A 115,343-nucleotide genomic window follows, 5' to 3' on the forward strand; every position below is an offset into this window, starting at 1 on the left:
AGGACATATAGACCCCGGAGCGATGTCTTCATATTTAATAATAAAAACAATCTGTAAAAATTTAAAAGTAGGTGAGTGATGTTAGGATTTGTTATTGTGTCACATAGTAAGAGATTAGCTCATGAAGTGATAGAGCTGTGCAACGAGATGAAAAAATATGATTTCCCAGTAGTCAATGGGAGTGGGACATCAGGAGATTATTTGGGATCTGATCCAGTAATAATAGTTGAAGCAATAAAAAAAACATATGTAAAAGATGGAGTTGCGATTTTTGCTGATTTAGGGAGCTCAATTTTGAATTCAGAGTTAGCTATAGAATTTTTAGATGAAAGCTATGATAGGACGAAAATAAAAATAATGGATGCTCCATTGGTTGAGGGAGTAATAATGGCTATGGCAATAAATGATGAAAAATTAACATTGGAAGATTTGATAGAGGAGTTAAAAGGTTTTAAAACTCTAAATAAGGTATAAAATTAAAGAGGCTGATTGTTTTCAGCCTCTTTAATTTTTATGGTTATATATTTTTAATTGGTTTTGTCAATCCAATTAATACACAAGTTAGTAAAGATCCAGCAGCAACTGCGAATAGATACATTAAAGGGTTCGTAATGATAGGAAGAACAAACAAACCACCATGTGGAGCAGGTAGTTGGCATTTAAAAGCCATAGCTAGACCTCCTGCTAGAGCTGATCCAGCAATACAGCTAGGAATAACTCTAATAGGGTCTGCTGCTGCAAATGGAATAGCTCCCTCTGTAATAAATGATGCACCCATTATATAATTTGTTAAACCAGCTTCTCTTTCTTCTTGGTTAAATTTATGTTTAAAGAATGTTGTAGCAAGAGCGATACCTAATGGTGGTGTCATTCCACCAGCCATAACTGCGGCATGAGGATAGTAGTTACCTGCAGCAATAGCAGCAATACCAAATGTGAATGCAGCCTTATTTATAGGTCCACCCATGTCAATAGCCATCATACCACCAACAATAACACCTAAAAGAATTAAATTTCCAGTTCCCAAACCATTTAAAAAATTAGTTATACCAGAGTTTAAAGCAGCAACAGGAGATATAACCACTAAATACATTAAAACACCAGTTATTAAAATACCGAAAAGAGGATAAAGTAGAACAGGTTTAATCCCTTCTAATTTTTCAGGTAATTTAGAAAATAGTTTTTTTAATAAAACTACAACGTAACCCCCGATAAAGCCTCCTACGAGCCCACCAAGAAATCCGCCACCATTGTTAGCTGAGATAAGTCCACCAACCATTGCAGGAGCAAATCCAGGTCTATCAGCGATACTCATACCTATAAATCCAGCTAAAACAGGAACCATTAAGAAAAATGCATTTCCGCCACCTATATCCATAAGAAGTTTAGCTATCGGACTAAAAGTAGAATCAGTAGGATCAGATGCTTTTATACCGAAGATGAATGATATAGCGATTAAAATTCCACCACCAACAACAAAAGGAAGCATGTTAGATACACCACTCATAAGGTGTTTGTAGAACCCTTTTCTTTCACTTCCAGAAGATGATTTTGCCGTTTCTTTAGAAGAGTATATTTGTGCTTTTTGATCTAAAGCGTTTTGAATTAGTTCTTGAGGTTTTTTAATACCATCTTTAACACCTACAATTTCAACATGCTTACCACTAAATCTAGCCATTTCAACATTTTTATCAGCAGCTATAATAATACCTTTAGCATTTCTTATATCCTCATCTGTAAGTTGATTTTTAACACCAGTAGATCCATTAGTTTCAACTTTTATATGGACTCCCATCTCTTTAGCTTTTTTGTTTAAAGCTTCAGCAGCCATATATGTATGTGCAATACCTGTAGGGCAAGCTGTTACAGCTAGGACATCAAAAGTTTTATTCTCTGAGGATACAAGTGTTTCACCAATTTTTTCCTCTTTTAAAAGAATGTCTAAAACTTCTTGTTCAGATTTAACTTGAAGCAGTTGCTCTCTTATATCGTCATCTAAAAGTAATGAAGAAAGTTGTGAAAGAGTCTCGATATGAGAATCAGTAGCGTTAGCAGGTGCCGCAATCATGAAAAATAGAGTAGAGGGCTCTCCATCTAAAGAATCGTAATCAATTCCACTCTTAGATAGTCCAAACGCAACTGTAGGTATTTTTACAGAATCAGATTTCCCATGTGGAATAGCAATTCCCTCTTCAAGACCTGTAGAACTTTGTTCTTCTCTTTTTAAAATTGTTTTTTTAAACTCTTCTTTATTGTTTAATCGCCCATTAACATATAGAATTTCTACAAGTTCATCAATAACATCGATCTTATTTTTAGCTTTTAAATTTAACTTGATACAGTTTTTAACTAACATTTTTTCTAGCATTACATTCCTCCAATTTCATATTTTCGTATTTCTATTTCCTTCAATAAATTTTTTGTTGTTTCAAATTTTGCAAGCCCTCTAGAGAAAGCGGTAGCACTACCGGAAGCAATACCATATTTATAGCATTTTTCTAACTCGAAATTATTATTCAGACCATATATAAATCCACCAATCATAGAGTCGCCAGAACCGTTAGAACTAATTAACTCCCCTTTGGGAACACCAGCTATATATACAGAATCCTCTGTGATAAAGATAGAGCCTTTTGCTCCAAGTGAAATAAGTACATTTTGAGCACCTAGAGTTTGCAATTTTTTTCCGGCGTGAATAAGTTCTTCGGTTGTTGAAAAGTTAGTTTTAAAGAATTCATTTATTTCGTCTTGATTTGGTTTAATTAGAAAAACTCCTTTTTTTAAAGCTTTTTCAAAAGGTTCACCACGAGTGTCAAGAATAACTTGAACCCCTTCAGCAAGAGAATCAATGATATCGCTATAAATTGAAGTGGGTAAAGATGTTGGAACACTCCCGGATAAAGAAAGAATATCTCCTTTTTTTAGATTTTTTTTTAAATACTCAAGAAGTTCAGAAACACTTTTAGCTTCAATAGTAGGAGAAGTCCCAGCAATTTCACTTTCTAGTCCGTGGTTGTTGATTTTGATATTTATTCTAGTGTCCTCTTTAACTTTGAAGAGTTTTGTTTTTATGTCATCAGCTTTTAAACTTTCCTCGATAAAAGTACCTGTGAATCCACCAATAAACCCTAAGCAAATTGATTCAGTATTATAGTTTTTTAAAATTTTGGAAACATTTATTCCTTTTCCGCCAGGAAGTTTATATGTTTCTTTGGGGATATTTAAATCTCCTTCAACAAAGGACTCGAAAGATAAAAAGTAGTCCAATGCAGGATTTAAAGTCAATGTATAGATCATTTGGTTACCTCCACTTTTGTTAATTGATAGTATTCTTTTGGAAGAACTGAATCAGTAATCAGAGTTCCCACTCTCAATGAGGAGAAATTGATAAAGCTATTTTTTTCAAATTTTGAATTATCACAAAGAAAAAAAATGTTATTTCCTCTGGAAATAGCTTGACTTTTAACCATGGCCTCCTCAGAATCAGGAGTACTATAACCATCTAAATTAAAAGCGTTAGCTCCAATAAAAACACAGTCAAAATTAAATGTTTTCAAATATTCAACGGCAGAAAATCCAGTTGTACAACTTGTTTTACTTTTGATTTTCCCGCCAATAAGATAACTTTCAATTTCGTAGTTTTCAAGCTCTTCAATTAAATTTAATCCATTAGTGACTACTTTTAAATTAAGTGCTTTTAAGTACTTTATCATTTCTAAAGTAGTAGTACCAGCATCTAAAAATATACATGAGTCATTTTGAATAAAAGATACAGCTAGTTTAGCAATTTTTTCTTTTTCAGTTCTATTGATATTTTTTCTATATTGGATATTGAAATCCTTTGAAATATTTGAAGAAATATTTAAAATAGCTCCGCCATGTACCCTCTTTAATAATTCTTTTTTTTCAAGAGAGGATAGATCTCTTCTAGCGGTCGCCTCAGATATATTGAGAAGCGTAACTATTTCTTTTATTTTTATGCTTTCTTTTTGTTTTAAAAGTTCTAAAATAGAATTTTCTCGTTCTATATTTAACAAATTAATCACCACTTTCTTTATGAAATTATATTATCATAGTGTAGAATAAAAATCAATCATTTTCTTTCAAAAACAATCAAAACAAGTCACGGATAATTATTTAGAGGAATTTAAAGGAATTTTTAGGATAAAATATAATATAAAATGAGGAGGTATTTTATGATGGAAAAATTAGATTTTACAGATAAAATAATAGGAAAAGAAAAATATTTTAATTCAGCTGTGCTTGTTTTAGTTGTGGAGTTAAAGAATAAATTTTATATTTTATTTCAAAAAAGAGCCAAAGGAGTCAGACAGGGTGGAGACATCTCTTTTCCTGGTGGGAAAGTAGAGCAGGGTGAAACAAGTTTAGAAGCGGCCTTAAGAGAATGTTATGAAGAGGTCGGATTATCAGGGGAGAGAATTGAAGTTAAAGGGAAACTAGGAACTTTAATAATTCCTTCTGGGATTTTGGTTGAAGCTTTTTTGGGCTTTATTAAAATGGATGATTTAAATGATTTGAATATAAATGAAAAAGAGGTTGAGGAGTGTTTTTTAATACCTTTAGATTTTTTTAAAACAACTGTTCCAAGAATAGAGAAATTAGAAGTAGAAACAAAACCATACTATGAAGATAATGGAATAAGATATTACTTTCCGGCAAAGGAGTTAAACTTGCCAGAGATGTATCATATTCCATGGAAAAGTCCACCTAGAGAGGTGTATATGTATATATATCAAGATAGAGTTATCTGGGGAATAACTGCTGAAATAGTTAAAGAGGTCTTAAAGTATGTATAAAAAAAGAGACTGATTTTTTTCAGGCTCTTTTTTATTTTTTTTAGATATTTAAAAAATAGATTTTATACTTTGTAGAAAAATAGTAACTGCTAAAAGATCGGCTGCTCCACCGGGACTAATTCTTTTTTCAGAGTATCTCTTTTCAATCTCCTTTAAAAGGGAGATATCTAAAGATGTATTTTGAAAATTAGAGTGAAGTTCCATAGCTTCGGATTTAACACTATTTAAAATATCAATATCGTGTCTGTGTAAAATAGTGGTATCTTCTAAAGAACTCATAAGAAAAATTAGAGTCCTTATCATAGCAGAGTTTACATTTTTTTCCTTTAAAATTGAACTCTCAAATATGTCGATAGCTTCATTAAAGATAATATTTAGACCTTTTTTTACAATTCCTCTCACACCGACAATTCCATGATTTAAAAAAAGTTTTTCTCCATGAGTTAGAGTGGTTTTGGATTTTATATTCTCAAAATCTTTTAAGATATCTTTGCACATCTCTGAGATTAAATTCGAAATATTTTCAAATTTAAGATTTTCAAATTTAGCTTTAGAAGACATAGCAACAGATATTCCCATTAGAAAAATCATTCCCTTATGCGTATTAACATTTTTAGTAGCTTGAAACATCTCTTCTTCAGATATTTTACCCATATATCTAATTTTTTTGAAAATTAAATCTAGAGGAAGAGGAGAGTAACCTGCTTTTGAAACATCTTTTAAGTAGGGACTCATAGCAAAACTACTGTCTAAAAAGGTAAAGAAATCCATATCTTTGTGTGCACCTTGAGTTAGAGGTGAAACAAGACCAAAAGATGGAGAGGCTGACACCTCCAAAACAATAGATTTCAATGCTTTATTGGATAAAAAATTAGATAGAGTCTCTTGAGCCTCTAAAATTTTTAAATTTTGTTCGTATTTTTGTTGGATGATATCTTGTAGTTCTTTATGTGAATGTGCTCCAGTTCGACCACAAATAAAAGCCATATTATTACAGATAAGACATTTTCTTTTTTCTCCACCTAAATCTGTTCTTGAAAAAGCATAACCATTTTCATCAAATATATCAATATCAACACATCTACCAAGAGTATGATTTTCCTCTAGCGACATGGCAATTCTTTTAAGCTCAAGACCTAAACAATCGATTGAAAATATATATGTAGGGCCCTCTATTGAAGAAATATGCTCAGTCGTAAGAATATCGGTATTGAAAATTTCCAAAATCTCTTTTTTAATAGTTTCAACAATAGCCTTAGGAATAAAGTTATTCTTATCTTCCCCGGGGTAATTAGCTCTTAAAACTAGAATTGGTTTTTTAAATTTATTTATAATAGAGTTTTGAATTTCAACTCTTTTTTCTCTCATTAATAAGAACTCTTCTAAATTAAACATAAATTTTAGTGAACAGAACTAGAATTTTTTATTCTGTCTGTAATCTCCTTTCCTTTTTCGGATTGCAAGAACTCTAAAGTTGTAGCAGGAACAATTTTTGAAATTTCATCCCAGTTCCCATCCTTTAATAATTCACGAACATTTGAGGCACTTATAGCAACTTTATCATTTTCTTTTCTAGGTATAATATATACATTCAATCCGAACTCTTTAAAAGTTTCTATCATAGTTTGGTTATATCTATTTGTAATTTCACAAAATGGTTCTTCACCAACAAATCTAGTAGAAATATTGAGTTTTTTACAAAAATGTTCAGCGGTAATTCTTGTGTCAAGTTTCATAAACTCAGTTAGAGAATCATCCTCTTTTCGAAGAAAATAATTGGGAAAAGTTGCTGATGAAATAACATATTTAGAACTTGGAAGAACAGTGACATTTTGTAAATGAGAAGTTCCTTTTTTTACGAGATCAATTCTATCTACAAATGGAAAAGATGATTTATCCTCTTCGACAACTAAAACTAAAATATTATCCATCTCTTGGGAAGCTTTTTCTATAAGGTATAGATGTCCCAACGTAAACGGATTACAATTCATAATTAACAAACCGTTACTTGAATTATCAGACCAATTTAAACTAGTTTTTATATTTGCAATAGTTTTATCAATAGAGTTTAAACCAATCTCTAAAAGGGCAACTTTATCAGTTTTGCTGATAGGTTTAAATCCAACCCCTTTGAAAATATTTTCATTGGATGGTTTTGTAAAAACAAATGAATGAAAAATACCTTGGTCAAAAGATTTATTTAAAAGCGTTGTAACCAGAGTGTTAGTAACACCTTCTCCCCTCATCGAGTCGTCTATTGCAAAACATTTAATGATATCTTTTCCTTTTGATGCGGTAGCAACGATTTCTTCATCCTTTCTTATAACTAAGGAGCAATCAATTGTTTCGTCAAAACTTAGATCAAACTTTTTTAAAAAAGATTTCAGTTCGTTTTTTTGATAATTACTATTTAAATTTATCGTTTCTATATTCATTACTGTTGAACAACTCCCTCTTTAATAATCTGTAATTTGTTGGTTATATCTTCGATATATTGTGTAAAGATACTTTGAGATTCAGTGAGAATCTCACTCTTAGAAAGAGTATACACAGTATAAGATTTATTATTTTCTATCCAAGAATCTTTTTCAATAGATTTTTGGATTAACTGCGTTGCAGTGTAGTCCATTAAATCAGAAAGAGCAGGAGATAGAACTTTTTTAATATGTGGATCTGCAGGTACTAAAAAGGATTTGAAAATAATCGCTTCCTCCGTTAGAATTTTATTCTTTAATTTGTCTTTTGCTTCTTTAGAAGCTTTTCCTTTGGCAATTAGGGCACCACTGCTACCTATTTTAGATGAACCAATAGCCAAAATTTCATTTTCAGAATCAAAAGATGAGGTTATTCTATCGGCATTTTCAGATGTAGACATAGGGTTTTGTAGCTCGGGTAGGTTAGTACATCCGAATAATAAAAATAAAAAAATAGTTGAAATAATTTTTTTTAACATAAAATCCCCCCTGTAAATTTTGTAGACTAAAGACTTGGAACAAAACCAAGTATTTTAATCTCTTCATCATCCAATTTTTCCAAATCTAAAGAGTCTATAGAACTAAAAAAAAGATTCTCTTTTATTTGGTAGGACGAGGTGTTAATTTTACTTTTAGTTAAAATGTAGGTGATATCTCCAGGACTATTTATTTCATTGGGATATTTAGAAAGAAGGTACAATCTGTTATGATTGACTTCTGTAGTATTTATAATAAACCAATCACAATTTTGTAAAGCTAGAATTATCTCTTCAGATAAAGGAGATAAAATATAGCTTATATTTTGAGTATCTGTAAAAAAAGTGTTTAAATTTTGAAAAATTATAGGTTTAACATACTCACCGAAAATTTTTTTTAAACCTAATAAAGAGATAGAATCTTGAATAATAGCAACAGAAAGAGTGTCTTCTAACTTTCTACAAAAGGAGATTATCTCAGTATAAAAACTTTGAACTTCGTTGGCAGATAAATTGGAGAAAGTAGCTAATTTTTTGAAGATAAAAGCTTCTCTTTCAGGTACGTAAACTCTAGCATTTGTTCGCAATTTATTCAAGCCAACTTTATGAACTAAATCCATTCGTTTTAAAATTAACTCTATGATATTTTTATCAACTTCGTCAATTTTTTCTCTTAAATTAGTAAGATTAGTTGTAATTTTAATCACCCATCCTATGAACATTATTAATACATATTTTATAATATAAAGGTATCAAAATCAAATAAATATTGAAATATAGTGAAAAATCTTATAAAATTAGGTATTGAAATATTTTATTAAATAAAGTTTCGGGAGGAAAATTATGAAGTTTTTTTCTTTGAATAAAAAAAAGTATGCGACTTTGACTGTTAAAGAAAATAAATCTAAAGATGAGCAAGGTACAGAAAGAGAAGAAAAAGTTATAAAAAAAACAAAAATCACAGGGCTTTGGGAAAAATGTCCAGAGTGTCATGAGATTATTTACAAAAATGATATTGAACAAAATTTACAAAGATGTCCACATTGTGATTATTACTTTGCTATGAGTGCGAAAGAGAGAATCTCTCTTTTAATAGACAAAGAAACTTTTCAAGAGATGGATGAGAATTTAACTTCGGAAAATCCTTTAGATTTTCCAGGATATACAGAAAAATATAAAAATGCTATGGATAAGACCGGATTACTTGATGGAGTAGTAACTGGAATAGGAAATGTTTTTGGGATTAAAGTGAGCATAGCGGCTATGGATTTTGATTTTCTAGGTGGAAGTATGGGATCTGTTGTAGGAGAAAAAATAACAAGAGCTATCGAAAGAGGTATTGAACTTAAAATTCCTGTAATTATTGTAGCTTCCTCAGGAGGAGCAAGAATGCACGAGGGAATATTATCTCTTATGCAGATGGCTAAAACATCAGCAGCTTTAGAAAAATTAAGGGAAGCAGGACAAATATTTATATCTATACCAGTAAATCCAACAACAGGTGGAGTTACAGCCTCTTTTGCAATGTTAGGGGATATCATTATGACAGAACCAGATGCTTTGATTGGATTTGCAGGTCAAAGAGTAATAGAGCAAACTATAAAACAAAAACTTCCTCACGGATTTCAAAGAAGTGAATTTTTACAAGAGTGTGGGATGATAGACATTATTACTAAAAGAGAATATATGAAGGAAAAACTTCATCTAGTTTTAGGAAATATAGTATAGAACTTGAGGAAAGGAGAGTGAAATGAAGTTTAGTAATGAAATTTTAGATTTAGAGAACAAGATATCGGAATTAATAAATTTTTCTAAAGAAAAGAAAATTGATTTGAGCTCAGAAGTAGAAAAACTTAGTAGAGAAAGAGATGAACTGTTAAAGATATCATATGCTGAAATGACTGACTGGGATAGAGTTTCTATAGCTCGACACCCTGAAAGACCATATACATTGGACTATATAGAGAATATGACAACCGATTTTATAGAGTTACATGGAGATAGATTATGTAAAGATGACGCAGCTATTGTAGGTGGTCTTTGTAAAATTGAGGGGCAAAAAGTCATGATTATTGGGCACCAAAAAGGAAGAACAATAGAGGAAAATATATTTAGAAATTTTGGAATGGCTAGTCCAGAAGGATATAGAAAAGCTTTAAGACTTTTTAAAATGGCAGAAAGATTCTCTTTACCTATTGTAAATCTAATTGATACAGCTGGAGCATATCCTGGTATAGAAGCTGAAAAGCATGGTCAAGGAGAAGCAATAGCAAGAAACTTAATGGAGATGTCTGGATTAAAAGTTCCTGTGATATCAGTTGTTATAGGAGAGGGCGGATCTGGTGGAGCGCTAGCTCTAGGAGTGGCAGACAAAGTATATATGCTAGAAAATGCAGTATATTCTGTAATTTCTCCAGAGGGATGTGCGGCTATTTTATACAAAGATTCATCGATGGCACCTGAAGCTGCGAATAACTTAAAAATATCAGCTAAAAGTTTACAGAGTTTAGGAATAATTGATGGAATAGTAAAAGAACCTTTAGGAGGAGCACACAGAGATTATAAGTGTGTAGCAAATGACCTGAAAAGTGTTATTTTATCATCACTTTTAGAGTTATTAAAATTAGATGTAGATACTTTGTTAAAAAATAGATATAATAAATTTAGGAAAATGGGAAGTTTTTTAGAAAAAACAATTTAACTATATTTTTATAGAAAGTGTCGGAGGTGTTTATTGTAGTTATGAAAAGAATAGCAATTTTAACGAGTGGTGGAGATGCCCCAGGAATGAATGCCGCTGTAAGAGCCGTAACTAAGGTAGCGTTGTCAAAAGGAATGGAAGTATTTGGAGTAAAAAGAGGATACTTAGGAATGCTTCATGATGAAATATTCCAAATGAATGGAAGTCATGTATCTGGAATTATTGATAGAGGTGGAACGGTTCTTTTAACAGCAAGATGTTTAGAGTTCAAAGATTCTAAGTTCAGAGCTATAGCAGCAGAAAACTTAAAAAAAAGAGGAATTGAAGGGATAGTTGTGGTAGGTGGAGATGGTTCATATAGAGGAGCGGACTTACTATCAAAAGAACACGGTATTAAGGTTGTAGGATTACCTGGAACTATAGATAATGATATCATAGGAACAGACTACACAATAGGATTTGACACTTGTTTAAATACAATTTTAGATGCTATGTCTAAACTAAGAGATACAGCAACATCACATGAAAGAACGATTTTAATGGAAGTTATGGGAAGACATGCTGGAGATCTAGCTCTCCATGCAACATTGGCAGGTGGAGGAGATGGAATACTTATTCCAGAAATAACAGAGCCAATTGAGATGCTTGCATACCAAATAAAAGAGAGAAGAAGACAAGGGAAACTACACGATATAGTTCTGGTTGCAGAAGGTGCTGGAAGTGTATTTGAGATAGAAAAACAGCTTAAAGAGATAGTGACAACAGAGGTTAGAAGTGTAGTTTTAGCCCATGTTCAAAGAGGTGGAACTCCTTCTGGATTTGACAGAGTTTTGGCAACAAAAATGGGTGCTAGAGCTGTAGAGATTCTTGAGTCTGGAGAAGGTGGAGTAATGGTTGGTATTGAGAGCAATGAACTTGTAACTCATCCAATATCTTTTGCTTGGGAAGGAACTAGAAAATACGATATTAAAAAAGATTATGAATTAGCTTTAACACTTTGTAAATAGGAGTTGATAACCGATGATTACAGTTTTAGATGTTGTTAGAAAAGAAAGAAGAAAAAATAAGATTAAAAGAGATATTGAAGATAACGATAGAAAAGTTAGAGACAATAGAAAAAGAGTGGATCTTTTGACGAACTTAAAAGAGTACTTAAAGCCAGGAATGAGTTATGAAGAGATCATTGATATCATAGAAAATATGAAAGGTGATTATGAGGATAGAGTGGATGATTATATTATAAAGAACGCTGAGCTAGGAAAAGAAAGAAGAGAAATTTCTAAAAGTATAAAGGAAATTACTAGAAATTTAGCTCCTAAAATGCTTCCAGTTGAGAAAAAGTAAAAGGAGAAACAATGGCAACTAAATCACTAGAAATATTGATAGATGAATTTAATAGACTTCCTGGAATTGGAAGGAAAAGTGCAACAAGACTAGCTTTTCATGTTTTAGAAATGTCAGAACAAGAGGTTGAAAGGTTTTCAAGTGCTTTGAAATCAGTGAAGGAAACTGTTAAAAGATGCTCTATTTGTGGAAATTTCAGTGAGGAAGATATCTGTGAAATATGTAGAGATGAGTTTAGAGAAAAAGATATAATCTGTGTTGTAGAGGATAGTAGAGATATTATTCCTCTGGAAAAAACGAACAGATACAAAGGGAAGTACCATGTTTTAAATGGAAAGATTGATCCTTTAAATGGTATGACTCCTGATAAATTAAACTTGAAGCCTTTGCTTGAAAGAGTGGCAAAAGAGGAGATAAAAGAGATTATACTTGCTTTAAATCCGGATTTAGAAGGAGAAACAACAGGGTTGTATTTAACAAAACTTTTAAAACCATTTCAGGTAAAAATAACAAAGATAGCCAGTGGAATTCCCATGGGAGGAAATATTGAGTTTGCGGATGTAGCTACAATATCAAGAGCCTTAGATGGAAGACAAGAGATGTAAAAAAAGTCGGATTTTGATCCGACTTTTTTTTATCTATTTTTTAATTCAAAAATACTTTTTTCTAAGCAGTCCAATGTGAATCTGACTCTATCTTCACGGGCATTTTCACCCATATGTCCGATTCTTACAACAGAACTACTCAAAGGACCATAAGACCCAGAGAGTAATATGTTATATTTTTCTCTCATATGAGTTATAAGCTCTGCAGGTGTTATTCCAACAGGAGGAAGGAAAGCTGTGACTGTAGGAGAAAAATTCTCTTCAAGATATAAAGAGCACCCAATATTATTTAACTTCTCAATACAGAGATCCCTCATCTCCAAATGTCTATCAAAAACTCTATAGACAGTTTCTGATAGAAGGTTATCAACCGCTGTTCCAAAACTTATGATATCACTTGCAGGCATAGTATAAGGAAAAACTTTTTTCTCTTCAATATTTTTCCAAAGTAAAAGATTGCAGTAGAAAGATGGAATAGGTGAAGATCTATTTTCCATAGCCTTCCAAGCGTCGTCACTCACTGCTAAGACAGTTAAACCTGGGGCAGCTGAAAACACTTTTTGTGAAGCCGATAAAGCGATATCAACGCCCCATTCGTCAGTTCTAAAATCCACTCCTCCAAGAGCTGCAACAGTGTCTACAACAGTTAAAATGCCCTTAGACTTCAATAGCTTACATATAGGAGCAATGTCGTTTAAAAGCCCACTAGGGGTATCGCAGTGAACTAAAGTTGCATATTTATAGTTTGAATCTTTATTTAAAAAATTTTTAAGAGATTCTAAATCAACACTTTTTTTCCAACTGGATTCAAACACCGTAACTTTTCCACCATAAGGTTCAATAAGTTCTTTGAAACCTTCTCCAAAGACTCCGTTGGAAATGACTAAGACACGATCTCCATTTTCAGTCAATGAAGCACATGCAGAATCCAGCCCAAGCATACCTTCTCCATTCATAATGATAATCTTAGATTTTTCCGTTCCTAAAAAGTTTGAAAGTCTATGGCAAACAAATCTGTAGTAAGATAAAAAATCAGAATCTAAATCGGGATTTCCAAAAACTTTACTTCTAGCATGAAGAACATTACCTGAAACGGTAGTAGGTCCAGCAGTCATCATTAAATAGTTTGGTCTGTAGAATAACATTTTTAACTCCTCCTTGATAATTTATTTTTTACAAGAAAAATAACTAACTCTATATGTCAATATAGTTGATTTAAAACTTTTTGTCAAAGAATATGAGGAGTTTTTAAAACCGGTAACTCCAGTTTTTTTAAGATGTTTTAATGCATCTATAGGGGAATTAAACTTCAATACAAACTCTTCGGTTTCATATTTTATATCTGAATAATATCTGTTCAAAACAGTCAAGATTTCACTACAACTTAAATAGTTGAGCGAAATTCCAAAATGCTGAAAAATTTCAATTAAATTACCTTTAGAATAGATAGAGAAAATTAATTCGGGCGAATTTTCAGAAATTCGTTTGATTAAATTTTCAAAATTATCAACCCATTGAAAAGCTGAGCTTGAAAGTACGAGGGAATACTTCTCTAACTTTAAATTTTCCATATCTTCAATAAAAAACTTATTGTAGGAAAATTCAGAAAAATATTTGGCTGTGTCAAAGATATCATTTAAATCCAGAATATTGAAATTTAAATTATTATAAAATGTTTTGGTGAAAACTCCAGTTCCACAACCTAGTTCAAGAATAGATTGATATTTTTTACTACAATCTATAAAACTAAATAATTTTTCAGCAACTTTTTTTTGAGTGATAGCATTTTGGTCATAATTTATAAATTGTTTATTAAAATTCATTTGTTTCACTAATAATATTCCTCCAGCTAATAAAAGATTTAAATGGATAATGTTCACACTCCAAACGAATCACGTGTGAATTCTCATTTTGATAAAATTTCGATTGTTTAGAATAAGGGATAATTCGATCCATTTTTCCTAAAAAAACTTTGTCGAAAGATATATGTCTAGTTGGTTGATTTTCAAGGATATAAAGCAGCTCATCTTCAAGTTTTTTCAAATCTATTTTTTCTTTGAAGAGGTCTCTAGGAGCACCCATATTATCATAAAATTTCAGTATATTTTCATTGGAGATAGTTTTTAGTGTGAGAGTGAACATCTTTGGAGATATACCAAATCTTCCAATAATATATGGTGTTCCATTAATGGCAATGGAAGAACATTTTAAATTAGGATTTTCTAAAATAAATTTAGAAGCGTAAAAAACTCCAAAAGACCAACCGACAACAAATATTTTTTTAAAATCTGAAAAATTAATATGACTTGTAGAATAAGGGAAACTTAAACATTCTAATTTATACCCCTTTTCTAAATAGAGGTGGTCAATAGTATTTTTATCCATTCCCCATCCATTAAAAAATATTATTAATTGCATAGTTTAACTCCTCAAAAAAATTAATTATATCATTTTCAGAAATGTTGGGAGAAAGTCCAAGTCTTATTCTTGATGTTCCTTTGGGAACTGTGGGTTCTTTAACTCCATATACAAAATATTTTTTAGAATTTAAGTGGTCTATAATTTTGTCAAGTTTAGAATTATTTCCAATTATTATTGAAATAATATGAGTTGTTGATAAAGTTTTCATATTATATTTTTCTATAAGACTATGTGAAAGCTCTGTGAGTTTCTTTAGTTTTAATTTTCTATTGTAAAAAGTATTCATATGTTCAAGTATGAATAGATTCCAAGCTGTGTTAATAGGTGGTAAAGCTGTTGTATATATGAATTTTCTGCCTCTATTGACGATGTAATCTTTATACAATTGATCACAAATTAGATATGAACCAGTTGAGGCACCACCTTTTCCGAGAGGGATGGTGAGGAAATCTACGTGTTCAACAGAATCCATTTCATGGCATATTCCAAAGGAATGAACAGCAAAAGAGTGAGCTTCATCTATCATAAGTAAAAAATTAAACTCTTTTTTTAAATCAATAAGTGCTTTTAAATCGACACAGTCACCATCCATGCTATATATAGTTTCAGAAATAACTAGAATGGTATCATATTTTTCTAAATTTTTAACTAAGATTGAACGCAGATGATCTAAATCAAGATGTCTATATCTTAAAAGAGTAGCGCCGCTATGAATAATGCCATCGTGTATGCTGGCATGATTTAGTTTATCGCTTATAACCAATGTGTCACTATTACAAAACGTTTCAATGACACAGCAGTTACAATCAAAACCACTATTGAATAAAAGTCCTGATTTTTTATAAATGAGCTCAAGTTTATTTTCTAACTTTTCTATAAGAGGGTAAGTACCACTTATAAGTCTAGAAGAACTAGAGGTAAGAGGTAAATTCTTAGCGCTATTATAAAAATTTTGAATAAGACAGGAGTCAGTTCCTAATCCCATATAGTCATTGGATGACAGGTTTACAGAAGTATTATCAATAGTTTTTAAAACTCTAAAACAATTTTTATTTTTGAAGTCATTTAATTCTTTTATAATTTTTTCTTTTAACATAATTAATCACCTAAGAAATATTATACATAAAAAGTAAAAAAAAAGCCATCGAAAGGTACTAAGTGTATTTTTTGTAAAGCTAGATTTAAAAATATAATGTGCATTTTTTATAATTGTTGCATTTTAATTTGCTAAATGCTATTATTTGTTTAATAAAATTAGATACAACATATAATTAAAGTGTACATCAATTTGAAAGGAGTTAATATGAAATTAACAGAGAGGCAAAAAGAAATAGTTGAAATAATAAAAAAACATGGACCTATAAAGGGTGACGATATAGCAAAGATGATATATATAACAAGATCAGCATTGAGAACTGATTTTTCTATTTTAAAAAAAATGTCAATTATAAAATCTAAACAAAAGGTTGGATATACATATAATGAAGCATTTGTAGAATCTAGTAATAAAACACTAGTAAAACATATAATGGGTGTACCGATAACAATAGATGAGAGCTACTCCGTTTATAAAACAGTTCTATTGATGTTTGAAAAAGATATAGGGACAATTTTTATAACAAAAGATGGGAATCTATCAGGAATAGTTTCTAGAAAAGATTTACTTAGAATAGCTATTGGTAAAAGGGATATTGAACAAATTCCAATAAATTTAATAATGACAAGAATGCCTAATATAGTATTTTCAACAGAGGATGAAACAATAGAGGATTGTGTAAAAAAAATTATAGAGCATGAAATTGATTCTGTACCTGTTGTCAGAATTATGGAGAGAAATGGGAAAGAGACCAATAAAGTGGTTGGAAGATTTACTAAAACTAATGTAAGTAAATTATTACTTGATATTTTAGAAAATAAAAATAAAAAAGATTAAGAAAGCAGGGGATAAAGATGAAAAATATATATATATTCAATGAGAGCTATGGATTAAATAAAATGATTTTAGGAGGTAAAGGGGCCAATTTAGTTGAGATGCAAAGAATAGGGCTGCCAATTCCTAATGGTTTAATAGCAACGACAACAGCTTGTAAAAATTATTTTAAAAATGAAAATACTTTGACTGACGAGATGTTAAAAGAGATATCTGGAGGAATAGAAAAACTTGAAATTGAAACAGGGAAAACATTTGGTGGTGAAAACCCTTTATTAGTTTCAGTGAGATCAGGAGCTCCTGTATCTATGCCAGGAATGATGGATACAATACTAAATTTAGGATTAAATGACTCCACTGTGGAGAGATTAATAAAAAAAATAGGGAACGAAAGATTTGCTTATGATATATATATTAGATTTATAGAGATGTTTTCTGAAATTGTAAAGGAAGTAGAAAAGGAAAAGTTTCACTCTTTAAAAAATAGCATGAAAGGTAAATCTTATAAAGAAATTATAGAAAGCTATAAACAATTGTATAAGGTTGAAACTGGAGAAGATTTTCCAGATGAACCTGAAAAGCAAGTTGTTATGGCAATTGAGTCGATTTTTAGATCTTGGAATAATGAAAGAGCAAAAATATATAGACAGATACACGGTATAAATGAGGATATGGGAACTGGAGTTGTTGTTCAAGAGATGGTTTTTGGAAACTTCAATGAACTTTCAGGAACTGGAGTTGCCTTTACAAGAAATCCATCTACAGGTGAAAATTTAATATTTGGAGAATATTTATTAGAAGCTCAAGGAGAGGATATTGTCGCTGGGATAAGAACGCCAGAGCCACTTGTAACAATGAAGGATCAGTTACCTGAAATATATGATGAGTTTGTTAAAATAGCTAATATTTTAGAGAAGCATTATGGAGATATGCAGGATATAGAGTTTACTATAGAGGATGGAAAATTATTTATACTTCAAACTAGAAATGGAAAGAGAAGTCCACATGCATCTGTAAAAATAGCGATAGATATGGTAAAAGAAGGACTTGTAGAGAAAGAGGATGCAATATTGATGGTAGATACAGAGCTTCTACCTCAGATTTTCAATGGAACATTTGAGGAGAGTGATATTGTAGGAAAAAAGTTACTAGGGAAAGGATTACCAGGTTCAGCGGGAGTAGCTGTAGGAAAAGTGGTTCTTTCCACAGAAAAAATAAAAGAGGGAGAATCTGTAATTTTAGTAAGAGTGGAGACTTCGCCGGAAGATATCAAAGGTATGAGTTTAGCTAAGGGGATTGTGACTGTTAAAGGTGGAGCGACATCTCATGGAGCAGTTGTAGCTAGAGGTATGGGAAAATGCTGTATAACTGGTTGTGAAGAGATAAAAATAGATAAAAGTGAAAGTTTCTTTACAATAAATGGTGTTGTTGTAAAGGAAGGGGATATTATATCTATAAATGGATATAATGGCGAAATTTATAAAGATGCAATCAAGTTAAAAGTTGGAGAAATAAATGGTGATTTAAAAGAGTTTTTAGAGTGGTGTAAAGAGTATAAAACACTTGAGGTTAGAATGAATGCAGACACTCCAAAAGATGTTGAGGTAGGAAGAAACTTCGGAGCAGAAGGGGTTGGACTTTGTAGAACAGAGCACATGTTTTTTGAGGATGAAAAGATATGGAATGTGAGAGAGATGATTATAGCCACAACAAAAGAAGAAAGAGAGCTGGCTTTAAAAAAATTATTGGAACTTCAAAAGATAGATTTTAAAAGTATGCTATCAAAAATGGATGGATTACCAATGAACATAAGACTTTTAGATCCACCGTTTCATGAGTTTTTACCTAAAACAGAAAAGGACATAGAAAAACTAGCACTACTTTTAAAGAGATGTCCTAAAGAAATTACAGATAGAATAAAAGAATTGAAAGAGGAAAATCCAATGTTGGGTCATAGAGGGTGTAGATTAGCAGTGACATTCCCTGAGATATATGAGATGCAAGCCAGAGCAATAATTGAATCTACAATCGAATCTAAGAGAAACGGTGTAGAGTGTGAAATTGAAATTATGATACCTTTTATAGGTGGGATCAGTGAGTTTAAATATATAAAAGAAAGAATATTGGAAACAATACAAAAAGTTTTTGACCAATATAATGAGAGCATAGATTATAAATTGGGAACAATGATGGAGCTGCCAAGAGCCTGTTTAATTGCCAATGAAATTGCTGAAGAGAGTGCATTTTTCTCTTTTGGAACAAACGACTTAACTCAGACAACATATGGAATATCTAGAGATGACTCTATAAAATTTATTGATCATTACAAAGCAAAAAATATAATGAAAAGAGACCCGTTCCAATCAATAGATACCCGAGGAGTTGGAAAATTGATAGTTTTGGCAAAAGAACTTGGGAAATCAGTAAAACCTGATATAAAAATAGGTGTATGTGGAGAACATGGAGGAGATCCTAAAAGTATAGAATATTTTAATGAATTAGGATTTAACTACATAAGCTGTTCACCATTTAGAGTCCCTACAGCAATCGTGGCATCAGCACAAAGTGCAATATTAAAGAATAGAGGCATCTAGATGAATATGAAAGAGGAAGATTTAAAATATTTAAAACTTCTTTCCAAAAATTTTCCAAGTATAGATGAAACAGCAACAGAGATAATAAATTTAGAGGCAATCCTATCTTTGCCTAAAGGAACAGAACATTTTATTAGTGATATTCATGGAGAATATGAAGCTTTTAATCATGTTTTGAAAAATTGCTCGGGAGTAATAAAAGAAAAAATAGAGTTTATCTTTGGGGGAAGTATACTTGAAAAAGAGAGGAATCAGTTAGCAACAGTAATATATTATCCTAAAGAAAAGATAGAAATGATTGAAGCTTTAGGGGAAAATATGGAGCTATGGTATAAAAAAACAATAGATAGAATTTTAAAAGTTTTACAAGTGGTTTCTTCTAAATATACCCGATCAAAAGTTCTAAAAGCTATGACTAAGGACTTTTCATACATAATTCAAGAGCTTTTGTATGAAAGAGGAGAGGAGAAGAATAAAAAAGATTATGTGAAAGGCATTGTTAATACAATAATAGATATTAATAGAGGAAAAGAGTTTATAATAAACGTTTCTAATTTAATTCAAAGATTGGTTATAGATAATTTGCATATAGTTGGGGATATCTATGATAGAGGACCGTACCCACATAAAATAATGGATAGATTGATGGGGTATCACAATGTTGATATTCAGTGGGGGAATCACGATATCTTATGGGTTGGAGCGGCATGTGGGCAAAGGGCGTGTATAGCAAACGCTATTCGTATATGTTTGAGATACTCTAACAAGGAGATTTTAGAGGATGGATATGGAATAAATCTATTACCATTAGCAACATTAGCTATGGAAATATACGATCAAGACAGCTGTAGAATATTTAAACCTAAAATTAAAAGTAAAATAGATGAAAAAGATTTAGAGTTGATATCTAAAATGCATAAAGCTATTTCAATAATCCAATTTAAATTAGAGGGGGAAGTTATAATGAGAAACCCGACATTTAAAATGGAAGATAGATTGATTTTAGATAAAATAGACTCAGAAACTTATCAAGTAGATTTAAATGGAGAAAGGCATCAGTTGTTGGATGATTATTTTCCAACAGTGGAAAAAAGTATGCCATATGAGCTTTCACTTAAAGAAAAAGAAGTTATGGATGGACTTTTGAGAAGTTTTAGGAATAGTGAAAAACTCCAAGAACATATAAAGTTTATTTTGGAAAAAGGAAGTGTTTATTTAAAGCGAAACTCAAATTTATTGTTTCATGGATGTATTCCATTGGATGAAAAGGGTGGTTTTAGAGAGGTAGATATTTTTGGTAAAAAATATTCAGGAAAAAGGTTACTTGAAAAGTGTGATCAGCTATGTAGAGAGGGATATTATGATGACAAAAACACTCAGGCCAGAGATTTTATATGGTATTTGTGGTGTGGAAAAGATTCCTCTTTATTTGGAAAAGATAAAATGAAAACATTTGAAAGATATTTTTTAGAGGATAAAAGAACTCATAAAGAGATGTATGATTCTTACTATCAGTTTTCAAATACAAAAGAAACCGCCAATAGAATATTGAATGAGTTTGATATAAAGGATGGGTGTGCACATATAATAAACGGGCATGTACCTGTAAGGGTAAAAAAAGGAGAAAGACCAATAAAAGGAGAGGGAAAGCTTCTTTTAATAGATGGTGGATTTTCTAAAGCGTATCAGGATACAACAGGGATAGCAGGTTATACTTTGATTTTTAATTCGCGTGGAAAAAGACTTGTCTGTCATGAACCTTTTGAAAATTTAAAAAACACTATAGAAAAATGTTTGGATATAAAATCAACAAATGAAGTGGTGGATTATCGAGAGATTAAGTTAAAAGTAAGAGATACGGATATAGGAAAAGAATTAGAGAGTCAAGTAAAAGAGTTGAAAAAACTTTTGGATTGTTATAAAAAAGGAATTATAAAAAATAGCTGAAATTTAAAAAATTCAGCTATTTTTTGTTTTCTTAAAATGAAAGCTTAAAAAACTTGTAATTAATATAGTTTTAGTATATAATCTTTATGTAATTAGTAAAGAATATAAAGAGGTTGATATAATGATTTTTCAAAGAACAGAGCTATTGATAGGAGAAGACAATTTAATAAAATTAAAAAAATCTCACGTGATAGTGTTTGGAGTAGGTGGAGTGGGTGGATTTACCGTGGAAGCCCTGGTGAGAGCAGGTGTTGGGGAGATCACAGTTGTTGATTTTGATACAGTAGATTTAACAAACCTGAATAGGCAGATAATTGCAACTCAAGAAACTATTGGAAAAGATAAAGTTGAAGTTATTAAAGAAAGAGCGCTCTCAATAAATCCCGATATAAAAATAAACACATACAAAGAAAAGTTTTTTTATGATAAAAAAGAGGGGATTTTTTCTTTAGATAAAAGGTATGATTATATAGTGGATGCTATAGATATTGTAACTGCCAAATTAGATTTAATTATAATAGCTAAAGAATTGAATATTCCGATAATTTCATCAATGGGAACTGGAAATAAAATAAATCCAATGATGTTGGAGATAGCAGATATAAATAAAACATCTGTATGTCCGTTAGCTAAAGTGATGAGACAGGAATTAAAAAAAAGAAGAATAAATAAATTAAAAGTTATTTATTCAAGAGAATTACCTATGAAACCAAAGAGAACAGAAAATAATAGAGAGAAGCAAACTAATGTGGGAAGTATATCTTTTGTTCCTTCAGTTGCAGGATTAATAATAGCAAGTGAAGTTATCAAAGATATATGTGGTTTAAAAAATGGAGGAGGAAACTGATTATGAAAAAAATAGGAATATTTTATGGAACAACATCAGGAATAACAGCAGGAATTGTTGATGAGATAGAGTTTTATTTGAAAGGAAAAGAGTATCAAGTTTATGATGTGGCTGAAGGTGTAGAGGAGATGAAAAATCTAGAGAATTTAATTTTAGTTTCTCCTACTTATGGAGTGGGAGAGTTACAAAGAGATTGGGAAAAAACTTTTGAAGAGTTTAAAGGGATAGATTTTACTGGAAAAGTGGTTGGAATAGTAGGTGTAGGGAATCAACTAGCTTTTGGAGAGTCATACGTAGGCGCTATGAGAAAATTGTACGATGTAGTATCAAGAAAGGGAGCAACTATTGTAGGATTTACTTCAACAGAAGGGTATAGATATGAGGAAACAGAGTCTGTAATTGATGATAAATTTATAGGATTGGCATTGGATGAGAGCAACCAAGATAATGAAACTCCAGATAGAATAAAGGCTTGGGTAGAGGAGATTATGCCTAAGTTTAACTAGGAGGAGATATGTTGTTTAAAAATTATAAAACTTTAAGTAAAATTGAAGTTAAAGAAAAACTTAAAGATAAAAATACGATACTTTTAGATGTTAGAACTGAAGATGAGTATTACGAAAAAAAATTATCAGAAACTATTAACATACCATTGGATGAGCTAGAGGAAAGAATAGCGGAACTCAATAAAGAAAAAACTTATATAACATTTTGTAGAAGTGGGATCAGATCGAAAACAGCAGCACTGATACTTTTAGAAGAGGGATTTAGAGCAGTGTATAATTCACAGGAAGGAATATCTACTTGGGAATAGATTTGACATTCAATACCAGATATGTTATTATAATAAAAAATAAAAAAAGGAGAGTTTTATGAAAAAAGATCAAGTTATATCGAAAAATGTAAATAGACAACCCATACCCCCTAGATAGGGATTTGTGTTTTAAACATTGATAGATGTTTAGGTACAGATCCATTTTGTGTTACAAATTTGGATCTGTATCTAAGGGAGATAACTTGAAGAGTATTTTATAAAATTCTTTAAAATAGAGCCACCTAGATACAACTGTATTTAGGTGGCTTTTTTTATTTAATAAAAATCGGAGGAGTGAAAAATGGTAGGAGTAGAAACGTTTATAACTTTTGGAGTATATCTATTATTTCTAATAGGTGTTGGAGTTTATTTTTATGGAAAAACAACAAATTCGCAAGACTATTTAATTGGTGGAAGAGGGGTAGGAAGTTGGGTGACGGCACTTTCAGCACAGGCTAGTGATATGAGTGGATGGTTGTTGATGGGATTACCAGGGGCTGTATATATGTCGGGGTTTGGGCAAATTTGGGTAGTAATTGGATTGACTATTGGAACATATCTTAACTGGAAGTATATAGCGCCAAAACTAAGAGTAGAAACCGAAATCGAAGATACATTGACATTACCTACATTTTTAGAAAAAAAATTAAAAGATGAAAGTGGTACAATAAGAAAGGTATTGTCTTTAGGAACACTTTTCTTTTTTACAATATACTCATCTTCAGGACTTGTAGCTGCAGGAAAGTTATTTGAGTCGATCTTGGGAATAGATTATAAGGTTGCGGTGGTAATAGGGACGTTAACAATAGTTATATATACATTTATGGGAGGGTATTTAGCATCTTGTTGGACAGATTTTTTTCAAGGGGGGCTGATGTTTATAGCAATTATAGCTGTTCCAATAATGGCTTATTTAGAGATAGGAAGTGTAGAAAATATAAAGAGTGCTATTGAGTTGAAAGGACTTTCATTAAATATATTTAAGTCTTCTGGACAAAATATTGGGGTATTGAGCGTTCTGTCGTCTTTAGCTTGGGGTCTTGGTTATTTTGGTCAACCTCATATACTGGTGAGATTTATGAGTATAAAAGATGTCAATGAATTAAAAAAATCAAGAAAAATAGCAATGGTTTGGGTGATTATTTCTTTGATTGGATCAATCTTGATTGGGATTTTAGGTGTTGGAATTTTTAAAGATGTGTCTCATTTGGGTGGAGATTCTGAAAAAATATTTATATATATGATAAAGAGATTGTTTAATCCATGGATAGCAGGAATTATGCTTGCCGCTGTATTATCTGCTATAATGTCTACAATTGATTCGCAACTTCTTGTATCATCGACGACTTTAACAGAAGATTTTTATAAATATATGAAAAAAGATGTTTCAGATCAAGAGATTATGTGGATTGGAAGAATATGTGTAATAGTTATAGCTTTTTTAGCACTTTTATTTGCACTTAATCCAAATGCTAAAGTTCTTTCTTTAGTATCGTATGCATGGGGTGGATTTGGAATAATTTTTGGACCAGCAATAATATCGGTTTTATATATGAAAGATGTTCAAGCTAAAAGTGTTTTACATGGAATAATTGCAGGTATAGTTGTTTTTCTAGGATGGAAAATCCTTAAATTAGATAATTATATGTATGAGTTGTTGCCTGGATTTATAGCAAATTTTTTGACTGTCTATATAAGTGAAAAAATATATATAAAAAAAATAGTAGAACTTTAATAGAAGGCACAAATTATTTTGTGCCTTCTTCTAATTTTAGAAGAGCTTCTTTCAGACTTAAACCATAGGCATAGCCGGTTAAAGATCCTTTAGAACCGATAACTCTATGGCAAGGAACAACAATTGGAAGAGGATTTTTATTATTAGCCATTCCAACTGCCCTACAGGCTTTTGGATTTCCAATTCTAATAGCGATCTCTTTGTAGCTAACTGTTTGTCCATAAGGAATTTTTAAAAGCTCATTCCAGACTTTGTTCTGAAAATTCGTTCCATTAAATTTTATTGGAAATGTGAATATTTTACGCTGACCATTAAAAAATTCAAGAATTTCTAAAAAAGCATTTTCTATCACAGGATCTAATTTTAATTTTTTTTCTGAGATAGGATTGTTAAGTTCAATTTTAACAATATAACTATCAATACTTTCTATTTTTAGCAGTCCAAACTCAGTTTCAAAGAGATAAAAATATTGGTTCATAAAAACCTCCTAGAGTGAAAAAATAATCTACGACAAGTATACTTTAAAAATAAAAAATTAACAATTTAAATATATAAAATGTATACAATAACAATCTAAAATACTTTAAAAAAAGAATTTAATGTAGTATAATTAATCGTTATGGTTTAATTATTACGATTAATTAAAAGGGAATTAAGTGGAAATCTTAAGCGGTCACGCCACTGTAAAACGGACGAAAATAACAAAGCCACTGAGGAAACTTGGGAAGGGTTATTGGAGAATGAAGTTGAGTCAGGATACCTGCCATAAAAACAAAACTGCGAGAGACAGAAATAGGAGGATTAAATGAACAAAAATTTTATGGTGGTGGGACTACTTTTAACGGCTGGGATTGCTTCAGCACAAGACAGTATAATAAAATTAGATGAAAGTGTTATAACAAGTGAGAATTCAGATGCTACAATTGCGGATATTCCTAAAAATATAACAGTTTTAACAGGGGAAGAAATAGTTCAAAGAGGGGCTCAAACGGTAGCTGAAGCGTTGAAGCTAGTTTCTAGTGTTACGGTGAGAGATATGGGTGGAGCAGATGCTCAGTTTGATGTGAGAGGTCAAGGAGCTACATCTAAATCAAATGTAATTGTTTTGTTGGATGGAGCACCGTTGAACTCAATAGATATGTCAGGATATAAGACGAGTCAAATACCTGTCGATACAATAGAGAGAATAGAAGTAATTCCCTCGGGAGGAGCAGTTTTATACGGTGATGGAGCAATAGGTGGAACTATAAATATCGTAACAAAAGCGCCGTTAAATAAAACTAACTATGGACATATAGGGCTAGAAGTAGGGTCTTATGGAATGTTAAAAAAAGAGGTAGGTTATGGAACTAAAATAGGTGAAAAACTTTTAGTTGAAATTGATTATTTAGATAGAAAAAAAGATGCTTATAGAGATTATCAAAAGGATAATTTAGAAAGTTTTGGGCTTAGAACGAAATATAATTTAGAAAATGGGTATTTAGGTTTGAAATATAATTATTCAAAAACAGATTTTAGATCTGCAGGAGCTTTAACTAAAGAGGAAGTGGATCAAGATAGAGAGCAATCAAGTCCAATGGCGTGGAAAGTTGATGGGAAAACAGAAAAAAATAATTTTTCAGGGGATTATGTTTATGAGATAAATTCAGAGTTGGAATTTAAACTACTTGGTACATATACAGATGAAAACTACTATTCAAAAACAAGAGACTATAAAACAAAGGTTGGCTATGTAAAACCTCAAATGAAATATAAATACACAGATGAAAGCTACTTAGTTTTTGGAACGGATTATTATGATGGTGAAACAGAAATAAAAAAAGGAAGTAATTTAGAAAAAAGTTCATTCGGTGGATATTTAATAAATAGTTATAAAAAAGATAATTTCAAATTAACTCAAGGGTATAGAAGACAAAATATAGAGTATAAAGATAGTCTGGTTGATGAAAAGAAAAAATTCAAAGAGGATGCATTAGAGTTGACAGCGAGCTATCTATATTCTGAAAGTGGCTCAACATATCTGAGTTACACTAAAGGTTTTAGAACCCCAAATACAGATGAGTTAGCTTATTGGGATTCAAACAATGATTTTAAATCACAAACTTCAGAAACTTATGAATTAGGTGCAAAAGATTTTATAGGAAATACATATGCCTCAGGATCAATTTTTTATATAGAGACAGAGAATGAAATTTTCTTTGGATTGACAGATTCAGGGGATAAAAAAAATAGAAATTATGATGGGACAACTAAGAGAAAAGGTGCTGAAATATCTTTAGAACATTATTTTGATAAGTTGACAATTTCAGAATCATTGACATATATGGAGACAGAGTTTAAAGATGGGAAAGAGATTCCGGGAGTTCCTAAAGTTAAAGCAGTATTAAATTTTAACTATAAAATGACAGATAAGTTGACACTTAATAACTCTTGGGAATATTATGGAAAAATGTATGCCAATAGTGATGAGGAAAATAAAGGTGAAAAAGTTGATGATTATATTTTAAGTGGAGTATCTTTAAATTATAATTTTGGAAATGGATTGATAATAAATGGTGGAGTTAATAATCTATTTAATGAAAAATATTATGAATATGTAGGATATGGATCAAAAGGAAATAGTTATTACCCAGCAGCAGAAAGAAACTATTATGCAGGCTTTAAATATAGCTTTTAATTTAAAAAGAGGGACACCTCTTTTTTTATTTTCGAAAAAAATATAAAACAATAAAATATTTTGAGAGTGTATCAGAAAGGTATTCTCTTCTTTGTTTTTTGTACAGATAAATTTTTTCTATATTATGATATAATAGTATAAAAAGTTTTTTAGAGCTGGGGGTTAAGGTGTATAAAATATTAGGTTTATTTTTTTATTTATTCAGTTTAAGTTTTTCAGAAACTGTGGTTGATGGTTTAGGAAGAGAGATAGAAATTCCATTGAAAGTAGAGAGAATAGTATCCACAGTTCCGTCAAATACAGAGCTGATAATAGATATGGGTTTGATTGATAAAATAGTAGGAGTAGATATCTACTCGGAGAAGATATCACAAGAATTAAAAGGTTTAGGAGTTTTAAATACAAATGCTTTAAACGAAGAGAAAATAATTGAGCTAGCACCAGACTTAGTTATTGCATCTTCTCACAATCTATCTAAAGGAGTAGATAGTTTAAAAATATTTGAAGAGTTAGAAATACCTGTTTTTGTTGTACATACGTCTGTAAACTTAGAAGATGTGTGTAATTCAATAGATCAGATGGGAAAGCTGTTAAGTGAACCAGGAAAAGCTAAAGTTTTAAAAAAAAGATATACTGAAAAATTAGATTCAATAAAAAATATGACTTCAAAAATTAAGAAGAGAAGAAGAGTATATTTTGAAATAATGCCAGAACCAATATATACAACTGGGGGTAAGACATTTATAAACAGCATGATAGAGGTCGCAGGTGGAAGAAATATTTTTTCTGAAGAGGGGGGGTGGATAACACCATCTTTAGAAAAGCTAATTGAAAAGAATCCAGAGATAATATTTATTGGAGAAGACAAAAAAGAGTTAGTTGAAGATATAAAAACAAGAGTGGAATGGCAAGATATAGATGCAGTAAAAAACAATAGAATATATGTGGTGGATGAGGGAATTAATAGACCATCAACTAGAGTATTAATAGCATTAGAGCAAATGCAAAAATTATTGGAGGAAAGATGATAAGTTTTAGTTTTGTTCCTAAAGAGGGAGAGAAAAGCATTTTTTTAGAGTGTTTTGAGAGATTAAAAAAAGTAGGGATTTCAGGAATAGAAACTATTGTTGGGGATCATCTTCCGATAGAAGAGTATGAAGCTTATCCTATAGAAGGAGTTCATCTTTTATATTATCCGACTTGGTTAGAGTTTTGGAGAGGTGAAAAAGAAAAAGTGAGAGAAGATTTTTATAATGATGAGGGGATACTAACATATTATAGATCTTTTGATAAAAATATCTTAGTTAAAACTTTTAAAAATCAATTTGAACAAGCAAAAAAATTAAATGTAAAATATATGGTTTTTCATGTTTCGCATGTTCGCCCGAAAGATATATTTACTATGGAATTTGATTATAATTCAGAAGAGGTTTTAAGGGAGTGTTTAGTTATATTAAATGAAGTGTTTAAAGGTGATGGACCGCTTCTTTTATTTGAAAATTTACCTTGGCCAGGGTTAACTTTAAAAAATTATGAGGAAACTAAAATGTTTTTAGATGGAGTTAACTATCGAAATAAAGGGTTACTTCTAGATTTATCTCATATGATTTGTACTGAAAAAACAATTGATAGTTTTGAGGGTGCAGATAATTTTATATTGGAGAATTTGGATGGATTGAGAGAGTTGAGAAATGAAATATATGGAATCCATGTGAATGGAGTTAAATTTGAAAAATATTTAGAGGGAAATTTTTCAAAAAATATTTCAGAGTGGGAAAAGGGTGATAGGAAAGATAAATTCATGATTGAGTGGGAGCATATGAAAAATATAGATCCACACCTTATTTATAGAGGGGATTTAAAAAAAATAGTAGGAGCATTGCCAAACTTGAAACATATAACATTTGAACTTAATTTTAAATCTTTAAATCATTTAGAAGAAGTGGTGACCGAACAGATGAGTTGTTTGAAATAAACTTGATAAAACTAAAGGGTTTTTAGTTCTTAAAATTTTAAAAATATGATATACTTTAAAATATAGAAGTTAAGATTTTCGTGGGAGGAACGATGACACAAGGAAATTTAGAGATAGATAAAAATATAGATGAAACAATTAAAATACAGGATGAGGTAGTTTCAGATCCAAATAAACTTTATAATATTTTAGGTGTTATGTTTGAGACAACAAAAAAAAGATATAGTTTTGAAATTGTTGATGATACACAATACAAAAAGGGAGATAAAGTAATAGTTGATACGATAAGAGGAAAAGAGATAGGTATTGTCTATGGTGGGCCGATGAAATTAGAAGAAAGAGTTTTAGTTTTACCGCTTAAACCTGTTATTAAAAAAGCGACTGAAGAAGAGATTAAAAAGTATGAAGCCTTGAGAGATGAGGCAAAAATAGCCTACAGAACATGCAAGGAAAGAATTCAGCACCATAAATTACCAATGAAGTTAATCGAAACAGAATACACATTTGATAAAACAAAACTTATATTTTATTTTACAGCTGAGGGAAGAATTGACTTTAGAGATTTAGTTAAGGATTTAGCTAATATATTTAAATTAAGGATAGAATTAAGACAAATAGGTGTTAGAGATGAAGCAAGAATATTAGGGAATATAGGTATTTGTGGGAAAGAACTTTGTTGTAGAACATTTATAAATAAGTTTGACTCAGTATCTATAAAAATGGCAAGAGATCAAGGTCTTGTAATAAATCCTACAAAGATCTCAGGTGTTTGTGGAAGATTACTTTGTTGTATAAATTATGAATATAAACAGTACGAAGAGGCGTTAAGAGGATTCCCGGCTGTCAATCAAATGGTAAAAACTCAAAAAGGTGATGGAAAAGTAATGAGTATAAGTCCATTAAACGGATTTTTATACATTGATATTGACTCTAAAGGTATTATGAAAGTTACGATAGATGAGATTAAGTTCAATAAAAAAGAAGCTAAAAAACTTCAGAATGTACTTTCAACAGAAGAGTTACAGCATAAAGTTTTAGAAAAGGAGTAATAAAATTATAATGGTTTTAGAAAATGAGGATATAGCAAATATCTGTGAAGGATATACATTGATTCAAAAAAAAGATGGTTTTAGATTTGGAACGGATGCAGTTCTTTTATCGAATTTCTTTAATGGAAAGAAAAATGCTAAAGTTTTAGAAATAGGAACAGGCAATGGTATAATACCGGTTCTACTTGCAGCTAAAGATAAAATAACTAAAATAAAAGCTGTGGAAATACAACCAGAAATAGCTGAATTAGCTAGAAGAAATGTTATCAGAAATGGATTAGAAGATAAGATTGAAGTAGTTAATGAGGATATAAAAAATATACAAGAGGGAAACAGTTATGATTATATTATTTCTAATCCACCATATATGGTTTTAGATGGGAAAGAAATAAATGATAAAGACATAAAAAGTATCGCTCGACATGAAATAAAGTTAAATTTAAAAGAGTTTATTTCAAATGCAAAAAGGCTTTTAAAACCAAGAGGGGAACTTTTTATGGTTCATAAAAGTTATAGGTTTTTAGAGATTTCTGAGGAGCTTGGCAAAAGTGGATTTTCAGTAAAAAGAGTAAGGTTTGTACATTACTCTAGAGAGAAGGATTCAAGTTTAGTTCTTATAGAAGCTAGTAAAGGGAGAAAAAATATATTAAAAATAGAAACTCCAATTTTTTTGAACGATAATTAGAGATACTTAAGGGAGAGGGGTAGCCTCTCCCTATTTTTAATGGAGGTTGTTATGTTTAAATTAAATTCTAAATATAGTCCAACAGGAGATCAACCAGAAGCTATAAAATCGCTTTTAAAAGCTTTGAGTGAGAATGTCAAAGATCAAACTTTGTTGGGAGTAACAGGATCGGGGAAAACATTTACAATAGCAAACATAATAAAGGAAACAGGTAGAGCGGCATTGATTTTAGCACCAAATAAAACATTGGCAGCCCAACTTTATTCAGAATATAAAAGTTTTTTTCCAGAAAATGCGGTGGAGTATTTTGTATCATATTATGATTACTATCAACCGGAAGCATATATTGCATCAACGGATACGTATATAGAAAAAGATTCTTCGATAAATGATGAGATTGATAAACTTAGAAATGCGGCAACTGCAGCATTGATAAATAGAAAAGATGTTATAATAGTGGCTTCAGTTTCAGCAATCTATGGCTTGGGATCACCAGAAATATACAAAAAGTTAACAATAGCAATAGATAGAAAAACTGGTTATAATAGGAAAAAATTGATTTCTAAATTGATAGAGTTGAGATATGAAAGAAATGATACGTCTTTTGAAAGAGGAAAGTTTAGAGTGAAGGGGGATGTAATAGATATTTATCCATCTTATATGGAAAGTGGATATCGAATTGAGTTCTGGGGAGATGACATAGAAGAGATTTCCGAAATAAACACTTTGACAGGTCAGAAAATAAAAAAAAATATAGAAAGAATAGCGATTTCACCAGCGACCCACTATGTTACAGAAGAGGGAGAACAAGAAAGGATTATAGAGGATATAAAAAAAGATTTACAAATAGAAGTTCAAAATTTTGAAAACTCAGGAAAGCTTTTAGAAGCACAAAGATTAAAACAAAGAACCGAATATGATTTAGAGATGATAAGAGAGGTTGGGTACTGCAAAGGTATAGAGAATTACTCGAGGTATCTAACAAGAAAAACTCCAGGTGAAAAACCAGATACACTGATGGATTATTTTCCAAAAGATTTTATAGTGTATATAGATGAATCTCATATAGGAGTACCACAGATAAGAGGGATGTACAACGGAGATAGAGCTAGAAAAACAGCTCTGGTAGAAAATGGATTTAGGCTAAAATCAGCACTTGACAATAGACCTTTGACGTTTGATGAATTTAGAGGGAATTGCGGTCAAACTATTTTTGTTACAGCTACTCCAGGAGATTTTGAAATAGAGAAGTCATCAGGTCATATATCTGAACAACTAGTTAGACCTACAGGGATATTAGATCCAAAAATAGAGGTCAGAGAGACAAAAAATCAAGTGGACAATCTTTTAGAAGAGATAAGAAAAAATGTAGAAAAAAAAGAAAGAGTATTGATTACAACACTAACAAAAAAGATGGCGGAGGAGTTAACAGAATTTTATTTAACTCTTGGTGTTAGAGTGAAATATATGCACTCAGATATTGATACACTAGAAAGAATAGAGATAATAAAAGGACTGAGAAAAGGGGAGTTTGATGTTCTTGTAGGGATAAATCTATTGAGAGAAGGACTTGATATACCAGAGGTTTCACTTGTAGCAATTTTAGAAGCCGATAAAGAAGGGTTTTTAAGAAGCAAAAGATCACTTGTTCAAACAATAGGAAGAGCCGCAAGAAATGTTGATGGAAGAGTTATTTTATATGGAGATGTGATGACACAATCTATGTGTTATGCTATAGATGAAACAAATAGAAGAAGAGTGAAACAACATGAGTATAATTTATCTCATGGAATAGAGCCAAAAACTATTTATAGAGAAGTTTCAGAATCGGTTTTTACTTGGGCAAATGAAGAGGAAAAAATAATAGAGTCAAACCACTTTACAAGTAAACAAGACATTGAAAAAGAAATTTCTAAGCTTTTAAAAGAGATAAAGAAATTATCGGAAGAGTTAGACTTTGAAAAAGCAATCTCAAAGAGAGATGAAATGAATAAATTAAAAATGATCTTATTGGAGTTGTAGGAGAGTTATGGAAGAAAAATTTTATACAGTGACAGAGTTTAATAGATTGGTAAAATCATATTTAGATGGAAATCCAAATTTTCAAGAGTTTTTTTTAAGTGGAGAACTTTCAGGAGTAACTTATTATAAAAGTGGGCATCTATATTTCACATTAAAAGATAAGCAAAGCCAAATAAAATGTGCTGCTTTTAATTATAAATATAAAAAAATCCCTGATAATTTAAAAGAAGGAGATTCAGTAAAAATATTTGGAGATGTTGGGTTTTATGAAACAAGAGGAGATTTTCAAATTTTAATTAGACATATACAAAAGGAAGACAAACTGGGAGAGATGTTTGCTAAATTAGAAAAATTAAAAAGCGATTTGGAAAAAGAAGGCGTGTTTTCAGCACTATTTAAAAAACAATTACCTAAGTATCCAAATGCTATTGGGGTTGTTACAGCGTATACAGGAGCTGCATTTCATGATATAGTAAATACTACAAGAAAGAGATTTGGAAATATAGATATCTACATATACTCGGCAAAGGTTCAAGGTGTTGGTGCCAAAGAAGAGATTGTGAAGGGAATTGAAACTTTGAATAAAATTCCAGAAATAGATTTGATTATAGCTGGGCGTGGTGGTGGAAGTGTTGAAGATCTATGGGCTTTCAATGAGGAAGAGGTTGCAAGAGCTTTTTATAAAAGTGAAAAACCAATAATTTCTGCAGTAGGACATGAGATAGATAATTTGTTGAGTGATTTGGTAGCTGATGTGAGAGCAGCAACCCCAACCCAAGCAATAGAGATAGCAATTCCTGTAAAAGAGGAGATAGAAGAAAGATTACAAAGCAAAGAGAACCTTTTGAAAAAAACTGTCCAAAGTTTAGTTAAGACCAAAAAGGAAAAACTTCAGACTTTAAGAAGTAATTATATACTAAAAAATTTCCAAAAAACTGTAACAGAAAAAAATCAAAGCTTAATTTTAAAAGAGGAAAAAATTGAGAAAATTTTAGAAAAAATTTTAATAGATAAAAAGCATGATATGGAAATGAGAGTTGAAAAAATATTGACATTGAATCCAATATCAACTTTAAAAAGAGGATACAGTATAACAAAATTAGATGGAAAGATAATAAAAAATAGTTCAGAGTTAAAAGTTGGAGAAAGAGTGGAAACTATTTTTAATAGAGGAAAAGTAACGAGTTTAATAGAGGAGATTGTAGAATGAAAAGAATAATAGGAATGTTGTTTATAATTTTTAATATATGTGCTCTAGCGGATCAAAGACCTCCGTATATCCAGACATTGGAGAGTCAAATATCAAGAGAGGATGACAGAGATAAGGCTGCTGTCATTATAAAAGAGTATGAAAAATATTTTAAAAGTTATTTAAATTCAATGAGTGGAAATGAAAGTGGTATATTTTATCTGGGAGACCAATATTTTAGAAATAGAAAGTATGAGAGAGCAGCTCAAATATTTAGTAGTAATATTGATAGCTCAAGAAATATATTTGGAGCAGCAACATCATATAGATTTATAGGTGATTATAATAAAGCTGTGGATTTTTATAGTGTTGCAATAAGTTTAGAGCCCACAATGAAAGAAGCTTATCTAGGAAGAGGATTGGCATATAGGAATTTAGGAAGATATAATAAAGCCATAGATGATATTCAAGTATATATGAACTATGCACCATCAGTAGATGGGTTTTTAGCTTTAGGAGACATATATTTAGCTGAAAAAAAAATTGATATGGCCAGAGAAATTCTTCAAGAAGGAAGAAGACTTTTTCCCCAGTCAAAAGAGATTAGTGCTATGCTAACATCAACATATTCGAGATAAAGGAGTGTGGTTATGGGGTGGTATCGTCTAAAATTGAATGGACTTAAAAGCAGTAAGATAAGAGTTTTGATGTTAAACTATCGAAGATATAAAGAGTTGCTTATTGAAGATACAGAAGTCTTAAAAGAGAAGTTTAATTTTGATGATGAGGATATTAAAATAATTCAAAGGTCGATAGAGTGCCAAAAATATATAGATTTTCTGGAATATTTGGAAAGAAATAGGATAGGAATAATCGATATGAACGATTATCGATATCCAGAACTTTTGAAAAATATATCTAAACCTCCTATATTTATTTTTTTTAAAGGGGACATCAATCTTTTAGAAAAAGAGCGAATGATATCTATTGTGGGAACAAGAAGAGCGACTAAATATGGCGAGGGCTGTGTGAGCCAAATATTGAAAGATTTGGTTGAAGCGGATGTGGTAGTAGTCAGTGGGTTAGCTTTAGGGATAGATACAATAGCACATCAAGAAACTCTAGAGCTAAAAGGAAAAACGATAGCTGTGTTAGGATGTGGAATAGATATAATTTATCCGAAAGGAAATATAGGCTTAAGAAGAAATATTGAGAAGTATGGACTTGTAATTTCAGAGTTCCCTTTAGGAACTAAACCTTCACCTCAAAATTTTCCTATAAGAAATAGAATAATATCAGGTTTGTCAAAGGGTGTGCTTTTGATTGAGAGCGCCTTAAAAGGAGGAAGTTTGATAACAGCCGGATTGGCACTTGAAGAGGGACGAGATGTTTTTGCAGTACCAGGAGACATAAGTGCTCCTTTTTCAAAAGGATGCAATTCATTGATAAGAGATTCATTAGCTAAACTGATTATTTCAGGTGAAGATATTTTAAAAGAGTATCTTTGGTTGAAAAAAACAGAGCTTGGAGAAAATTTAAATAAGCTTATTGGAAAAAAATTAAAAATATATAACATTTTAAAAACAAAAATGCATTTAGAAGAGATAAAGGAATTAAGTGGCATTGAAACTGGTGAATTGCTGGGTTATTTAATGGAAATGGAGATGGAAAGATATGTTCAAAGTTTACCTGCTGGATACTATAGAAGGCGTGTTTAAAATGGAAACTTTAGTACGTTAGTTGATTTTTTTACCATTTTCTAATATAATTAAGAGCGAATAATGTATATAGAGAAAAATTTAGGGGTGAAATATAGTGGCGAAAAAAAATTTAGTTATAGTGGAATCTCCTGCAAAAGCAAAAACAATAGAAAAGATTTTGGGTAAAAACTTTCATGTTACAGCATCTTTTGGTCATGTGAGGGACCTACCTAAAAGTAAAATAGGAGTGGACGTAGAGGATGGATTTAAACCTAGCTACTCTACAATTAGGGGAAAAGGGGATGTAATAAAAACATTAAAGGATTTGGCAAAAAAATCAGATAAAGTTTATTTAGCATCCGATCCGGATAGAGAAGGGGAAGCCATAGCTTGGCATATAGCTCAAACATTAAAATTAGATGCAAATGAATCTAATCGAATAGAGTTTAATGAAATAACAAATGGAGCTATACGTGAAGCTATAAAAAATCCAAGAAAAGTGGATGTAAACAGAGTAAATGCCCAACAAGCAAGAAGAATATTGGATAGACTTGTAGGATATGAAATAAGTCCGCTTTTATGGAAAACAATATCCTCAAATACAAGTGCTGGAAGGGTTCAATCGGTTGCTTTGAAATTGATATGTGATTTAGAAGATAAGATTAAAAAATTTATTCCAGAAAAATTTTGGGATATAAAGGGTGAGTTTGAGAATAAAATGAATCTAGCTCTTTATAAAATAAAAGGAAAAAGATTTGAAAGAGTTGTAGATGAAGATATTGTAAATGATGTTAAATTAACTTTAAAATCAGAGTACAGTGTGATTGGTTCAAAAGTTACAAAAAAAGTAAAAAATCCACCGTTACCATTAAAAACAAGTACGTTACAGCAACTATCGTCATCATATCTAGGGTTTTCAGCTTCAAAGACAATGTCTGTAGCTCAAGGACTTTATGAGGGAATGAGTATAGATGGGAATCAAAAAGGACTGATTACTTATATGAGAACCGATTCTACAAGAATATCAGACGAAGCAAAAGGTATGGCTCAAAGCTATATAATAGAAACTTTTGGGAATGATTATTTAGGAAAAGAAGCTGTCAAAAAGAAAAAAGAAGAAAAAATTCAGGATGCTCACGAAGCAGTTAGACCTACGGATATATACTTGACACCAGATAAAATAAAAAAAGAATTGACACCAGATCAGTATAAATTGTATAAACTTATTTGGGAGAGATTTATGATTTCTCAATTGGCACCAATGCAATATGAGCAATTTGAAATAGTTGTTGAAAATGGTGAATATCAATTTAGAGGAACTTTAAATAAAATAATTTTTGACGGATATTACAAAGTGTTTAAAGATGAAGAGGAATTACCTTTAGGAGAGTTTCCAAATATAGATGAAGGAGATTTGCTAAAATTAAAAAAATTAAATATAAAAGAAGATTGGACAAAAGCTCCATCGCGATTGACAGAGTCCTCTTTAGTAAAAAAATTAGAGGCAGATGGGATTGGGAGACCTTCAACATATGCAGCAATTATTGAAACTTTAAAGAAGAGAGAGTATGTTATTTTAGAGGGCAAAAGTTTTGTACCAACAGAGTTAGGGTATGAGGTAAAAACTATTCTTGAGAAAAACTTTAAAGATATTATGGATGTTAAATTTACAGCATCTCTAGAGGATGGATTAGATTTAGTTGAAGAAGGTGAAAGAAACTGGGTAGAGATTCTAGAGAATTTTTATTCAAAATTGTCAAAAGATTTAGAACTATATAAAGCTAAGGTGGAAGAAGAATCAAATAGAATAATCATGTCAGATATGCCTTGTCCATGTGGAACTGGCTTTATGATAATGAAAAATGGTAGATTCGGAAGATATCTATGCTGTAGAAATGAAGAGTGCAAAGAGAAGTATTCTCTAAAAGGTGTTTTAATATCGTTGGAGGATATAAAAAAAGGAGAAATAAAGGTTAAAGAACTTCTAGAAGAACAAATTAGAGTTAAACAGGGGAAAATGACTGATGTAAGCTTGAGTAATGGAACTAAACTCCTTTTAAAATTGGGTAGATTTGGTAGCTATTTAGAGAGTGAAAACTTTAAAGAGGACAATGAGAGAGTTTCTTTACCAGGTGAGGTAAAAAAATTATTAGTGAACGGATCAATTGAAGAGAAAGATGGAGTAGTTCAATTGAAATGGATAATGGATAAAATTGAAAAAGAAGAAGAGGAAATTTTGAAAAATGCCGGTAACTGTGAAAAATGTGGTAAACCATTTAAAATAGGAAGAGGAAGATGGGGTAAATTTTTAGCATGTACAGGATATCCAGAATGTAAAAACATAAAAAAATTAGATAAAAAAGACTAAAAGGACTCGCCTTTTTGGGCGAGACTTTTGTGTGTAATTTAAAAGGAGTTATTGATGATAAAGAAAGAAGTAGTGGTAATCGGTGCTGGTTTAGCGGGAGCTGAAGCAGCTTATCAATTAGCAAAGAATGGTATAAAGGTAAAGTTATATGAGATGAGACCTAAAGTTAGTACAGAAGCTCACAAAAGTGAGAAATTTGCAGAATTAGTTTGCAGTAATTCTTTGGGTGGAGATCATTTGGGGAATGCCTCAGGACTTATGAAAGAGGAACTAAGAAGAATGGGTTCACTTCTTATAGAGGTGGCAGATGCAACGAAAGTTCCAGCAGGGCAAGCTCTGGCAGTGGATAGAGAAGGGTTTTCTCAAATAATAACAGAGAGATTATATTCTATGGAAAATATAGAAATAATTAATGAGGAACTAAAAGAGATACCAAAAGATAAGGTAGTTTTAATAGCTAGTGGACCCTTAACATCAGAAGCTTTATCCAAAAATATAGCACAGATATTGGATCAAGAGTATTTATACTTTTATGATGCAGCAGCTCCAATAGTAACTCTTGAATCAATAGATAGAGATAAAGTATACTTCCAGTCTAGATATGGAAAAGGAGAAGGAGAGTACATAAATTGTCCTATGACAAAAGATGAATATGAAATTTTTTACAACGCATTAATAACAGCGGAAAGAGCCCCTATGAAAAAATTTGAAGAGGAAAAACTATTTGAGGGATGTATGCCAGTTGAAAGAATAGCTCAAAGAGGAATAAAAACTCTTTTATTTGGTCCATTAAAACCAAAGGGATTAACAAATCCTAAAACGGATAGATGGGACCATGCAGTTGTACAATTGAGACAAGATGATAAAGATGGAAGATTATATAATCTTGTAGGATTTCAAACAAATCTTAAATGGGGAGAACAAAAAAGAGTATTTTCTATGATTCCAGGACTTGAGAATGCAGAATTTATAAGATATGGAGTTATGCACAGAAATACATTCATAGATTCGACTAAGCTTTTAACACCGGCTTTAAATCTAAAAAGTGATGACAATATATATTTTGCAGGTCAAATAACTGGTGGAGAAGGTTATGTTTGTGCAATTGCAACAGGACTTATGGCTGCAACAAATATAATTAGAAAATTTGATGGGAAAGATCCTATAATTTTAGATGATAGAAGTTCAATAGGAGCAATTATAAAATACATAACAGAAGAAAAGAAAAACTTTCAGCCTATGGGACCAAATTTTGGAATAATTAAATCACTGGATGAAAGAATTAGAGATAAAAAAGAAAAGTACAATAAAATATCAAAAATAGCTTTAGATTATCTTGAGGAAAAATTAACTCAAGAGAAATAAAAAGGAGCATATAATGAACGGTCTTAATTTGATGATTCATATAAAAGAGTTTCTTTATCATTGTGAATTTGCTGAGGGGAAAAGCCTAAACACAATTAAATCTTTAAAAATAGATCTATTTAGATTTAATGAATATATATTGAAGACTAAAAATTTAGAGAAAATCTCCGAAATTGATACTTTCAATTTTAGAGAATTTTTAGTAGAGTTACAAAAAGAAAATATAGGTAAAAGATCTCTTAATAGAAAAATATCTTCTATGAGATCATTTTTTAAATATTTAAAAGAAACTCAAAAAATTAAAAGAGATCCAACTCAGTTGATTGTGGCACCAAGTTACGATAAAGGGGTGCCAGATGTTCTAAGTACTGAGGATATAAATGGATTGAGAGAGTCAATAGAAATAAAAAATTACCACAACCTAAGAGATAGGCTAATAGTGGAGTTACTTTACTCAAGTGGAATTACCTCACAGGAGCTTTTAGGATTAGGGGAGGAAGTTTTTAATATAGATGAAAGAGAAGTTATAGTGAGCAGTTTTAAAAAATCAAGAGTAGTCTATTTCAGTGAAAGAACAAGAGAGTATTTTAAAAGATATATAGAGGCTAAAAAAGATAAATTAAAGGAAAAATACAAGAGTGATATACTTTTTGTAAATGGTTCAGGAACAAGGTTAACAGATAGATCTCTGAGAAGACTTATAGATAGATATGCTATAAGAGCAGGGATTGAAAAAGAGATAAGTCCACATAGTTTTAGACATACTTTTGCAGTTCATATGTTGGAACATGGGATGAAAGTGAACCAATTGCAGAAACTATTGGGACATAGTAGTTTAGATTCAACAAAAGTTTATATAGAGGCTTTAGATAAAAAAAGAAAAAAAGAGATTTTTATAAATTAATAAGGTTATAAATTATTGATATATATTTATATTAAAAGGAGTGTTTATGAGTAAGAAATGTATAGGTTGTGGAATAGAACTTCAAGGAGAAAATCCAAACTTTAATGGATATTTACCAACATCGGTTTTAGAAGGACCAAGCAAAGAGTTATTGTGTCAAAGATGTTTTAAAATAAAAAATTATGGTCAGTATATCCCTACAAAGATGTCAAAGGAAGACTATAAAAATGAAGTTAGAAAGAGTCTTAAAGAAGCAGATGTAGCGATACCTGTTTTTGATATTATAGACTTTGAAGGTTCTTTTAATGATGAAATTTTAGATATTTTAAGAGAGATGGACTCGATAGTAGTTATAAATAAATTGGACTTAATACCGGATCAAAAGCATCCATCAGAAGTTGCGGATTGGGTAAAAAAGAGATTGGCTGAAGAGGGAGTTGCTCCTTTAGATATCGCCATAGTTAGTTCAAAAAATGGATACGGAATTAATGGTATTTTCAAGAAAGTGAAGCATTTTTATCCTGATGGAGCAACTGCTCTAGTTTTAGGGGTAACAAATGTTGGAAAATCAAGTATTATAAATAAGTTAATAGGAGCCAAAAGAGTAACAGTTTCTAAGTTTCCAGGAACAACACTTAAAAGTGTAAAGACAGAGATCCCTTTTTCTAAGATAACACTAATTGATACACCTGGATTAATTCCCGAGGGAAGATTTTCTGATTTTGTGTGCCAAGAGTGTAATCAAACTCTAATTCCTGCAAATGAGATATCTAGAAAAACATATAAGGTTCAAAAAGATAGAGTTATTCTAATTGGTGGAATGATTCAAGTCAAAGTTTTAAATGACGATGATTTAAAACCTATATTTGCATTATACGCCTCAAAAGATGTTACATTCCATGAAACTAATATAGAAAAAGCAAAAGAGTTATTAGAAAAAGCGGATTTTATAACACCACCGTGTAGCAAATGTAAAGCAGATTTTGATAAAATTGAAAAATCTACAGTTGAGTATACTGTTGAAACAGGAGAAGAGTTAGTTTTTAAAGGACTTGGATGGATATCTGTAAAAAGAGGGCCGTTGAAGGTTGAAATATTAGCTCCAAAAGATGGAGATATTATAGTTAGAGACGCCTTCATAAAACCTAAGAGATAAGAGGTAAATATGACAAAAGAGAGCAAAATAGCTATTATAAATGGAGTTATAAATGTAGCTGTAACAGTTCTTTTTATTTATCTAGCAATGAGAGGAATTGATGATTTAACAGGGACATATAAAATTGATGAAACAGTTAGAAATACGAAAGAGTTGAGAATTGCTTTAGAAAAATATTATCAATTGACAGGAAACTATCCAGAGTTGACTAAATCGGGAGCAAATATAGACTTACACGTCTTAGATTACGTAGATAAAGATGATAGGAAAATATCATTTGCAGAGATATACGGACGAAAAAGTATAGCAAAAACTTACGGAAATAACTCATTGATAGCTTCAAATGAGATTTATGATGTTCAAAATTTTAAAAATACAAGTAAAAATGGTGGATGGAATTATAATTATTCACAAAAGACAGGGGAGATCCATCCAAACCTTCCCGAAGATATATATGTAGAAAAAGTTAATTGGAATAAACAATAGATGGAGGAATAAAATATGATATACGATATAATTTTCTTAGGTGGAGGGCAAGCTGGGGTATTTGGCGCTTATGAGGCTATTCAAAAAGATAAGAACTTAAAAATTTTGGTTTTAGATAAGGGTAGAATGCTAACACAAAGAGTTTGTCCTAAAGAAAAATTAGGAGTATGTGTGAAATGTCCAACTTGTGCGATTATTTATGGAGTTTCTGGAGCAGGAGCATTTTCTGATTCAAAATTTAATATGGATTATAGAGTTGGTGGAGATGTTCACGTTTTAACAGGAAAAGCAATAGTAAATGAGACAATTCAGTATGTTGCTAATATCTATAAAGAGTTTGGATTTGATGAGAAGCCATCTGGTTTAGAATATAATCAAGTTATGCTGGATATAAAAAAAAGATGTATAGAGAATAACGTTCAATTGGTTGACACTCCAACAATGCACTTAGGAACTGATGGATCAAGAGAACTTTACACTAAATTGGTAAATTATCTTTTGGAGGTAGGAGTAGAGTTTATAACAGAGAGATCAGCAGAAGGATTGATTATCGAAAACTCAGAAATTAAAGGAGTGACAGCAACTAATAAAAAAGGAGAGTTAGAGACATACCTTGGGAAAAGTGTTGTACTTGGTTTAGGAAGAAGTGGAGCTAAGAAATTGATGGAGATGTGTGAAATTTCAGGAGTTGCTTACGAAACTGGAGCGGTAGATTTGGGAGTGAGAGTTGAAATTCCTGATTTAGTAATGAAAGATATAAATGAAAACTTCTATGAGGCTAAAATGATTTATCATACAACAAAATATAGAGATAAAATGAGAACATTCTGCTCAAATCCAAGTGGATTTATTGCTGCTGAAAAGCATAGTGATGATGTGGTTTTAGCAAATGGTCACGCATATAAAGATAAAAAATCTCAAAATACAAATTTAGCATTACTGTGTACAAAAACGTTCACACAACCGTTTAAACAACCATTTGAATATGCAACTGCAATAGCTAAAATGTCTTCAATGTTAACTGGAGGGAAAATTTTAGTTCAATCTTATGGTGATTTGAAAGTTGGAAGAAGATCCACTGATGAGACAATAGCTAGATTAAATATAGTGCCAACAACAGAGGATTATGTTGCAGGAGATATTTCATTAGCTTGTCCAAAAAGAATATTAGATAATATTATTGAATTTATAGAGGTTCATGATAGGATAACACCAGGATTTGCATCGAGTGATTTACTTCTATATTTCCCTGAAATAAAGTTTAGAAGTACAAGAATAACAATAGATGGAAATATGGAAACAAATATTAAGGGATTATATGCTGCAGGAGATGGTTCAGGATATGGAAGTGGACTTAATATAGCTGCTGTAATGGGGATTTTAGCTGTAAGACATATAATTTCTAAATAAATTGGAGGAAACAATGGGATTTTTTAATAGATTTTTTGGTAAAAAAAAGGATGAGAAAATAGAACATGAGTTGAACGAAATAGAACAAGAGTCTATTGAAGAGGAACTAGAGGTTATTCATTCTCAAAAAGAACAAGAACTTGAAGAAGAAATCAAAATTGATGAAATAGCAAAAAAAGTTATTGAAGAAGAAAAAAAAGTAGAAGATGAGATTCAAAATGAGGTTATAACTATTGAAAAACCAAAAGTTGAAAAAAGAAGTATCTTTGATTCTTTAAAAAAGAAGCTTTTTAAATCTAGAGAGGGTTTATTTGGAACTTTAAAAAATATTTTTACAGGAAAGTCAATAGTGGATGGAGAGATGTATGAAGAGTTAGAAGATACATTAGTTCAATCAGATATAGGTATTGAAATGACTTTGAAAATTGTAAAAGATTTAAAAGCTGAAGTTAAATCTAGAGGAGTTAAAAATCCTGAAGATGTATATCCTGTTTTAAAAGATGTTTTAGAGGGATATCTAATAAATGAAAATGTACCTTTGGATATTCAAGCTGGAAGAATGAATGTAATTTTAGTGGTAGGTGTGAATGGAGTTGGAAAAACAACTACTATTGGGAAAATTGCGTCTAAGTATGTTAAAGAAGGTAAAAAAGTTATAGTTGGTGCGGCCGATACATTTAGAGCAGCTGCGGTTGAACAGTTAGAGGAGTGGACAAAAAGAGCAGGCGCTGAGATAGTGAAACTTCCCCAAGGAGCGGATCCAGGTGCAGTTGTTTTTGATACACTTCAAGCAGGAGAAGATAAAAAAGCAGATGTTGTTATAATAGATACTGCTGGAAGATTACATAATAAAAATAATCTGATGAAAGAATTAGAAAAAATAAATAATATTATAAAAAAGAAAATTGGAGATCAGCCATATGAATCAATACTAGTTATTGATGGAACAACAGGTCAAAATGGACTTGTTCAAGCTAGAGTATTCAATGAAGTTACAAATTTGACAGGGTTCATTGTAACAAAACTTGATGGAACAGCTAAAGGTGGAATTTTATTTAGTATTTCAGAAGAGTTAAAAAAACCTATCAAGTATATTGGGGTTGGAGAAGGTATAGAGGATTTAAGAGAATTTGATAGCAAAGAGTATATTCAAGCAATTTTTGATTAATCAAACTTAAAAAAAAAAGATTTTATGTTGTAAATATATATAAAATTTGTTAATATATATTTGAAAATTAGAAGTACTATTACAGTATGGGTTAAAATATAGCGTAAAAATTTTAATGAAAATCAAGGAGGATATAGAGTGAGTATCATAGTTCAAATTAAAGAAAAAGCAAAAACTTTAGGTAACAAAATAGTTCTTCCTGAGGCAACTGATGAGAGAGTAATCAAAGCAGCCGCAGGGGTAGTAGCAGAAAAATTAGCAGTTCCAGTATTGATTGGAAATGTAGAGATGATAAATAAATTTGCGGAAGAGTTAGGGGTATCTTTAGAAGGTGTTGAGGTTATTGATCCAAAAACATCTGAAAAATTAGCTTCTTATGTTGCAAAACTATGTGAGTTAAGAGCTAAAAAAGGTATGACACCTGAAGAGGCAGAAAAGGTATTGACAACAGATGTTAATTTCTTTGGTGCAATGATGGTAAAAATGGGAGATGTAGCAGGAATGGTTTCAGGATCAGACTCACCTACAGCAAACGTTTTAAGAGCAGGATTACAAGTTGTTGGAACTAAACCAGGATTAAAAACAGTATCTTCTGTATTCTTAATGGAGTTAAAGCATAATGTAGAAACTTATGGAGAAATCTTAGTATTTGGAGACTGTGCAGTAATTCCTGAGCCAACATCTGAGCAATTAGCAGATATCGCTTCTGAAGCTGCTGTTACAGCTGCCACAGTTGCAGGATTAGAGCCAAAAGTTGCATTGATGTCATTCTCAACAAAAGGATCAGCTAGACATGAATCAGTTGATGTTGTAAAAAGAGCTGGAGAAATCTTAAGAGAAAGAAATGCAGAATTTGCATTTGAAGAAGAGTTACAAGCAGATGCTGCACTAGTAGCTGCAGTAGGAGCTAAAAAAGCACCGAACTCAACAGTTGCAGGAAAAGCAAACGTATTGATATTCCCTAATCTAGCAGCAGGAAACATCGGATATAAATTAGTTCAAAGATTGGCAGATGCTGAAGCTTATGGTCCGTTAATTCAAGGATTGGCAGCTCCAATTAACGATTTATCAAGAGGATGTTCAGTTAAAGATATAGTTGATTTAACAGCTATAACATCAGCACAAGCTGGAAAATAATTAAGTTATAAAGCGGTGAGAAGCCAAAATCTTCTCACTGATAAAAAATAAAAAAATAAAAAATTAAGGTGGTAAATTAATGAAAGTTTTAGTTATTAACTGTGGTAGTTCATCTCTAAAGTACCAATTACTAAATCCTGAATCAGGAGACGTTTTTGCAATAGGGCTTTGTGAAAGAATAGGAATTGAAGGATCAAAAATGGAATATGAAACTCCAGCAAATGATTTTGAAATCAAAATAAATGAAGATATGCCAACTCATAAAGAGGCATTAAATTTAGTAATAAAAGCAATCACTAGTCCAGAGTACGGAGTGATAAAATCTGTAGAAGAAATAGATGCTATTGGACATAGAGTTGTTCATGGTGGAGAGAAATTCGCTTCATCAGTTTTAGTAACTTCAGAAGTTATGGCAGCTATGGAAGAGTGTTCAGAGTTAGCACCACTACATAACCCTGCAAACATTTTAGGAATTAAAACAATGCAAGAGTTAATGCCAGGAAAGCCAAACGTAGGTGTGTTTGATACATCATTCCACCAAACTATGCCAAAAGAAGCTTACATGTATGCATTACCATATGAAGATTATACAGAGTTAAAAGTTAGAAAATATGGATTCCACGGAACATCTCATAAATTTGTTTCAGGAATAGCAAAAGAATTATTAGGAAACCCTGAGTCTTCTAAAATAATCGTTTGTCATTTAGGAAACGGTGGATCAATCGCTGCTATTAAAGATGGAAAATGTATTGATACAACAATGGGATTAACTCCATTACAAGGAATTATGATGGGAACTAGATGTGGAGATATCGATCCAGCAGCAGTTTTATTCATAAAAAACAAAAGAGGTTTATCAGATAAAGAAATGGATGACAGAATGAATAAACAATCTGGAATCTTAGGAGTATTTGGAGAATCTTCAGATTGCAGAGATATGGAATTAGCAGCTGCAGCTGGAAATGAAAGAGCAATATTAGCAGAAGAGATGTTTGCTTATAAAATTAGAGGATACGTAGGAAACTATGCAGCTCAAATGGGTGGAGTAGACGCTATTTGTTTCACTGGTGGAATTGGAGAAAACTCTGGAAAAGCTAGAGGAGATGTATTGAAAGGTTTAGAGTTCTTAGGTGTTGAATTAGATAAAGAAGCAAACTCTAAAAGACAAAAAGGAAATGTTTTATTAACAAAAGAAACTTCAAAAGTAAAAGTATTCAAAATACCTACAAATGAAGAGTTAGTAATAGCTAGAGATACTTTCGAAATTGTAAATGAAACAAAGTAATATCGTAAAGTGTTTTAAAAATTAACATATTAGTCAGTAGTAAATTATATTTGGTTGAATTAGTTTAAAATTTTTTTTAAAAAATCAGAAGTTTAATTGACAAAATTTATCTTTATCCGTACAATAGAGGTAACGACAAAGTTAATTAAAAATTAGGGAGGACAATTCAAATGGCTAAAAAAATGCAAACAATGGACGGAAACCAAGCTGCAGCATATGCATCATATGCGTTTACAGAAGTGGCAGGAATCTATCCTATTACACCATCATCGCCAATGGCTGAATATACAGACGAGTGGGCAGCAAGAGGAATGAAAAACATGTTTGGAGTTCCAGTAAAAGTTGTTGAGATGCAATCAGAAGCGGGAGCTGCAGGAACAGTTCACGGATCTTTACAAGCAGGAGCTTTAACTACAACATATACAGCTTCACAAGGATTATTATTAAAAGTTCCAAATATGTATAAAATAGCTGGAGAACTGTTACCATCAGTTATTCATGTATCAGCAAGAGCTCTTGCTGCACAAGCTTTATCAATCTTTGGAGATCATCAAGATGTTTATGCAGCAAAGCAAACAGGATTTGCAATGTTGTTTGAAAGTTCAGTTCAAGAAATAATGGATCTATCTGGAGTAGCTCATTTAGCAGCTATCAAATCTAGAGTTCCATTCATGAATATATTTGATGGATTTAGAACTTCACATGAGATTCAAAAAGTTGAAGTGATAGATTTTGAAGTGTTCAAAAACTTAGTTGATATGGACGCTATAAAAGCTTTTAGAGAAAGAGCACTTAATCCTGAGCACCCAGTAACAAAAGGAACAGCTCAAAACGATGATATATATTTCCAAACTAGAGAAGTTCAAAATAAATACTACGATGCAGTACCTGCTATTGTAGCTAATTATATGGAAGAAATTTCTAAAGTAACTGGAAGAGACTACAAGCCATTTAATTATTATGGAGCACCAGATGCTGAGAATATTATAATTGCTATGGGATCAGTTTGTGAAACATTGATTGAAACAGTTGATTATTTAGTAGCAAAAGGGGAAAAAGTTGGAATTATCAACGTTCACCTATATAGACCATTCGCACCTGAGTACTTCTTTAATGTATACCCTAAAACAGTTAAGAAAATTGCTGTATTAGATAGAACAAAAGAACCAGGATCATTAGGAGAGCCATTATATATGGATATCAGAGGACTATTCTATGGAATGGAAAACGCTCCAATAATCGTTGGTGGAAGATATGGATTATCTTCTAAAGATACAACACCAGCACAAATGAAAGCTGTGTTTGATAATTTAAACCAAGCAGAACCTAAAAACGGATTTGTTGTAGGAATCGTTGACGATGTTACATTCAAATCGTTAGAAGTAGGACCACATATAGATACAGCTGCTGAAGGAGTAAGAGAATGTTTATTCTTCGGTCTGGGATCAGATGGAACAGTTGGAGCTAACAAAAACTCTATCAAAATTATTGGAGATAAAACTGATTTATATGCTCAAGGATACTTTGCATATGATTCTAAAAAATCAGGAGGATCAACAAGATCACACCTAAGATTTGGTAAAAATCCAATAAAATCAACTTACTTAGTTTCAGCACCTAACTTTGTAGCATGTTCTGTACCTGCATACGTAACTCAATACGATATGATAGGTGGATTAAAGCAAGGTGGAACATTCTTATTAAACTGTGTTTGGACTAAAGAAGAGGTTTTAGCTCACTTACCAAACTCATATAAGAAAGCATTAGCAGAGAAAAATGCAAACTTCTACATCATTGACGCTAACAAACTAGCTACAGAAATTGGATTAGGAGGAAGAACTAATACAATAATGCAATCAGCATTCTTTAAACTAGCTGACGTAATTCCATTTGAAGAAGCTCAAACTTATATGAAGCAGTATGCTGAAAAATCATACTCTAAAAAAGGTGACGCTATCGTAAAAATGAACTACGAAGCTATTGATAAAGGAGCGGGAGAATTAGTTAAAATAGATGTAGATCCAGCTTGGGCTAATCTAGAAACTAAAGAGGCAGAAGAGGCTAAAGGAGCATGTTCTTGTACAGGATGCGACTGTGGATCTTCAAAGTCAAAGTTAGAGAAATTTGTTGAGAAAATTGCTAAACCAATAAACGCTTTAAAAGGTGAGGATTTACCAGTATCAACATTCTTAGGATATGAAGATGGAACATTTGAAAACGGAACAACTGCTTTTGAAAAAAGAGGAGTTGCAGTAAACGTTCCAGAGTGGAAAGTTGAAAACTGTATTCAATGTAATCAGTGTTCATACGTTTGTCCACATGCAGTTATAAGACCATTCTTAATGACAGCTGAGGAAAAAGCGGCAGCACCAAATGAATTATTAACTAAAACTCCAATTGGAAAAGGATTGGAAGGTTTAGAGTATAAAATTCAAATTTCTCCTTTAGATTGTACAGGATGTGGACTATGTGCAAATGTATGTCCAGCTAAAGAGAAAGCATTAGTAATGGTACCAATCGGGCAAGAGGTTGAAAAAGGAGAGCAAGAAAATGCTGACTACTTATTCAACAAAGTTACATATAAAGATGATCTTATGCCAAAAACATCAGTAAAAGGATCTCAATTTGCACAACCATTATTTGAATTCCATGGAGCTTGTGGTGGATGTGGAGAAACTCCTTACATCAAAGCAATAACTCAATTATTTGGAGATAGAATGATGATAGCTAACGCTACAGGATGTTCATCAATATACGGAGGATCAGCTCCTTCAACTCCATACACAACAAATGCATGTGGAGAAGGACCATCTTGGGCTAACTCATTATTTGAGGACAATGCAGAGTTTGGATACGGAATGGCAATAGCGGTTGAAGCTATGAGAGATAGAATTCAAACAATAATGGAAGTAAATATGGATAAAGCAACTCCAGAAGTAGCTGGAATGTTTGCTGAATGGATTGAGAATAGAGCAAATGGAACTAAAACAAAAGAGATCAGAGATAGATTAGTTGCAGCTTTATCGGCTTGTGACTGTGAAATTGCAACTGAAATTCTTGAGTTAAAGCAATATTTAGTTAAGAAATCTCAATGGATATTCGGAGGAGACGGATGGGCTTATGACATCGGTTATGGAGGATTAGACCACGTTCTAGCTTCATCAGATGACGTAAACGTATTAGTTATGGATACTGAAATCTACTCTAACACTGGAGGACAAGCATCTAAATCAACTCAAACTGGAGCTGTAGCTAAGTTTGCTGCTGCTGGAAAACCTAATAAGAAGAAAGATCTTGCTGCAATAGCTATGTCTTATGGGCACATCTATGTTGCACAAGTTTCAATGGGAGCAAACCAAGCTCAATACTTAAAGGCAATAGCAGAAGCTGAGGCGTATCCAGGTCCATCATTAATAATCGCTTATGCACCATGTATCAGTCATGGTCTTAAGAGAGGAATGGGGAACAGTCAACTTGAAATGAAGTTAGCTACTGAGTGTGGATACTGGCCAATATTTAGATATAATCCTTTATTAGAGAATGAAGGAAAAAATCCTCTTCAAATAGATTGTAAAGAACCTAACTGGGATAAATATAATGATTACTTAATGGGAGAAGTTAGATATGCAACACTTGCTAAATCTCACCCAGAGCAATCAAAAGTATTATTCGAGAAGAATGAAAATGAATCTCAAAGAAGATGGAGACAATACCAAAGACTTGCATCACTAGACTTCACATCAGAAGCTAAGTAATTCTTTGAAATAGGGAGATAAGGTAGAAATACCTTATCTCTTTTTATATTAAAAACTTTTTTGTAAAAATGTATATAATTTGGTATAATTAAAAGTAGAAAAAACAAAAAGAAAGGGTGGGAAAATGAAGATATCCGTTGCTATGATAACCTTTAATGAGGAAAAAATATTGAGAAAAACTTTAGAATCTGTTAAAGGGCTAGTAGATGAAATAGTTATTGTAGACAGTGGATCTACAGATAAAACAGAAGAGATAGCAAAAGAGTTTGGAGCAAAATTTTTTGTAGAATCTTGGAAAGGGTATGGGCCTCAAAGAAATTCAGCTATTGATAGATGTCAAGGAGAATGGATTTTAAATATAGATGCAGATGAAGAAATTTCAAAAGATTTAGGTGAAAAAATAAGAGAAATAGTTATAAATTCAGAAGAGAAAAGAGAAGTTTTTAAAATAAATAGACTCTCTGTGTGTTTTGGAAAAGAGTTGAAACATGGGGGTTGGGGAACTTCTTATGCGATAAGACTTTTTAAAAAAGAAGCTGGAAGATTTAATGATAATACTGTACATGAAGCTTTTGAAACACAAAAAGAAATTTTTAAGATAAAAGAAGATATTTTTCATCATAGTTATTTAACTATGGAAGATTATTTTACAAGATTTAATAGATATACAACTGAGGGAGCAAAGGATTATTATAAAAAAGGAAAAAAAATCTCTATTTTTGATATAACGTTGAATCCTTTTTATAAATTTTTAAAAATGTATGTAGTTAGATTGGGATTTTTAGATGGAATAGAGGGATTTGTAATAGCTTCGACAAGTTCAATGTACTCTATGATAAAATATTTTAAATTGAGGGAGATGTATAAGAATGGATCATACATTCAAAAGAATAATAATTTCAAGAACCGATAAAATAGGAGATTTAATTCTTTCAATCCCCAGTTTTTTTATGGTAAAAAAAATGTTTCCAGAATCAGAGATAATTTTGCTTGTGAGAAGTTATAATTACAATATTGTAAAAAATCTACCATACATAAGTAGGGTAGTTCAAATAGATGACTATAGACAAAAAGAACTTTTAGAGAAGATTAGTTATTTTAAAGCAGATGTTTTTATAGCTTTATATGTGGATAAGTTTGTGATGCAGTTAGCTAAAGCAAGTAAAGCAAAAATAAAAATAGGACCACTATCAAAATTAAAATCTTTTTTTACATTCAATAAGGGTGTTTTTCAAAAAAGATCAAAATCTATAAAACATGAAGCGGAATATAATTTAGACTTGATAAAAAAATTAGATAAAAAAAGATTTGAAGAAGTTTTTGAAGTTAATACAGAGATATTTTTAGATAAATCAAACATAGATGCTGCAGATAAATACTTTAAAGATAACAATATTGGAAGTAAAGTATTAGTAGTGAATCCTTTTATGGGTGGATCAGCAAAAAATATAACAGATTTACAGTATGCAGAAATATTAAAAAAGGTAAAAAAAATAGTGAAAGACGTAGATATAATAATTACAGCTCATATTTCTGATGAGGAAAGGGGACTAAATCTATTGAAAGAAGCAGAAGAAGAAAGAGTTCATCTATATGCTAATGGAGGAGAACTCTTAAATATAGGAGCAATTATAGATAAGGCGAAAGTTTATTTTGGTGGATCAACAGGTCCTACACATATAGCTGCATCTCTTCAAAAGAGTATAGTTGCATTATATCCAAATAAGCCAACACAAAGCCCTATAAGATGGGGAGTTTTTAATGATGAAGATGTAACCTATATAATTCCAGATAAAGATAGCAAGAAAAAAGAGAATTATAAACATAAGAATTTTGATAATTACGATGAAAAAATAGAGGAAGAAATAGTGGATGAAATAGTTAAGAGATTGGAGAGATAAATGAAGGTTTTGATAATACACACAGCTTTTATAGGGGATATAGCCCTATCAACACCTCTTCTTAAAAGAGTAAAAGAGGTATATCCAAAAGCGAAAATAACGTATGTGACAACTCCTGTAGGGGCAAGTTTATTGAGGAATAATCCAAATATTACAGAGATTATTGAATATGATAAAAGAGGCGAACATTCGGGAATAAAAGGAATATTAGCTTTAGGAAGAAGACTTAGATACGAAAATTTTAATTTAGTTTTAACTCCACATAGATATTTGAGAAGTTCTTTTCTATCTTGGTTAACAAGATCTCCCAAAAGGATTGGATATGACATAGCAAGTGGGGCAAATTTTTTTACTAAAAAAATTAAGTATGATAAATTAAAACATGAGGTGGAACGATTACTTTCGTTTATGGGAGAGGTTCCGGAAGATTCAAAAGAAAGATATCCGATAGAGTTATATCCAAGCCAAAAAGATAAAGATAAAATAGATAAAATTTGGAATGACAATAATTTAGTGGGAGAAGATGTAATAGTGATAGCTCCAGGAAGCAAATGGTTTACTAAAAAATGGCCCTTGGAGTACTTTAATAAAACTATTAATTTGTTGTTGAGAGATAAAAAGAAGATAGTTGTTGTTGGTGGGAGAGAAGAGATGCTTTTAAACATAGAAAAAGCTTCTGAAATTATAGATTTAAGGGGTAAAACAACTCTTTTAGAATTGGCAGAAGTATTGAAAAAGTCAAAGGTTGTAGTGACTAATGATTCGTCTCCTATTCATATAGCATCCGCTTTCAAAGAGATACATATAATTGCAATATTTGGTCCAACTGTAGAGTCTTTCGGATTTTATCCATGGGGGTTAAATAGTGAAGTTTTAGAAAACAAAGAGTTGGAATGCAGACCTTGTGCAATTCACGGTGGGGATAAATGTCCGAAAGGTCACTTCAAATGTATGTTGAGTATAACTCCGGAAGAGGTTTATAAACAAATTATAAACTGCGTAAAGGGGGAGTAGTGGAAAAACTATATTGCCAAGAACAAAAAAATAAAGTGATATATGAGAGGATAAAAAGTAATTCTTTTAAATTATTAAAGACATTAAAAGATGATGAAAGAAGCAAAGTGCTTTTAATAGAGATAGATTCAAAAAAGCTAGTATATAAAATTCCAATTGAAAAAAATGAAAGAGTTTGGCAACGAATACTATCTATTTTTAGAGGAAGTGAAAGTGCACGAGAATACAAGAATTATATAAAAATATCTAAATTGGGATTTAAAGGACCCAGCCCACTTATTTATTGGGAACATAAAAAATGTGGAGTGATTGTGGATTCGTTTTTAGTAATGGAATATTTGGAAGGTGAAACAGCGAATTTATTGGATTTAGAATTAGTTGTAGAAGAGTTAAATAAAATTCATAAAAAAGGTTATCTTCATGGAGATTCACAGCTTTCAAATTTTATGGTGAAAAATTTGGAAGTCTATTTGATAGATGTTAAATTATCGAAAAATATCTATCTAAAACTAGGAGAAAAATATGAGTTTATATATTTAGAAGAGAGTTGTCATAAAATGATAGATGTGTACGATAAAACTGATTGGAGCTACAAATTGGCAAAAAGTTTAAATTCGTACCTTCATTGGTTAGGTAAAATTAAGAAAAAATTACGAAGAAAGGACAAATAAATTGAGAATTTTAGTTATAAGACTTAGCTCAATAGGAGACGTTATACTGACAACTCCCATACTTAAAGAGTTAAAAAATAAATACCCAGATATAATAATAGATTTTTTAGTTATGGATAGTTTTAAAGATTCTATTTTAGGGTGTCCATATATAGATAACTTGATTATTTTTAATAAAAAGAAAAATGATGGTCTGAAAAATATGCTGGCATTTGGAAAAGAGTTGAAAAAAAATAATTATGATTATATTTTTGATTTGCATTCAAAGGTGAGATCAAAAATAATAAGTAGTTCAATTGGTGGAAAAATATATACCTATAAAAAAAGAGGTCTATTAAAAACAATTTTAGTAAAAACTAAAGCGATTAAGTATCAAGTTGATAATACAATAGTAAAAAATTATTTCGGAGCATTTAAAGTTTTAGGAATAGAATATAAAGGGGAAGATTTAACTTTTTCTTTTACAGAGCAAAATTTAAACAAAGTAAAAAAATTAGGAATAAACTTTAAAGATGTACCTATGATTGCTCCGGGAGCTTCTAAAGAGACAAAAAAATGGACACAGGAAGGATTTGCACAATTGGCAAAACTCCTTTATAATAAATATGGGGAAAAGCCAATTATAATTGGTTCAGCTTCTGAAAATGAAATGTGTGAAAAGATAAGAGAGTTGAGTGGAGATTTAGCAATAAATTTGGCAGGAAAGCTCAGTCTAAAAGAAAGTGGTGCTCTGCTATCAGAGGCAAAATTTTTAGTGACGAATGACTCGGGACCATTTCATATAGCTAGAGGTGTAAAATGCCCAACATTTGTAATTTTTGGACCTACAAGTCCAGGAATGTTTGAATATGATAAGGACAATATATTGATCTATACTGAAGAAAAATGTTCTCCTTGTAGCTTGCATGGAGATAAAGAGTGCCCACAGAAACATTTCAATTGTATGAAAAATCTTACTGCTGAAAGAGTGATGGGGATTATAGAAAAAAACGGGAGGTAATAAAATGGCTAAAAAAGTATCTGAAACAACGGATAAATCAAAAGCGTTAGAAACAGCATTAAAACAGATAAGAAAAGATTTTGGAGATGGCTCAATTATGAAGCTTGGAGAAAATCAAGGAATGAATATTGAAATTATTCCAACTGGAAGTATAAACTTAGACATAGCACTAGGAATAGGTGGAGTTCCAAGAGGAAGAATTTTAGAAGTATATGGTGCTGAAAGTTCTGGAAAAACAACAATAGCCTTACATATTGTTGCAGAAGCACAAAAACTAGGTGGAGTAGCAGCTTTCATAGATGCGGAGCATGCATTGGATCCTGTTTATGCAAAAGCTTTAGGTGTTGACGTGGATGAATTGTTAATATCACAACCAGATTTTGGAGAGCAAGCATTAGAAATAGCGGATATGTTAGTTAGATCTGGAGCTATAGATGTAATTGTTGTGGATTCGGTAGCTGCTCTTGTACCAAAAGCAGAGATAGATGGAGAGATGTCTGACCAACAAATGGGACTTCAGGCTAGACTTATGTCAAAAGCTTTAAGAAAATTAACAGCATCAATTAATAAATCAAAAACAACAATGATATTTATAAATCAAGTTAGAGATAAAATAGGTGGATTTAGTTTTGGTCCTCAAACAACAACAACAGGGGGAAAAGCCTTGAAATTCTATTCATCTGTTAGATTAGAAGTGAAAAGAATTGGAAGTGTAAAGCAAGGTGAAGATATGATAGGAAACGAAACTGTTGTAAAAGTAACTAAAAATAAAGTTGCACCCCCATTTAAAGAAGCAAAATTCCAAATAATGTATGGTAAGGGAATTTCAAGAGTTGGAGAGATTATGGATATGGCTTTAGACAATGATATTGTTGCTAAATCAGGAGCTTGGTTTAGTTTTGGAGACATAAGACTTGGTCAAGGAAAAGAAAATGTTAAATTAAGACTTGAAAATGAGCCAGAGTTACTAGAAGCAATCGAACAAAAAGTTAACCAACTTTTAGAGAAAAAATCAATTGTTTTAAATGTTAATGAAGGAGATGAGGCTGAAATTGAGACTGAAGAGGGTATTGAAGAATAAATATCTCTTTGAAAACGGTCTGAATATAGGACTTAGCAACGAAATAATAAATGAATATGACTTAAAAAGGAGAGAGGAGCTATCTCAAGATGAATACTTAAAAGTATTAGAGTTAGCTGCTCTCTCTACTTCATATTTTTATTTAGCTAAAAGGGATTATACAAAAAAAGAGATATATACTAAACTGTTACAAAAATATTGGGAAAAAATTCCAGTACAAAAAGTTATTTTAATTTTAGAAGTAAAGGGATATTTAAATGACTTGGAGTTCGCTAAAAATTACGTGAAAAATAAAAAAGGTGGACGAAAAAAAATAGAATATGATTTGAAAGTAAAAGGGGTAAGTAGTGCAGATATAGAGGAAGCTTTAGGTAGTTATGAAAGTGAAGATGAACTTTTAGAACTCAAAAAAGCTTGGGAGAAATTAGGAAGTAGGGATGATCAGAAAAAAATAGCATCACTTATGAGGAAAGGATTTTCCTACAGTGACATAAAAAAAATACTTGCAGAAAAACAGGAGGAAGAATGTTAACACTAATCAAAGTTTCTTTAACAGCACTATTTAGTTTTATTTACATAACTCTTTTTAAAGCTAGAGGTGTGAAGAAGATGTCAGATGAAAAAGCGGCTTTAGAAGCGAGAAGGTTATTAAGAGGACTCTCTGAAAAAATAGTAAAATCAGCAAGTATCAACTTAGAAGTGAGATATTTAGATGAAAAAGCATATAGAAAAATAAAATTAGAAGATGGCGTTGTCATAGTTTCTAATCACGAGAGCAACTTAGATATACCTATCATAGTGTCAGCATTGGATATTCCTGTGGGGTTTGTGGCTAAAAAAGAGATGGAAAATTGGATGTTTTATTCAATGTGGATGAAAATGAGCAAATGTATATTTTTGGATAGATCAAATCCTAGAGAAGGAATAAAAAGTATTAGAAAAGCCGTGGATATAGTTAAACAAGGATATCCAACAGTTATTTTTCCTGAAGGAGAAAGAAGTGGAACTGGAGAAGTGGGGAGTTTCAAAAAAGGAAGCTTTAAGTTAGCAACTGAAACTAAGGGAATAATTCTTCCACTAACAATTGAAGGAACATTTTTTGTCCAAAATAGAAATAGTATAAAAATAAATCCAAATAAAAAAGTTACCTTAACTGTAGGAAAACCGATAGATATGAAAAAAATGAACATAGATAGAGATAAAAGTTTAAATGAATATGTTCGAGAAGTGATAGTTGCAGAGAAAGGTTGTAAAAACAATTAAATAATAACCACAAAATTAGTATAAAATTAATCGTCAAAAACTCGGGAAAAGTTTGACACTAGTTATTATTTGTGTTATAATCTCCTTGAAAATTAAGGTGAGCTTAACAGAGCTTATACTAAAAATATAATTGGAATATATGTGATGTATAATCCAAGCAGGAGGAGAAAAGATGGAAAACTTACAATCTTACTGGTCAGAATTCAAAGGAAGCTTATGGCAGAAAGAGATCAACGTTAGAGATTTCATTCAAAACAACTACACACCATACACAGGTAACGAAGAGTTCTTAGTGGGAGCTACTGAAAATACACAAGCTGTTTGGTCAAAATTAACAGAAATGTTTAAAGTTGAAATAGAAAAAGGTGTATATGATGCAGAGACAAGATACCCACAGTCAATCGATACTTATGGACCTGGATACATTTCGAAAGAGAATGAGTCAATAGTAGGACTTCAAACTGATGCTCCATTAAAAAGAGGAATCTACCCAAAAGGTGGATTAAGAATGGTACAAAACTCTCTAACTGCTTACGGATACGAAATTGATCCAATAACAACAGAGATTTTTAGTAGATATAGAAAAACTCACAACGAAGGAGTATTCTCAGCTTATACTGATGATATGAAAGCTGTAAGAAGATCAGGAATTGTAACAGGATTACCAGATGCTTACGGAAGAGGAAGAATAATAGGAGATTATAGAAGAGTAGCTCTATACGGAGTAGACAGATTAATCGAAGAAAGAAAATTCGAATTAAAAAAAGCTGAATGTCCAGAGTTAACAGAAGAAATAATCAGAAAAAGAGAAGAGATCACTGAGCATATAAGTGCTTTAAAATCATTTGTAAAAATGTGTGCTTCTTATGGATTCGATATTACTAAACCAGCAAAAAATGCTAAAGAAGCTGTACAATGGGTATACTTCGCTTACTTAGCAGCTACAAAAGATCAAGATGGAGCAGCAATGTCAGTTGGAAGAACTGCTACATTCTTAGATATCTTTATTGAAAGAGACTTAGCAAAAGGGTTAATCACTGAGACTGAAGCTCAAGATTTAATCGACCAATTTATCATAAAATTAAGAATAATCAGATTCTTAAGAACTCCAGAGTATAATGAGTTATTCTCAGGAGATCCTACATGGGTTACTGAAGCTTTAGGAGGAGAAGGAGTAGATGGAAGAACTCTTGTAACAAGAACAGCGTTCAGATACTTAAATACTCTTTATAACCTAGGACCAGCTCCAGAGCCAAATTTAACTGTACTATGGTCACAAAAATCACCAGCAGATTGGAAAAACTTCTGTGCAAAAGTATCGATTGATACATCAGCAATCCAATATGAAAATGATGATTTAATGAGACCTGATTTAGGTGACGATTATGGAATCGCTTGTTGCGTATCTCCAATGAAAATAGGAAAGCAAATGCAATTCTTTGGTGCTAGAGTAAACTTACCAAAAGCTTTACTTTATACAATCAACGGAGGAAGAGATGAAAAATCTGGAGTACAAGTTGCTCCTAAATTTGAAGGAATCACTTCTGAGTATTTAGATTTTGATGAAGTAATGGAGAAATATGACTTAATGCTAAAATGGTTAGCAGGAGTATATATTAACGCTCTTAAAGTTATCCACTATATGCATGATAAATATTCTTACGAGGCATTTGAAATGTCACTTCATGATGTAGATGTTCTAAGAACTCAAGCATCAGGAATCGCAGGATTATCTATAGTTGCAGATTCATTAGCAGCTATCAGAGATGCTAGAGTAAAAGTTATAAGAGATGAAAGAGGAATTGCTGTTGACTTCATAAGAGAAGGTCAATATGTTGCATTCGGAAACAATGATGATAACACAGATAAATTAGCTATAGAGATTATGGAAAAATTCATGAACTACATTAGAACTCATGAGACTTACAGAAACTCAAAAGCAACTCAATCTATATTAACAATAACTTCAAACGTTGTTTATGGAAAGAAAACTGGAACAACTCCTTGTGGAAGACCAGCAGGAACTCCATTCTCACCAGGGGCTAACCCAATGAACGGAAGAGATACAAGAGGAGCTGTAGCAGCACTTGCATCAGTAGCTAAATTACCGTTCCACCATGCAGAAGATGGAATATCTTATACATTTGCTATAACTCCAGGAGCTTTAGGAAAAACTAGAGAAGACAGAGTAGAGAACTTAGTAGGATTAATGGATGGATACTTCACAATGGATGGAGGACAACATTTAAACGTAAACGTATTTGATAAGGCTTTATTAGAGGACGCTATGGCTAACCCAGAGAAATATCCTCAATTAACAATAAGAGTATCTGGATACGCAGTTAACTTCGTAAGATTAACTAAAGAGCAACAGTTAGATGTTATCTCTAGAACAATAAACGGAAATATGTAATTAAAAAAGGATGTGCTAAGAAATGATAAAAGGATTTATACACTCACATGAAAGTTTTGGAACTGTTGATGGACCAGGTATAAGATATGTGGTATTCACTCAAGGATGTCCTCTAAGATGTAAATATTGTCATAATTGTGATACTTGGAAAAAAGAGGATGCAAAATTTGTTGAGACTCCTGAAAAAACATTCTTAGAAATCTGTAAATATAAAAACTTTATAAAAAAAGGTGGAGTGACGGTAACCGGTGGTGATCCGTTAACTCAACCTGAATATGTGAAGGAACTATTGAAGCTTTGTAAAAATGAGGGAATACATACAGCAATAGATACGTCGGGGTATTTATTTAATGATAAAGTCAAAGAAACTTTAGCGTATACAGATCTTGTTTTGTTAGATATAAAATCAATAGATCCTGATCAATATAAAGAATTAACTGGTGTTGAATTAGCTCCAACTCTTAAATTTGCAGAATATTTAAAAGAGATAGGGAAACCAATGTGGGTAAGACATGTTGTTGTTCCAGGAATCACTGATAATGATGAGTTGTTAGAAAAATTAGCAGATTATTTAAAACAATTTGATAATTTAGAAAAGGTTGAAATTTTACCATATCATTCTCTTGGAGAGTATAAATGGCAAAAAATGGAGATGGAATACCCATTGAAAGGTGTACCTCAACTTTCAGCAGATAGACTTGAAAATGCAAGAAATATTTTTAAGAGTAGAGGACTGTCGGTTAAGTAAATAGAGTTATAACTACCTTGGAATCGTAATGGTTTTAAGGTAGTTTTTTTATATTTTTTATGTAAAAAATATGATATAATCTAAATAAAAAAGGAGAGTGTCTATGATTATATTGGGGATAGAAACATCTTGTGATGAAACGTCAATCGCTGTTTTAAAGGATGGAAAAGAGGTCTTGTCAAATAATATCTCTTCACAAATAGATATTCATAAAGAGTATGGAGGAGTAGTTCCTGAAATAGCATCAAGACATCATATAAAAAATATAGCCACAATTTTAGAAGAGAGTCTAGAAGAGGCTAAAATAACAATGGAAGATGTTGATTATATAGCAGTTACTTATGCTCCTGGTCTTATAGGTGCTTTATTAGTTGGGATATCTTTTGCAAAAGGATTAGCATATGGTCATGATATTCCACTTATTCCAGTCCATCATATAAAGGCACATATCTATGGAAATTTTATAGAGCAAGATGTAGAGCTACCTTGTATAGCATTAGTTGTGTCTGGAGGACATACAAATATTGTATACATAGATGAAGAACATAATTTTATAAATTTGGGAGCCACTTTAGATGATGCAGTTGGCGAAAGTTATGATAAAGTAGCTAGAGTTATGGGAATTGGATATCCAGGTGGGCCAGTTGTAGATAAGTTGTATTATAAAGGGAATAAAGATGCACTGAAAATACCAGAACCAAAGGTTGACGGATATGACTTTAGTTTTTCAGGTATAAAAACATCAATAATAAATGCTGTGAATAAAGCCAGAATGAAGGGCGAGGAATTTAAGCCAGAAGATTTATCAGCATCATTTCAAAGTAAGGTTGTAGATATTCTTTGTAAAAAAACTTTGAAAGCTGTTCAAGATAAGGGTGTAAAACAGATAGTTATTGCTGGTGGAGTTGCGGCTAATTCGTTACTGAGAAGCGAACTTACAGAAAGAGCAAAGCAGATAAATGTTAAAGTAGCGTTTCCTTCAATGTCTTATTGTACGGATAATGCGGCTATGATTGCAGAAGCTGCATACTATAAATTGAAATATGGTAAAGGGCAAATATTTGCTGATTTAACACTGAATGGAAAGGCAACACTGGATATAACAAAAGATTAAAAAATACCCCAAAATTTTGGGGTATTTTAAATTTTATGGTATAATTTAAGCAATAACGAGTGATGAGGTGTATTTATGATAGTCCAAATATTTGGGAAGAAGAGTTGTAATGATACAAAAAAAGCTCAAAGATTTTTTAAAGAGCGTGGAATAAAAACTCAATTTATAAATATTTTAGAAAAGGAAATTTCAGAGGGCGAATTAAAAATTATAACAAATAAATTCGATTTGGAAGATTTATTAGATAAAGATGGAAATGAATATAAAAAAAGAAATCTAAACTATATGGTTTATGATGTAAAAGAGATATTGGTTGAATACCCTGCACTTTATAGGACACCTATTGTAAGATTTAAAAATAAAGTAACTTTAGGAAATCAGCCTATAATTTGGAAAGAGTGGGAAGTAAAGTAGCTGGTTATGCCAGCTATTTTACATTGAAAAACTATTGAAAATATGGTAAAATTTTTAGATAGTAATATATATAGTGGAGGTAAAATGAAGATATATATCGCTCCTTTAGCAGGAGTTACAGACTATACATTTAGAGGACTTCTAGATGAATATAAACCAGATTTAATGTTTACAGAAATGGTTAGTATAAATGCTTTAGAGATGGAAAATGAAAAAACTTTAAATCAGATATTGAGAATTAGAGATGGTGAAGCTGTTCAAATATTTGGTAAAGATATAGATAAAATGGTTCACAGTGCAAAGTACATAACAGAAAAATTAGGAGTTAAACATATAGATGTAAATGCAGGGTGTCCTGTAAATAAAATAATAAGAAACGGCTACGGAGCTGCTCTTTTAGAAGAGCCAGATCATATAAAAAGAATTTTATGTGAAATACGAGAAAATATAGCTGATGATGTAGACCTTTCTTTAAAAACAAGAGTGGGTTATAAAGGTCTGAAGCAGCATAAGTTGGTGGGGAAAATAGCTCAGGAATCAGGCTGTAAGCATATAACAATACACGGAAGAACAAGAGAACAGATGTATAGTGGGAAAGCGGACTGGGAGCTAATCAAAGAAGTAAAAGAGAGTATTGATATAGAGGTTATAGGAAACGGAGATATATTTACCGCTGAAGATGCCTATGAAAAAGTGAAGTATTCAGGTGTAGATGGAATAATGCTGGCTAGAGGGATTTGTGGTAATCCATGGCTAGTTCAACAAATAAGAGAGAAGTTTGAGTTAGGTGAAGTTAAAACAGAGGTGACGTCTGAAGATAGACTTAATATGGCTATAAAACATACACTTCAAGCAAAGTTAGATAATCCTAATAAAGTTTTTCTTTTTGAACTTCGTAAACATTTATGTTGGTATTTAAAAGGTATGAGAAATGGAGCAGCTTTAAAAAGTGCAATCAATTTGATTGATAGTTATGATGAATTAGTAAAATTACTAGAGAGAGCAAAAGAGAATTTATAGTTGAGGAGAAGTGATTTTTTGGCAGGAGATACGCCGTTAATGGCACAATATAAAGAAATAAAAAAACAAAATAAAGAGAGTATATTATTTTTTAGACTTGGCGATTTTTATGAGATGTTTTTTGAGGATGCAGTAATTGCATCTAAAGAATTAGGATTAACATTGACAAGTAGAAATAAGGAAAAAGATATAGAAGTTCCTTTAGCGGGAATACCTTATCATTCGTCTTCTGCATATATAGGTAAACTTGTTGCTAAGGGATATAAAGTTGCTATTTGTGAGCAGGTAGAAGATCCTAAAGTGGCAAAAGGAATTGTAAAAAGAGAAGTAGTGAGAGTTGTAACTCCTGGAACTATAATAGATACAGAATATTTAGATGAAAAAAGTAATAATTACTTGATGGGAATTGTTTTAAAAAAGGATATAATTGGTATTTCGTATATAGATATAACAACTGGAGAGTTTGTGGCGACTGAAAGTAAAAGAACAGAGGATTATGTTTATAAAATTTTGGGAGAGATAAATAAAATTTCACCGAGAGAGATAATAGTTGATGAAAACTCATATATTTTATTGGAAGGGGAGCTAAAACAATTTGCTCAATCGAATAGAATAAATATAAATTCAGCATTGAAAGTAAAAAAAAGTGATGAATATTTAAAAAAATATTTTAAAGTGATATCTTTAGAGAGTTTTAATTTAAATGGTAAAGATGCGGCAATTGATTCTTCTGCAATGGTTTTGGATTATGTATTGGAGTTACAAAAAGGAAACGAAATACCGGTAGATAAACTTATATATTCAGGTAGTGAAAATGTGATGGAACTGAATCTTACCACTCAAAGAAATCTCGATATAGTTTCGACAAGTAGAGAAAGTGGTGTTTTAGGGACATTGCAGTGGGTTTTAGATGGATGTAAAAGTTCTATGGGAAGTAGATTGTTAAAGCACTTCTTAAAAAATCCAATAACATCGAAGGAATTGATTCTAGAAAGACAAGAAAATATAGATTTTTTTTATGAGAATGTTCTTTTGAGAGAGGAATTGAGAGAAAAATTAAAAGATATTTATGATATTGAAAGAATTATTGGTAAATTAATTTTAGGTAATGAAAATGGAAGAGATTTAGTGGCGTTAAAAACATCTATTTTAAATGGATTAGAAATATATAAAATACTAAAAGGAAATCCAATTTTTGAGATATCAACAGATAGGCTTATTGAAGCATACAATTTGATAGAAGTGGCTATAAAAGATGATGCTCCATTTTCTGTACGAGAGGGTGGAATCATTAGAAGTGGTTATAGTTCAGATTTAGATGAACTTCAAAATATCTCTAAAAATGGAAAGGATACTATTTTAGAGATTGAAAATCGCGAGAGAGAGCGAACTGGAATAAAGGGATTAAAAATCAAATACAATAAAGTTTTTGGTTATTTCATAGAAATTACAAAAGCTAATATCCATTTAGTTCCAGAAGATTATATAAGAAAACAAACTTTAGCAAACGCAGAAAGATATATAGTGGATGATTTAAAAGTGTACGAAGAAAAGGTTTTAAATGCTAAAGATAAAATAGAGAGCTTAGAGTATTATCTATTTAAAGAGTTGTCACTGAAGATAAAAGAATATAAAAATGAGCTACACGATTTAGCATATAAGCTTGCATATTTAGATGTGATATCAAATTTTGCACATATTTCTACAAAAAATGGTTATATAAAACCTGAAATTGTTGAAACAGGAGAATTGGAAATTATAGGTGGAAGACATCCAATTGTAGAACAACTAGTGGGAAGAGAGAAATTTATAAAAAATAGCGTAGTTTTAAGTGATGAAAAAAATCTGATAATTTTAACAGGACCAAACATGTCTGGAAAGTCAACTTATATGAAACAGATAGCGTTGATTTTAATTATGGCTCATATGGGCTGTTATGTTCCAGCAGAATATGCTAGAATAGGGATAGTTGACAAAATATTTACTAGAATTGGGGCTAGTGATGACTTGGTGACAGGGCAATCAACATTTATGTTAGAGATGAGTGAAGTGGCTAATATTGTGAACAGTTCGACTAAGAACTCATTTATAATTCTAGATGAGATAGGAAGAGGAACATCAACATTTGATGGAATTTCAATAGCAACTGCAATAACAGAATATATTCATGATAATATTCAGGCTAAAACAATTTTTGCGACGCATTACCATGAGTTAACTCAATTAGAATCAAAGTTAAAAAAATCTGCTAATTTTAGAATAGAAGTTAAAGAGGATGAGAAGGAAATAACTTTTTTAAGGGAGATTGTAAAAGGTGGAGCAGATAAATCCTATGGAATTGAGGTGGCAAGATTGGCAGGTCTTCCAAAGGAAATATTGGATAGAGCAAGAGAGATGCTAAAAGTTTTAGAAGATAGAAAAATGATAATTGAAAAAAAAGTAAAAAAAGAGCAGTTGATACTTTTTGGTAATTTTGAAGAACAAGTTCAAGAAAAAAATATACCAGAACCTAGAGAAGAAGTAAAAGAGTTAGAAAATGAGGAAAAAATAGCGATTAGATTATTAAAAGAGGTGGAACTTGATAAAATGACACCTTTAGATGCTTTTTTAAAGCTTAATGAATTAAAACGTATCTTAAACTAGGAGGGCAATATGGATAAAAAAAAGTTGGTCTATAGAGTTGTGATAGTGGTAGTGTTAATTTTAGGTTATTTCAATTACTTTGCAGATGAAAAAAAGATAGAAAAAAAAGAGGAGATAGTTGAGACAACCGGAGCAATATATGAAACAGATGGATATCACATAGAAGCAGAAAAACAAAAAGATTTTCTACAAAAGGATGAAACAACTTTTGAAAAAGCCAAAGCTCTTTTAGAAGGGATGGTTTTAACTGGAGATAATGCTATCTTGGATGCTGGGAAAAACTTACTGTTAAAAAGTAATATTTTAGGGAAATCTTTAAATGGATGGGAGTTTGAAACGGAAGAAGCTCAATACAATAAATCTAAAGGAGAGGTTCAATCAACTGTTGGTGTAATAGCAAAGAATAAAGCTGAAGGAATAGAGATTTCAGGAAAGAATTTTAAAAGTGACACAAAAATGGAGAATGTTATTTTATCAGGAGATGTGAAACTTAAAACTAAAAATATGAGTTTATCAGCTACGAATGCTGTGTATAACGATAAAGATAAGATTGTAAATATAGAGGGAGAATCTTTTTTATCAGGAACTACAGTAGGAACTGAAGTTGGAATATTGAGTGGAACTTTTAAAGGGTTAAAATATGATACAAGCAGTAATTATTTGACAACAACAAATTCGTTTATGATAGATTATAATGGGATAAAATTGCATGGTGATAATCTAGTTTTAAATGATAAAACGGAATCTTTTAAAATAAGTAAGAATGTATATATTCTAGCAGATGGATATAAAATAGATATGGAGAGTATAACTTCGGATGGCGGAGATAATATTCTGTTTAATGGTAAAATAAAGGGAAGTAATGGGATATATACTTTTTCAGGAAATGATGGAGTTTACAATAAAATTACTAAAAAATTTGTTTTAAAAGGTGATGTTCTTGGCAGTGATAAAGATGGAGCAAAATTGAAAGCAGATTTAGCAATATATTCTACCGACAAGAAAGAATTGGAGCTGTTAAGTGAAAAAAATGTTGTATACACAAATCCGACAAATCAAATTTTAACAAAGAATTTGATATACTTAACTCAAACAGGGGAGCTTTATCTAAAAGATGGTTATACCTATAAAGGAGATAAATATGACAGTAAAGGACAACAATTTTTCTTTAATAAACAGACCGGAAAAGGCTACGTTATTGATGGGAATGTAAAAAACATTACAGAAAATCAGTTTGCTTCGGGGAAAAGAGTTGACTTTGATAGAACTGATGATAGTTACTTAGTTGATGGAGATGCCTATTTTGAGGATGAAAATTATATTTTTGAAAGTCAAAAAATAGATTATTTAGGGAAGAAAGGATATGTTTACCTAAATGAAAAATATATTTTGAAAAGAAAAAATCAAAAGGATAAATTTGAAGGGCTGAAAGCGGAATACAATTTAACTAGTGAAATATTTAAATCTTTTGGAGAGTTCACATATACCAGTGAAAAAAATATAATTGAGGGAACAAATTTAAATTTTAATCAAAAGACTGGAATTGGAACTATTGAAAAAGATATAGTTGCAATAGATAAAGAAGGAAAAACTAAGGTTGTTTCAACAAGTGGAATTTTTAAAGAAAATGAGTTTGTAAAACTTAAGGATAAGTTAATTTTAACCAGTGGAGATGTAGTTGCCAATGCAAATTCAGGGGAATATAAGATTCAGGAACAAAAAATATACATTCCAGGAGAGATTATATTTGAAGATAAAGTAAAAAATTCTTCTGGGAAAATGTATGACGGGGTTTATGAAACGGATAAAAAAGTATTTATAGGTAAAAATTTTACTGGAAAAGATATGAAGAATAATCTAAAAAGTGATATAATAAAGTACTTTGTTTCTGAAGGTAACTTTGTTTTGGAAAAAAATGCAGAGATAGTGGATGAGCAAATGAGTTTAAAAGGAAATCAATTAGAATATAATCAAAATACAGAAATAGCAAAATCTCCAAAATCATTTATTATAAAATATGGTGAATACGATATTTTTGGAAAGAGTGGAAATGTCAATTTGAAAACAAGCTATTTAAAGGCTAAGGATGTAACCATAAAATCTAAACAAAATGAGGAGTTTAGAGGGGATGTAGTTGAAGGTACAATGAACAATATGAATTTAGATTTTATTGGAAATGTATCTGGAAAGATATATCAGGATGGAGTTCCTGTGACTTTTAGTGGCGACTTTGTAAGAGCATACTTCAAAAAAAATACTCAAGGAAAAAATGAAATTCAAAGAGTAGAAATTAGGAAAAATGCAGTTATTACAAAAGAGGGAACAACTTTATATTCTGATTATTTAGAAATACAACCACAAAAAAAATTGGTTTATGGAAAAGATAATACTAAAGCTATCTTAAAAGATAGAGATGGCGTTGTAACAACAGTAACTTCAGATATTATGAATGGAAATTTAAATACAGAGGTTATAGATCTGGTTGGAAAAGTTAACATTGTTAGAAAAGAGAAAGATAAGACGCTGGTTGCAACTTCTCAAAAAGGAAGAGTAAAAAATAAAGAGAACCTTATCGAATTGAGAGGGAATGTTTTTGTAGATGACAAAGAATCAACTATTTCAGCAGATGAAGTAGATTATAACACGAAGACAAACAAAGTGAAAGCAAGAGGAAATGTATTTGTGGATTATAAAAATAACGAGAAAAAAAGTACCGGAAGTACCGATCAAATGAAATCAGGATATAATAAAATTTTGAAAAAATAAGGAGAAACTATGAGAAGTATAGTCGCTCAAGGCTTATGTAAAAGTTATAAAAAAAGACAGGTTGTAAAAGAGGTTAGTTTAGAGGTAAAAAAAGGTGAGATTGTTGGGCTTTTAGGACCAAATGGGGCTGGAAAAACGACTACATTTTACATGATAACAGGAATAGTAAAACCTGAAAAAGGTCAAGTATTTATAAATGAAGTGGATATAACAGACTATCCTATGTATAAAAGAGCAGATATGGGAATAGGATATTTGGCACAAGAGCCATCAATATTTAGAAATTTATCGGTAGAGGACAATATATTGGCTATACTTGAGATGAAAGGGTTTTCAAAAGAGGAGCAACAAAAGAAAATGACGGACCTTTTAGAAGAGTTTAAACTTACTCATGTTGCTAAATCTATGGGGTTTTCACTTTCTGGTGGAGAGAGAAGAAGAGTTGAGATAGCAAGAACTATAGCTAATGACCCTGATTTTATTTTATTGGACGAACCATTTGCTGGAGTAGACCCAATAGCAGTGGAAGATATTCAACAAATAATAAGGTATCTTAAACAAAGAGGTTTGGGAATATTGATAACAGACCATTCGGTAAGAGAAACATTATCCATAACAGAAAAAGCATATATTATGGCAAATGGAGAAGTATTAATCAGTGGAACTCCCGAGGAGATAGCGTCTAGTCCAATGGCTAAAAAGGTTTATTTAGGTGAAAACTTTAAATTAGATTAAATAAAAATTTAAAAATATGTGGAGGAAATAAGATAATGTTAACAGGTAACGAAATTAGAAGTAAGTTTATAAAGTTTTTTGAAGAAAAGAACCATAAGCACTTTGAAAGTGCATCATTAATTCCAGATGATCCAACTCTTTTATTGACAGTAGCAGGGATGGTTCCATTCAAGCCATATTTCTTAGGACAAAAAGAAGCACCAACACCAAGAATTACAACATACCAAAAATGTATAAGAACAAATGATTTGGAAAATGTTGGAAGAACAGCAAGACACCATACTTTCTTTGAAATGTTAGGAAACTTCTCTTTTGGAGATTATTTTAGAGAAGAGGCAATAATTTGGTCTTGGGAATTTATAACAGAGGTTTTGAAATTAGAAAAAGATAAATTATGGGTTTCTGTATTCACAACAGATGATGAGGCTGAAAGAATATGGATAGAAAAGTGCGACTTCCCTAAAGAAAGAATAGTAAGAATGGGAGAATCTGAAAACTGGTGGGCAGCAGGACCAACTGGTTCTTGTGGACCTTGTTCTGAAATTCATGTGGATTTAGGTGCAAATTATGGTGGAGATGAAAATTCTAAATTAGGAGATGAGGGAACAGATAACAGATTCATAGAGATTTGGAACCTTGTATTCACAGAGTGGAATAGAATGGAAGATGGATCATTACAACCATTACCTAAGAAGAATATAGATACAGGAGCAGGACTTGAAAGAGTTGCAGCGATGGTTCAAGGGAAATCAAATAATTTTGAAACAGATTTATTATTCCCAATTGTTGAAGAGGCAGGAAAATTAACAAGTACTGTTTATGGTGAAAGTTCAGAAAAAGATTTTTCATTAAAAGTTATAACAGATCATTCAAGAGCAATAACGTTCTTAATCAGTGATGGAGTTATACCATCAAATGAAGGAAGAGGTTATGTTTTAAGAAGAATTTTAAGAAGAGCGGTAAGACACGGTAGACTTTTAGGAAGAAAAGAGCTATTCATGTATAAAATGGTGGATAAAGTTGTAGAGATTATGCAAGAAGCTTATCCTGAATTAAGAAAAAATATAGAGCATATTAAAAAGGTAGTAAAAACAGAGGAAGAAAAATTCTCGAATACTTTAGATCAAGGAATACAGTTAGTAATGAATGAGATAAAATTAGTAAAGACAAAAGGTGAAAACAAATTGCCTGGAGATATAACGTTTAAACTTTACGACACATATGGATTCCCTTATGAATTGACTGAAGAGATCTGTGAAGAGAATGGAGTAGAGGTTTTAAAAGATGAGTTCGTAGAAAAGATGGACGAGCAAAGAGAAAAAGCGAGATCAGCAAGATCAGTTGTTATGGAAAAAGGACAAGATAGCTTTATAGAAAAATTCTATGATTTACATGGAAAAACAGAGTTTACCGGATATTGTGATTTTATGATGACAGCAACACTATTGAGTGCTAGAAAATTAGAGGACAATAACTATGCACTTATATTTGATCAAACACCTTTTTATGCTGAATCTGGAGGGCAAGAAGCCGATCACGGTATAATTGAAGGGGAAAATTTAGTAGGTAAAGTTATAGATGTTCAAAAACAAAAAGAGATATATACTCATATAGTTAGTATTGAATCAGGAGTAGAGGAATTACAAGAAGGGACATTATTAAATTTAACAATAGATCCTGTTAGAAGAGAAGAGATAGCAAAAAACCATACGGCAACTCATCTTTTACATCAGGCATTAAAAGATGTTTTAGGAGAACATGTACAACAAGCTGGATCATCTTGTGGTGCTGATAGATTGAGATTTGATTTTAATCATTACGAAGCTTTAACTACTGAAGAATTAGAGAGAGTAGAAAAGATTGTGAACGAAAGAATATTTATGGGAACAGCCGTTAATGCAGAAGTGATGTCGATGGATAAAGCTAAATTAAAGGGAGCAACAGCACTATTTGGAGATAAGTATGGAAATGAAGTTAGAGTGGTTTCAATAGCAGACTATTCAATAGAACTTTGTGGTGGAACACATATAGAGAATATTGGAAAAATAGGATTCTTTAAAATAATTTCAGAAGCTGGAGTAGCTGCGGGAGTTAGAAGAATAGAAGCTCAGACAAGCTACAAAGCATATTTAGCAGTACTTGAAATGGAGAAATCTATAAAAAGAGTTGCAAAAAATCTTAAAACAGATTTAAATAAAATTGAAGAGAGATCTGAGAAAATAGTTGAAGAGGCAAGAGATTTATCAAAAGAGGTAGAATTTCTAAAAGCTAAAGTAGCATCATTTGAAGCAAATTCATTATTTGATGAAATTCAAGAGATAAAAGGTATTAAAGTTTTAGTTAAAGCCTTCAAAAATAAAGAGGCAGATTCTTTAAGAGAGATTGTAGATAAAGCTAAAGATAAGCTAGGAAGTTGCATAATAGCTCTTGGATCAGATAACGATAAAGCTGTATTTGCTGTAGGGGTTACAAAAGATTTGATTTCTAAAGTTAAAGCTGGAGATTTAGTTAGAGAAGCCGCTAAAATAGCTGAAGGTAATGGTGGAGGAAGACCAGACTTCGCACAAGCTGGAGGAAAAAATGGAGCAAAAGTTGAAGAAGCTTTAGCAACATTGAAGGAAATTTTAATAAATACATTATAATTGGAGGAAGATAATATGTTGAAAAGATATCTTTCTTTAGATGTAGGAGATGTAAGAATAGGAGTGGCTAAATCAGACCTTATGGGGATGGTTGCCGCTCCCTTAGAAGTGATTGATAGAAGAAAAACAAAAGCTGTAAAAAGGGTAGCTGAACTTTGTAGAGAGGAAAATACACTTTCAATAGTTGTTGGAATACCAAAAAGTTTAGATGGAACAGAAAAGCGTCAAGCAGAAAAAGTAAGAGAATTTATAGCGAAATTAAAAAAATCTATTGATGGATTGGAAATATTTGAAGTAGATGAAAGACTTTCTACTGTTTCAGCAGATAGAATGTTAAACGAAACAAATTTGAGGGGAGCTAAAGAAAAGAGGAAGGTAGTTGATAAAGTAGCAGCAGCTATAATACTTCAAACTTTTTTAGACATGAAAAAATAATTTAGTGGAGGCTAACATGAATTTTAAGGGGATGGCAAAATTACTTTTAGTATTAGTTGTACTAGTTTGTTCTTGGTGGTTAGCAGTAGTAAAGCCAACAAAATTAGGACTTGATTTAAAAGGAGGAGTTTATGTAGTTTTACAAGCTCAACCTGAAGAAGGAATTAAACTTGATGATGAGGCTATGAATAGACTGATTGAAGTTTTAGACAGAAGAATAAACGGGCTTGGAGTAGCGGAATCTGTTGTACAAAGAGCAGGTATGGACAGAGTGATAATAGAGCTTCCAGGAATAACAAACTCCGATGATGCAGTAAAAATGATAGGAAAAACAGCTCTGCTTGAATTTAAAATTATGAATGACGATGGGACATTAGGGCCAACTCTTTTATCGGGAGGTTCTTTAAAAAAAGCTGAAGTTTCTTATGATAATTTAGGGAGACCACAAATTCAATTTGAAATGAATATAGATGGAGCAAGAGAGTTTGCTAAAATAACTAGAGAAAATATAGGAAGAAGATTAGCGATAACTTTAGATGGGGAAGTGCAAACTGCACCTTCGATAAATACTGAAATACCTAGTGGAAACGGAGTTATTACAGGAAGTTACACACCGGATGAAGCTAAAAAAACAGCAACATTATTAAATGCAGGAGCACTTCCTGTTAAAGCTGAAATTATAGAAACGAGAATAGTAGGAGCATCTTTAGGAGATGAATCGATAGCTCAAAGTAAAACAGCTGCAATGGTTGCAGTGGGACTAATAGCAACATTTATGTTAATTATGTATAGACTTCCAGGATTTATAGCAGATTTAGCTCTTGTGAGTTTTGGTCTAGTTATGTTTGCAATGCTTAATTTCATAGATGCGACACTGACTTTACCAGGGATAGCTGGAATGATTTTATCAGCTGGAATGGCAGTAGATGCAAATGTTATCATTTTTGAGAGAATTAAAGATGAATTGAAGCTAGGAAGTAGTATAAGAGGGGCTATCCAATTAGGATTTAGTAAAGGAATAGCATCTATCATAGATTCAAATGTTACGACATTATTGACAGCTCTTGTACTATTTATATTTGGAACAGGAACTGTAAAGGGATTTGCGGTTACATTGACAATAGGAACAGTAGCTTCTATGCTTACAGCTATTTTTATAACAAAAGTTTTATTGATAACAGCTGTAGATTTATTTAAAATAAAAAGAACAGAGTTCTTCGGTGTGAAAAGGGGGTAAATAAATGTATATTGAGGTAATAAAACACAGTAAAAAATGGATAACTTTATCAACAATATCTTTTATAATATTCCTAGGTATGTTTTTAACAAAGGGATTAAATTATGGAATTGATTTTACTGGAGGAAATTTAATCCAGTTGAACTTTACAAATCAAATTACTTTGACAGAAGTAAATAAAAAGTTGGATAATTTGGCTATAACAATTCCACAGCTATCTCCTACAGCTAGAAAAGTTCAAGTTTCTCAAGCTGATAACAATGTTATTATAAGAACAGCAGAGATGACAGATCTTGATACAGAAAAATTATTGATTCAATTGAAAGATTTAGGTGAATATAAACTTGAAAGAGCCGAAAAAGTAGGGGCAACAATTGGTGAGGAGTTAAAAACTTCAGCAATATATGCACTGACTATGGGTGGATTATTGATTGTAATATATATAACTCTTAGATATGAGTTTAAATTTGCAATAGCAGGAATATTGACACTTCTTCATGATGTCACTGCTGCAATAGGAGTGATTGCACTTTTAGGATATGAAGTGGATACGCCGTTTATAGCAGCGGTACTGACGATTCTAGGGTACTCAATAAATGATACTATAATAATTTATGACAGAATAAGAGAAAGTTTAAGAAAAAAATCTGACTTAACTTTTGGAGAGGTTTTAAATAAAAGTTTAAATCAAGTACTTGTTAGATCTATAAATACATCAGTAACAACACTGCTAGCTTTAGTAGCAATATTAGTTTTTGGTGGAGATAGTTTAAAGACATTTACAACAACACTATTGGTAGGAATCGGAGTTGGAACATACTCATCGATTTATATTTCAACACCATTAGTTTATCTTTTTGAGAAAAAAAGAGATCAAAAATATGAACCTAAAAAAGATGATCATGACGATGAGTCAGACAACAATGAAAAAATTGTAGTTTAGAAAAAAGCCACCTAAAAAGGTGGCTTAATCTACTTATATAAGAGAGGAGTAAAAATGAGAACGTGGGCTGAGATAGATTTAGACAACCTAGCATATAATATAAAAAAAATAAAAGAACTATCTCATAACAGAGACATAATGGCAATAATAAAAGCAGATGCCTATGGAATGGGAGCAGTTCCTATAGCGAAGGAACTTTCTGAACAAGGAGTTAAAATTTTTGGAATATCTTCATTAGAAGAGGGAATAGAGCTAAGGAATTTTGGAATAAAAGAAGAAATTTTGATATTAGCAGGAACTTTTAATGAAGAACTAGAAATAGCAGAAAAATATAATTTGCAAGTCACGTTGACAGATACTTCTCAAATAGAGTATATATTGGAAAAAAAGATGTCTTTATGTGTTCATATAAAAGTAGATACTGGAATGGGGAGAGTAGGATTTACAATAGAAGAGGCTAAAGAGGCAATAAAAAAATGTCAAAATATAGGAATAGAGGTGAGAGGAATATATTCTCATCTATCTGTGGCAGATGAATCTGACAAAGAATCTATAGACTATACAAAGAAACAACTGGATAAATTTAAAGAGTTTGAAAATATAAAAAATATAAAATATATCCATATCCTTAATAGTGGTGGAATAATAAATTTCTCAGAAATAACTCAAAGTAACTTAGTTAGATCAGGAGTAATAATGTATGGTGTATATGGTGAGGGAATAATTAAAGATTTAAAAAGGGTTTTTACTTTGAAAAGCAGAGTTCTATTTTTAAAAGAGTTAAAAGAGGATATAGATATATCTTATGGAAGATTAGGTAAGGGTCATAGAGGGGATTTGATAGCTACTGTGACGGTAGGTTATGCTGATGGATTTAGAAGAGAGTTATCCAATGGAGGAACAGTGGATATTTTTGGAAAGCCATGTGAAATAGTTGGGAAAATATGTATGGATATGTTAATGGTTAAAATTCCTAATGATATAAGAGGAAAAGTAAAAATTGGGGATGAAGTAGTGGTAATGGGTGAAGATATTTTTGAAAAATCAAAAATTGTAGGTTCTTCAATATATGAACTATTCACTGGACTAAGTCGAAGAGTAAGTCGGGTATATTTAAAAAATGGGAAACCACATATAGTAAATAATTTAATAGGAAAAGTTTAAAGGAGAAAATAATGGCAAAGATAGTATTAGAAGCAGGTAAAGATAAAAAAATTAGAAATTTCTATCCAAATGTTTTCAAAGATGAGATCAATGATATATTAGGAGAGGTTTCAAATGGAGATATAGTTGAAGTATGTACTTTAGACGGTGAGGTAATTGGTAAAGGTTATGTTGCTGAATCAACAAATGCTTTTGTAAGAATGTTAACAACTAAAGATGTTGCAGTAGATAAAAAATTGATATTAGAAAAAATAAAAAGAGCTTATGAAAAAAGAAAGCATCTTTTTAATGAGACAAATTGTGTGAGAGCATTTTATTCTGAAGGGGATGGAATCCCGGGATTAATAATTGATAAATTTGATAAATATGTTTCTGTTCAATTTAGAAATTCAGGATTAGAGGTTGCATTTAGACAGGATATAATAAATGCTATAAAAAAGGTGATGAAACCAAAAGGAATATATGAAAGAAGTGACGTTGAAAACAGAACTCACGAGGGTGTAGAACAACAAACTGGAATAATATATGGGGAGATCCCAGAGAGAATTGTGATGGAAGATAATGGATTAAAGTATTATGTAGATATCGTGGATGGACAAAAAACAGGATTCTTTTTAGATCAAAGAGATTCGAGAAAGTTTATTAGAAAATATTTAAATGAAAACACGAGATTTTTAGATGTATTTTCAAGCAGTGGTGGTTTTTCAGTTGCAGCATTAAAAGAGGGCTGTAAGAAGGTTGTAGCGATAGATAAAGAGCCTCATGCATTGGAGTTATGTAATGAGAACTATGCATTAAATGAATTTACTAATGATTTTGAAACTGCTGAAGGCGATGCATTTTTAATGTTGAAAATTCTTTCAAATAGAGGAGAAAAGTTTGATGTTATAACTCTTGATCCACCATCATTAATAAAGAAAAAAATAGATATCCACAGAGGAAGAGATATGTTCTTCAGTCTTTGTGATGAGAGTTTCAAACTTATAGAAGATGGAGGAATTGTAGGGATAATAACGTGTGCTTATCATATGAGCTTACAAGATTTAATTGAGGTTACAAGAATGGCTGCATCAAAAAATGGGAAACTACTTCAAGTTATAGGAGTGAACTATCAACCAGAAGATCATCCTTGGATTTTGCATGTACCAGAAACACTTTATTTAAAAGCTCTTTGGGTAAGAGTAGTAAATAATTAATAATAAGGGGGATTAGGAGAGTATGTACTTAGATATAGTTGTAGTGATAATTTTAATATTTGCAATATTGGAAGGACTAAAGGATGGGTTTTTAATGCAATTCTTTTCAATCTTTGGAATTTTTATAGATTTTATAATTGCTCAAAGGCTAACTCCAGTAGTTCTTGAAAAATTATCTTTAAACAATGATAAAAGTAATTTTTTACTTACTTATATAGGAGTATTTATAGCATCATATTTAGTAATTTCAATACTTATGTTTTTTATAGGGATGATACTAAAAACTCAAAGCAAAGGATTTTTGTCAAGAGGATTAGGGGGAGCATTTGGATTAGCCAAAGGATTTATAATATCGATAGTTATACTATTTATATTTAATTATGCTTCTCAAAAATATAGTGTTTTAAAAAAATATGGAGATGGAAGTAAGGCAAACATGTTCTTCTTAGAAAAATCGCACTATATAGATGATTATTTACCAAAAGAATTAAAAGAAGAATTGAACTATACAAAAGGAAAAGAATTGGTTGAAAAATATTTCAATAAGATGTTTTAGGAGAGAAAAATGAAAATAATTGAAAAATATATATTAGAAGATGTAAAAATGCCAATTATTTTTGGTGTATCTCTGTTTACATTTATTTTTCTAATAGAAATAATAGTATCTCTTATGGAAAATATAATAGTGAAAGGCATCTCTTTATTAGATGTCCTTCGAATTTTATCTTTTTATCTTCCACCAATACTTTCACAGACAATCCCTATGGGTGTATTTTTGGGTGTAATGATTACATTTTCTAAATTTACAAGTACTAGTGAAGCGACAGCGATGAGCTCAATAGGGATGTCTTTAAAAGATATATTAAAGCCGATTGTAAAATTATCAATGTTAATAACTATATTTATCTTTTTTTTACAAGAAAGTATAATCCCAAGATCTTTTAGTAAGTTAGAAGAGTTAACGATAAAAATAGCTTATGAAAATCCTGTTTTTCAATTAAAAGAAGGAATTTTAATAGATGAAGTAGATCAATATAGTTTATATATAAATAAAATTGATAGAAAAACAAATGAAGCTTCAAATGTTTTAATATTTCAAAAGGATGATAAAAGCACTTTTCCTACAATTTTATTGGGAGAGAAAGCTTATTGGAAGAATGTGAATATGGTTTTAGAAAATTCAAAGTTCTATACATTTAATCCAGATGGAACATTAAAATTGGAAGGGAAGTTTAAGCAGAAAAAGATACCATTGAGCTCTTATTTTCAAAATATAAATATAGATGTAAAAGATATTGAAGCTATGGGAATAGGAATGCTTATAAAAAATTTAAATGGGAAAACAAAACAAGAAAGAACCCCATATTTAGTAGAGATAAATAGAAAAATAGCTATTCCTCTTTCAACAATAGTTTTGTCAATTTTAGGAGTTTTACTATCTATTGGGCATCACAGAAGTGGAAAAGGGGCTAGTTTTGGTATAAGTTTGGCTGTAATATTTATATATATTGTATTCTTAAATGTTGGAATGGTAATGGCCAACAAAGGTATAGTATCGCCATATGTAGGAGTTTGGCTACCAAATATATTGTTACTTGGTGGGACTGGGCTACTATACAAAATAAAAGCAGGTGGTGCTAGATGAAAAAGTTAGATGTATATATAAGTAAAAATTTTATAAAATCATTTTTACTTAGTTTGATTGCATTTGTAAATATATTTATATTGAGTCAGCTATTTAAAATAATAAGATATATAACTGCGGGAAGAATGAGTATAGGTGAATCTATAACATATATTATTTATCTACTGCCTAAAATTTTTATAGAGGTGACTCCGCTGGCTATTTTATTAGGGTCTCTTATGTGTATAAATAAGATGGCCTCAAATTTGGAAATAATATCTTTAAAAACATCTGGAATAAGTTTTAGAAGAATAGTTAGGTATCCAGTAATCATATCATTTTTAGTTTCACTTGTTGTATTCCAAATGATGAATAGGGTTTATCCAGTGACTCTTTCAAAAAGTAGAGATTTAAGAGCTGGAAGAAAAATTTCAGAAACAATTTTACCAGCGACTAAAAATAATGCATTTTTAAGAACTGAAGATAATATTATTTATTATATAAAAAATATAAATAGAATTGAAAATACTGCAAAAATGTTGGAGATAATAAGAGTAGATAAAAATTTTGAAAAAATCGAAGAGATTATAACTGCAAAAACCGGGAGATTTGATGTTGATAAAAATCTATGGATTTTAAAAGATGTTACTATAAACAATTTTATAGACAAACATCAAAATGCGTATAAAGTATACTCTAATAAAAACTTTGATAAATCACCTAGTGATTTTATAACAATCCAAGGAGATCCTGAAGAGTTGACAAATGCGGAAATAAAAAAATCAATAAGAGATATTAGAATAACAGGTGGAGATATAAAAGGACCTCTATCTGTTTTAGGTAAAAGATACTCCTTCCCATTTGCAAGTTTTATAGTTTCATTTTTAGGACTAGCATTAGGAAGTAGATATGTACGAGGAGCTTCTGCTATAAGTATAGCATTAAGTGTTGGTCTAGGATATTCATATTATATAGTTCAAGCTTCATTTGAAGCGTTAAGTGTAAATGGGATATTAAATCCATTTTTAAGTGGATGGATTCCAAATGTTATATTCTTAGGGTTAGGTTTGTATTTTATGAAAAAAGCGGAGTATTAGGGAGGAAAATGAGCATAATAATAGATCAATTAGATAATGGTGTAACTCTTTTGATGGAAGATATTAAAAGTATCAATACAGCAAGTTTAGGATTTTTTGTAAAAACTGGGGGGAAAAATGAGTTGGAAGGAGAAGAAGGGATATCTCATTTTATAGAACATCTCTTGTTTAAAGGAACAACAAATAGAACTGCTATGGAGATATCTGAAGAGATAGATAATCAAGGTGGAATGATAAATGCTTATACAAGTGCTGAGAGAACAGCTTACTATATTCAAATGACATCTCACACTTTAGATATAGGAATAGATATTTTAAATGATATGTTTTTAAACTCTACATTTACAGATGAAAATATTGAAAAAGAGAGAAATGTAATTATCGAAGAGATAAGAATGTATGAAGATATTCCTGAAGAGGTTGTCCATGAAGAAAACCTTTCATTTGCAGTAAGCGGTGTACAGGGAAGAAATATTGCTGGAACAATTGAAGGGTTAAAAGAGATAGATAGAGAAAGAATTTTAAACTATTTCTATGACACTTATAAACCTGAAAATATAGTTGTTGCTATCGCTGGAAATATAGATATAGATAATGTTCGTAAAAAATTAAATGCAGGTATAGGTCAGTTAAAAGATAGAAGTTCAGTTAGAGAGTATAATGGAGAGATGTTAATAAATTCAGGAGAAAAAATAATATCTCAAGAAACAAATCAAGTTCATCTATGTGTGAATACTTTAGGTGTTTCTAATTTAGATGATGACAGAATTGTTTCTTCAGTGATATCAAATGTATTGGGTGGAAATATGAGTTCTAGACTATTTCAAAAGATTAGAGAAGACAAAGGACTAGCTTACTCTGTTTATAGCTATACTTCATCTTTTGATGAAGGAGGGTTGTTCACAATTTATGCTGGAACAACTCATGAAGACTATAGAGAAGTTATAGAAATAATAGAAAATGAACTTAAAGATATAAGAGAAAATGGAATTACTCCAAAAGAGTTACAAAAAGCAAAGAATCAATTTTTAAGTATGGTTACTTTTGGATTAGAAAGTAGCAAGGGAAAAATGACAAGAATGGCAGGGTCTTATTTAAATAACGGTTATGTGAAGTCTATAGATGATGTTATTAAAGAGATTGAAAGTGTAACTTTAGACGATGTGGAAAGAGTAGCAAAAAAAATATTTGATGAAAAATATTTATCAAAAACTATTTTAGGAAATATATAACAGAAGGTGGAAAAATGGAAAAAGTTATTGTTAAGTTAGTATTAGAAAATGGAGTAGAACAACCTAAATATATGACACAAGGTGCTGCTGGAATGGATGTTCAAGCATTCATTAGAGAAGCTGTTATTTTAAAACCGTTAGAGAGAGCTTTAATACCAACAGGGATAAAAATGGAAATACCATATGGGTACGAAGTTCAAGTTAGACCTAGAAGTGGACTGGCAATAAAGCACGGGATTACGTTAGTAAATACACCGGGAACTATTGATTCAGATTATCGTGGAGAGGTTGGGATTATTCTTATTAATCTTAGCAATACAGATTTTACTGTAAATCCAGGAGAGAGAATAGGACAACTTGTTTTACAGAAAGTATATAAAATGGAATTTAAAGAGGTAAGTATTTTAGAAGAGACTGAAAGAGCAGAAGGTGGCTTTGGTCATACTGGGAAATAGGAGAATTAAATGGGAAAAAATCATGATTTAGTAGTAACTCTAAAAAAAATAAAGAAAATGAAAAATATGATTTTATATATAGCTTTGTGCATTGTGACGATCAGTGCACTAACTGTATATAGTGCAACAATTCATAAAAGTAGTTCGTTTTTTTATAAGGAAATAGTTTGGATAGTACTAGGGATTTTTACTTATTTTATATTTTCATTTGTAGATTATAAATTATATGGTAAATATTATAAAGTAATTTATATTATAAATGTAATTCTACTTTCATTAGTATTTTTGATAGGAGATAAAAGATTGGGAGCACAGAGATGGATAGATTTTGGATTTATAACAATACAACCATCTGAGTTTTCAAAATTATTTGTAGTTTTAACTTTTTCGGAAGTGCTATCAGATAAGTTTAATTCAAAGTTTGTGGGATTAAAAAGTGTTTTTATAACAAGTCTATACATAGTACCAATATTTTTATTAATCGCAGCTCAACCAGATTTAGGAACTTCATTAGTTATAATTTTTTTATATTTAATTTTAATTTTTATGAATGGAATAGATTGGAAAACAATAATTGTGATATCAATTACTGGAGTTTCGTTAGCACCAATTGGATATCTTTTTTTACTAAAGGATTATCAAAAGGAAAGAGTTTTAACATTTTTAAATCCAGAAGCAGATCTTTTAGGTAGTGGATGGAATGTCACTCAATCAATGATTGCTGTCGGATCTGGTGGAGTTTTTGGAAAAGGGTTTCTTCAAGGGACTCAGAGTAAATTAAGATTTCTTCCAGAGTCACACACCGATTTTATAGCAGCTGTATTTTTAGAGGAAAGAGGACTGATAGGAGGGTGTGTGTTATTACTACTATATACACTTTTACTATGGGGGATATTGAGAGTAGGAGATAGAGCAGAAGGTTATGGAAAACTAATTTGTTATGGGATATCAGCAATTTTTTTCTTTCACATAGTTGTAAATATTGGAATGGTTACAGGAATTATGCCAGTTACAGGGCTTCCATTACTTCTTATGAGTTATGGAGGAACATCGTTTTTATTCGCATTTGCTATGTTAGGAATAGTTCAAAGTATAAATATTTATAGGGAGTAGATATGGAATATATAATAGATTCCAGTTTTAATGATGTAAGACTGGATAGATTTTTAAGAAAAAAATATGAAAATACTCCGCTAACAGAAATTTTTAAAGGAATAAGAACTGGAAAAATTAAAGTTAATGGGAAAAAATCAAAAGAAAATTATAGATTAAAGACAGACGATATTGTAAAAGTACTTTTTTCTGGTGGAGAAACTGAAAGAAAAGAATTCATAAAGCTTTTGCCTCAAGAGATAAAAATTTTGCAAGATGGAATTGTTTATGAAGATGAACGAGTAGTAATTTTTAATAAACAACCAAACATGGTTATGCATAAAGGTAGTGGTCATGAGTACGGGATTTCAGAGATGTTTAAAAGCTATTATGGCACAGATGAATTTAACTTTGTAAATAGAATAGATAAATCCACATCAGGGCTTGTTATAGGTGCAAAAAATTTGAATACAACAAGAGAATTAGCTGAAGAGTTAAGAGATGGAAACACGGAAAAAAAATATTATATTTTAGTAGAAGGAACTATTAAAGAAAAGAACTTTACATTGAAAACGTATTTAAAAAAAGAGGAAACAAAAGTAATTGAATTAGATTCTTATGAAAAGGGAGCTAAAGAAAGTATCTCTTATTTTAAAGTTTTAAAAGTAGGGGATAAAAGAACAATTTTAGAGGGAAGGTTAGAAACTGGAAGAACACATCAGCTAAGAGTTCAACTTTCAAATATGAAACATCCAATTGTTGGTGATGGGAAATATGGAAAAGGTGGAAAACAGATGTTTTTATACTCATACTATTGTGAAATACCAAAATATGGAATTAAAATAGAACTGCCTTTGCCAGAAAATTTTATAAAAAACATATAAAAAACGGTTTTGCTAAGCAAAACCGTTTTTTTTATTTATGAATGAATTAGCAATTAGAATAACTTTAATAGTGTCATCTATATTTTCATCGATAGATACTCCAAATAAAACATCCTCAATGTCGACTCGGCATTGCTCTTTAATAGTTTCAACAATGATACTAGATTCAATTAAATTTAAATCTTTAGGACCAATAATATTAATTAAAAATTTACTAGCTCCTAAGATGGTTCTTTCAAAAAGAGAGGAATCTACAGCAGCTAAAGCAGCTTTTTTAGCTCTATTATCTCCACTTCCCTCACCAAAACCTAAAATAGCATCACCTGAATTAAATAGTAAAGACTTGATATCAGCAAAGTCTAAATTTATTAAACCTTTAGCGAGCATTAAATCGGTCATACCTTTAATTGCGGTTAAAAGAACAAGATTACTTTTTTTAAAAGCTTCTTTAACTGTAATGTCTGGGTTATTAGGATCTAATAATTTATCATTTGGAATAAGAATAAATGAATCAACATAGGGTTTAAGGCTATCTATACCATACTGAGCAATTTTCATTCTTCTTTTACCTTCAAAAGAGAATGGTTTTGTAACAATAGCAACAGTTAAAATATTTAATTCTTTTGCTAACTGGGCTATTAAATGTGTAGCTGCACTTCCAGTACCACCACCCATAGTAGATGTTAAAAATAAAAAATCTGTTCCTCGTAAAATGTTTTTTAAAAAATTTAAACTTTCCTTGGTTGCTCGTTCTCCCAATTCAATATTACCACCACAACCTAATCCTTTAGTTGTAGAGGAGCCCAATTGTATTTTGTACTGAGTTTTAGATGTGTTTAAATCTTGTAAATCAGTATTTAATGCAAAAAAATTAACTCCATCAACATTGTGTTCCACCATATCGTTAATGGCATTTATACCGCCACCACCGATTCCTAAAACCTTTATATTGATATTAAAATTTTTTTCACTTTCCAAAATGACTCACCCCCTTTATATAGGAGTACTACTCGATTAATATCTAATTTCCTTTGTGTGAAATAAATTTTTTTTATCAAAACGCCCCGAGAAAACCTCTTCCTCTATTAGGGAGAGGTTGAATCAGGGCAATCTTTTTAGTTTTCAGTTCCTTTAATCGAATATATAGTTTAATAGTTTCTATTGGTTTTTTCTAAAATATGGTATAATCAGACCACATAAATTTAATTTTAAGGAGGTGAAAACTATGAAAACGCATAACTTAGCTTTTAAATATAGAATCTATCCTAATGAAACTCAAGCTAATACAATTAATCAAACTTTTGGTTGTACTAGACTTGTGTATAATAGATTTTTGGGTCAAAGAAAAGAATTGTATGAGACAGAGAAAAAATCTGTAACTTACAATACCCAAGCTAAAGAACTTGTACCGCTTAAACTTGAATTACCATTCTTGAAAGAGGTTGATTCAATCGCATTACAACAAGCACTTAAAAATTTAGAAACTGCATATAAGAATTTCTTTCAAAAGAGAACTGCATTTCCTAAATTTAAATCTAAAAGGTCAACTAGAAAATCATATAATACTGTATCTACAAGTAATAATATTAGAGTTGAGGGAAATTTTCTGAAGCTTCCAAAGCTAGGCTTAGTTAAAATTAAACTTCATAGACAGATACCTCAAGATTATGTAATTAAATCAGCTACCATTAGTCAAGAGCCTAACGGTGCTTACTATGTTTCTTTACTAACTGAATTTGAAAAAGATATAATAAAAGTTCCAAGTAATAATAGTATTGTTGGACTTGATTTTGCTATGTCAGAATTGTTTGTTAGCTCCGATAACCAAAGGGCTGACTATCCTAGATTTTTTAGAAAGTTAGAAGCTAAACTCGCTAAAGCTCAAAGAGAGCTATCAAGAAAAGTTAAATTCTCACAAAATTGGTATAAAGCAAAATTAAAAGTTGCTAAAGTTCATAACCTTATCAAAAACAGTAGAAAAGATTTTTTACACAAGCTATCACACGAACTTGTAACTAAGTATAATGCGATAATACTTGAAGACCTTAATATGAAAGGTATGAGTCAAGCATTAAACTTTGGTAAATCTGTCGCTGATAACGGGTGGGGAATATTTACGTCTATGCTTCAATACAAATCAATGTTTTTAGGTAAACAAGTAATTAAAATTGATAAATGGTTTCCATCATCAAAAACTTGTTCATTTTGTGGTTCAGTAAAAACTGAACTAGCACTATCTGAAAGAACTTACAAATGTGATGAATGTAACTCAGAGATAGACAGAGACCTAAACGCAAGTATAAATATTCGTGAAGCTGGTAGAGAACTACTAGCCTATTAAAATATATATCAGGGTAGGAACTACCCGCAGAGCGTGATTAATATATCCGACATGAGTCAGATACTTCCCACGAAGCCCCGCCCTCTATTAGGGCGGTGGTAGTTCACTTTAAATGTTCTGTATCTGAAAATTTAATAATTTTAAATTTTTTATCGATATACTCAACTATTGTTGTACTGGTATTTTCAGGAACAGGTTGCTTTGAAAACTCATCGATACCTTTATTGTTAATAATATTAAATATTGCTTTCAATGTAACGCCGTGGCTTATAACTAAAATATTTCCTTCATTATTTTCAGAGACAATTTTATTTAGTCCTTTTTGAACTCTTTCTAATACTTCTAAATAACTTTCACCATGATATGCAGTAGGATTGTATTTAGCGGCATCATTCCAAAAATTATGATATTCTATAGGGTAATTTTTTTCAAAGTCATCCCTTGGAATACCTTCAACATTACCCATTCCAATCTCTTGAAATTCATCTATTGGAATAATTTCTAGATTTCTATCTCCGATAATAAGCTTAGTGGTTGAAATAGCTCTATCTAAAGGTGAAGAGTAAATTTTACTAAAATTTAAATCTTTTAAATGATTTGAAAGCTTTTTAGCTTGAATAACTCCTAAATTAGTTAAAGGGGAATTAGATCTCCCTTGGAAAATTTTTAAAGTGTTCCATACAGTTTCTCCATGCCTAACAAAATAGATACGTAACATATTTTTCTCCTTTTGAATAAAAACTCTTTTTTTTAATACAATATTTTTGTATAATCTTATTATACATTGAATTTTGGAGGTTGTAAAATGAAGTTTTTAGGAGTTATACCAGCGAGATATGAATCGACAAGATTACCAAAAAAACCATTGAAAGATATATGTGGTCATCCTATGATAGAATGGGTATATAAAAGAGCATTAAAATCAAATTTAGATAGGGTCGTAGTTGCAACAGATTCAAAAGAAGTTTATGAAGCTGTAAAAAAATTTGGTGGAGATGTTGTTTTAACTAGTAAAAATCATTTGAATGGAACAAGTAGAATAGCCGAGGTTTGTCAAAATATTAAAGATTATGACGTTGTGATTAATATTCAAGGGGATGAACCGCTTATAGAAGCTGAAATGATCAATGCATTAATAGATTCATTTGAAAAAGAAAAAGAATTAAAAATGTCGACACTAAAACATAAATTGATAAAAAAAGAGGATATAGAAAATCCAAATTTTGTAAAAGTTGTGACAGATAAAAATGATTATGCAATATATTTTTCAAGAAGTGTAATACCTTATCCAAGAAATGAAAACTTAGATTTATACTATAAACATGTTGGAATTTATGGATATAAAAGAGATTTTGTTTTGGAATATTCTCAATTAGAAAGTACACCGTTAGAAAACTCAGAGTCTTTAGAGCAACTTAGAGTTTTAGAGAACGGATATAAAATTAAAGTTTTAGAAACTAAATTTGAAGTGATAGGTGTAGACACGCAAGATGAATTAGATAAGGTAAGACTACATATAAAAGAAAAAGGAATTAAAATATAATGGTAAAAAAAATGAATATAAAAAAATGGATAGTAGGGGCGTGTTTTCTTGTATTGATAGGGTGTAGTAATAACTCAAAAAAAGAATATTATGAAAACTTACAAGGGGGAAAGGACTCTAAAGGGAGAGCGCAAAAGAGTAATTTAAAAGGTGATAGAGTAGAGCTTTATAGTAACTATAAAAAGGATGACTTTCCAATTGCTAAACCGATTGCATACTTAGGTTATGTAAATGATATGCAACTACCTAAAACTCCTTTTAAAAGTTATACAGAGAGTGAATTCTTATCGTTTTATAAAAATATAAAAGCAAAAGGGTATGGAGATAGTTCAAATTATTGGCGATGGCACTTTATACTTACTAAGAAAGAATTAAATAATATTTTAAATAAAAATTTAGTGAAATTATCTTCAAGAAGAACAAAAGAAGTTTTGACATACTCTAATGGGAAATGGATAGCGAAGTCATTGCCCTTAAATCCTATAGGAGAACTTCAAGAATTAAAAGTTGTTCAGAGAGGGAAATCAGGATTGATAATAAAGCTTTTAATAAAAGGTACACGTGGAAAATACCTTGTCGTGAAAGAAGGAAATATAAGGAATGTTCTTGGACTCAGTAAATCAACAACAGGGACACAGGTAAATATATATGGTGCTAAGGGTGGAGCTGAAAAATATGGAGAAAGACCAATCTCAAAAAATCCTTCATTACTACCATCAGCATTTTTCTCATTTGAAAAAAATTCAACTGGAGGATATAAATTTTATGGTGGTGGATATGGGCATGGTTCTGGAATTCCACAATGGGCAGCGATGGATTTAACTAAAAATAAAGGATATAGTTATCAAAAGGTTTTACAGAGATACTATGCTGATACAAGAATAAAAAATCTTAATTCTATTGATGAAATTGGAAAAAGTATAAGAGTTGGAATAATGACATCAGGGTTTTCATCTGTGGATCATACAAAAATTGGTCTATATTCAACAGGAAAGATAAGCCTGAAAAGTAAGGGTGGAAATATAAGCATAAGCCCAAGAACATATGTAGATTTTACAAATCAAAAAGGATATACAACAGTAGTAGTAGATGGGAAAATTAAATTAAAAACAAAACATTATATATCATTAAGTTCAACCCAGATGATAGCGGTGACAAATATAAAAAGAAATATAAAAAATTCTAGATATCCTTTTTATAGAGGGAATTTTGAAATTAGACAGTCTAAAAATCAAGGTAAATTAAATTTAATAAATGAAATTTTAATAGAGGATTATTTACTTCAGGTTGTGCCGAGTGAAATGCCAAAGAGTTTTGGATTAGAGGCATTAAAAGTTCAAGCAATAGCGGCCAGAACCTATGCAGCAAAAGACATTTTAAGAAAAAGATACCAAAGTTTAGGATTCCATATTTTAGACAGCACACAAAGTCAAGTTTATAATAATTTAGACGAAAATGAAGTAGCAAATCAAGCTGTAAAATCAACCAAAAGCTTGATTTTAGTACATGAAAACAAACCTATCGATGCAAAATATTATTCGACATCTTCAGGGTTTAATTCTAGTGCGCATAATGTTTGGTAAAAAAAGTAAAAAAGCATTGACTAAAGAGTCATTATAGATTAAAATAATCTATGACTGTTTAGTCATTTTTTATTTTTATCTTTACGAAAGGGGGAATAATGGGGAAAGGAGATAAAAGGCAACAAATTTTAGAAGCTGCTAAAGATGTATTGTTAAAAAAAGGAATTTTTAAAACAAGAGTTGAGGATATAACTAGTTATCTTGGAATAGCTAAGGGTAGTTTTTACACCTATTTCAAATCAAAAGATCAACTTTTAGAAGAGATAATCATTCAATTTTTTGATATAAGAAAAAATGAATTTGAAGAGATAGAGAAGAGTGATGAAGATTTTAGAGATAAAATTAAAAAATTTATAATTAGAAGATTTGCACTTACAACATCAGAGAATTTAAAGTCACATTTGATATTGATTAACTTGACAAGAAATTTAGAACATCTTACTTCGGAACTTAGAAGTAAGCTTTTAGAAATTGAGCTTTTGAACAGAAAAATATTAAGGGAAATAATAAAACAGACAATTTCAACGACCTCAGAAATTAGTTATTCTGAAAAAGAGATGGATGTTTTGATTATTTTTATAATGGGAGGAATAAAATCGTATAGATTGGAAAGACTTTTTTATAAAAATACAAAAGATTACTTTATAAGTGATATCAAAGAGCTACAAGAAAGAATAAAAAATATTGATTCGGAAAATGAAATTGAATTATTAACCAATGGAATTATCCAAATATTAACAGGAGGAAAATAAAGATGAAAAAATTATTAGGACTACTAGTAATATTATCAACAGCAGCTTTTTCTAGAGAACTGACATTGGAAAGCGCAATTGATTTGGCATTAGAAAATGGAAAGACAATAAAAACATCTGAACTTTCTAAAGAAAATGCAAACTTAAATGTAAAAAGAGCTTTTAAAACAGCTTTACCAAAGGTAACATATAATGGAAAGTATGAAAAAGCCGAGCATACTACAAGAAATATGATTATTGGCGATACTATTGAAAGTAAATTTAAAAGTGGATATACCCAGACAATAGGAATATATCAACCCCTTTTTCAAGGTGGAGCAATAACTGGTGGAATTATTGGAGCAAAAGCTTCAAAAAATATTGCAGATATATTTTTCTTAGCTGAAAAAAGAGATGTAAGAATGAATATAATCTCGCTATATTCAAGTATAATAAACTTCGAAAAAGATTTGACAGTTTTAGAATCGTCAAAGAAAGAGTTGCAAGCTAGATATAATAAGCAAAGTGAGCAATTAAATTTGAGACTCTTAACAAAGGCGGATCTATTAAAAACAGAATATTCAATATTAGATTTAGAGTCACAGATAACAGGAACTAGAACAAACTTAGAGGTGGCTAAGAAGGACTTAAAATTAAAATTAATGATTCCAGCAAATGAGGTATTAACTTTAAAAGAGTTTCAAGTACCTGAAAATTTAACATCAGGAATTGATTTTGATAAAGATTTAAGCCAAGCTTTAACAAACAGTTTATCTTCTAGATTAGCAACTAATAAAGTGAACTATGCTGAAGCTGAAAAAATAGTTGCAAGATCAAGCCTTTTACCTCAAGTTGAAGCTTTTGGAACTTATGGAACATCTAAAGAAAGTCATCACTTTGACAATAGTTTTGACAATGCAGAGTGGAGAGGTGGAGTGGCAATAAAATGGGATGTGTTTGAGTTTGGAAGCGGTATAGATCAATATAATGTTGCTAAAAATAGTGAAGAAATAGAAACAATAAATAAGGATTTAAGTTCTGATAATATAAAACTATCTGTAACGAGAGACTACAAAGAACTTATCCGTTTACAGCAACTGAGAGATTCTAGAAGTAAAGCTTTAGAAGCTGCTAGAGAAAACTTTGCAATAGATACAGAAAGATACAATACAGGGTTGATTTCTACAGTAGATTTTCTATTGTCTGAAAGTCAGTATAGACAAGCTGGAGTAGAGTATAACGCAGCGATATTAAATTATTATGTAGCATTTGAAAAATACAGATCATCACTTATTTAACATTGGGAGGAAGAAATGAAAAAGGGATTATACATATTATCGGCAGTAGCCTTGCTAGTAACTGCTTGTGGAAAAAAAGAGGAAGCAATAGTAGTGAAACCAAAAAAACCAGTAGTGGTATCAGTGGTTGAAAAAGAGGTTGTGTCAGATCTTTATGTGACAGATGGAACTTTACTACCCCAAGAAAAAGTAAACCATACACTTGATTCACAGGGGACAGTAGTGACTGTTTTGAAGCAAAATGGTGATTTTGTAAAAAAGGGAGAAGTGGTAGTAAAATTTAAAGATGCAACAACAGAAGCAGATTATAATGCCGCAAAATTTAATTATGAGTCGACAAAGAATAATTTTGAAAAATTTAATACACTTTATGAAAAACAAATGGTTTCACAATTAGAATTTTTAAGTTATAGAGACGCTTATACAAATGCAGTAGCAGATTTCTTATCAAAAAAATCTAATTTTGAAAAATTGACAAGAAAATCAGAAATAACAGGATTGATTGGAAATTTAGATTTAAAACCTGGAAATGTTGTGGAAGCTAATAAGACAGTCTTCACTGTAGTAGATGAAAATATAATGGACATAACTGTTGATTTCCCAGGGTATTGGTTAAATAGTTTGAAAGTTGGATCACCTGCTAAAGTTAAGGTGTCGGATTTAGGTGGAAAAGAGTTCGTTGCAAAAGTAAAGGAAATCAATCCAATTGCAGACTCAGAAACAAAAAAATTCCCTGTTAAACTTTCAATAGAAAATAAAAATATGGAACTAAAAGATGGGATGTATTCAAAAGTAACTATTCCAACAGAGAAAAGAGACGGAATAGTAGTTCCTCAAGCAGCTGTTTTTATAAGAGATCTATTAAGTTACGTTTATAAGATAGAGGACGGTAAGGCTAAAAGAGTAGAGGTTACAACTGGGGCAACTGCAAAACCTAATATTGAGATTCTTGAAAGTGAATTGAATGTGGGAGATAAAGTTGTATCAGATGGAATATTCGGATTAGCTGATGGAGATGAAATTACAATAAATAACGAAACTAAATAGAAAAAGAGGTGAAGTATATATGTCTTTAGCAGGTATTGCTATACGTAGACCAGTTGCAACAGTAATGGTAATGGTATCGATGGTATTTTTAGGAATTGTTTCGATGCTATCAATGAAATCAGAACTGCTTCCAAATATGAATATCCCGATGGTAATTGTCAGAACTACTTGGAACGGTGCAGTTCCAGAGGATATAAACAGTCAAATTACAAAGAAAATAGAAGATTCTTTGTCGGGAGTTGATGGAATAAAAAAAATAACATCGACATCGTCGTTTGAAACATCATTAGTTAGTATTGAATTTGATTACGGTGTGAATATAGATTTGAAAAGAGGAGATGTTCAAAGAGAAATAGATACAATTTCAGGAGAGTTGCCAGATGATGCTTCAAAACCAGTGACACAAAAAAAGTTGGCAGGATCTGGAAATACAGCAATGATGCTGAATGTGTCTGGACCAAAATTTTTAGAGTTAACAACTTTTGTTAATGAGTTTATGACTCCAAGATTTGAAAGAATAGGTGGAGTTGGAAGTGTTGATACTTTAGGATCGCCAGATAAGCAGATTCAAATTCAATTCAACACAGATAGATTATCAGCTTACAATTTAACACCAACAGAACTTTATGATCTAATAAAAGCTTCATCGGTTAATATTCCATTAGGAGTAATAAAGACAGGTGGAAAAGATGTAGTTGCAAGATTTATGGGTGAGTTTAATTATTTAAATGAATTTGAAAATATGATTTTAAGAAGTAATGGAAAAACATTAAGACTTAAAGACGTAGCAACAGTTAGTCTTACAACAGAGGATCAAAAAGAAATAACAAAGCTAAATGGAGAACCATCAGTAATGTTAGTAATAGAAAAATCAACTGATGGAAATATATTAGTTATAAATGATAGTGCTAAAAAAGCATTAGAAGAGATGAAACCTTATTTCCCTAAAGGGGTAGAAGTAACTACGGTTATGGATTATTCTGAGAATATAAACTCTTCAATTTCAGGAGTAAAAGGAAATGCTGTAACAGGATTAGTTCTTGCAACAATAGTTTTATTTGTATTCTTAAAAAATGTGAGAGCAACAATGCTTATTTCACTTGCATTACCAATTGCGATTGTATTTACATTTGCATTTCTATCATTGTTAGGAGTTACTATCAACGTAATATCATTGATGGGATTATCAATAGGGGTAGGAATGCTGACAGATAACTCGGTTGTTGTTATAGATAATATCTACCGACATATAACAGAGTTAAAAAAACCAGTAGTAGAAGCTGCAGAGGATGGAGCTTCAGAAGTAGCGGTAGCGATACTAGCTTCAGCGTTAACAACAATGGTAGTATTTATTCCAGTATTGTTCATACCGGGTATTGCTAGAGAAATATTTAGAGATATGTCACTTTCAATAATATTTTCTAACGTAGCGGCATTGATTGTATCGTTGACATTGATGCCGATGGTAGCCAGTAGATTTTTAAAAGCAGATGCCGATATAACTAAAGAAGGTAAAGTTTTTGGAAAAGTAAAATATTACTATGATTCTATAATCGAATGGGCTATAGTAAATAGAAAGAAAACTGTTGGATTTGCATTTGGTGCATTCTTTATTATGATGATTTTAGGACCAATGCTGACAAGAACAGAGTTTATTCCAAAACAAGATTATGGTAGATACGCTGTGGTATTGGAGTTAGAAAAAGGATTGTCTGTTGAAAGAGCAGAGGAAATTACAGAACAAGCAATAGATATAGTTAAGAAGAATCCTTTAACAAGAACATATATATCTTTAGTTAAAACAGATGTAGGAATAGTAAACGTTGACATCGGGCCAAAAACAGATAGAGATGTTTCAGTATTCCAAGTTATGGATAGCCTAAGACCGGAACTTTCTACAATACCAGGGGTAAAGTTTAACTTGAAAGATGATTATCAATCTGCTGGTGGAAATAGAGATGTTGAGTTTAGAATATCATCTGATAGTTTAGAAGTGGCAGATGCCATAGCTAAGCAAGTACAGGAAAAAATAAGCAACATTCCAGGGATTAAAGATATTACATCGAGTATAGAGCCTGGAAATGTTGAAGCGAGAGTTGTTTTGAATAGAGATAAGTTAAAAGCTTATGGAATAAGTCCTTTTGATATAGGAAGAACTATCAGTTACTCTTTCTTAGGAGGAAATAGAGGTACGGGACAGACTCTTTCAGTAAAAACAGGAACAGAAGAGATTGATGTATTGATAAGATTATCAAAGGAAGAAAGAACAAACATAAGTACACTAGAACAACTAAATATCAGAACAGCTGATAATAGATTTGTGAAAGTTTCTGATGTGGCAGATGTAGTAATGGCAGAAGGAGCCGCTCAAGTAACTAAAACAGATAAAATATTCTATGCATCAGTTTCAGCCAATGATGGAGGAATAGGTCTTAGTAAAGTTCAAAGTGAAATTGTAAAGGCCTTTGAGGAAACAAACGCACCAAAAGGTGTAATGTACTCTTGGGGAGGAATGTCTCAACTATTTAATGAGGCAATAGTTCAAATGGGAATGGCATTAGCGATATCTATATTCTTAATATATGCAATCTTGGCATCTCAGTTTGAGAACTTCTTATTGCCAGGGATCATATTAGCATCGGTACCCCTTGCTATGATTGGAGTTTATGGTGGACTTATTCTAACAAACTCTCCATTTGATATGATGGTTATGATAGGGATAATTATGCTGGCCGGAACAGTTGTTAACAATGCAATAGTACTTATAGATTTTATTAAGATATTGAGGGAAAGAGGGTATAGTACTCATGATGCCGTTAGAGAATCATGTAAGACAAGACTTAGACCAATTTTAATGACAACAATGACGACAGTATGTGGAATGATACCTCTAGCTTTAGGTTTTGGAGAGGGAGCGGAGTTATATTCAGGAATGTCAGTTGCTGTAATATTTGGACTTTCTTTTTCAACAATATTGACATTGGTTGTAATTCCAGTATTATATATAACAGTTGAAGAGTTTATAGAAAAAATGGCAAATAAATTAAAAAGAAAAGCAAAATAAATAAAAAAATCCCTTTGAGTTAAAGCTTAAAGGGATTTTTTATTGAAATTCTTTTAAAATTTGATTGAAAAAAATTAAAAGCTATGTTAGACTTATGGCAAGTAAAAAAATAAAATAAATAACTTGTATAATAGTTGTGATAAGGTCAACGAGTTTCTACCTGCCGCCGTAAATGGGCAGACTACAAGTCAAATTTGGAATAGCTTTAGAGCTTTTTTTCAACTTGATTCTTGTAGGAAATTACTGTGTAATTTCCTTTTTTTATTAGTTTTTGTTGACCGCAAAAATAGGAGGAGTTGAGAGAATGCTTACAAATACAGTTTCTATAATAAAAATAAAAAAGAAAAAAATAGTAATACATATAATTAAAAATAAGAATAAGTGTGTAAAAACGCAGATTATTGAAAAGGGAGAATTGTAACCTTTTTAGTAATGTGCGTTTTTTTATTTTTTAATCAGGGAGGAAAAATGACGAAAATAGGTGTAATAATGGGAAGTAAATCAGATTTACCAACTATGAAGCAGTGTTTAGAGATATTAGAGGAGTTAGGAATAAAGTACGAAGCAAAGATTATTTCAGCACATAGAACACCAACTCTAATGTTTGATTATGCTAAAGAAGCTAAAGATAGAGGAATTGAAATTATTATAGCAGGAGCTGGTGGAGCAGCTCACTTACCAGGGATGGTTGCTAGTTTGACAGAATTACCAGTTATTGGTGTACCTATAGAAACAAAGACATTAAAAGGAATAGACTCACTTCTTTCGATAGTTCAGATGCCAGGAGGAGTTCCTGTTGCAACAGTTGCAATAGGAGGAGCTAAAAATGCAGGGATATTAGCAGCTAAGATAATAGCATTAAAAGATGAAAAAATAGCTAATAAAATAAAAGAATACAGAGAAAATATGGAGAGGATGATTTTAGATGAAACAATCTAAAAGCATAGGAATATTGGGTGGTGGGCAATTAGCAAAAATGCTTTGTGATTCTGCTAAAAAAATGGGGTATAAAACAATAATACTGGATCCTGATTCAGAGTCATGTGGGAAATTTTCATCTAATATTCATATTAATAAAAGTTACAAAGATGAGGAAGCATTAAAAAAAATGTGTGTAATGAGCGATGTAATAACCTATGAGTTTGAGAATGTCTCGATTGATTCAGTAGAGTTTATAGAAAAAAATAGTGGAAATATTCCACAGGGAAAAGCTCCTTTATACATAAGTCAAAATAGAGTTAGGGAAAAAAATGCGGTGAGTAGATTGGGGATAAAAACAGCAAAGTATATACAAGTTTTTAATAAAAAAGATTTAGAGAATGATATTTTAAAAATTGGGTTTCCATCTCTATTAAAAACATGCTCGGGAGGATATGATGGAAAAGGGCAATGGAAATTAGTGAATGAATGTGATTTAGAGAATATAAAATTAGAAAATAGAGAGTATATTCTTGAGGAGATGATAGATTTTGAAAAAGAGGTTTCATGTTTAGTGGTAAGGGGAGTAAATAAAGAGATAGTAACTTTTCCAGTCGGAGAAAATATCCATGAAAAGGGTATACTCAAAATGACGATTGTTCCAGCTAGAATCTCAAAAGCGTTAGAAACAAAAATAGTGGAAAGTTCTAAAATGATAATAGAAGAGCTGGATTTTGTGGGGCCTCTGGGTATAGAATTTTTTATAAAAGGAGACGAAATATATTTTAATGAAATGGCTCCAAGACCTCATAATAGTGCTCACTACACAATGGACGCATGTAACTTTTCACAATTTGATATACATTTAATGTCAATTTTAGGATTGAATTTTCCAGAGATCAAACTTTTAAATGGAGTTGTGATGTTAAATATATTTGGTGAAGATAGGACAAAAGTAGAAAAAATATCGGAAAGCAAGGAAGTTAAAGTTCACATTTATGGGAAAAATCTATGGAAGCCAGGAAGAAAAATGGGACACGTTAATTTTTGTGGGGAAGATATAGAGGAATTGATAAATTTAGTAAAATCATTCTAGGAGGATATATGAATAAAAGAGTCTTTATTAGAAAAAAAGAAGGATTTCAGGTTGAAAGTTTAGGGCTTCAAAATGATCTTTTAGAAAATTTAAAAGAAACTGGAATTCTTAATATAGATTTATATAATATTTACGATATATTTAATTGCACTCAAGAGGATTTAGAACTTTTAAAAAATAAAGTTTTATCAGAGCCAGTAACAGATGATGTCTATGAAAATATAGACTTAAGCAAAAAAAAATATTTGGCAATAGAATTTTTACCAGGTCAATATGATCAAAGAGCAGATTCAGCTGAGCAGTGTTTAATGCTTTTGAACAATAGAGCTGGAGTGGAGATTAAAAGTGGGAAATTACTAGTATTTCATGGAGAAATAAAAAAATTTGAAAAAGTGAAAAAATATCTTATAAATCCAATAGAGATGAGAGAAAAAAATCTGGATATTTTAGAAAAAAATGACAGTATAGAGATTGAAAAGGTTCCAATATGTCTAGGATTTAGAGAAAAATCAGAAATAGAGTTGAAAGATTTTGCTGAAAAACTAAGCTTGGCAATGAATTTAGAAGATTTAAAACATATTCAAAATTATTTTAAAAGAGAAGAAAAAAGAGATCCTAAAGAAACCGAAATAAAGGTTCTGGATACTTATTGGTCGGACCATTGCAGACATACAACGTTTGAAACATATTTAAAAAATATTATAATTGATGCTGGAGAATTACAAGAAAGTATTCAAAATACCTTTGAAAAATATATGAATTTAAGAGAGAAAGTACATGGCAACAAAAAACCAATGACGTTGATGGATATGGCAACTATTGCAGGAAAATATTTAAAAAAAATTGGAAAATTAGATGATATGGAGTTATCAGAAGAGATAAATGCTTGTAGTATAGAGGTTGATGTAGATGTTGAAGGTGAAAATCAGAAATGGCTATTGATGTTTAAAAATGAAACTCATAATCATCCCACAGAAATTGAGCCATTTGGTGGAGCTAGTACTTGTATAGGCGGAGCTATCAGAGACCCGTTATCTGGAAGATCATATGTTTATCAAGCTATGAGAATTACTGGAGCAGGAGATATAACAGAAGGTGTAGAAAATACACTCGCAAATAAGCTTCCTCAGGAGAAGATATCTAAAGGGGCAGCTTTAGGGTACTCATCTTATGGAAATCAAATTGGACTTGCAACAACATTTGTAAAGGAGATTTACCACACAGGATACAAAGCTAAAAGAATGGAAGTTGGAGCAGTGGTTGGAGCGGTTAAAAAAGAGTATGTTAGAAGAGAAAAACCAACTTCAGGGGATTTGATAATTTTATTAGGTGGAAAAACTGGAAGAGATGGTGTGGGTGGAGCCACAGGATCTTCAAAAGAACATACTGAAGAATCTTTAGTAAAATGTTCATCTGAAGTTCAAAAAGGAAATGCTCCTATCGAAAGACGGATTCAAAGATTATTTAGAAATCCGGAAGTAACAAAAATGATTAAAAAATCAAATGATTTTGGAGCAGGAGGAGTAAGTGTTGCAATAGGAGAGATTGCAAATGGAGTTGAAATAAACCTAGATAGAGTTCCTGTAAAATATTTGGGATTAAATGGGACAGAGTTAGCAATATCGGAATCTCAAGAAAGAATGGCAGTTGTGGTTGAAGAAAAAGACGTGTTAAAATTTCAAAAGCTGGTAAGAGATGAGAATTTAGAGTCTTCAGTTGTAGCAAAAGTCACACAAAATGAGAGATTAGTAATTAAATATAGAGGAGAAATATTAGTTAATCTTTCAAGAGCCTTTCTAGATACTAACGGTGTTAGACAAGAGCAGAATATTCTTATTAAAGAGAGTGGTGTTCAAAATCCATTTGTCGTAAAAAATACTAAAAATTTATCTCAAAGCATAAATGAAATTATGGAAAGCGCAAATGTAGCTTCTCAAAGAGGGATGGTGGAGATGTTTGACTCATCAATAGGTAGAAGTACAGTTTTGATGCCTTATGGAGGAAAATATCAACTGACGGAATCTGAGGCGAGTGTTCAAAAATTACCAACAGACAAAATAACGACAACTTGCTCGATAATGTCTTATGGATATAACCCAGAGATATCAAAATATTCGCCATATCTTGGGTCTCAGTATGCTGTTATAGAATCACTAGCTAGAATTGTTGCGACAGGTGGAGATTACAAAAGAGCTAGATTATCATTTCAAGAATATTTTGAAAAACTATCAAAAGATGAGATTAAGTGGGGGAAACCATTTTCAGCACTTTTAGGTGGAATTGAAGCTCAAATGCAGTTTGAAACTCCAGCAATTGGTGGCAAAGATAGTATGAGTGGGACATTTAAAGATATAGATGTACCACCAACACTGATATCATTCGCGGTTGTAACTGAAAATGTTAAAAATATAATATCTCCAGAGTTTAAATCAGAGGGGAACTATATTTATCTTGTGAAGAGCGATAGACTGAATGGAGATATGCCTGATTACAATAATATAAAAAGAAACTTTAATCTTATTAGAGAAGCAGTGTTATCAAAAACAGTAATATCTGCATCAACTATAAAATTTGGTGGAATAGCAGAAGCTTTAATAAAAATGTCTTTTGGAAATAAAATAGGAATAGATGTTTTAATAGAACAAGATTTATTTGCATTAATGCCTGGAGATATAGTTTTAGAATCAAAATGTGAGTTAAGTTTTGGAGAATTGGTAGGTATGACTACAGGCACAAAAACTCTAAAGATAAACCATGAAACATTTGATATAGAGAATTTAATCAGTGTTTGGGAAAAGAAATATATAAAAATTTATCCGTATAGTATAGAAAATAAAGGAGAAGTTATAGAAAAATCTTTTTCTGTAAATGAAAGGTTTAAAGCTAAAAAATTATATGATAAACCTAAAGTTTTAATAACTGTTTTTCCTGGAACAAACTGTGAATATGATACTAAAAAAGCTTTTGATGCTGTTGGAGCACAAACAGAAATATTTGTTTTTAATAACTTGGGAGTGGAAGAGATAAAAGATAGTATAGAAAAACTATCTAGAAAAATAGAAAGTTCACAAATATTTGTGATACCTGGAGGATTTAGTGCTGGAGATGAACCAGATGGATCTGGAAAATTTATAGCTAATATTCTTCAAAATAAAATTATAAAAACAAGCATAGAAAATTTTTTAGAAGAAGATGGATTGATTTTAGGGATTTGTAATGGGTTTCAAGCTTTAATAAAATCTGGATTATTGCCCTATGGAAATGTGGATAAACTCCATGAAAATTCTCCGACATTGTTTAGAAATGATATAAACAGACATATATCAAGAGTTGTGACAACAAAAATTACATCAAACAACTCTCCTTGGATGAGTTCGTTTAAAGTTGGAGATGTTCACAGTGTTCCTGTTTCACATGGAGAGGGGAAATTTATTATCAACAAAGAGTTTGCAGAGGAGCTTTTTAATAGCGGACAAATAATAACTCAGTATTGTGATGAATTAGGAAAAGCATCTATGGATAAAGATAAAAATTTGAATGGATCAAACTATTCTATTGAAGGTATTGTTTCAAAATGTGGAAAAATATTAGGGAAGATGGCACATTCAGAAAGATATGAAGATGGGTTATTTAAAAATATTAAAGGGAATAAAGCACAAGATATTTTCACAAATGGAGTTAATTATTTCAAAAAATAAATATTAAATTGGAGAGTGAGTGTATGTTGTTAGTAGAGGAGAATAAATTATATGAAGGTAAGGCAAAGAAGGTGTATAAAACAGAAAATCCAGATGAAGTAGTAATTTATTATAAAGATGACGCCACAGCATTCAATAATTTAAAAAAAGGACAAATACAGAATAAAGGTATTTTAAATGCAGAAATAACAACAATAATTTTTAATTATTTAAAAAAAAATGGAGTTGTAACTCATTTAATAGAAAATCTTTCTGAAAGAGCCCAATTGTGTAAAAAAGTGGAGATTATACCGTTAGAAGTTATAGTTAGAAATACTTTGGCAGGATCAACAGCTAGATTATTAAAAATGGAAGAGGGAAAGGTATTGAATGCTCCAATATTTGAGATTTGCTATAAAAAAGATGAGTTAGGAGATCCTATGATAAATGATTCTCACGCCATAGCATTAAATATAGCGACAAGGGAAGAGTTAGATGAAATCTATTCGCAGACAAAAAAAATAAATGAACTATTGAAAGAATTTTTCAAAAAGGCGGATATAGAACTTGTAGATTTCAAAATTGAGTTTGGAAAGGATGCTGTGGGAAATATAATTTTAGCAGATGAAATATCCCCAGATTGTTGTAGACTTTGGGATAAAGACACAAGAAAAAAAATGGATAAAGATAGATTTAGAAGAGATTTAGGGGATGTTGAAGAAGCGTACCAAGAGGTTTTATCAAGAATAAGTAGAGTGGTGTAATCATGATAAAAGAGATAGAATATTTTTTAAATGGAAAGATAAATGAAGAGTGTGGAGTTTTTGGGATTTTTAATGTTGAGGATGCAGCACAGTTAACTTATTATGGACTTCATTCACTCCAACACAGGGGACAAGAGGGGGCTGGAATAGCCTCTTGTGACAATGGAAATATCATTAGAGAAAAAGGAGAAGGATTAGTAACCGAAGTTTTTAATAGTGATAAAATGTCTAAACTTTCAGGAAACATGGCTATTGGGCATGTGAGGTATTCAACATCAGGTGGTGGTGGAATAGAGAATGTTCAACCGATACTTGTGCGTTCTCATACAGGAGATTTTGTAGTGGCACACAATGGGAATATAGTAAATGCAAAGGAGTTGAAAATGCAACTTGAAGCTATGGGAAGTATTTTTCATACAACTTCCGACAGTGAAATAATAGGGCATTTGATTCAAAGAGAGGTTGGATCTTTTCAAGAGAAAATATTAAAGGCATTGCCAAAATTGGAAGGGGCATTTTCATTTCTAATAATGGATAGGGAAAGTCTTTATGTAATTAGAGATAAAAACGGGTTTAGGCCACTATCTATGGGAAAATTAGGTAATGGCTTTGTATTTAGTTCTGAAAGTTCAGCTTTTGAAATTGTGGGAGCAGAGTATGTAAGAGGGCTTAAACCGGGAGAGGTTTTAAAAATTTCTAAAGATAAAATAGTTTCAAAGCAATATACGGATTGTACTCAAGATAAGATGTGTGCAATGGAATACATCTATTTTTCGAGACCAGATAGCAGCATAAATGGTTTAAATGTACATACGAGCAGAAGAAAATGTGGGTCTATTTTAGCTAAAGAAAGTGCTGTTGAAGCCGATATAGTAATAGGTGTTCCAGATTCTTCACTCTCTTCGGCTATGGGGTACTCAGATGCTTCAGGATTACCATATGAACTTGGCCTTGTAAAAAATAGGTATGTGGGGAGAACCTTTATAAAGCCTAATCAACAGCAACGAGAACGTGGTGTAAAAATGAAACTTTCAGCTATGGAAGCTGTTGTAAAAGGGAAAAAAATTGTTCTAGTAGATGATTCAATTGTTAGAGGGACAACATCTAAACATATAATTCAGTTGTTGAAGGATGCTGGTGCCAAAGAGGTTCATATGAGGATAGCATCATCTCCAATAATAAGCCCTTGTTTTTATGGGGTAGATACCTCAACATACAGTGAACTTATAAGTACTAGATTGAATCCAAAAGAGTTGGGGGAGTTTATTGGGGCAGATTCTTTGGCATTTTTATCACATGAAGGGATGCTTGAAGGACTAGGAAAAAATGTATGTACTGCATGTTTTACAGGGAGATATCCAACAAGCATGTTCAGTTTATTAGAAAATCTTAAAAAATAGGAGAGATAAAATTGAGTAATAAATATATGGAAGCTGGAGTAAGTTTAGAAGCAGGATATGAATCAGTAAGAAGAATAAAGAGTCATGTTGAAAGAACTAAGATAAAAGGTGCCATGAATAGTTTAGGAGCTTTTGGAGGAATGTTTGATCTATCGGAACTAAAAATGAAAGAACCAGTACTTGTTAGTGGAACTGATGGAGTTGGAACTAAATTGATGTTAGCATTTGAAATGGATATACATGATACGATAGGTCAAGATGTAGTGGCTATGTGTGTCAATGATGTCTTGGTGCAGGGCGCTATGCCTCTATATTTCTTAGATTATATAGCTGTTGGGAAAAATTATCCTGAACAAATAGAGAAAATTGTGAAAGGTGTTGCAGATGGATGTGTATTGGCAGAGTGTGCTCTTATAGGTGGAGAAACAGCTGAAATGCCTGGGATGTATGAACTGGGACACTATGATATTGCTGGATTTACTGTTGGAGCTGTAGAAAAATCAAAATTGATAACAGGAAAAAATGTCCACGAAGGAGATATTTTAGTAGGTGTTCAATCAAGTGGAGTTCATTCAAACGGATTTTCTTTGGTTAGAAAAATCATAAAAGATGCTGACCTAAATTTAAATGAATATTATGATGAGTTAGGAAAAAAACTAGGAGATGAGTTACTGACTCCAACAAGGATATATGTGAAAATAGTTAAAGAAATTTTAAAAGAAGTAGTTGTTAATGGAATGTGTCATGTTACTGGTGGAGGATTTTACGAGAATATTCCAAGAATAATTCCAAAGGAATTAGGAGTTAGTATAGACACTAGAAATATAGATGAGTTGAAAATATTTAAATTTTTAGAAAAAAAAGGACAAATACCTAAAAATGAGATGTACAATGTGTTTAATATGGGAATTGGATTTATTTTTGTAGTGTCTAAGGATGAAGCTGAAAAATTGATAGAAATTTTGGAAAAAAATGGGGAAAAGCCAATGGTTATGGGAGAGGTCGTTAAAAAATCTGGAGTAGAATTAAAATGGTAAATATCGCAATTTTTGCTTCTGGAAGTGGAAGTAATTTTGAGAGAATAGTAAGAGCTAAAATGTCAGGAGAAGCTGATGGGTATATTATTAAACTTTTAATTGTGGATAAGGAAGATGCTTTTGCAGTTGAAAGAGCTAAAATGTTGGGGGTAAAGTATAGGGTTGTAAATCCAAAAGATTTTATTTCTAAAAAAGAATTTGAGCTAAATATAATTGAAATACTAAAACAAGAAATTGTGGATTATATTGTATTAGCGGGTTATATGAGAATAATATCGTCAACTCTTTTGAATGAGTATACACATAAAATAATTAATATACATCCAGCATATCTTCCAGAGTTTCCTGGAAAAGATGGTATTAAAGATGCTTTTGATGCAAAAGTAAAACAAACAGGAATAACTATTCATTTTGTAGATAATGGAATTGACACCGGAGAGATTATTTATCAAGAGAGATTAAAAATAGATTCGAATTGGAATTTGAATGATTTGAGAAAAGAGATTCATAATATAGAGCATAAAATATATCCTATTGTTTTAACAAGGTTATTTAAAAAAGGGGAGAATAGATGAAACGTGTACTGATAAGTGTATCTGATAAAACAGGAATAATTGAATTTGCTAAGGAGTTAGTAAATTTAAAATATGAGATTATTTCAACTGGTGGAACAAAGAAAGTTTTGGAAGAGGCAGGAATTAAAACAGTAGGAATATCTGAAGTTACAAATTTTCCAGAAATAATGGATGGAAGAGTAAAAACTCTACATCCAAACGTCCATGGCGGACTTCTTTGCGTCAGAAGTAATGAAGAACACATGAAGACTTTAGAGGAAAATAGAATTGAGTTAATAGATATGTTGATTGTTAACTTGTATCCTTTTAAAAATACTTTAGAAAAAAAAGGAGTAATTCATGATGAATTGATCGAGAATATAGATATCGGTGGACCAAGTATGCTAAGATCAGCTGCTAAAAATTATGAATTTGTAACTGTTGTTGTAGATCCAAAGGATTACGGAAAAGTGCTTTTAGAAATTGCTAGAAAAGGCGACACGGAACTTTTAACAAGAGAAAAGTTTGCCGCAAAAGTATTCAGGCATACAGCGAGTTATGATTCTATAATTGCAGATTATTTAACCGAAAAAACAGGGGAAGAGTTTCCAGAATCAATTACAGTGAGCTACGAAAAAGTTCAAGATTTAAGATACGGTGAAAATCCACATCAAAGAGCTGGGTTTTATAAAAATGTACGTACAGGATATTCGGTTGTCCAAGGAAAGCAATTGCATGGGAAAGAGTTGTCATACAACAATATTCAGGATATGAATTCGGCACTAGAGATATTAAAAGAATTCTCTTCTCCTACAGTTGTGGCTGTGAAACATATGAATCCATGCGGAGTTGGCAGTGGTGTAAATATTTTAGAAGCTTGGGAGAGGGCACACAAAAGTGATTCAATATCAATATTTGGTGGAATAGTGGTGTTTAATAGAGATGTAACAAAGGAGATAGCAGAAAAGATATCGGAGCTTTTTCTGGAGATAGTTGTAGCACCAGGGTATGAAAGTGAAGCCTTTGAAATAATATCAAAAAAGAAAAATATTAGAATAATAAAATTGAATATGAATTTAAAGCTTAAAAATAGAAGAAAATTGATATCAGTTATGGATGGAGTATTAATTCAGGAGATAGATTTGAAATCTATAACAGAAGAAGAGTTGGTATGTGTGACAGATCGAAAACCAACAATAAAAGAGTTGGAAGATTTAATGTTTTCATGGAAAGTAGTAAAACATGTAAAATCTAATGCTATTGTGATAGCGAAAGGAGATCAAACTGTTGGAATAGGAGCAGGTCAGATGAATAGAGTGGGAGCTGCTAAGATAGCTTTAGAACAAGCAGGAGAGGGATGCGTCGGAGCAGTGATGGCTTCTGATGCCTTTTTCCCAATGTCGGATACAGTAGAGATGGCAGCTAAATATGGAGTGAGAGCTATTATTCAACCGGGTGGATCGATTAAAGATACCCTTTCTATAGACGAATGCAATAAAAATGGAATAGCAATGGTGTTTACAAAAATTAGGCATTTCAAACATTGATAGCGGGAGGAATTATGAAGGTTTTAGTTGTTGGAAAAGGTGGCAGAGAACATGTCTTAGCTTGGAAAGCGAGTCAGAGTGAATTAGTAAAACATGTTTTTATAGCTCCTGGAAATGTTGGGATGAAAAATATAGGAACTCTAGTTGGAATTGAAGAAGAAAAAATATTGGAATTAGCTGATTTTGCAGAAAAAAACAAAATAGGTTTAACGATAGTTGGACCGGAAAGTGTTTTAGCTCTAGGGATTGTAAATGAATTTGAAAAAAGAGGATTAAAAATATTTGGTCCAACAAAAGAAGCTGCAAAAATAGAAACGAGCAAAGATTTTGCAAAAAAACTTATGAAAAAATACAATGTCCCAACAGGTAATTATGAAACGTTTGATAATATTTTAGAGGCAAAGGTACACTTAGATAATCAATCTGTACCAATTGTTATAAAGGAAGATGGTTTAAAAGCGGGAAAAGGTGTGACAGTTGCGTTTTCAAAAGAAGAAGCTATTGAGGCTTTAGAGATAGCATTTAGTATTTCTGGCAATAAAGTTGTTATTGAGGAATATTTAGATGGATTTGAGTTTTCAATAATAGCCTTAGCAAATGGAGAAACTATAATACCTTTAGAAGTAGCTCAGGATCATAAGAGAGTTTACGATAATGATAAAGGACCTAATACTGGTGGAATGGGAGTTTATTCTCCGGTAGATAGAATCGATAAAACTATAGTTGATGAAACTATTAAAAAGATAGTGAATCCTATGCTTGTAGGAATGAAAAGAGATGGAATCCCTTTTAAAGGATTTATTTTTGCAGGGGTTATGCTAACTGATTCGGGTGTGAAAACAATAGAGTTCAATGCTAGATTTGGAGATCCAGAGGCAGAAGGGATTCTACCAAGACTAAAAACAGATTTTATACAAGTTATTTTAGATGTTTTAGATAATAAAACTCTGGAATTAGAATGGGATAAAAGATATGCTGTAGCGGTTGTAATGGCATCTGAAAATTATCCAAAATCATCAACAATAGGGAGTGATATAGATATCCCTGAAAAGTTAGAATCTTTGGTGTTTCATATGGGGACAAAAATAGAAAAGAACAGATTACAAACAAATGGAGGAAGAGTACTTTCGATAGTATCTTATGGGCATACATTGGAAGAGGCTCAAAGGAATGTTTATAGAGATGTGAAAAAAATAAAATGCAAACAATTGTTTTTTAGGAATGACATAGGATCGAAGATGTGCTATAATAACAAAAATAAATAAAAAAAGACCTGCACAGAATAAAAAAAGTGCGGGTCTTTGTTTAAAACATTAAAAATTTGGAGGGAATAGAACAAATGATGAACGGAAAAATTGTAAAAGAAGCGATTACTTTTGATGATGTTTTACTAGTACCAGCAAGATCAGAAGTTTTACCACATGAGGTAAGTTTAAAAACTAGACTTACCAAGGATATAGAATTGAACGTTCCCGTACTTAGTGCAGCTATGGATACTGTAACAGAAGGAGATTTAGCTATTGCCCTAGCAAGACAAGGAGGAATAGGATTTATTCATAAAAATATGTCAATTGAAGATCAGGCCGCTGAAGTAGATAGAGTTAAGAGAAACGAAAGTGGAATGATAAAAAATCCTGTAACTCTTACTAAAGACTCAACTGTTTGGCACGCAGAAGAGATTATGAGAAGATATAAAATATCAGGACTTCCGGTTATAGAAGACGGATCTTTGATAGGAATAATAACGAATAGAGATTTAAAATATAGAAAAGATATGGATCAATTGGTTAGTGACATTATGACTAAAGAGAATTTAGTAACAGCTCCTGTGGGGACAACTCTTGACCAAGCAAAGGACATATTATTGGAAAATAGAATTGAAAAACTGCCAATAGTTGATGAAGAAGGTAAGTTGAAAGGATTAATAACAATAAAAGATATAGATAATTTAGTTGAATACCCAAGTGCTTGTAAGGATTCTCAAGGAAGACTAAGAGTTGGTGGAGCAGTAGGGATAGGAGCCGACACTTTAGATAGAGTAAAAGCTTTGGTGGATGCAGGAGTAGATATCATAACAGTAGATTCAGCTCATGGGCATTCTAGAGGTGTTATAGAAAAAATAAAAGAGATAAGAGAAGCACATCCTAAATTAAATATAATAGGTGGAAATATAGTGACAGCAGAAGCAGCTGTAGATTTAATAGATGCTGGAGTAAATGCAGTAAAAGTTGGAGTAGGCCCAGGGTCAATTTGTACAACAAGAGTAGTAGCAGGAGTGGGAGTACCTCAATTATCAGCAGTAAATGACGTTTATGAGGTTTGTAAAAATAGAGGAATTGGAGTTATAGCTGATGGTGGAATAAAATTATCTGGAGACATGGTAAAAGCACTTGCAGCGGGAGCAGATTGTGTGATGTTAGGTGGACTTTTAGCAGGAACAACAGAGGCTCCAGGAGAAGAGATGATTTATGAAGGAAGAAGATATAAGGTTTATGTTGGAATGGGATCTATGGTTGCTATGAGAAGAGGATCAAAAGATAGATATTTCCAAAATGATGCTCAGAAGCTTGTTCCAGAAGGAATAGAAGGAAGAGTTTCTTATAAAGGAAGTTTGAAAGATGTTGTGTTTCAACTATGTGGTGGTGTAAGAGCAGGAATGGGATATTGCGGTACTCCAACAATAGAAGATTTAAAAACAAATGGAAGATTTGTTAAAATAACAGGAGCGGGACTTAAGGAAAGCCATCCGCATGATATAATAATAACAAAAGAAGCACCAAATTATTCAAAATAAAAATTCATCAAAAATTTGACATTCTAAAGTTGATTGATTATAATTAAAGAAACTTAATTATAATCGGCAAAATAAAGGAAACTTTATGACGCAAAACTATAGGGTCTTTAAAATGACAGCCAGTTGCAATGATTTTTAAAAATTATTGCAACTTTTTTTTTGAAAAAAATGGGAGGATAGATGAAAAAAATAGTTTTATTGGTATTTGTTTTATTAAATACATACATGTTTACACAAGAGAAAATGAATATAGGCATTCCGGAAAATTACACAGATATGTTTTTATACAAGGATTTAAATAAAGGTGAATACCAAGGAGTTTATGTAGATATTATTTCGGAGATGAATAAAAAATTACAGTTATCTGAAGAGATGGAGTACACTTTGGATGAAAGTGACCAAAATGATATGATATTAAGAACAATAGAAACAACTCAGGGAAAAAAAAAATATACATATATAGATACACCTATGATTTACAGAGTTGCAGTAGTTGTAAATAAAGCATCTAAATTAAATAATATGGGAGATGTTAACTTTCTTAAAGTGGCATATATATCGGGAAATCATGGCATTAAAGAGATTGCAGAAAGATATAGTGGAATAGAGTTAAAGAAATTTGAAGTTAAAAACTTAGATGAGGGATTGGAATATTTGAATTCGGGAGCAGTAGATGCTTTTATTGTTCAAGACTGGAGTGATAAAAACTTTGGTGAGAATGAGTTTAAAGTGATAGAAAATTTAAAGTATAACGAACAACTGGCTGTAAAAAATGTGTCGGGAGAAAATGTTTTAAAAATACAGAAATTTATAGAGGAGTTACCTTCAGAAAAGTTTCAAAGTATATTGAAAAAAAATAGAGTGAAATTTTATAGATACCTTTTAAAAGATACACCGAGTTACGAAAAGGTTTTAGAAAAATATAAAAATATTAAAGTGAAAATAGGGAAAGATGAGTTTTTATTACCCTTCTATTATAAACAGAATAATGTATATCAAGGATTGACGATAAATATAGTGAAAGAGTTGGAAAATATTATGGGGATTCCTTTTGTTTATACTAAAGGGGAAGAGTTTGATGTTGATGGAATAGCTATAGAAAATATTGCTGGAAAAAATAATTACAACTATACAAAACCTTACTATGAAATGAAATTATCAGTTGCAAATAGAAAATCAGATGGATTTGTTCAAAGTGTTTCAGATTTGGATAAATCAAAAGTTTTGGTACTAAAAGGTGATTATAGTTATGAATATTTAAAGAAAGTTTTGAAAAATAGTGAATTAATAGAAGTGGAAACATATGATGAAGGATTGGATAAGTTATTAGACCAGCAAGGGGATTATTTGGTTGGTTATTTTAACATTTTAACGGGAGCTATAACAAACAGTTTTTTAGATGAAAAAATAAAAGTTGCGGGAATACTAAATGAATCCTTTGGAGTAAGCTTGGCTATAAAAAAGGAGGATGTATCACTTTCAAATGTATTGAATACGATACTGGAAAGTTTTACAGTTGACAAAACTGTTGTGGATAATGACTTATTAAAAAATTCAATAGTTGCTCAAAACTATCGGTTGATTGCAAAAGTTGCAATCCCAAGTTTTATCTTTATATTTATATTAATTGTTCTTATAATAAAATCTGAAAAAAATAGAAAAAAAGCGGAAGAGTTAAGTTACTCTTTGGTAGAAGTATTAGAGATGGCAAATAAATTAAACGATGAAGATACAGGGGATCATGTTAAAAGATTAGGGATGTATTCCACTTTATTGTCTCAAAAGATAGGAGTATCTGAGAAATTGGGAGTTGATATTAAGAGATTTTCATCTTTACATGATATAGGAAAAGTAGGAATACCATCTGAAATATTAAAAAAACCATCTAAACTAACAGATGAGGAGTTTAAAAAGGTTAAGGAACATGTAGAGATAGGATATGACCTTGTAAAAAAATTAAAATTAGGAGCTGTTGCAGAAAATATTGTGAGATATCATCATGAAAAATGGGATGGAACAGGTTATCCTTTAGGGTTGAAAGGAGAAGAGATACCTTTGGAGGCTAGAATTGTTTCAATTGTAGATGTCTATGATGCTCTTAGACAAAAAAAATCTCATAGAGAATCTATCTCTCATGAAGAGGCTTTAGATATGGTAGAAAAACAAAAAGGAAGAAGTTTTGATCCAGATTTAGTAGATATTTTTGTTAAAAATAATAAAGAGTTTGAAAAAATTTATGAAGAAAATAAGGAAGCACTGCATTTAGCAACAGAGTTTTACTCTGCAATAAAAAATAAATAGAGAGGTGGAGTTGTTGAGAAAGTATATAAGTATGTTTGTATTTATAGTTATTACAACACTATCCTTTGGAAGTACAGCTATGCAATTAGAAGATTTATCGATAGATGAATATAGTCAACTTAAAGATGAAAAAAATGATGAGGTCAAGCTAATTCAAGCCATTAAGGTCTCGACGGTAGATCCGATCCGTATGAAGGATCAGTATTCAATAAGAGTTGTTAAATATTTATATGATACTCTTTTTATACTTGGAGAAAATGGAGAGGCTAAGCCAAATTTAGTTGAGAAATTTAGCTGGAAAGAGGATAGGATTTTAACATTGAAAATAAAAGAAAATATTTATTTTCATGACGGAAAACAATTGGATTCGATGGGGGTAAAAAACTCATTGGAGAGAATGTTGGATAGAGGGGTTTTTAAAAGTTTTTTTAAGGATGTTGAAAGTATCAGAGTGGTTGACAAAGATTTTTTAGAGATAAAGTTGAAGAGAAAAAACAATTTGTTTATTTCGATGTTGTCCTATTATATGTGCTCTATAACAAAAGAGGATGAAACAGGAAAAGTTATAGGGACAGGACCTTATAAAATTGGTGATATGAAAAATAAAGAGTTAGTATTGTTAAAAAACGAGAGGTACTTCAAAAATATACCTGGAGCAGAAAAGATAACAATATATTATGAGATTAGTGATAGAGGAAGAATGATTTCTTATTATAATGAGAAAGTCGATATTGTGTCGGATATAACTTTAAAAAGATTAAAAAAATGGAAGGAAGACGGTCTTATATCGTCAGATGTGGAAGTTTTAGAGAAAGAAGAAGTAGATACTACAAGTATTATCTTTGGAAATAAAAATGGAATTTTTAAAACTAGAGATAGCAGAAAAGCAATAAAAGCAATAATAGATAAAGAGAAGATATCTGAAAATATTTTCGGCGAAAAATCAGCAAAAACATTTTTCCCGCAACAATTGTTTAAAGCAGAGCTATCTAGAATAGGTAAAGAAGAAAAAACAGATTATACTTTTAAAAATAAACATTTGGAGATAACGATTTTAAATGATGATGTTTCCATGGCGGTGGCAAAAGAGATTAAAAAACAGTTGGAAAAAAATAATTTTGATGTTTCAATTGTTCCTTATCAACAAGAAGCATATTTGATGAAAATAGAGAATAGAGATTATGAACTAGCTGTTTATAATATCATATTTGATGGGAATTATTTAGTTTATAATTTAGGAAAAGTAATGATGTTTGATTTAGGAAATAAAGATATGTATAATGCAACTCAACCTTTTTTAGATATAATGAAAGACGAAAATCAAAAAGAGAATCGAGATAAAATTTATGATAAAGTTGTATCTCTAATAGCTAAAGATGTTCCTTATATACCATTAATACACAGTAAGAAAATAATTATTGGAAATGAAAAAATAAGGAGTCTAGATAGCAAAGGGAGGAATTGATGACAAAGATTATGATATACTTATTTGTGGTGCTAAATACCATAATTTTTGGAAAAATGGTATCTCATCCAAATTTTACGACAATCCAAGAAGAGATTATTCTGGATAGAGCGAGAGTTTTTAATTTAGAGAGCGAAGTATTTAAAATAACTGGATTGGGAAATATGAGTAGACTATATTATTTTATCGGTAACTACGATGAAAGATTTCAAAATAAAAATGGTTCTACAGACTCTATAATTCTTGAAAATGTTAGACTGGTCAAAACTTCCGATATTCATAATGAGACTGGAAATTATATAGAAGGAGTTAATGGGAAAACTTCTTTTAGAATTTTAGGAAAAATTAGAATAAAACCAGATCCAAGAATTTCTGGAGAGTACACTTCACGTGTAACTGTAAGATTTTCAGAGAATAATAGTTCTGTTTCTAGCGAAGAGTTAGTGGAGGTTCAATTTAAGGTTAAAGTATTAAAATCTCTTCAACTGGAAACTACAACGATGGATTTAGGAGGAGCTGTTAGAGGGATGAGGCTTTCGACGAAATCGGGTGGTAATCCAGGATATCTGAGAATATCAGGAGCACCAAGAGCTGAGGTTGAAATAGAATTTCCTGAAAGAGTTTTGATTCAAAATATAAATGATAGTAAAATATTGACAGTGGACATATTAACGACACCTTCATCAGATGGAGGTGAACTAGAAGTTTATTTATCGGATACGGGAAGTTATACAGTGAGATTTGATGGTGAAGTGAAAGATACTTCGAAAGCATCTAGTGGGATGTATAGAGGAAATTTTAAAATACAGGTAAGGTATGACTGATTATGAGAAAAATTGCTAAGAGAGCATATATAGCTATTTTTTTTATTCTCTTTCAATTTGTAAGTTTGAATGCAGAAGACTTGTCAGGTCTTGAAGAAGCGTATGTTGAAGTGAAGAGTAAGCAATTAAAAGATGATTTTTTTATGGTTAAATATAATTTTGAGAAAGATAAAGTTTTTATAGGATTGAAATCACTATATTATTTTTTGGAGATATATTCTTTAAATTTTGATTTAATAGAAAGAAGAATGTCGGGAGAAATTAACGGGAAAAAAATGGGTGTAACTTTTGATAAAAACGAATCGTTTGTTTTAGATGATGATATTTATGTAGAATTAGATACTTTTAAAAAAAAATTAAACTTTAGTAGTGGAGAATGGTCGGGGCAAGACTTGAAATTGACTTTAACTCCAAACTTTACGCTTCCTTACGAAGAGAGAGAAAAAAGTAAGGTAGAAAGATTGAGGTTGAATGGGAAGCAAGAGCAAAAATCTAAGGATATTATAGAGGCGCCGAAGAAGTTTATTTCACCTGGGATTTTGAAGTTTAATATTTCTCTAGATGATTTAGAAAAGGCGGAAAAAAATATCAATCTGGAATATGGAACACAGTTTCTTTATGGAGATTTTTATATAAACCAAGAGATAGAGCCAAAATTGGAATCTCAAAGTTATAGCCTAACATATAACAATATCTATAAAGAAAATGATTTGACATTTGGAGATTATTATATGAAAATTCCTGACTTTTTAAGAATAAACAGCTCTGTTCAAGGAGTAAGCTTTGGAGAAGAAAATACTTATAGTAGAACTTTTGAAAATGTGACGATTATAAAAGGGGATGCACAAGGAGCTGATATAGTTGAATTATATCAAAATGGAATATTATTGGATTATATTCAACCTAAGACAAGATCATTTGAATTTGAAGTTAGGGATAGAAATTATGGTGGAGAATACACGTTAAAAATATATTATCAAAATGGACAGATGGAGACAAGAAAGGTATATACTGTAAACAATTCAAAATTACTAGATAAAAATGAATGGAGTTACAACGTTCAAGTTGGAAAAGGGAGTTTGGATAATTACGAACAAAAAATAGCAGAAGTTCGATATGGTCTTACAGAGGATATTAGTTTTGGTATGGGAAGCATGGAGTTACAAAGTGAAAGTGGGAAAAAATTTAATATATTAAAAAATGATCTTATTTATAGAGTTGGATTTAATTATTATCCAACTCTGATTAGCTTACAAAGTTTTTATGAAACAAAAAAACAAGAAGAAAGTTATGAAGTCAGAGTTGATCAAAGGATAAAAAGTTATGAGGTGACCTTTAAGCATAATAAATATTCCAAATATTTGGGAGAAGATAATAGACTTCAAGAATATAATTCTGTAGGAATAACAAAAAACTTTTTAAATAATAGAATAGCTTTGGGATATCAAGAAGAGGTGGATATTTTTAGCGAAGAAAAAGAAAAAGGGTATTTTTTAAGCTTTGAAAATAGAAGTTTTAGGGATTGGTCGTTTATTTTAG

The 115,343-nt window shown here is 31.2% G+C and carries 97 protein-coding genes and 3 riboswitches (1 of these 100 running past the window's edge); of the genes, 83 read left to right on the forward strand and 14 right to left on the reverse strand.

All coding sequences use genetic code 11. From position 1 onward, the window contains the following. The first annotated feature begins 78 nt into the window (after window positions 1-78). Window positions 79-474, forward strand: coding sequence for a dihydroxyacetone kinase phosphoryl donor subunit DhaM (gene dhaM, locus Q0V67_RS02590; protein ID WP_297596769.1), 396 nt, complete (start codon window positions 79-81; stop codon window positions 472-474). Between the two features lie 43 nt (window positions 475-517). Here dhaM and Q0V67_RS02595 read toward each other — a convergent pair whose 3' ends face one another. Genes Q0V67_RS02595 through Q0V67_RS02605 form a run of 3 tightly spaced genes read right to left on the reverse strand, consistent with a single transcriptional unit; the run spans window position 518 to window position 4,037 of the window. Then, window positions 518-2,368 carry a fructose-specific PTS transporter subunit EIIC gene (locus Q0V67_RS02595; RefSeq protein WP_297596770.1) on the reverse strand — a complete coding sequence of 617 codons (1,851 nt, stop codon included), beginning with the start codon at window positions 2,366-2,368 and terminating at the stop codon, window positions 518-520. After that, on the reverse strand, window positions 2,368-3,297 hold the full coding sequence (gene pfkB / locus Q0V67_RS02600; RefSeq protein WP_297596771.1) for a 1-phosphofructokinase: 930 nt from the start codon (window positions 3,295-3,297) through the stop codon (window positions 2,368-2,370). Before pfkB ends, Q0V67_RS02595 begins: the two co-directional genes overlap by 1 nt. Beyond that, the gene (locus Q0V67_RS02605) at window positions 3,294-4,037 is read right to left on the reverse strand and encodes a DeoR/GlpR family DNA-binding transcription regulator (protein ID WP_297596773.1); all 744 of its coding nucleotides are present in this window, start codon (window positions 4,035-4,037) and stop codon (window positions 3,294-3,296) included. The genes pfkB and Q0V67_RS02605 overlap by 4 nt, the downstream gene beginning before the upstream one ends. 162 nt (window positions 4,038-4,199) lie before the next feature. On the opposite strand from Q0V67_RS02605, the gene Q0V67_RS02610 reads away from it, so the two are divergent. After that, window positions 4,200-4,817 carry a CoA pyrophosphatase gene (locus tag Q0V67_RS02610; protein ID WP_297596775.1) on the forward strand — a complete coding sequence of 206 codons (618 nt, stop codon included), beginning with the start codon at window positions 4,200-4,202 and terminating at the stop codon, window positions 4,815-4,817. 48 nt (window positions 4,818-4,865) lie between these two features. Here the strand turns inward: Q0V67_RS02610 and citX are convergent, their stop codons facing one another. The 4 genes from citX to Q0V67_RS02630 are packed head-to-tail and all read right to left on the reverse strand — an operon-like array spanning window position 4,866 to window position 8,474. After that, entirely contained in the window at window positions 4,866-6,212 is a 1,347-nt protein-coding gene (gene citX / locus Q0V67_RS02615; protein ID WP_297596777.1) for a citrate lyase holo-[acyl-carrier protein] synthase, read from the reverse strand. A gap of 5 nt (window positions 6,213-6,217) precedes the next feature. After that, window positions 6,218-7,252, reverse strand: coding sequence for a [citrate (pro-3S)-lyase] ligase (gene citC, locus Q0V67_RS02620; protein ID WP_297596779.1), 1,035 nt, complete (start codon window positions 7,250-7,252; stop codon window positions 6,218-6,220). Then, entirely contained in the window at window positions 7,252-7,770 is a 519-nt protein-coding gene (locus Q0V67_RS02625) for a hypothetical protein (RefSeq protein WP_297596781.1), read from the reverse strand. Before Q0V67_RS02625 ends, citC begins: the two co-directional genes overlap by 1 nt. A gap of 26 nt (window positions 7,771-7,796) precedes the next feature. After that, entirely contained in the window at window positions 7,797-8,474 is a 678-nt protein-coding gene (locus tag Q0V67_RS02630; RefSeq protein ID WP_297596783.1) for a chorismate mutase, read from the reverse strand. A gap of 136 nt (window positions 8,475-8,610) precedes the next feature. On the opposite strand from Q0V67_RS02630, the gene accD reads away from it, so the two are divergent. The 5 genes from accD to recR are packed head-to-tail and all read left to right on the forward strand — an operon-like array spanning window position 8,611 to window position 12,417. Next, window positions 8,611-9,495 carry an acetyl-CoA carboxylase, carboxyltransferase subunit beta gene (gene accD / locus Q0V67_RS02635; RefSeq protein WP_297596785.1) on the forward strand — a complete coding sequence of 295 codons (885 nt, stop codon included), beginning with the start codon at window positions 8,611-8,613 and terminating at the stop codon, window positions 9,493-9,495. A 22-nt stretch (window positions 9,496-9,517) separates the two neighbouring features. Further along, window positions 9,518-10,468: an acetyl-CoA carboxylase carboxyltransferase subunit alpha gene (locus tag Q0V67_RS02640; protein WP_297596787.1), complete on the forward strand. Its 951-nt coding sequence runs from the start codon at window positions 9,518-9,520 to the stop codon at window positions 10,466-10,468. A 41-nt stretch (window positions 10,469-10,509) separates the two neighbouring features. After that, entirely contained in the window at window positions 10,510-11,475 is a 966-nt protein-coding gene (gene pfkA, locus Q0V67_RS02645) for a 6-phosphofructokinase (protein WP_297596790.1), read from the forward strand. Window positions 11,476-11,488: 13 nt separating this feature from the next. Then, window positions 11,489-11,812: a DUF496 family protein gene (locus Q0V67_RS02650; protein ID WP_297596793.1), complete on the forward strand. Its 324-nt coding sequence runs from the start codon at window positions 11,489-11,491 to the stop codon at window positions 11,810-11,812. Between the two features lie 11 nt (window positions 11,813-11,823). Beyond that, on the forward strand, window positions 11,824-12,417 hold the full coding sequence (gene recR, locus Q0V67_RS02655; protein ID WP_297596795.1) for a recombination mediator RecR: 594 nt from the start codon (window positions 11,824-11,826) through the stop codon (window positions 12,415-12,417). Between the two features lie 29 nt (window positions 12,418-12,446). Here recR and Q0V67_RS02660 read toward each other — a convergent pair whose 3' ends face one another. Genes Q0V67_RS02660 through Q0V67_RS02675 form a run of 4 tightly spaced genes read right to left on the reverse strand, consistent with a single transcriptional unit; the run spans window position 12,447 to window position 15,934 of the window. Beyond that, a complete protein-coding gene (locus Q0V67_RS02660) occupies window positions 12,447-13,562 on the reverse strand; it encodes an alanine--glyoxylate aminotransferase family protein (protein ID WP_297596797.1) in 1,116 nt (371 codons plus the stop codon). A gap of 21 nt (window positions 13,563-13,583) precedes the next feature. After that, on the reverse strand, window positions 13,584-14,240 hold the full coding sequence (locus Q0V67_RS02665) for a methyltransferase domain-containing protein (protein WP_297596940.1): 657 nt from the start codon (window positions 14,238-14,240) through the stop codon (window positions 13,584-13,586). Further along, the gene (locus Q0V67_RS02670) at window positions 14,230-14,835 is read right to left on the reverse strand and encodes a pimeloyl-ACP methyl esterase BioG family protein (RefSeq protein WP_297596799.1); all 606 of its coding nucleotides are present in this window, start codon (window positions 14,833-14,835) and stop codon (window positions 14,230-14,232) included. Before Q0V67_RS02670 ends, Q0V67_RS02665 begins: the two co-directional genes overlap by 11 nt. Next, window positions 14,813-15,934 carry a pyridoxal phosphate-dependent aminotransferase family protein gene (locus Q0V67_RS02675; RefSeq protein WP_297596801.1) on the reverse strand — a complete coding sequence of 374 codons (1,122 nt, stop codon included), beginning with the start codon at window positions 15,932-15,934 and terminating at the stop codon, window positions 14,813-14,815. The genes Q0V67_RS02670 and Q0V67_RS02675 overlap by 23 nt, the downstream gene beginning before the upstream one ends. A 207-nt stretch (window positions 15,935-16,141) precedes the next feature. Here Q0V67_RS02675 and Q0V67_RS02680 point away from each other — a divergent pair, with 207 nt between their 5' ends. The 7 genes from Q0V67_RS02680 (at window position 16,142) to putP (ending at window position 24,705) form a co-directional block, all read left to right on the forward strand. Beyond that, window positions 16,142-16,771 (forward strand): CBS domain-containing protein, encoded by a 630-nt coding sequence (locus Q0V67_RS02680; protein WP_297596803.1) that lies wholly within the window; start codon window positions 16,142-16,144, stop codon window positions 16,769-16,771. A gap of 17 nt (window positions 16,772-16,788) precedes the next feature. Further along, window positions 16,789-19,362 carry a pyruvate, phosphate dikinase gene (gene ppdK, locus Q0V67_RS02685; RefSeq protein WP_297596805.1) on the forward strand — a complete coding sequence of 858 codons (2,574 nt, stop codon included), beginning with the start codon at window positions 16,789-16,791 and terminating at the stop codon, window positions 19,360-19,362. Then, window positions 19,363-21,309, forward strand: a complete 1,947-nt coding sequence (locus tag Q0V67_RS02690) for a fructose-1,6-bisphosphatase (protein WP_297596807.1) — start codon at window positions 19,363-19,365, stop codon at window positions 21,307-21,309. 121 nt (window positions 21,310-21,430) lie between these two features. Further along, window positions 21,431-22,156: a tRNA threonylcarbamoyladenosine dehydratase gene (locus tag Q0V67_RS02695; protein ID WP_297596809.1), complete on the forward strand. Its 726-nt coding sequence runs from the start codon at window positions 21,431-21,433 to the stop codon at window positions 22,154-22,156. 2 nt (window positions 22,157-22,158) lie between these two features. Continuing rightward, a complete protein-coding gene (locus Q0V67_RS02700) occupies window positions 22,159-22,662 on the forward strand; it encodes a flavodoxin (RefSeq protein ID WP_297596811.1) in 504 nt (167 codons plus the stop codon). A gap of 8 nt (window positions 22,663-22,670) precedes the next feature. Then, the gene (locus Q0V67_RS02705) at window positions 22,671-22,970 is read left to right on the forward strand and encodes a rhodanese-like domain-containing protein (protein WP_297596813.1); all 300 of its coding nucleotides are present in this window, start codon (window positions 22,671-22,673) and stop codon (window positions 22,968-22,970) included. A gap of 301 nt (window positions 22,971-23,271) precedes the next feature. Continuing rightward, the gene (putP, locus tag Q0V67_RS02710; RefSeq protein WP_297596815.1) at window positions 23,272-24,705 is read left to right on the forward strand and encodes a sodium/proline symporter PutP; all 1,434 of its coding nucleotides are present in this window, start codon (window positions 23,272-23,274) and stop codon (window positions 24,703-24,705) included. Between the two features lie 13 nt (window positions 24,706-24,718). Here putP and Q0V67_RS02715 read toward each other — a convergent pair whose 3' ends face one another. Beyond that, entirely contained in the window at window positions 24,719-25,183 is a 465-nt protein-coding gene (locus tag Q0V67_RS02715; RefSeq protein WP_297596817.1) for a methylated-DNA--[protein]-cysteine S-methyltransferase, read from the reverse strand. Window positions 25,184-25,308: 125 nt separating this feature from the next. Further along, window positions 25,309-25,488: riboswitch (cobalamin riboswitch) on the forward strand. A gap of 22 nt (window positions 25,489-25,510) precedes the next feature. Between Q0V67_RS02715 and Q0V67_RS02720 the strand changes: the two genes are divergently transcribed. The 48 genes from Q0V67_RS02720 (at window position 25,511) to Q0V67_RS02955 (ending at window position 83,820) form a co-directional block, all read left to right on the forward strand. Continuing rightward, entirely contained in the window at window positions 25,511-27,382 is a 1,872-nt protein-coding gene (locus tag Q0V67_RS02720; RefSeq protein WP_297596820.1) for a TonB-dependent receptor, read from the forward strand. 167 nt (window positions 27,383-27,549) lie between these two features. Then, window positions 27,550-28,410, forward strand: coding sequence for an ABC transporter substrate-binding protein (locus Q0V67_RS02725; RefSeq protein ID WP_297596822.1), 861 nt, complete (start codon window positions 27,550-27,552; stop codon window positions 28,408-28,410). Continuing rightward, window positions 28,407-29,357 carry a TIM barrel protein gene (locus tag Q0V67_RS02730; protein WP_297596824.1) on the forward strand — a complete coding sequence of 317 codons (951 nt, stop codon included), beginning with the start codon at window positions 28,407-28,409 and terminating at the stop codon, window positions 29,355-29,357. Before Q0V67_RS02725 ends, Q0V67_RS02730 begins: the two co-directional genes overlap by 4 nt. A 92-nt stretch (window positions 29,358-29,449) precedes the next feature. After that, entirely contained in the window at window positions 29,450-30,406 is a 957-nt protein-coding gene (locus tag Q0V67_RS02735) for a stage 0 sporulation family protein (RefSeq protein ID WP_297596826.1), read from the forward strand. A 10-nt stretch (window positions 30,407-30,416) separates the two neighbouring features. Next, window positions 30,417-31,091: a methyltransferase gene (locus Q0V67_RS02740; protein ID WP_297596827.1), complete on the forward strand. Its 675-nt coding sequence runs from the start codon at window positions 30,417-30,419 to the stop codon at window positions 31,089-31,091. 39 nt (window positions 31,092-31,130) lie between these two features. Next, complete coding sequence (uvrB, locus tag Q0V67_RS02745; protein WP_297596829.1) at window positions 31,131-33,113, forward strand: excinuclease ABC subunit UvrB; 1,983 nt, start codon at window positions 31,131-31,133, stop codon at window positions 33,111-33,113. Between the two features lie 7 nt (window positions 33,114-33,120). Continuing rightward, window positions 33,121-34,323, forward strand: coding sequence for an exodeoxyribonuclease VII large subunit (gene xseA / locus Q0V67_RS02750; protein ID WP_297596831.1), 1,203 nt, complete (start codon window positions 33,121-33,123; stop codon window positions 34,321-34,323). Further along, window positions 34,320-34,940 (forward strand): tetratricopeptide repeat protein, encoded by a 621-nt coding sequence (locus Q0V67_RS02755; protein ID WP_297596833.1) that lies wholly within the window; start codon window positions 34,320-34,322, stop codon window positions 34,938-34,940. Before xseA ends, Q0V67_RS02755 begins: the two co-directional genes overlap by 4 nt. Window positions 34,941-34,952: 12 nt before the next feature. Continuing rightward, window positions 34,953-36,020 (forward strand): DNA-processing protein DprA, encoded by a 1,068-nt coding sequence (dprA, locus tag Q0V67_RS02760; RefSeq protein WP_297596834.1) that lies wholly within the window; start codon window positions 34,953-34,955, stop codon window positions 36,018-36,020. A 97-nt stretch (window positions 36,021-36,117) separates the two neighbouring features. After that, complete coding sequence (gene topA / locus Q0V67_RS02765) at window positions 36,118-38,370, forward strand: type I DNA topoisomerase (protein WP_297596835.1); 2,253 nt, start codon at window positions 36,118-36,120, stop codon at window positions 38,368-38,370. Window positions 38,371-38,427: 57 nt separating this feature from the next. Then, window positions 38,428-39,735 (forward strand): methylenetetrahydrofolate--tRNA-(uracil(54)-C(5))-methyltransferase (FADH(2)-oxidizing) TrmFO, encoded by a 1,308-nt coding sequence (gene trmFO, locus Q0V67_RS02770; protein ID WP_297596941.1) that lies wholly within the window; start codon window positions 38,428-38,430, stop codon window positions 39,733-39,735. Between the two features lie 13 nt (window positions 39,736-39,748). Then, window positions 39,749-40,639, forward strand: coding sequence for a tyrosine-type recombinase/integrase (locus tag Q0V67_RS02775; protein ID WP_297596836.1), 891 nt, complete (start codon window positions 39,749-39,751; stop codon window positions 40,637-40,639). Between the two features lie 46 nt (window positions 40,640-40,685). Then, window positions 40,686-41,795: a ribosome biogenesis GTPase YqeH gene (yqeH, locus tag Q0V67_RS02780; RefSeq protein ID WP_297596837.1), complete on the forward strand. Its 1,110-nt coding sequence runs from the start codon at window positions 40,686-40,688 to the stop codon at window positions 41,793-41,795. A gap of 9 nt (window positions 41,796-41,804) precedes the next feature. Beyond that, entirely contained in the window at window positions 41,805-42,281 is a 477-nt protein-coding gene (locus Q0V67_RS02785; protein ID WP_297596838.1) for a hypothetical protein, read from the forward strand. Between the two features lie 15 nt (window positions 42,282-42,296). Next, on the forward strand, window positions 42,297-43,691 hold the full coding sequence (locus tag Q0V67_RS02790; protein WP_297596839.1) for an NAD(P)/FAD-dependent oxidoreductase: 1,395 nt from the start codon (window positions 42,297-42,299) through the stop codon (window positions 43,689-43,691). Window positions 43,692-43,704: 13 nt separating this feature from the next. Continuing rightward, window positions 43,705-44,859, forward strand: a complete 1,155-nt coding sequence (gene ftsY / locus Q0V67_RS02795) for a signal recognition particle-docking protein FtsY (protein WP_297596841.1) — start codon at window positions 43,705-43,707, stop codon at window positions 44,857-44,859. Between the two features lie 138 nt (window positions 44,860-44,997). Next, a complete protein-coding gene (gene pta / locus Q0V67_RS02800; RefSeq protein WP_297596843.1) occupies window positions 44,998-45,996 on the forward strand; it encodes a phosphate acetyltransferase in 999 nt (332 codons plus the stop codon). A 79-nt stretch (window positions 45,997-46,075) separates the two neighbouring features. After that, window positions 46,076-47,281, forward strand: coding sequence for an acetate kinase (locus Q0V67_RS02805; protein ID WP_297596845.1), 1,206 nt, complete (start codon window positions 46,076-46,078; stop codon window positions 47,279-47,281). A gap of 170 nt (window positions 47,282-47,451) precedes the next feature. Further along, entirely contained in the window at window positions 47,452-51,036 is a 3,585-nt protein-coding gene (nifJ, locus tag Q0V67_RS02810) for a pyruvate:ferredoxin (flavodoxin) oxidoreductase (protein WP_297596847.1), read from the forward strand. A 124-nt stretch (window positions 51,037-51,160) separates the two neighbouring features. After that, a complete protein-coding gene (locus Q0V67_RS02815) occupies window positions 51,161-51,949 on the forward strand; it encodes a glycosyltransferase family 2 protein (RefSeq protein ID WP_297596849.1) in 789 nt (262 codons plus the stop codon). After that, window positions 51,906-52,937, forward strand: coding sequence for a glycosyltransferase family 9 protein (locus Q0V67_RS02820; RefSeq protein ID WP_297596851.1), 1,032 nt, complete (start codon window positions 51,906-51,908; stop codon window positions 52,935-52,937). Before Q0V67_RS02815 ends, Q0V67_RS02820 begins: the two co-directional genes overlap by 44 nt. Continuing rightward, window positions 52,938-53,951, forward strand: coding sequence for a glycosyltransferase family 9 protein (locus Q0V67_RS02825; protein ID WP_297596853.1), 1,014 nt, complete (start codon window positions 52,938-52,940; stop codon window positions 53,949-53,951). Next, window positions 53,951-54,622 (forward strand): lipopolysaccharide core heptose(II) kinase RfaY, encoded by a 672-nt coding sequence (locus Q0V67_RS02830; RefSeq protein WP_297596855.1) that lies wholly within the window; start codon window positions 53,951-53,953, stop codon window positions 54,620-54,622. Before Q0V67_RS02825 ends, Q0V67_RS02830 begins: the two co-directional genes overlap by 1 nt. 1 nt (window position 54,623) lies before the next feature. Beyond that, on the forward strand, window positions 54,624-55,622 hold the full coding sequence (locus Q0V67_RS02835; RefSeq protein WP_297596857.1) for a glycosyltransferase family 9 protein: 999 nt from the start codon (window positions 54,624-54,626) through the stop codon (window positions 55,620-55,622). Window positions 55,623-55,626: 4 nt separating this feature from the next. Next, complete coding sequence (recA, locus tag Q0V67_RS02840; protein ID WP_297596859.1) at window positions 55,627-56,703, forward strand: recombinase RecA; 1,077 nt, start codon at window positions 55,627-55,629, stop codon at window positions 56,701-56,703. After that, window positions 56,693-57,235, forward strand: coding sequence for a RecX family transcriptional regulator (locus tag Q0V67_RS02845; RefSeq protein WP_297596861.1), 543 nt, complete (start codon window positions 56,693-56,695; stop codon window positions 57,233-57,235). Before recA ends, Q0V67_RS02845 begins: the two co-directional genes overlap by 11 nt. Then, complete coding sequence (locus tag Q0V67_RS02850; protein ID WP_297596862.1) at window positions 57,229-57,966, forward strand: 1-acyl-sn-glycerol-3-phosphate acyltransferase; 738 nt, start codon at window positions 57,229-57,231, stop codon at window positions 57,964-57,966. Before Q0V67_RS02845 ends, Q0V67_RS02850 begins: the two co-directional genes overlap by 7 nt. A 172-nt stretch (window positions 57,967-58,138) precedes the next feature. Next, window positions 58,139-60,379, forward strand: coding sequence for a formate C-acetyltransferase (gene pflB, locus Q0V67_RS02855; protein ID WP_297596863.1), 2,241 nt, complete (start codon window positions 58,139-58,141; stop codon window positions 60,377-60,379). A 22-nt stretch (window positions 60,380-60,401) separates the two neighbouring features. Then, the gene (pflA, locus tag Q0V67_RS02860; RefSeq protein WP_297596864.1) at window positions 60,402-61,127 is read left to right on the forward strand and encodes a pyruvate formate-lyase-activating protein; all 726 of its coding nucleotides are present in this window, start codon (window positions 60,402-60,404) and stop codon (window positions 61,125-61,127) included. 103 nt (window positions 61,128-61,230) lie between these two features. After that, a complete protein-coding gene (tsaD, locus tag Q0V67_RS02865; protein WP_297596865.1) occupies window positions 61,231-62,241 on the forward strand; it encodes a tRNA (adenosine(37)-N6)-threonylcarbamoyltransferase complex transferase subunit TsaD in 1,011 nt (336 codons plus the stop codon). A gap of 75 nt (window positions 62,242-62,316) precedes the next feature. Continuing rightward, window positions 62,317-62,655 (forward strand): ArsC/Spx/MgsR family protein, encoded by a 339-nt coding sequence (locus tag Q0V67_RS02870; protein ID WP_297596866.1) that lies wholly within the window; start codon window positions 62,317-62,319, stop codon window positions 62,653-62,655. A gap of 84 nt (window positions 62,656-62,739) precedes the next feature. Beyond that, the gene (gene dusB, locus Q0V67_RS02875; protein WP_297596867.1) at window positions 62,740-63,675 is read left to right on the forward strand and encodes a tRNA dihydrouridine synthase DusB; all 936 of its coding nucleotides are present in this window, start codon (window positions 62,740-62,742) and stop codon (window positions 63,673-63,675) included. An 18-nt stretch (window positions 63,676-63,693) separates the two neighbouring features. Then, window positions 63,694-66,318: a DNA mismatch repair protein MutS gene (mutS, locus tag Q0V67_RS02880; protein ID WP_297596869.1), complete on the forward strand. Its 2,625-nt coding sequence runs from the start codon at window positions 63,694-63,696 to the stop codon at window positions 66,316-66,318. Between the two features lie 9 nt (window positions 66,319-66,327). Next, window positions 66,328-69,084: an LPS export ABC transporter periplasmic protein LptC gene (gene lptC, locus Q0V67_RS02885; RefSeq protein WP_297596871.1), complete on the forward strand. Its 2,757-nt coding sequence runs from the start codon at window positions 66,328-66,330 to the stop codon at window positions 69,082-69,084. 9 nt (window positions 69,085-69,093) lie between these two features. Further along, entirely contained in the window at window positions 69,094-69,819 is a 726-nt protein-coding gene (gene lptB, locus Q0V67_RS02890) for an LPS export ABC transporter ATP-binding protein (protein ID WP_297596873.1), read from the forward strand. A gap of 35 nt (window positions 69,820-69,854) precedes the next feature. After that, window positions 69,855-72,461: an alanine--tRNA ligase gene (gene alaS / locus Q0V67_RS02895; RefSeq protein ID WP_297596875.1), complete on the forward strand. Its 2,607-nt coding sequence runs from the start codon at window positions 69,855-69,857 to the stop codon at window positions 72,459-72,461. Between the two features lie 15 nt (window positions 72,462-72,476). Further along, window positions 72,477-72,896: a Holliday junction resolvase RuvX gene (gene ruvX, locus Q0V67_RS02900; RefSeq protein WP_297596876.1), complete on the forward strand. Its 420-nt coding sequence runs from the start codon at window positions 72,477-72,479 to the stop codon at window positions 72,894-72,896. 16 nt (window positions 72,897-72,912) lie between these two features. After that, on the forward strand, window positions 72,913-74,133 hold the full coding sequence (secD, locus tag Q0V67_RS02905; RefSeq protein WP_297596877.1) for a protein translocase subunit SecD: 1,221 nt from the start codon (window positions 72,913-72,915) through the stop codon (window positions 74,131-74,133). Between the two features lie 4 nt (window positions 74,134-74,137). After that, window positions 74,138-75,076 carry a protein translocase subunit SecF gene (gene secF, locus Q0V67_RS02910; protein WP_297596878.1) on the forward strand — a complete coding sequence of 313 codons (939 nt, stop codon included), beginning with the start codon at window positions 74,138-74,140 and terminating at the stop codon, window positions 75,074-75,076. A gap of 54 nt (window positions 75,077-75,130) precedes the next feature. Next, window positions 75,131-76,240 carry an alanine racemase gene (alr, locus tag Q0V67_RS02915; protein ID WP_297596880.1) on the forward strand — a complete coding sequence of 370 codons (1,110 nt, stop codon included), beginning with the start codon at window positions 75,131-75,133 and terminating at the stop codon, window positions 76,238-76,240. An 11-nt stretch (window positions 76,241-76,251) separates the two neighbouring features. Beyond that, complete coding sequence (locus Q0V67_RS02920) at window positions 76,252-77,436, forward strand: class I SAM-dependent rRNA methyltransferase (protein WP_297596881.1); 1,185 nt, start codon at window positions 76,252-76,254, stop codon at window positions 77,434-77,436. 22 nt (window positions 77,437-77,458) lie between these two features. Beyond that, window positions 77,459-77,992 (forward strand): CvpA family protein, encoded by a 534-nt coding sequence (locus tag Q0V67_RS02925; RefSeq protein ID WP_297596883.1) that lies wholly within the window; start codon window positions 77,459-77,461, stop codon window positions 77,990-77,992. A gap of 9 nt (window positions 77,993-78,001) precedes the next feature. Next, the gene (locus Q0V67_RS02930; protein ID WP_297596885.1) at window positions 78,002-79,081 is read left to right on the forward strand and encodes an LptF/LptG family permease; all 1,080 of its coding nucleotides are present in this window, start codon (window positions 78,002-78,004) and stop codon (window positions 79,079-79,081) included. Next, window positions 79,078-80,157, forward strand: a complete 1,080-nt coding sequence (locus tag Q0V67_RS02935) for an LptF/LptG family permease (protein ID WP_297596887.1) — start codon at window positions 79,078-79,080, stop codon at window positions 80,155-80,157. The genes Q0V67_RS02930 and Q0V67_RS02935 overlap by 4 nt, the downstream gene beginning before the upstream one ends. Window positions 80,158-80,165: 8 nt before the next feature. Then, entirely contained in the window at window positions 80,166-81,389 is a 1,224-nt protein-coding gene (locus Q0V67_RS02940) for a pitrilysin family protein (RefSeq protein WP_297596890.1), read from the forward strand. A 14-nt stretch (window positions 81,390-81,403) separates the two neighbouring features. Continuing rightward, window positions 81,404-81,844, forward strand: a complete 441-nt coding sequence (dut, locus tag Q0V67_RS02945) for a dUTP diphosphatase (protein WP_297596891.1) — start codon at window positions 81,404-81,406, stop codon at window positions 81,842-81,844. Window positions 81,845-81,853: 9 nt separating this feature from the next. Beyond that, on the forward strand, window positions 81,854-82,957 hold the full coding sequence (gene rodA / locus Q0V67_RS02950; protein ID WP_297596892.1) for a rod shape-determining protein RodA: 1,104 nt from the start codon (window positions 81,854-81,856) through the stop codon (window positions 82,955-82,957). Window positions 82,958-82,959: 2 nt separating this feature from the next. Further along, the gene (locus Q0V67_RS02955) at window positions 82,960-83,820 is read left to right on the forward strand and encodes an RluA family pseudouridine synthase (protein WP_297596895.1); all 861 of its coding nucleotides are present in this window, start codon (window positions 82,960-82,962) and stop codon (window positions 83,818-83,820) included. A gap of 12 nt (window positions 83,821-83,832) precedes the next feature. On the opposite strand, the gene ftsZ is transcribed toward Q0V67_RS02955, so the two are convergent. Further along, window positions 83,833-84,798, reverse strand: a complete 966-nt coding sequence (ftsZ, locus tag Q0V67_RS02960) for a cell division protein FtsZ (RefSeq protein WP_297596896.1) — start codon at window positions 84,796-84,798, stop codon at window positions 83,833-83,835. Between the two features lie 247 nt (window positions 84,799-85,045). On the opposite strand from ftsZ, the gene Q0V67_RS02965 reads away from it, so the two are divergent. Beyond that, window positions 85,046-86,161, forward strand: coding sequence for an RNA-guided endonuclease TnpB family protein (locus tag Q0V67_RS02965; RefSeq protein WP_297596897.1), 1,116 nt, complete (start codon window positions 85,046-85,048; stop codon window positions 86,159-86,161). A gap of 103 nt (window positions 86,162-86,264) precedes the next feature. On the opposite strand, the gene Q0V67_RS02970 is transcribed toward Q0V67_RS02965, so the two are convergent. Further along, window positions 86,265-86,879, reverse strand: a complete 615-nt coding sequence (locus tag Q0V67_RS02970) for a histidine phosphatase family protein (protein ID WP_297596898.1) — start codon at window positions 86,877-86,879, stop codon at window positions 86,265-86,267. 87 nt (window positions 86,880-86,966) lie between these two features. Here Q0V67_RS02970 and kdsB point away from each other — a divergent pair, with 87 nt between their 5' ends. From kdsB to Q0V67_RS03070, 20 genes are all read left to right on the forward strand, one after another. Continuing rightward, the gene (gene kdsB / locus Q0V67_RS02975; RefSeq protein ID WP_297596899.1) at window positions 86,967-87,704 is read left to right on the forward strand and encodes a 3-deoxy-manno-octulosonate cytidylyltransferase; all 738 of its coding nucleotides are present in this window, start codon (window positions 86,967-86,969) and stop codon (window positions 87,702-87,704) included. Between the two features lie 11 nt (window positions 87,705-87,715). Next, complete coding sequence (locus tag Q0V67_RS02980) at window positions 87,716-89,287, forward strand: SpoIID/LytB domain-containing protein (RefSeq protein WP_297596900.1); 1,572 nt, start codon at window positions 87,716-87,718, stop codon at window positions 89,285-89,287. 98 nt (window positions 89,288-89,385) lie between these two features. After that, the gene (locus tag Q0V67_RS02985) at window positions 89,386-90,039 is read left to right on the forward strand and encodes a TetR/AcrR family transcriptional regulator (protein ID WP_297596901.1); all 654 of its coding nucleotides are present in this window, start codon (window positions 89,386-89,388) and stop codon (window positions 90,037-90,039) included. Window positions 90,040-90,041: 2 nt separating this feature from the next. After that, complete coding sequence (locus Q0V67_RS02990) at window positions 90,042-91,316, forward strand: TolC family protein (RefSeq protein WP_297596903.1); 1,275 nt, start codon at window positions 90,042-90,044, stop codon at window positions 91,314-91,316. 15 nt (window positions 91,317-91,331) lie between these two features. After that, window positions 91,332-92,363, forward strand: coding sequence for an efflux RND transporter periplasmic adaptor subunit (locus tag Q0V67_RS02995; protein ID WP_297596905.1), 1,032 nt, complete (start codon window positions 91,332-91,334; stop codon window positions 92,361-92,363). A gap of 19 nt (window positions 92,364-92,382) precedes the next feature. Beyond that, a complete protein-coding gene (locus Q0V67_RS03000; protein WP_297596907.1) occupies window positions 92,383-95,427 on the forward strand; it encodes an efflux RND transporter permease subunit in 3,045 nt (1,014 codons plus the stop codon). 103 nt (window positions 95,428-95,530) lie between these two features. Beyond that, a riboswitch (purine riboswitch) is annotated at window positions 95,531-95,631 on the forward strand. A gap of 264 nt (window positions 95,632-95,895) precedes the next feature. Then, window positions 95,896-96,366, forward strand: coding sequence for a 5-(carboxyamino)imidazole ribonucleotide mutase (purE, locus tag Q0V67_RS03005; protein ID WP_297596909.1), 471 nt, complete (start codon window positions 95,896-95,898; stop codon window positions 96,364-96,366). Then, the gene (gene purK / locus Q0V67_RS03010) at window positions 96,353-97,441 is read left to right on the forward strand and encodes a 5-(carboxyamino)imidazole ribonucleotide synthase (protein ID WP_297596911.1); all 1,089 of its coding nucleotides are present in this window, start codon (window positions 96,353-96,355) and stop codon (window positions 97,439-97,441) included. Before purE ends, purK begins: the two co-directional genes overlap by 14 nt. An 8-nt stretch (window positions 97,442-97,449) precedes the next feature. Next, window positions 97,450-101,139 (forward strand): phosphoribosylformylglycinamidine synthase, encoded by a 3,690-nt coding sequence (locus tag Q0V67_RS03015; protein ID WP_297596913.1) that lies wholly within the window; start codon window positions 97,450-97,452, stop codon window positions 101,137-101,139. A 23-nt stretch (window positions 101,140-101,162) separates the two neighbouring features. Then, window positions 101,163-101,882 (forward strand): phosphoribosylaminoimidazolesuccinocarboxamide synthase, encoded by a 720-nt coding sequence (purC, locus tag Q0V67_RS03020; RefSeq protein ID WP_297596915.1) that lies wholly within the window; start codon window positions 101,163-101,165, stop codon window positions 101,880-101,882. 2 nt (window positions 101,883-101,884) lie between these two features. Then, complete coding sequence (gene purF, locus Q0V67_RS03025; RefSeq protein ID WP_297596917.1) at window positions 101,885-103,282, forward strand: amidophosphoribosyltransferase; 1,398 nt, start codon at window positions 101,885-101,887, stop codon at window positions 103,280-103,282. A 5-nt stretch (window positions 103,283-103,287) separates the two neighbouring features. After that, window positions 103,288-104,319: a phosphoribosylformylglycinamidine cyclo-ligase gene (gene purM / locus Q0V67_RS03030; RefSeq protein WP_366938432.1), complete on the forward strand. Its 1,032-nt coding sequence runs from the start codon at window positions 103,288-103,290 to the stop codon at window positions 104,317-104,319. Continuing rightward, entirely contained in the window at window positions 104,313-104,894 is a 582-nt protein-coding gene (gene purN, locus Q0V67_RS03035) for a phosphoribosylglycinamide formyltransferase (RefSeq protein WP_297596921.1), read from the forward strand. Before purM ends, purN begins: the two co-directional genes overlap by 7 nt. Continuing rightward, entirely contained in the window at window positions 104,891-106,420 is a 1,530-nt protein-coding gene (gene purH, locus Q0V67_RS03040; protein ID WP_297596922.1) for a bifunctional phosphoribosylaminoimidazolecarboxamide formyltransferase/IMP cyclohydrolase, read from the forward strand. Before purN ends, purH begins: the two co-directional genes overlap by 4 nt. A 14-nt stretch (window positions 106,421-106,434) precedes the next feature. Next, on the forward strand, window positions 106,435-107,685 hold the full coding sequence (purD, locus tag Q0V67_RS03045) for a phosphoribosylamine--glycine ligase (RefSeq protein WP_297596923.1): 1,251 nt from the start codon (window positions 106,435-106,437) through the stop codon (window positions 107,683-107,685). Window positions 107,686-107,759: 74 nt separating this feature from the next. Beyond that, window positions 107,760-109,214, forward strand: a complete 1,455-nt coding sequence (guaB, locus tag Q0V67_RS03050; RefSeq protein ID WP_297596925.1) for an IMP dehydrogenase — start codon at window positions 107,760-107,762, stop codon at window positions 109,212-109,214. Window positions 109,215-109,269: 55 nt separating this feature from the next. Further along, a riboswitch (cyclic di-GMP riboswitch) is annotated at window positions 109,270-109,345 on the forward strand. Between the two features lie 49 nt (window positions 109,346-109,394). Then, entirely contained in the window at window positions 109,395-111,515 is a 2,121-nt protein-coding gene (locus Q0V67_RS03055; protein ID WP_297596927.1) for an HD domain-containing phosphohydrolase, read from the forward strand. Window positions 111,516-111,528: 13 nt separating this feature from the next. Further along, the gene (locus Q0V67_RS03060) at window positions 111,529-112,980 is read left to right on the forward strand and encodes an ABC transporter substrate-binding protein (RefSeq protein ID WP_297596929.1); all 1,452 of its coding nucleotides are present in this window, start codon (window positions 111,529-111,531) and stop codon (window positions 112,978-112,980) included. Then, complete coding sequence (locus Q0V67_RS03065) at window positions 112,980-113,804, forward strand: DUF4402 domain-containing protein (protein WP_297596931.1); 825 nt, start codon at window positions 112,980-112,982, stop codon at window positions 113,802-113,804. The genes Q0V67_RS03060 and Q0V67_RS03065 overlap by 1 nt, the downstream gene beginning before the upstream one ends. Before the next feature lie 2 nt (window positions 113,805-113,806). Beyond that, window positions 113,807-115,343: the 5' portion of a hypothetical protein gene (locus tag Q0V67_RS03070; protein WP_297596933.1), read on the forward strand. Its footprint extends 1,058 nt past the window's final position; 1,537 of the gene's 2,595 nt are visible here — the first part of the coding sequence; it begins with the start codon at window positions 113,807-113,809; its stop codon lies beyond the right edge, outside the window.

This window comes from uncultured Cetobacterium sp., assembly GCF_947072685.1.
Classification (GTDB): Bacteria; Fusobacteriota; Fusobacteriia; order Fusobacteriales; family Fusobacteriaceae; genus Cetobacterium_A.

Excerpts from the sequence above, each read along its gene's own strand:
- dhaM (WP_297596769.1), top strand. The coding sequence starts at position 79 with ATGTTAGGATTTGTTATTGTGTCACATAGTAAGAGATTAGCTCATGAA.
- Q0V67_RS02595 (WP_297596770.1), bottom strand. The coding sequence starts at position 2,368 with ATGCTAGAAAAAATGTTAGTTAAAAACTGTATCAAGTTAAATTTAAAA.
- pfkB (WP_297596771.1), bottom strand. The coding sequence starts at position 3,297 with ATGATCTATACATTGACTTTAAATCCTGCATTGGACTACTTTTTATCT.
- Q0V67_RS02610 (WP_297596775.1), top strand. The coding sequence starts at position 4,200 with ATGGAAAAATTAGATTTTACAGATAAAATAATAGGAAAAGAAAAATAT.
- citX (WP_297596777.1), bottom strand. The coding sequence starts at position 6,212 with ATGTTTAATTTAGAAGAGTTCTTATTAATGAGAGAAAAAAGAGTTGAA.
- citC (WP_297596779.1), bottom strand. The coding sequence starts at position 7,252 with ATGAATATAGAAACGATAAATTTAAATAGTAATTATCAAAAAAACGAA.
- Q0V67_RS02625 (WP_297596781.1), bottom strand. The coding sequence starts at position 7,770 with ATGTTAAAAAAAATTATTTCAACTATTTTTTTATTTTTATTATTCGGA.
- accD (WP_297596785.1), top strand. The coding sequence starts at position 8,611 with ATGAAGTTTTTTTCTTTGAATAAAAAAAAGTATGCGACTTTGACTGTT.
- Q0V67_RS02640 (WP_297596787.1), top strand. The coding sequence starts at position 9,518 with ATGAAGTTTAGTAATGAAATTTTAGATTTAGAGAACAAGATATCGGAA.
- pfkA (WP_297596790.1), top strand. The coding sequence starts at position 10,510 with ATGAAAAGAATAGCAATTTTAACGAGTGGTGGAGATGCCCCAGGAATG.
- Q0V67_RS02650 (WP_297596793.1), top strand. The coding sequence starts at position 11,489 with ATGATTACAGTTTTAGATGTTGTTAGAAAAGAAAGAAGAAAAAATAAG.
- recR (WP_297596795.1), top strand. The coding sequence starts at position 11,824 with ATGGCAACTAAATCACTAGAAATATTGATAGATGAATTTAATAGACTT.
- Q0V67_RS02660 (WP_297596797.1), bottom strand. The coding sequence starts at position 13,562 with ATGTTATTCTACAGACCAAACTATTTAATGATGACTGCTGGACCTACT.
- Q0V67_RS02665 (WP_297596940.1), bottom strand. The coding sequence starts at position 14,240 with ATGAATTTTAATAAACAATTTATAAATTATGACCAAAATGCTATCACT.
- Q0V67_RS02670 (WP_297596799.1), bottom strand. The coding sequence starts at position 14,835 with ATGCAATTAATAATATTTTTTAATGGATGGGGAATGGATAAAAATACT.
- Q0V67_RS02675 (WP_297596801.1), bottom strand. The coding sequence starts at position 15,934 with ATGTTAAAAGAAAAAATTATAAAAGAATTAAATGACTTCAAAAATAAA.
- Q0V67_RS02680 (WP_297596803.1), top strand. The coding sequence starts at position 16,142 with ATGAAATTAACAGAGAGGCAAAAAGAAATAGTTGAAATAATAAAAAAA.
- ppdK (WP_297596805.1), top strand. The coding sequence starts at position 16,789 with ATGAAAAATATATATATATTCAATGAGAGCTATGGATTAAATAAAATG.
- Q0V67_RS02690 (WP_297596807.1), top strand. The coding sequence starts at position 19,363 with ATGAATATGAAAGAGGAAGATTTAAAATATTTAAAACTTCTTTCCAAA.
- Q0V67_RS02695 (WP_297596809.1), top strand. The coding sequence starts at position 21,431 with ATGATTTTTCAAAGAACAGAGCTATTGATAGGAGAAGACAATTTAATA.
- Q0V67_RS02700 (WP_297596811.1), top strand. The coding sequence starts at position 22,159 with ATGAAAAAAATAGGAATATTTTATGGAACAACATCAGGAATAACAGCA.
- Q0V67_RS02705 (WP_297596813.1), top strand. The coding sequence starts at position 22,671 with ATGTTGTTTAAAAATTATAAAACTTTAAGTAAAATTGAAGTTAAAGAA.
- putP (WP_297596815.1), top strand. The coding sequence starts at position 23,272 with ATGGTAGGAGTAGAAACGTTTATAACTTTTGGAGTATATCTATTATTT.
- Q0V67_RS02715 (WP_297596817.1), bottom strand. The coding sequence starts at position 25,183 with ATGAACCAATATTTTTATCTCTTTGAAACTGAGTTTGGACTGCTAAAA.
- Q0V67_RS02720 (WP_297596820.1), top strand. The coding sequence starts at position 25,511 with ATGAACAAAAATTTTATGGTGGTGGGACTACTTTTAACGGCTGGGATT.
- Q0V67_RS02730 (WP_297596824.1), top strand. The coding sequence starts at position 28,407 with ATGATAAGTTTTAGTTTTGTTCCTAAAGAGGGAGAGAAAAGCATTTTT.
- Q0V67_RS02735 (WP_297596826.1), top strand. The coding sequence starts at position 29,450 with ATGACACAAGGAAATTTAGAGATAGATAAAAATATAGATGAAACAATT.
- Q0V67_RS02740 (WP_297596827.1), top strand. The coding sequence starts at position 30,417 with ATGGTTTTAGAAAATGAGGATATAGCAAATATCTGTGAAGGATATACA.
- uvrB (WP_297596829.1), top strand. The coding sequence starts at position 31,131 with ATGGAGGTTGTTATGTTTAAATTAAATTCTAAATATAGTCCAACAGGA.
- xseA (WP_297596831.1), top strand. The coding sequence starts at position 33,121 with ATGGAAGAAAAATTTTATACAGTGACAGAGTTTAATAGATTGGTAAAA.
- Q0V67_RS02755 (WP_297596833.1), top strand. The coding sequence starts at position 34,320 with ATGAAAAGAATAATAGGAATGTTGTTTATAATTTTTAATATATGTGCT.
- dprA (WP_297596834.1), top strand. The coding sequence starts at position 34,953 with ATGGGGTGGTATCGTCTAAAATTGAATGGACTTAAAAGCAGTAAGATA.
- Q0V67_RS02775 (WP_297596836.1), top strand. The coding sequence starts at position 39,749 with ATGAACGGTCTTAATTTGATGATTCATATAAAAGAGTTTCTTTATCAT.
- yqeH (WP_297596837.1), top strand. The coding sequence starts at position 40,686 with ATGAGTAAGAAATGTATAGGTTGTGGAATAGAACTTCAAGGAGAAAAT.
- Q0V67_RS02785 (WP_297596838.1), top strand. The coding sequence starts at position 41,805 with ATGACAAAAGAGAGCAAAATAGCTATTATAAATGGAGTTATAAATGTA.
- Q0V67_RS02790 (WP_297596839.1), top strand. The coding sequence starts at position 42,297 with ATGATATACGATATAATTTTCTTAGGTGGAGGGCAAGCTGGGGTATTT.
- ftsY (WP_297596841.1), top strand. The coding sequence starts at position 43,705 with ATGGGATTTTTTAATAGATTTTTTGGTAAAAAAAAGGATGAGAAAATA.
- Q0V67_RS02805 (WP_297596845.1), top strand. The coding sequence starts at position 46,076 with ATGAAAGTTTTAGTTATTAACTGTGGTAGTTCATCTCTAAAGTACCAA.
- nifJ (WP_297596847.1), top strand. The coding sequence starts at position 47,452 with ATGGCTAAAAAAATGCAAACAATGGACGGAAACCAAGCTGCAGCATAT.
- Q0V67_RS02815 (WP_297596849.1), top strand. The coding sequence starts at position 51,161 with ATGAAGATATCCGTTGCTATGATAACCTTTAATGAGGAAAAAATATTG.
- Q0V67_RS02820 (WP_297596851.1), top strand. The coding sequence starts at position 51,906 with ATGGATCATACATTCAAAAGAATAATAATTTCAAGAACCGATAAAATA.
- Q0V67_RS02825 (WP_297596853.1), top strand. The coding sequence starts at position 52,938 with ATGAAGGTTTTGATAATACACACAGCTTTTATAGGGGATATAGCCCTA.
- recA (WP_297596859.1), top strand. The coding sequence starts at position 55,627 with ATGGCTAAAAAAGTATCTGAAACAACGGATAAATCAAAAGCGTTAGAA.
- Q0V67_RS02850 (WP_297596862.1), top strand. The coding sequence starts at position 57,229 with ATGTTAACACTAATCAAAGTTTCTTTAACAGCACTATTTAGTTTTATT.
- pflB (WP_297596863.1), top strand. The coding sequence starts at position 58,139 with ATGGAAAACTTACAATCTTACTGGTCAGAATTCAAAGGAAGCTTATGG.
- pflA (WP_297596864.1), top strand. The coding sequence starts at position 60,402 with ATGATAAAAGGATTTATACACTCACATGAAAGTTTTGGAACTGTTGAT.
- tsaD (WP_297596865.1), top strand. The coding sequence starts at position 61,231 with ATGATTATATTGGGGATAGAAACATCTTGTGATGAAACGTCAATCGCT.
- Q0V67_RS02870 (WP_297596866.1), top strand. The coding sequence starts at position 62,317 with ATGATAGTCCAAATATTTGGGAAGAAGAGTTGTAATGATACAAAAAAA.
- dusB (WP_297596867.1), top strand. The coding sequence starts at position 62,740 with ATGAAGATATATATCGCTCCTTTAGCAGGAGTTACAGACTATACATTT.
- lptC (WP_297596871.1), top strand. The coding sequence starts at position 66,328 with ATGGATAAAAAAAAGTTGGTCTATAGAGTTGTGATAGTGGTAGTGTTA.
- lptB (WP_297596873.1), top strand. The coding sequence starts at position 69,094 with ATGAGAAGTATAGTCGCTCAAGGCTTATGTAAAAGTTATAAAAAAAGA.
- alaS (WP_297596875.1), top strand. The coding sequence starts at position 69,855 with ATGTTAACAGGTAACGAAATTAGAAGTAAGTTTATAAAGTTTTTTGAA.
- ruvX (WP_297596876.1), top strand. The coding sequence starts at position 72,477 with ATGTTGAAAAGATATCTTTCTTTAGATGTAGGAGATGTAAGAATAGGA.
- secD (WP_297596877.1), top strand. The coding sequence starts at position 72,913 with ATGAATTTTAAGGGGATGGCAAAATTACTTTTAGTATTAGTTGTACTA.
- secF (WP_297596878.1), top strand. The coding sequence starts at position 74,138 with ATGTATATTGAGGTAATAAAACACAGTAAAAAATGGATAACTTTATCA.
- alr (WP_297596880.1), top strand. The coding sequence starts at position 75,131 with ATGAGAACGTGGGCTGAGATAGATTTAGACAACCTAGCATATAATATA.
- Q0V67_RS02920 (WP_297596881.1), top strand. The coding sequence starts at position 76,252 with ATGGCAAAGATAGTATTAGAAGCAGGTAAAGATAAAAAAATTAGAAAT.
- Q0V67_RS02925 (WP_297596883.1), top strand. The coding sequence starts at position 77,459 with ATGTACTTAGATATAGTTGTAGTGATAATTTTAATATTTGCAATATTG.
- Q0V67_RS02930 (WP_297596885.1), top strand. The coding sequence starts at position 78,002 with ATGAAAATAATTGAAAAATATATATTAGAAGATGTAAAAATGCCAATT.
- Q0V67_RS02935 (WP_297596887.1), top strand. The coding sequence starts at position 79,078 with ATGAAAAAGTTAGATGTATATATAAGTAAAAATTTTATAAAATCATTT.
- Q0V67_RS02940 (WP_297596890.1), top strand. The coding sequence starts at position 80,166 with ATGAGCATAATAATAGATCAATTAGATAATGGTGTAACTCTTTTGATG.
- dut (WP_297596891.1), top strand. The coding sequence starts at position 81,404 with ATGGAAAAAGTTATTGTTAAGTTAGTATTAGAAAATGGAGTAGAACAA.
- rodA (WP_297596892.1), top strand. The coding sequence starts at position 81,854 with ATGGGAAAAAATCATGATTTAGTAGTAACTCTAAAAAAAATAAAGAAA.
- Q0V67_RS02955 (WP_297596895.1), top strand. The coding sequence starts at position 82,960 with ATGGAATATATAATAGATTCCAGTTTTAATGATGTAAGACTGGATAGA.
- Q0V67_RS02965 (WP_297596897.1), top strand. The coding sequence starts at position 85,046 with ATGAAAACGCATAACTTAGCTTTTAAATATAGAATCTATCCTAATGAA.
- Q0V67_RS02970 (WP_297596898.1), bottom strand. The coding sequence starts at position 86,879 with ATGTTACGTATCTATTTTGTTAGGCATGGAGAAACTGTATGGAACACT.
- kdsB (WP_297596899.1), top strand. The coding sequence starts at position 86,967 with ATGAAGTTTTTAGGAGTTATACCAGCGAGATATGAATCGACAAGATTA.
- Q0V67_RS02980 (WP_297596900.1), top strand. The coding sequence starts at position 87,716 with ATGAATATAAAAAAATGGATAGTAGGGGCGTGTTTTCTTGTATTGATA.
- Q0V67_RS02985 (WP_297596901.1), top strand. The coding sequence starts at position 89,386 with ATGGGGAAAGGAGATAAAAGGCAACAAATTTTAGAAGCTGCTAAAGAT.
- Q0V67_RS02990 (WP_297596903.1), top strand. The coding sequence starts at position 90,042 with ATGAAAAAATTATTAGGACTACTAGTAATATTATCAACAGCAGCTTTT.
- Q0V67_RS02995 (WP_297596905.1), top strand. The coding sequence starts at position 91,332 with ATGAAAAAGGGATTATACATATTATCGGCAGTAGCCTTGCTAGTAACT.
- Q0V67_RS03000 (WP_297596907.1), top strand. The coding sequence starts at position 92,383 with ATGTCTTTAGCAGGTATTGCTATACGTAGACCAGTTGCAACAGTAATG.
- purE (WP_297596909.1), top strand. The coding sequence starts at position 95,896 with ATGACGAAAATAGGTGTAATAATGGGAAGTAAATCAGATTTACCAACT.
- purK (WP_297596911.1), top strand. The coding sequence starts at position 96,353 with ATGAAACAATCTAAAAGCATAGGAATATTGGGTGGTGGGCAATTAGCA.
- Q0V67_RS03015 (WP_297596913.1), top strand. The coding sequence starts at position 97,450 with ATGAATAAAAGAGTCTTTATTAGAAAAAAAGAAGGATTTCAGGTTGAA.
- purC (WP_297596915.1), top strand. The coding sequence starts at position 101,163 with ATGTTGTTAGTAGAGGAGAATAAATTATATGAAGGTAAGGCAAAGAAG.
- purF (WP_297596917.1), top strand. The coding sequence starts at position 101,885 with ATGATAAAAGAGATAGAATATTTTTTAAATGGAAAGATAAATGAAGAG.
- purN (WP_297596921.1), top strand. The coding sequence starts at position 104,313 with ATGGTAAATATCGCAATTTTTGCTTCTGGAAGTGGAAGTAATTTTGAG.
- purH (WP_297596922.1), top strand. The coding sequence starts at position 104,891 with ATGAAACGTGTACTGATAAGTGTATCTGATAAAACAGGAATAATTGAA.
- purD (WP_297596923.1), top strand. The coding sequence starts at position 106,435 with ATGAAGGTTTTAGTTGTTGGAAAAGGTGGCAGAGAACATGTCTTAGCT.
- guaB (WP_297596925.1), top strand. The coding sequence starts at position 107,760 with ATGATGAACGGAAAAATTGTAAAAGAAGCGATTACTTTTGATGATGTT.
- Q0V67_RS03055 (WP_297596927.1), top strand. The coding sequence starts at position 109,395 with ATGAAAAAAATAGTTTTATTGGTATTTGTTTTATTAAATACATACATG.
- Q0V67_RS03065 (WP_297596931.1), top strand. The coding sequence starts at position 112,980 with ATGACAAAGATTATGATATACTTATTTGTGGTGCTAAATACCATAATT.